The sequence below is a fragment of the Prevotella sp. P5-64 genome (assembly GCF_002251285.1).
GTDB lineage: Bacteria > Bacteroidota > Bacteroidia > Bacteroidales > Bacteroidaceae > Prevotella.
This window is the reverse complement of record NZ_NPJK01000035.1, coordinates 1-115,343: the sequence shown is the minus strand read 5'-3', so window position 1 is coordinate 115,343 and position 115,343 is coordinate 1. Positions and strand designations below refer to the sequence as shown.

Below are 115,343 nucleotides of genomic sequence, written 5' to 3'. Positions count from 1 at the left end.
CCGAATACGCCAAGGCCGTGTGCCTCGTCTACCATGAGCGAACAGTTGTATTTATGCTTGAGTTCTACGATTTCGGGCAGCTTGGCCAAATCACCTTCCATAGAGAAAACGCCATCGACTACGATGAGCTTGATGGCCTCTTTGGGCAGTTTCTGAAGCACGCGCTCCAGATCTTCCATGTCGTTGTGCTTGTAGTGGAGCTGAGTGGCAAATGACAGACGGCGGCCGTCAACGATACTTGCGTGGTCGCGGTCGTCACAGATAATATAATCTCCACGGCCTACCACCATTGCGATAACGCCAGCGTTGACTGAGAAACCTGTGGCAAAGCATAGAGCGTCGTCTTTATGTTCAAACTCGGCGAGTTCTTTTTCTAATTGTACGTGAATGTCAAGAGTACCATTCAGAAAACGGCTACCGGCGCATCCGGATCCGTATTTATCAAGCGCTTTGTGGGCGGCCTCGATAACTCTCTCGTCACCGGTAAGACCTGTATAGGCGTTTGAGCCAAACATCAATACCTTGTGGCCGTCCATTTCTACTTCTGGACCCTGTTTGCTGGTTATTGCACGGAAATATGGATACACTCCTGCAGCCATATACTTCTGTGGCTCTCGGTAATTCTTATACCTTTCTTGTAATTGTCCCATTTTAAACTCTCGTTATTAGTCAAATTTTGTGCAAAGGTACAAAAAAAACTTATAAAAGAGCGAAATGTGATAAGAAATAACTCTTTTTGATAAAAATAATACCGTTTGTGAAGAAATATGGAAAGCTTTTTTGTACTTTTGCAGTTAAAGATTCATTTATGAAGTTGAAAGTATTATTCATAATGAACCCTATTTCGGGTACTACGAGTAAGGATGGCATTGCGCCGTTAATCGACAAATATATAGACAGCAGCAAGTTTGATTGTCAGATTCGCGTTACCGAGTATGCGGGTCATGCCGAGCAACTGGCAAGGCAGGCTGTTGCTGATGGGGTTGATGTCTGCGTGGCTGTTGGTGGCGATGGGACTGTCAATGAGGTAGGTCGCGCCATTGTTCATTCCCATACGGCTTTGGGCATTATCCCCTGTGGCTCGGGCAATGGTCTTGCGCGCCACCTGATGATACCTATCAATATCCGGAAGGCGCTCGAGATAATCAATCTGTGCCAGATACGACCTCTCGACTATGGTGTCATCAATGGCTATCCCTTCTTCTGTACTTGTGGAATGGGTTTCGACGCTTGTGTCAGTCACAAGTTTGCCGAAGCTGGCAAGCGTGGTCCCATCACTTATGTCCAGAAGGTTCTGGAGGAAGGACTGAAGTACCAGCCGGAGACTTACGAGATTTGTGATGAGAACGGGACCGCTACTTATAAGGCTTTCCTGGTCTCTTGTGCCAATGCGTCGCAGTATGGCAACAATTGCTACATTGCGCCACAGGCATCCATGAGTGACGGACTGATGGATGTAATCATCATGGAGCCATTCGACCTGCTCGAAGCGCCGCAGATAAGCATTGACATGTTCAATAAGACGCTCGACCAGAGCTCCAAAATCAAGACATTCAGAACCAAACATCTGCATATACACCGCTCCAAGCCCGGGATGATACATTTCGACGGCGACCCTGTCATGACCGACGCCGACGTTGAGGTTACGCTGCAGGAGAAGGGCATCAATATCGTCGTGAACCCTTATGCCGACCGAAGCAAGCGCAAGCCTAATGCCTTCCAGAGCGCCGCAGCGCAGATATTCAATGAGATAAATATCGTGCGTGACGACTTGTCGAAGCAGGGACGCCATGTGCTGGCGCTCAGCAAAGTGCTGCAACGCAAATTGAATATCTGACAGATGTTTTTATAGGTAAAACTCTTCTGTCAGTGCTTTATACCAAGCAGAACGGTCACCTCCCTCCATGAGGACGTGACACTTCTCCAGATAGGAGTCGGTCTGATATTTGCCAAACGTAACCAACATGCGTTTGGCAGTTTTTTTCTCTGTCGTCTTGATTAGTGTTTTCTTGTGGATGAAGAACCCTGCGATGCTGCTTTCCTGCAGGAAGACGGCCGACTGGTCGGTGGGGATGATTATCGATAGCAATCCGTTGGGGGCAAGTAGTCTATAGGCATGCCGGAAGAGGTCTTGGGGAAGCAGCGAGTCGGTGTGGCGTGCCATGGAGCGCTGCTCGTCGGGGCATTTCAGTGACTCTGAAAAGAAGGGAGGGTTGCACACGATGCTGTCATATTGTTGTGGTGGTTCAAATGATGACACATCGCTGTGATATACATTGATTCTCGAGGCAAAACGACTGTCAGCGACATTGCCCCGAGCCTGCTGGCAAGCCTTGGGGTCGATGTCGATACAGTCGATATGCGCGCCGTCAAAGCGCTGGGCCATGATCAGGGCGATGAGGCCTGTGCCTGTGCCGATATCCAATATCCTGTCGCCGCCATCGGCCCAACTGCCCAAGAGCACGCCATCGGTGCCAACTTTCATGGCGCACATGTCGTGCTTGACCACAAACTGCTTGAATGTAAAACAATCCTTCATAAGTGTTGCAGTAATCTCCTTAGTTACAAAGGTAATCATTTTCTCTGTAACCGACAACGTTTCGACCGATATCATTGCAGCAAAATCATTGTAAATCGTACTTGCCGCCACGATGTTCCTTGATAATAATCTACTTGTGGCAAGTTATATGAAGAGCGAAGCGGCGAAATTGTCCGCGATGGCTTTTAATATGATTTTGAAGCGCGATTTGGTGATTTCATGACTTGAAACCATCATTGCAAACTGCGATTTGCAGAATTCGCGCTTTGCAATCTGCGCAAAGCCGTATCGTGGGCAGATGAGGGTTAAAGTTGGCATCGCCAACGCGCCTGTCATTCACAAGATCGTGACTTGTGGAGAGGCGCGCGTCTCTTATACCTATTTATATTTGTATACAGAGAGTGGGGTGGGGGCTTGCAGATAAACGATGCAAACCTATTTTCTCTTGAACACAATCTGCTTGGGCAGCTTCACCCACTTGCGGTTGCGTGCCACCTTCAGCGCGCTTCCCTTGAGCTGCTTCAGGATGCAGATGCCGTCCTTGCCGATGACCAGCTCTGCCTTCAGGTCTTCGCTTCCATAGTCATTGACCATGTCGAGCTGGGCTGCGGTGTCGCTGTGGTTGGTTCTGGCGTCTGTAATGAGCCATTTGCGGCCGTCTTTGTAGTCGCCCAGAAAGCCCGGCATGACACCGTATATTTCCTGGTTGGGCACGACCACGTTGTTTTGGTAAAAATCTATTACCAGGTATATCCCCAACTCTTCGTTGACAAACTTTCCGCTGAAGTTCTTGGTTGACTGCGCAATAGAGTTTAGCGCTGCCAAAAGCAATATAATGATGGTGTATGTTTTTTTCATTTCGTTACTTCCAAAGATGGTTTTTGCTCTTTTCAGGGGCAAAGTTAGCAATTCCAAATCAAGAAACGTGCCTATATTTGAAGATTTTAACACATAAATTTCTTATTCTGCGATTTTTAGATTACCTTTGCGTCGTATTATAAATAGTTATGAAGAGAACATTATTGTTTCCGGAATATATATTTGAGTCGAGTTGGGAGGTTTGCAATAAGGTTGGCGGTATCTACACAGTGCTCTCGTCGCGTGCCCTCACACTACAGAAAGAACTCGGTGACAATCTCATTTTTATAGGTCCTGATTTTGGAGAGGAAACACCCTATTTTACAGAAGACAAGCGGCTTTACATCGATTGGGTTAATCAGGAGAAAGAATTAGCTTTACGCGTGGGTAGATGGAATGTACCCGGCAATCCTATAGCAATCTTAGTTGACTTCAAACCATTCTTCGCTCAGAAGAATGATATATACACTTGGTTGTGGGAACACTATCAGGTGGATAGTCTGCATGCCTATGGCGATTACGACGAAGCCTCGATGTTCTCCTATGCTGCCGGCCGAGTGGTAGAGAGCTTCTATCGTTACTACATCAATGGCAACCGTCGCGTGGTATATCATGGCAATGAGTGGATGAATGGTCTCGGTCTGCTGTACGTCAAGAGCAAGGTGCCCGAGATAGCCACTATATTCACCACCCATGCCACAAGTATAGGTCGAAGCATCGCCGGCAACAACAAGCCGCTCTATCAGTATCTCGACGCTTACAATGGCAATCAGATGGCTGATGAACTCAATATGCAGTCCAAACATTCCATCGAATTGCGTACTGCCCACAACGTTGACTGCTTCACTACTGTGAGCGACATTACCGCTCTGGAGTGCAAGGAGTTGTTGGACAAGCCCGTAGATGTGGTTCTGCCCAATGGATTTGAAAACGACTTTGTGCCCAAGGGCGCTGCGTTTACCCGCAAGAGGAAGTTGGCAAGAGCCAAGCTCCTGAACATAGCCAACGCGCTGATGGGTACCAGACTGGACGACGACACCGTAATCGTGTCGACAAGCGGTCGTTATGAGTTCCGCAACAAGGGCATCGATGTCTTCATCGACTCTCTCAACCGTCTGCGCCACAATGACAGACTCAACCGCAATGTGCTCGCCTTCATCGAAGTGCCGGGCTGGGTAGGCATGGGCCGTCAGGACTTGCAGGAACGCCTCGCGCTGATGGAACAAGGCAAGACTTTTGATACGCCCCTCGACAATCCGAGAGTCACCCATTGGCTGCACAATGCCAATGACGACAAGGTGCTCGGCATGATGAACTATCTCGACATGCACAACTGTCTCGATGACAAGGTCAAAGTGATATTCATCCCTTGTTATCTTACTGGCGACGACGGAATCGTCGATATGCCATACTATGACGTAGTGCTCGGCAATGACCTCTGTGTCTATCCCTCATACTACGAGCCTTGGGGCTATACCCCGCTTGAGGCCATCGCTTTCCATGTGCCTTGTATCACTACCGATTTGGCAGGCTTTGGACTGTGGGCCAACCAGGTAAAGGGGGCAGACAGCGAACTCAGAGATGGCGTCAAGGTGGTGCATCGTACCGACTATAATTATAATAATGTGGCCGACGAGCTTTGTGAGACCATTAGAGAGTTTGCAGCCATGTCGCCCGACGAGGTAAAGACATGCCGCGATGCGGCAGTGCGCCTCTCCAAGAAGGCATTGTGGAGCAAATTCATCGCCTACTACAAGGAAGCCTACGACATCGCACTCTCCAAGTCTGCAAAGAGATAATATATATTAATAAGGTAATACTAATAAATTACATATATGAAGATAAAGTCAGATTATGTCAACGAGCCGAAATGGAAGGAGTTGACAATCAAATCAAGATTGCCAGAAAAATTAAAATGTCTGGATGAGCTCGCTCACAACATGTGGTGGGGCTGGAACTACGAAGCACGTAACATGTTTAAGTGTCTCGATGAAAAGCTCTATGAGGAAGTTGGACACAACCCAGTGCTTCTTCTGGAGAGATTAAGCTATGATCGCAAGGTCGAAATCGTGAACGATACAAAGCTGATGAAGAAAATCAAGGATGTATATGCGAAGTTTACGACCTATATGAACGTCAAGCCCGATGCCAGTCGTCCTTCTGTAGCTTATTTCTGTATGGAATATGGTCTCAACCAGGTGCTCAAGATTTACTCCGGTGGTCTCGGTATGCTGGCTGGTGACTACCTCAAGGAGGCTTCTGACAGTAATGTAGACCTCTGTGCCGTAGGTTTCCTCTATCGCTTCGGCTACTTCACTCAGAGTCTGAGTATGGACGGCCAGCAGATTGCCAAATACGACGCCCAGAACTTCAATTCTCTTCCTATTGAGCGTGTTCTGGACAAGGATGGCAACCCTGTTGTGGTAGACGTACCCTATATGAACTATCAGGTACATGCTTATGTTTGGCAGGTAAACGTTGGCCGTATCAAGCTCTATCTGCTCGATACCGACAATGATATGAACTCTGAGTTTGACCGTCCTATCACCCATTCACTGTATGGCGGCGACTGGGAGAACCGTCTGAAGCAGGAAATCCTGCTGGGTATTGGTGGTATCCTTACTCTGAAGAAGCTCGGAATTACCAAGGACATCTATCACTGCAATGAGGGCCACGCTGCCCTGTGCAACCTGCAGCGTCTCTGCGACTATGTTGACAATGGCCTTACCTTCAACCAGGCTATGGAGCTGGTTAAGGCTTCTTCACTCTATACCGTTCACACTCCTGTGCCTGCCGGTCACGACTACTTCGATGAGTCTCTGTTTGGCAAGTACATGGGCGGCTATCCTTCACGTCTCGGCATCAGTTGGGATGAGTTTATCGGCATGGGTCGTCAGAATCCAGATGACCACAGTGAGCGTTTCTGTATGTCAACATTCGCTTGCAACACCTGCCAGGGTATCAATGGCGTGAGCAAACTCCATGGTTGGGTTAGCCAGCAGATGTTCCAGCCCTTGTGGAAGGGATATTTTGCAGAGGAAAACTCAGTGGGCTATGTTACCAATGGCGTTCACTTCCCATCATGGACAGCGACAGAGTGGCGTAAGGTATATGACAAGTATTTCGACGAGTCGTTCATGAGCGACCAGAGCAATGAGTCTATCTGGCATGGTATCTACAACGTTCCAGACGATGAAATCTGGGAGACCCGTATGGCTCTCAAGAAGAAGCTCATTAGCTATATCCGTGAGAAGTTTACCCAGACATGGCTCCGCAACCAGGGCGACCCTGCTCGCGTGGTATCACTGCTGGAGCGCATCAACCCCAACGCGTTGATGATAGGCTTCTGCCGTCGTTTTGCTACTTACAAGCGCGCCCACCTGCTCTTCACCGACCTGGATCGCCTCAGCAAGATTGTTAACGACCCCGAGCATCCAGTGCTCTTCTTCTTCTCTGGTAAGGCTCACCCCGCTGACGGCGCCGGACAGGGACTTATCAAGAAGATCTTTGAAATCAGCCAGCGTCCAGAGTTCCTCGGTAAGATTATCTTCCTCGAGGACTACGATATGCAGCTTGCCCGTCGCTTGGTATCTGGTGTCGATATCTGGATGAATACTCCTACCCGTCCTCTCGAGGCGTCCGGCACATCTGGTGAGAAGGCCGAGATGAACGGTGTGGTTAACCTCTCTGTTCTTGATGGTTGGTGGGTTGAAGGCTATCGTGAGGGTGCCGGTTGGGCTCTCCCCGAGAAGCGTACCTATCAGAACCAGGGTTATCAGGACCAGCTCGACGCAGCTACAATCTATGGTCTGCTCGAGAATGAGATTATTCCTCTCTACTATAAGAAGTCTAAGAAGGGCTATAGTGAGGGTTGGATTAAGGTAATCAAGAACTCTATCGCCACTATCGCTCCCCACTACACCATGAAGCGTCAGTTGGATGACTACTACACTAAGTTCTACAACGCCCAGGCTGCACGCTACCACAAGCTGGCTGCCGACAACAATCGTCTGGCTAAGGACCTGGCTCAGTGGAAGGAAACCGTTGCCGAGCGTTGGGATAGTATCAACGTTGTGTCTAAGGAGACAACTCTCCTTGATAATGGCGGCGAGACCGGAGTAAGCTACAAGCTGAGATATGTCATCGACGAGCAGGGTCTTGTGGATGCTGTTGGTCTGGAGCTTGTTTCGCTCAACAACGAACTTACTCCTGATGGTCGCCAGGTTTACAGCGTTCATCCGTTTGAGGTAGTTGGCCACGAGGGCAATAACTATATCTTCGAGGTAAATGTTGAACCCGATGTTGCTGGTGCCTTCCGTACTTGTGTTCGTATGTATCCCAAGAATGCTGAGCTGCCCCATCGTCAGGACTTCTGCTATGTGAAGTGGCTTGACTAACATTATTAAATTTATATATGGAGAGGGTGGTTGTTTGAGCAACCATCCTCTTTTTTTGTCCACATCTGGCATTTTTATTTGTAATAGATTGTGTGATTAACATAAATGATGTATTTTTGCAGATGAGATAGGTCTTTGGAATGCGGCCTGTCAGAATAATATATAGTATAGATATGACCACCGATTACCAGATAAGAGTTACGCCGCAAGTCGCGGCAAGCGAGCAGAGTATATTACAGTTTTTGGCAGACGAAAAGGGCGTCGATGTGACGAAGGTTACGACCACGCGCATTGTCAAACGGTCGATAGATGCCCGTCAACGTAATATATTCATCAACCTCACGGTCAGAGTCTACATCAATGAGTTTCCTTCCGGTGACTTCCAACGCACCGTCTATCCCCAGGTAGATGAAAAGCCTCAGGTGCTCGTGATAGGAGAGGGCCCCGGCGGCTTGTTTGCTGCTTTGCGACTGATAGAACTTGGGTATAAGCCGATTGTGCTTGAGCGTGGAAAGAATGTCCATGACCGTAAGCGTGATATGGCACTCATTGCCAAAATCCAAAAGGTGGATGAAGAGTCCAACTATTGTTTTGGCGAAGGCGGAGCTGGCGCTTACTCGGATGGCAAGTTGTTTACACGCAGCAAGAAGCGTGGCAATGTCGACAAGATACTTAATGTATTCTGTCAGCACGGTGCCTCCACATCCATTCTGGTTGACGCCCACCCTCATATAGGTACAGACAAGTTGCCCCGAGTTATAGAAAACATGCGCAACACTATCCTTGGATGTGGCGGTCAGGTGCATTTCCAGACCAAAATGACCAGCCTCATCACCAAGGGTGATACCGTGGTCGGTGTAGAAGCGGTAGATCTGAATACAGGTGAGCAACGTTGCTGGAATGGTCCTGTCATTCTTGCCACGGGTCATAGTGCTCGCGACGTTTATCGTTATCTTTATCGTGACAATATTGAGATTGAGGCCAAAGGCATTGCCGTCGGTGTAAGACTCGAGCATCCCGCCATGCTTATAGACCAGATACAATATCACAGTAAGCAAGGTCGCGGCAAATACCTTCCTGCTGCAGAGTATAGTATGGTCACTCAGGTTGACGGAAGGGGCGTTTATAGCTTTTGCATGTGTCCCGGCGGTTTTGTAATACCCGCTGCAACAGGACCCGAGCAAATCGTTGTCAATGGTATGAGCCCCGCCAACCGTGGAACCAAGTGGAGCAATTCGGGTATGGTTGTCGAGTTGCGTCCCGAGGATATCGATGCAGACAATCCATTGGCCGTTATGCACTACCAGGAGGAAGTTGAGAAGATGTGTTGGCAACAAGGAAACCGTCAGCAGACAGCTCCAGCCCAGCGAATGGCTGACTTCGTGAACAACAGATTGAGCTATGACCTACCCGCAAGCAGCTATGCGCCCGGATTGATTTCGAGCCCATTGCATTTCTGGATGCCCAAGCCGATTGCATCACGCCTTCAGGAAGGTTTCAAGACCTTTGGTCGCCAGGCTCATGGTTTTCTTACCAATGAAGCGGTGCTCATAGCTATGGAAACACGTACCAGCTCGCCGGTGAGAATACTTCGCAACCGGGAAACGCTTATGCATGTGAGACTCCAGGGCCTTTTCCCTTGTGGAGAAGGAGCTGGGTATGCAGGCGGAATTGTGTCTGCCGGCGTAGATGGTGAGCGTTGTGCCGAGCAGTGTGCTGCTTATCTGCAACAAATCTAATTCAGTCAGGCTTGAGATATAGCGTAGATTTCTATCGTAACAATCCGCTGTTCGTGATAGCGGTTATGTTCATTTTAGGCATAGCTTTGGGCGATATTCTTATGTTGCCGTTTGCAGTTTATGCCGTCCTCCTGATTTCCGCTATAGCTATCGGCAGCTGGTTCATGCGCTTCCCGATTGTTTCAAGTCTGAGTGTCCATGTCGGCGCCATCATCGCTGGAGCCTGGCTTGTCACCATCGCGAAAGAGTACAACAAGGCCATTCCCGTCGGGCGACATTATTATGAGGCTGTTGTCGTCAGCCAACCCGTCATTACCGACAAGTCTTTCAAGTGCGACTTGTGGATTGTCAATACTCCAGAGCCTATCAAGGTGAAGGCCACGCTGTTGCGCGATGCCCAACTCTATGGCGATACGCTTAGGCCTGGCGACGGACTTGTCGTCAGCACCGCCTTGAAAGCCGTAGCCGATGTAGACTTCAGTGACGGACATTTCGATTATCAGCGCTGGCTGCGTGTCAATCACTATGATGCGACCGCTTATGTATGGCAAGACTGGCAACGTGAGCAAATCAAAATAAGCAATTTGCCAACCATGGAGAAAATACGCATGCGTGCAACGATGTGGCGTGGCAACTTGCAGGAGAATTACAGGCGTCTGGGTCTTGAAGACAGGACATTGGCACTCATTAGCGCGATGACTATTGGCGACAAGAGTCTCCTTGATGACCAAATGCGTGACGAATACTCCATTTCCGGTGCAAGTCACATCCTGGCTTTGAGCGGTTTGCATCTGATGGTGTTGTTTGTGATAGTCAATTACATTATGAATGGCATCGCCAAGTGTCTGATTGGTTACACCGGAGGCAAAGGAAGACTCACTATCAAATTCATTAAGGCTCTTTTATTGTTTGGGTTGATATGGGGATTTACTATCCTTGTCGGACTTTCGCCCAGCATTACGAGAGCCGCGACCATGATTAGCCTGTATGCAGTTGTCGATTTAGACAACAGACCACATCAGCCATTCAATACATTGGCGTTTACAGCCCTGGTAATCCTTCTCTTCAATCCCTTATCCTTGTGGGATGTTGGATTTCAGTTGTCTTTCATGGCCGTTTTGGGTATCTTCTTCTTTCAACCCAAGCGCCGACTCAACTGGTTTCTGTCACTGTTGTGGCTCTCCTTGTCAGCCCAGCTGGCGGTGGCACCATTGCTGTTATACCATTTCGGCCGGTTGTCCTGTTATTTCCTTCTCGCCAACATTGTGGTGGTGCCTTGCGCGTACATTATAGTTTATTCCGCATTTGCCGTATTGCTCCTTACCCCTGTCGCCATAATCCAACGGTGGATGGTGGCCATTCTCACATCTGCCGCCCATACCATGGACAGCAGCGTGAGGGGAATTGCCATGCTGCCCGGCGCTTCTATCGAAAATATTCATTTTGATGGCGTTCAGGTCGTTGCTCTTTATGTGTTAATCATTTGTGTGTATCGCATATTTTGTCTAACTTTGCATTCCAAATGATGAGTCGATATTTTATTTATCTTAGTTTTGACGGAACCGCCTATCATGGTTGGCAGATACAGCCCAATGGAATATCTGTCCAGCAGGTTCTTCAAGAACGATTGTCCACACTGTTGAGAGGCACCATCGAGGTGGTGGGTGCCGGTCGCACCGACGCTGGTGTCCATGCCCATTTGATGGTTGCACATTTTGATTATGACGGCGAGCTCGATGGAGCCCAATTGGCTTATAAGTTGAACCGGATGATGCCACGCGACATAGCCATACACGACGTGAGGAAAGTCGCAGACGATTTGCATGCACGTTTCTCTGCCGTCAAGCGCACCTATCATTATTATATACATACCCATCGCAATCCTTTCCATCGTTTTTATTCCTTGGAGATGCCTTATCAGCTTGATTTCGAAGCTATGAATGAGGCAGCCCGGCTGCTGCTCGATGTCAAGGACTTCGGCTCCTTCTGCAAGGCAGGCGCTGATGTCAAGACCACGTTGTGCGACCTGACCAAGGCCGAATGGATTAAGATGGAGGAGCCTGGCTGCTGGTATTTCGAGATTAGCGCCAACCGTTTCTTGCGTAATATGGTGCGTGCCGTGGTTGGCACATTGGTCGAGGTAGGACGTGGCCGTATGACTCTGGATGAGTTCCGTGCGGTTGTAGCTTCCGGTAGCCGTAAAAATGCGGGCGAGAGCATGCCTGCTCATGCCCTTTTCCTCTGGGATATAGTTTATTAAATATATAAGTGATGGTCTGGTTAAGTCTTGCTTTCCTTTCAGCGCTGCTGTTAGGTTTTTATGACACATGTAAGAAGAAATCTCTCGATGGCAATGCTGTCATCCCCGTTCTTTTCCTTAACACCCTGTTTTCTTCTGTTATCTTCTTGCCCTTTATTCTTCTGTCCGCAAACTCCCATCTGTTAGAGGGGAGTATGTTTTACGTACAGTCCCAGGGTTGGGAGGTACACAAGTATATCCTGCTCAAGAGTTGTATCGTCCTGTCGTCATGGACGCTTGGCTATTTTGCCATGAAGCATCTGCCGCTTACCATCGTTGGCCCCATCAATGCCACACGCCCCGTGATGACGTTGATAGGTGCGCTGCTACTCTTTGGCGAGCGACTCAATGTGTGGCAATGGGTGGGTGTGGTCTTTGCCATCATCTCTTTCTTTATGCTGAGCCGCAGCAGCAAGAAGGAAGGCATCGACTTCAAGCACAACATCTGGATAATCTTTCTTGTCGGAGCAGCACTGTTGGGTGCCGCCAGCGGACTGTACGACAAGTATCTTATGGCACCTGCCGATAATGGCGGCCTCGCGCTTAACAGCATGACTGTCCAGAGCTGGTACAATCTCTACCAGATGGCCATGATGGGTATCGTCCTTCTCATCTGGTGGTGGAAGCGGGGGAAGACCGAGCGCTTCAGATGGAGTTGGTACATCGTGTTCATCTCCGTATTTCTCTGCGCCGCCGACTTTGTCTATTTCTATGCCTTGAGCCTTCCTGCCGCCATGATTTCCATCGTCTCCATGGTACGCCGCAGTTCGGTTATCGTCAGTTTCATGTGTGGAGCCTTGCTTTTCCATGAGAAGAACCTGAAGTCTAAAGCCATAGATTTGCTGTTGGTGCTTGTGGGCATGGTCTTTTTGTGGATAGGAGGTCATTAAAAAATCAAAAAAACGTGCATCCACTTTGCCTTTTGCCATATTTCTTGTAACTTTGTACATAAATAACCACATTATTATGTCACGAAACATATTCAAAGGCTTGGGTATTGCCCTGATAACTCCCTTTACACAAGACGGTGAAGTAGATTATGCTGCGTTACAGCGCCTGATACGATATCAATTGGATAACGGTGCCGATTTTTTCTGTATTCTTGCAACCACTGGAGAGGCACCTTGTCTCTCTCGTGATGAAAAAGACAAGATAACGGAGGTCGTTAAAGAGATTACAAATGGCAGAGTGCCTATCCTTAAATATTGTGGTGGCAACAATACTCGTGAAGTTGTTGCCGAAATACAGGAAACCGACTGGTCTGGAATTGATGGTATTCTCAGTATCTGCCCGTATTACAACAAGCCCTCACAAGAGGGGCTTTACCAGCATTTCAAGGCAATAAGCCAGGCAAGCCCTCTACCCATCGTTTTGTATAACGTGCCAGGACGTACCGGCGTCAACATGAAGCCTGAGACTATCGTGCGCTTGGCGCGAGAGTGCCACAACATCGTGGGAGTCAAGGAGGCGAGCGGCTCGCTTGAGCAGGTGGATGAAATCATCAAGAACAAACCAGATGGCTTTGAGGTCATCAGCGGCGACGATGCACTTACGTTCTCTATGGTTGCAAGTGGCGCCATCGGAGTCATCTCTGTGATAGGCAATGCACTGCCCAAGGAGTTCTCGCGTATGATTAGACTTGAGTTCAAGGGCGAATACGACCCCGCCAGAACCATCCACCACCGTTTTACCGAACTTTACAAACTGCTCTTTGTTGATGGCAACCCTGCTGGAGTCAAGGCTCTGCTCAACGACATGGGATATATCGAAAATGTATTGCGTCTGCCTTTGGTCCCCACTACCATTGCGACCAAGGAGAAGATGGCCAACATTCTCAAGGAGCTTCGCATATAGGACGAGACTTCATTATAAGGAAAGAGGGATATGCTGTCGGCATATCCCTCTTTCGTATCTCTATTTGGCTTATACTTCAGTAAGTTCACCAGCTATAGAGTGAGCCATCAGCTCTCTGATTTTCTCGGAGTCATCGTATCTCCCTTGCAGATACATCAACTTGGTGGCGGCAGCCTCTACGGTGCTGTCTCTGCCAGAGATGATGCCCGCCTGGAGCAGTTGCCGTCCCGTATCATACCTTCCCATTTCCACCTTGCCCGATATACATTGGCTAATGTTGACCACCACCACGCCGCGATTGCTCGCCTCGCGCAGTTCATTGACAATCCATGGGTAGTGAGGTGCATTTCCGCTGCCATAACTGCGCATGATGATACCCCGGAGTTCGGGAGCCTCAAGCACGTGCTTCACTATATTCTCGTCTATACCCGGGAAGAGGGAGAAGATGATGACATTGCGGTCCATCTCCTTGTGCACGATAAGCGGTTTGCTGTAGTCGGGGGTAAGGATGTGATGGGTGTGGAAGGTGAAATCGACTCCCGCATCGCAGAGGTGCGGGTAGTTGAACGAGTCAAAAGCGTTGAACCCGTCGGCATTCTGCTTGGTGGCACGGTTGCCTCGCAGCAGATGGCCGTTGAAGTAGATACACACCTCGGGCACCATCGGGGTGCCGTCTTGACGATAGGTCGACGCCAGTTCTATACTCGTCAGGATATTCTCCTTGCCGTCGGTGCGCAACTGGCCTAATGGCAGCTGGCTTCCGGTTAGGATTACCGGTTTGGTGAGGTTCTCTAAGAGGAAAGATAGGGCCGAAGCGGTGTAGGCCATGGTGTCTGTACCATGCAGGATGACAAAGCCGTCATACATATCATACTGTTCACCGATGATAGAGACCAGCTTTATCCATGAGTCAGTGCTCATGTCGCTCGAATCTATTGGCGGATTGAACTGATAGATGTCTATATCAGTCTTGATATATTGGAATTCCGGCAAATGCTCTTTAAGATGCTTAAAATCCAATGGCTCCAGGGCGCCGGTAGCGGGGTTTACACCCATTCCAATGGTGCCACCGGTGTAAATGAGCAGTACTTTTCCTTTTTTTCTCATCATTAAGAATGTAAAGATGATTTGTCAAAATCATATATTCCATGCAAATTTACATTTTTTTTGGTTCTTGCACAAAAAAAATCAGTACATTTGCAACCAAAATAACATATTAATTGATTTATTGTATGAAACAATTTATGGATGCCGATTTCCTTCTCGACACGGAGACGGCCAAACATCTTTACCATGACCACGCTGCCAAGATGCCAATTATCGATTATCATTGTCATCTTGACCCTAAAATGGTGGCCGACAATCATCAGTTTTCAAGCATTACCGAATTGTGGCTTGGAGAGGACCATTACAAGTGGCGCGCTATGCGTACCAATGGCATTGATGAAAAATATATTACCGGTGATGCTTCCGATTGGGAGAAGTTTGAGAAATGGGCTGATACCATTTCCTACTGCTACCGCAATCCGTTGTATCACTGGACTCACCTTGAACTTCGTTCGGGTTTTGGCATAGACAAGGTGCTCAGCCCAGCCACTGCGCGCGAAATCTATGACGAATGTAATGAGAAACTCAAACTCCCCGAGTTTTCGGCACGCGGACTGATGTCCCGCTTTAATGTTGAGTGCGTCTGCACAACCGACGACCCCATAGATGACCTGACTTATCACAAGCAAGTCAAGGAAAGCGGCTTCCAGATTCACATGCTGCCCGCCTGGCGCCCCGACAAGGCCATGAATATTGACAAGGCGGGCTTTGCCGATTATGTGCAGACTCTGGGTGAAAAGGCCGGCGTGAACATCGTCCACTTCAAGGATATGGTTGATGCCCTCCAGAAGCGTCATGACTATTTCAACGCCTGCGGATGCCGTCTTTCCGACCACGGCATTGATGAGTTCTACGACGAGCCATACACCGCGTCACAGATTGAGACCATCTTCTCCAAGGCCATGCGTGGCATGAGCCTGTCGGCATTGGAGATTCGCCAGTTCAAGCATTGTTTCCTTACCCTTAGTGCTGAAATGGACGCTGCCGACGACTGGACACAGCAGTTCCATTATGGCCCTATCCGCAACAACAATACGCGTATGTTCAACGCCATAGGCCCAGATACGGGATTCGACTCCATCGGTGAGTTCAATACCGCTACGGCTATGTCTCATTTCTTTGACCATCTCAATAGCGAGGGCAAACTTACCCGCACCATCATCTACACCCTCAACCCCTGCGCCAATGAGATGATAGCCGCGATGATAGGCAACTTCCAGGATGGCAGCGAGCCGGGCAAGATGCAGTTTGGTGCTGGCTGGTGGTTCAACGACCAGCTCGACGGAATGACCCGCCAGATGAACGCCTTGTCCAACCTGGGTCTCCTGTCAAGGTTTGTGGGCATGCTGACCGACTCTCGCTCGTTCCTGAGCTATCCCCGTCATGAGTACTTCCGTCGTCTGCTGTGCAATCTATTAGGTACAGACGTGGAGCGAGGACTTATACCCAATGACGAGGAACCCTTGGCACGCATGGTGGAGGACATCTCCTACAACAATGCGCGCAGATATTTCAGATTCTATTGATACCGTCCAGACCGAAGATAAACAGAGAGGGCTTGCAGCATCATGTTGCAAGCCCTTTTTATCTTTTGGCATGGCGGCATTGTCATTTGCCCTGTTCTTGATAGTAGATGACGGCAGCGAGAGTCGGGATGTGCGTTTGCTGCATATCATGGTCTTGTTGTGAGAGCAACGCAATATATATCAGTAAAAACCAAAAACATCCGAGGTCTCATTAAAGATAATTCCGTGGTTTGATTTATGGCTTTCACACTTTGATACCGTCTTTTCACGCCATGATTTTGTGGTTTCGCGCTTTGCAATCAACTTGTATCTTATCTCCAACTGAAATGGCGCCTCTGCGCGGTCAGGGGCGTTGGTTGGGGTAGAGGTGGTGGTCGCCATAGAACGGGCGGTTGTTGTCATACCACGCCTGTTGTACATCGACCTGGATGGAAAACGACGGACTGAAGTTGTATTTGGCACCTATACCGATGACATTGGCACCGGGAGTGGCAAAGCCATAACCCGTACGCATGGAGAAGGGTAGGGCGCTGTAGCCCCAATAGCCATATCCGGGCATACCATAACGATTGAAGAAGGAGTTATAGTTGTTGGCTATCGAGAGCTGGCCATAGGCATAGAGTTCCCACTTCTCATTGATTTTATAACCCAGAATGCCATAGAGACCGACATCACGGTAGGCGTCGCCGCCCCAAGTGGTGTTGTTGAAGTAAATGCCGGCTGCACCCCATAACTTGCCGTCGCGCGTAAGGGGCGCGAGATAGGCGGCATTGATGTTCTGGCCGAAGCCGCCACGATGAGGGGCGTGTTTGCCCAGTGTGGCAAAGGCGCTGAAGTCGAGCGCGAGGTTGAGCCCCTCGTGCATGCCGCCGACGTAGGTATCGACATTGGGCTCGGGATTGGCAAACTTGGTATCCAGAAGCCGTGGCTCGCCATTGTAGATGCGTGGCGCCTGTCCTATATAATATAAGGTGTCGCCGGGAAGCAACCATTCGTTGCGCATATTGTCTGCACTGTGGAGCGGACCACGTGCTATACGCTGTGCAAATATGGCGTGGCTTATGCTGAAGAGCCATATTAAAAGCATAATTCGTTTCATAACGGCAAAATTAATAGTTTCGGATAACTTATCGGCAACTTCGAGGCAAAAAAAGTTGTTTTTGTTTGCCTTGTTAACCTAATTTATGTTACCTTTGTAAATTATAGAGCTTTTATTAATCACTAATATAACGATAGAAATGGGTTTTTTGAAGTCATTATTAGGCTTGGGTGGTGAAGATGCTACCGCCAAGAACGACGATAACAAGAGTAAGGAATTTGACGTGCTCAAATACGACGGCGTGCGCGCCCTCCGTATGGGTCAGAACGATTATGCGGTAAAGTGCTTTGAACATGCGCTCCAGATACATGATGACCTTGAGACCTGTGACTATCTCTCCCAGGCCTATCTGCGACTCGGCGACCTCGAGAATTCCTACCAGTATCTCGGTCGTCTCGCCGAAGCCCAGCCCGACAATGAGCAGATATGGCTGCGTATGGCCAATGTGGCCTATATGCGTGAAGACTACGACGCCCAGCAACAGATGAGCAACAAGGCTTTGGAAGTTAATCCTGAAAGTGCCGAAGCCCATTACTTGTTGGCCCAATCGTATGTAGGACAGGGCAACCCCATACTGGCAATAGCCATGCTTACCAAGGCAATAGCCATCAACGAGGCTTTCCTCAGTGCCAATCTGCTGCGTGGAGAGACCCTCCTGAAGATGGGCGACCTCGCCGGCGCCGAGGCTGATGTGAAATTGCTCATGGAAAAGGTGCCGGAAAACGAGGATGCGCTGCTTCTGGCTGCCAGAGTGGCCAAGGCCAAGGATGACCTCGATGGCGCTTTGGCTTACTATGATCGCGTGATTGACGCCAATCCTTTCAGCGCCGCTGCCATGAAGGAGCGCGGAGCGGTGAAGTATGCCAAGGGCGACAAGGAAGGTGCCGAGGCTGACGCCCGTGCTGCGCTGGAGCTGGAACCCGAACAGGTGGCCGATGTCAATGGCGACTATACCGCTCGCGGTACCGAGGACATACAGCGCAAGGTCGAAGAAGCCTATCGCAACAGCAATCCATTCGGTGTATAAGCCAGTAGACTCAGTGAACGTGCCCACCAGGTAAACCGGGATGATGGCCCTGCCGACGAACGGACGCAGTGCACTCGCCGGGTGCCCGGAACGGAGGACGGCTGCGACAGCGATGACCGCGAAGGTGATGGCCAGCGTGGCGACAATTGCAGATAATTGAAAAAAAACTATCGAAATGTTTGCATGGTTCACTGGAAAGTTATACTTTTGTATCGTAAACGCAATAATAACGATAATATGATAGCAATGAACGCATACTTTTATGGCTTTTACTTTTACTTTGCAAGCAATTGTGAAGCGGGAAGTTGCGTATAAAATCAACTTAGGATATTAACATAACAGTAATCCCGCTTCAAGCCTATTGGAGCGGGATTTTTGCATAAATAAAAGATACGAATGAAGAGAGTAGCAATACAGGGAGTAATCGGGTCGTTTCATGATATAGCGGCACATCAGTATTTCGAAGGAGAACAGTTGCAAATCATCTGCTGCTCAACCTTCGAACAGATATTCGAAAATATCAGACGTGACCCCACCGTGATTGGCTTTCTCGCCATTGAGAACACGATAGCCGGCTCGTTGCTGCATAATTATGAACTGCTGCGCTCGTCGGGTACTACCATCGTGGGCGAACACCGTCTGCACATCCAGCATGCCATCTGCTGTCTGCCCGACAACGACTGGACCAGCGTGACCGAGGTCCACTCGCACCCCGTGGCGCTGATGCAGTGCCGCAACTTTCTCTCCAATCATCCCGGTATCAAGGCTGTGGAAGGCGAGGACACCGCTGGGAGTGCCGAATACATCAGCCGTAACCGCTGCAAGGGTTGGGCGGCCATCTGCCATGCCGATGCCGCCAGGCTCTATGGCATGAAGGTGCTGGAAGACCATATCGAGGACAACAAGCACAACTTTACCCGCTTCCTGGTGGTATGCCATCCCAACAAGGCCGATTTCATGAGGCAGATAGAGCATACCAACAAGTCGAGCCTCGTATTCTCGTTGCCCCACGAGGAAGGCAGTCTGTCCAAGGTGCTTACCATTCTCTCCTTCTACGACATCAACTTGACCAAGATACAGTCTCTGCCCATCATCGGGCATGAGTGGGAATATCTCTTCTATGTCGATGTGACCTTCGACAATCTCACGCGTTACCGCCAGTCGATAGACGCCATTATACCACTGACTAAAGAACTACAAATAATCGGAGAATATGAACAACATTAAACCAGCCAGCCGCCTGGACGCGGTACAGGAATATTACTTCAGTCGGAAACTCAAGGAAGTGGCACGACTCAATGCTGAAGGACAGGATATCATAAGTCTTGCTATAGGCAGTCCGGACCAGCCGCCTTCGCCCCAGACCATCGACAAACTCTGCGAGGTGGCTCACGACCCGTCGGCCCACGGCTACCAGCCCACGATGGGTACGATGGAACTGAGGAAGGCTATGGCAGACTTCTACCACAGATGGTACGGCGTGGAGGTAGACGCCGCCAGTGAGGTGCAGCCCCTGATAGGCAGTAAGGAAGGTATACTGCATATCACTCTCGCCTTTGTCAATCCTGGCGATGAGGTGCTGGTGCCTAATCCAGGCTATCCTACCTATACCTCGCTCAGCAAGATACTCGGTGCCAAGGTGGTCAACTACAATCTGGACGAAGACAATGGCTGGCAGCCCGATTTCGAAGAACTGGAGCACAGAGACCTGTCGCGCGTGAAACTGATGTGGACCAATTATCCCAACATGCCCACCGGCGGCGATGCCCGCATGGAAACGTACCGCAAGCTGGTCGACTTTGCCCGCCGCCATGACATCGTAGTGGTCAACGACAATCCCTACTCGTTCATCCTCAACGAGCATCCCCTGTCTCTGCTCCAAGTGGAAGGCGCCAAGGACTGTTGTATAGAGCTCAACTCGATGTCGAAGGGCTACAACATGCCAGGATGGCGTGTGGGAATGTGTGTGTCAAACCCACTGTTCATCAGTTGGATACTGAAAATCAAGAGCAATATAGACAGCGGTACCTTCCGCGGACTGCAACTTGCTGCGGCGGAGGCCCTGACAACCAATACCGAAGAGTGGCACAGAGAATATAATATCAACGTGTATCGCCGTCGCCGCGAAATAGCCGAGCGCATCATGCAGGCTTTGGGCTGCACTTATGATGACAGTCAGGTGGGTATGTTTCTTTGGGGAAAAATCGCTGACAAGTATGCCAATGCCGAGCAACTCACCGAAAGGGTGCTGCACGAGGCCCGGGTCTTCATTACCCCAGGCTTCATATTTGGCAGCAATGGCGAACGCTATGTGAGAATTTCGCTCTGCGCCCAGGACGATAAGATGCAGGAAGCGCTGAGACGCATCGGCGGTCTGGCATGGTGATGATAAATAACGATAAAACAACACATTAAAATACGAATATTATGGAATTGGATCTTCTCCCTCTTAATCTGCCGAGCGATAACGAACGCCCGTTGGTCATAGCCGGTCCTTGTTCGGCTGAAAGTGAAGAACAGGTAATGGAAACAGCCCGACAGCTGGCTGCTAAAGGATGTCATAACTTCCGCGCCGGTGTGTGGAAACCCCGAACCAAGCCAGGTGGTTTTGAAGGTAAAGGTGAAGAGGCGTTGCCCTGGTTGCAACGTGTCAAGAAAGAGACCGGCATGCTCGTATCTACCGAAGTGGCAAAGCCCGAGCATGTGGAACTCTGTCTGAAATATGGCATAGACATCCTGTGGGTAGGCGCACGCACAGCAGCCAATCCCTTTGCCATGCAGGACTTGGCAGACGCACTCAAAGGAGTGGATGTGCCCGTGTTTGTCAAGAACCCCGTCAACCCTGACCTGGAACTCTGGATTGGCGCCATGGAGCGTATCAATCAGGCAGGCATCAAGCGTATGGCTGCCATTCATCGCGGCTTCTCCAGCTTTGATAAAAAGATTTACCGAAACCTGCCTATGTGGCAGATACCTATGGAGTTGCATCGTCGCATCCCCACGCTTCCCATCATCTGTGACCCCAGCCACATCGGCGGTCGTCGCGAACTGATTGCCCCCTTGTGCCAACAGGCTATGGACCTGGGCTTTGATGGTCTGCTGGTCGAAAGTCACTGCTCTCCTGATGAAGCATGGAGCGATGCCAAGCAACAAGTGACGCCAGAAGTATTGGATTATATATTAAGTTTATTGATAGTGAGAGACGAACATGTAACCACCGAAGGCATAACGCTCTTGCGCAAGCAGGTGGATGAACTGGACAACGAGTTAATGAACCTTCTGTCGAAGCGAATGCGTGTATGCCGCGAGATAGGTCAGTACAAAAAGGAGCACAACATGACTGTATTCCAGGCCAACCGCTATTCGGAAATTTTGGACAAGCGTGGCGCGCAAGGTGCGCTGCTGGGTATGTCGCCAGAGTTTATCGCGCAGGTTTTTGAACACGTACACGAAGAGAGTGTGCGCCAACAGGTAGAAATCATCAACCACTAAAACGGCAAGAAAGAGAATTACAGCATCTATGAAGATATTGATTATGGGAGCAGGGAAGATGGGGAGTTTCTTCATCGACCTGCTCAGCTTTGAGCACGAGGTTGCGGTATATGAGAAGGACGCCAAACGCATGCGGTTTACCTATAACTGCCAGCGGTTTACGTCTCTTGATGAAATAAAAGGTTTCGCCCCAGAACTGGTTATCAATGCGGTGACGGTGAAGTATACCATACCTGCATTCAGAGAGGTCATTCCATATCTGCCGGAAGACTGCATCCTGAGCGATATCAGCTCGGTCAAGACTGGGTTGAAGGAATTCTATGAGAGTACGCATCACCGCTATGTGTCTACCCACCCGATGTTTGGTCCGACCTTTGCCAATCTGAACCAACTGTCGGAAGAGAATGCCATCATCATCAGCGAAGGCGACTATATGGGACGTATCTTCTATAAAGACATCTATGCTCGGTTGGGACTGAACATCTATGAATACACCTTTGAAGAACATGACAAGACAGTGGCATATTCTCTGAGTATACCTTTCGTCAGTACGTTTGTGTTTGCGGCGGTCATGAAGCATCAAGACGCTCCCGGCACCACGTTCAAGCGGCATATGCGCATCGCCAAAGGCGTGTTAAGCGAGGACGACTACCTGCTCCAGGAAATTCTGTTCAATCCCTACACCCATGACCAGGTGTCGCAAATACGCAGCGAGTTGAAGGAACTGCTCGAAATCATTGACAATCGTGATGCGGATGGGATGAAGGACTATCTCACCAAAATCAGGAAGAATGTAAAGGACTAAAAGACACGGGAGGGGTATGTGTAGTCTGCTGGCTCTGCTGATGGGCATTTTCACGATGGTCGAACTGAATTGCGAAAATCTCTTTGATTGTCGTCATGACAGTTTGAAGGAAGATACTGAGTATCTGCCTACGAGTTATCGTCACTGGACTCCTTACAGATATTGGACCAAGCTGAACCACATAGGTCAGGAAATTATCGCATGTGGAGAGTATCGCGGCAGGTTTGAAATCCCCGACTTGGTGGCTTTGACCGAGGTCGAAAACGACAGTGTGCTTTTTGACCTCACCCGTCGCTCCATACTGCGACAGGCTCGTTACGAATATGTAATGACCTCTTCGCCCGACGTGCGTGGCATCGATGTGGCGCTGCTGTATTCTCCGTTTACGTTCAAGCTATTGGACAGTTATGCCATACGTATAGAACCGATGAAAGGGATGAAGCCCACGCGCGATATATTGTATGCCAAGGGTTTGACGATAGCGGATGACACGCTGCATGTCTTTGTGGTGCATGCGCCAAGCCGCTCGGGAGGTGAGAAGGAAACTCAGCCTCATCGAATGTGCGTGGCTGACAAGCTGTTGGAATCGACAGACTCGGTGCTGGCCATCTCGCCATCGGCCAGGATATTGATAGCCGGCGATTTCAATGATACCGAGAAAGACAGGTCGGTCAAGAAAATCGTGGAGCATGGCTTGGTGGAGCTCTCGACCCAACTGCACACAGCCAATGGTGCAAAGGGAACTTATAGGTTTCGCGGGAGATGGCAGAATCTTGACCATATTTTCGGTACGCGTCCTATGTGGGACGACTGGATAGGTGCTGAGCTGGGTGCCTTCAAGTTCCTGCTCACTGAAGACAAGAAATATGGTGGCGTGCAACCTCGTCGCAATTACATAGGAATGAAGTATCAGAATGGCTACAGTGACCATCTGCCTCTGATAGTACGTTTCAAAATTCGTGGCAATTAGTGTGTTTTCATCAGCTTTTATTTGGAACATATATGAGTTTTCCCTATATTTGCAGATGATTAACAATATAATATAAGGTATTATGAAAAAGTGGATTTATTCATCGGCGATTTTGGCGTTTTCCATTATCGTGCTGGGGCTTTGCCTGAAGTGTGGTATAGATGACTTCGCCAACAAAGACCGTAAGGTTACGGTTAAGGGACTGGCAGAGAAGGAAGTGGAAGCAGACAAGGTGACATGGCCAATCCTGTTTAAGGAAACCGGTAATGACCTGCCGGCTTTGTATGATGATATTGCCAACAAACAGGCACGGATAATCAAGTTTCTGCATGAGTCGGGACTGAATGACAAGGACATTACAATAAATGCATCCAAGGTGGTGGACCTCAATGCAGACCAATATTCGTCTAACAACAAGCCTTACCGCTACGTCATCACAGCCATTATGACCGTGACTTCACGCAATGTCAAACTGGTAAGGGGCATTATAGCCAAGCAAAGTGTGCTCCTGAAGCAGGGGATAGCCATCGTCGGGGGCGATTATGAAAATCCGACGGTATACGAGTACGTCTCCTTCACGTCGATGAAGCCGAAAATGATGGAAGAGGCTATACACAATGCGGAGAAAACGGCACAGCAATTTGCTGAAAACAGCCATTCCAATCTGAACAAGATAATCAGTGCCGACCAGGGGCAGTTCAGCATCGAGGACAGGGACCAGAACACTCCTTGGATTAAAAAAGTGAGAGTTGTCACTACGATAACTTTCTCTCTCAAGGACTGAAAATCGCACGATTGTACCAATATTATTGCACATATATATATATATGTGTGCGCGAGGATAGCGCGGATGTTTTAAAATTCTATAAAACATCCACGCCATTCATCTTTTTGTACCAATAATTCGTTATTTTTGCAATAAAAATATACAAAACAATGTTTGAGAATTTAAGTGACAGACTGGAACGCTCCTTCAAGATACTTAAAGGTGAAGGAAAAATCACGGAAATTAACGTTGCAGAAACTCTGAAGGATGTTCGCCGCGCATTGGTAGATGCAGACGTGAACTATAAAGTAGCTAAGCAATTTACAGATACAGTCAAGCAGAAAGCGCTTGGCATGAATGTGCTTACAGCGGTAAAGCCAGGTCAGCTGATGGTGAAACTTGTACACGACGAGTTGGCAGAACTGATGGGTGGAGAGGCCGTTGAACTGAAGCTCAATGGCAAGCCTTCCGTTATCTTAATGTCGGGATTGCAGGGTTCAGGTAAAACTACTTTTACTGGTAAACTTGCAAACAGGCTGAAGACCAACAATGGTAAGAAGCCTTTGCTCGTGGCTTGCGACGTCTATCGTCCTGCTGCTATTGAGCAGCTTAAGGTTGTTGCGGCTCAGATTGGTGTGCCTGTCTATACCGAAGAAGGTAACAAGGATGTAGTAGAGATTGCGCTCCACGCCATCCACGAGGCCAAGGCTAAAGGCTATGACCTGGTTATCGTTGATACTGCCGGTCGTCTGGCTGTTGACGAAGAGATGATGGATGAAATCTCTCGTCTCAAGGATGCTGTTAATCCTGATGAGACTCTCTTTGTGGTTGACTCTATGACCGGCCAAGATGCAGTTAATACCGCGAAGGAGTTTAACCAAAGACTTGACTTTGACGGTGTGGTACTGACTAAGCTCGATGGTGATACTCGTGGCGGTGCTGCCCTCAGTATCCGTACGGTTGTCAACAAACCCATCAAGTTCATCGGTACCGGTGAGAAGATGGAGGCTATTGATGTCTTCTATCCCGAGCGTATGGCCGACCGTATCCTCGGTATGGGTGACGTGGTCAGCTTGGTTGAGCGAGCTCAGCAGCAGTATGACGAAGAAGAAGCCAAGCGTCTCCAGAAGAAAATCCAAAAGAATCAGTTTGACTTTAATGACTTCCTCAACCAGATTAACCAAATCAAGAAGATGGGTAATCTGAAGGATTTGGCCAGTATGATTCCTGGAGTTGGCAAAGCCATCAAGGATATTGATATCGATGACAATGCGTTTAAGGGTATTGAGGCCATCATTTATAGTATGACTCCTGAAGAGCGTAGTAATCCTGGTATTTTGAATACAAGCCGTCGCCAGCGCATCGCCAAAGGTTCCGGAACGAATATTCAAGAGGTGAACAGACTGATTAAGCAGTTTGACCAGACACGTAAAATGATGAAGATGGTTACTGGTGGTAGTATGAAGGGTATGATGAGCCGTATGAAGGGAATGCCTGGAATGCCTAAAATGTAATAATGTATGGCCGAATATAAAATAATTGATGGAAAGGCAACTTCCATTGCCATTAAAAAGGAAATTGCTGAAGAAGTAGAGCGTATCGTTGCCGCTGGAGGTAAACGCCCTCATCTGGCAGCTGTGCTCGTTGGTCACGATGGTGGTAGCGAAACCTACGTCAAGAACAAGGTTATTGCCTGCGAGCAGTGCGGATTCGTTTCGTCGTTGATTCGTTATGAAGAAGACGTGACTGAAGAAGAGCTGTTGGCATGTGTAAATCGTCTGAATTCGGATGAAAATATTGATGGATTTATCGTGCAGCTTCCCCTGCCTAAGCACATTGACGAGCAGAAAATCATTATGGCTATCGACTATCGTAAGGATGTTGACGGATTTCATCCCATCAACGTTGGTCGCATGTCGATAGGCTTGCCATGCTTCGTCTCTGCGACTCCATTGGGTATACTTACGTTGCTGCGCCATTACAATATAGAGACATCTGGAAAGAAGTGTGTCGTGCTCGGGCGAAGTAACATCGTCGGAAAGCCCATGGCCCAGCTCATGATGCAGAAGCAATATGGCGATTGTACTGTTACCGTCTGTCACTCCCATTCCCAGAATCTCAAAGAGGAGTGTAAGCAGGCAGACATCATCATTGCTGCCATCGGTAGACCGCATTTCGTTACAGCTGATATGGTGAAACCTGGAGCGGTTATAGTCGACGTGGGCACAACGCGCGTTCCAGATTCAAGCAAGAAGAGTGGTTTCAAACTTACCGGAGATGTCGATTTCGAGAATGTGGCTCCACTTGCATCGTATATAACTCCAGTTCCAGGTGGGGTGGGCCCAATGACGATTTGTTCCTTAATGAAGAACACTCTGTCAGCCGGCAAAAAGGAATTTTACAAATGACAGCGAACGATTATTACCAGCAAGGCAACGAATATCGTAGACAAGGCGATTGGCAAAAGGCCATGAACTGTTATCTTGAGGCAATTGCCTTGGATGGAGATTCTCCTGCCGTTGAAGCTAAGGCGATGCTGGATGATATATTGAACTTCTATAACAAGGACGCATATAATCCTTAAATACTATATTATTATGAGCAAAATCAAGGGTGCTATCGTAGTCAATACTGACAGATGCAAGGGATGTCAATTGTGCATTGTCGCTTGCCCGAAGAATGTTATTGCATTGGCTCAGAAGAAAGTGAACGTACATGGCTATCCCTATGTCGAAGCAGTTAATCCTGACGACTGTATAGGGTGTGCAAGTTGTGGTGTTGTCTGTCCTGACGGTTGCATAACTGTCTATAAGAAAAAAATGGAGGAATGATTATGGCAGAACAGGAAGTAAAATTAATGAAAGGAAATGAAGCTATTGCTCATGCAGCAATACGTTGCGGTGCTGATGGCTTCTTCGGTTATCCAATTACTCCACAGACAGAAATCATAGAGACGCTCTCTGTGTTGAAGCCATGGGAGACAACGGGAATGGTTGTTCTTCAGGCCGAGAGCGAGGTGGCTTCTATCAACATGGTTTATGGCGGCGCGGGAGCCGGAAAGAAGGTATTTACGACTTCTTCATCACCTGGTGTGTCGCTAATGCAGGAGGGAATCAGCTATATGGCTGGTGCAGAGATACCCGGTGTCTTTGTAAACGTTCAGCGTGGAGGCCCTGGACTCGGAACCATCCAGCCCAGTCAGAGTGATTATTTCCAGTCAACCCGAGGTGGTGGCAATGGTGATTACTATGTGATTGTGCTTGCGCCTAACTCTGTTCAGGAAATGGCAGACTTCATGGACCTCGCTTTTGATTTGGCTTTCAAGTATCGCAACCCAGCTATGATTTTGTCGGATGGCGTTATAGGCCAGATGATGGAAAAGGTAGTCCTTCCGCCTATGAAGCCACGCCGCACGGAGGAAGAAATACGACGAGAATGTCCATGGGCAACCATCGGCAGGACTCCCGACCGAGACATTAATATTATGACTTCGCTCGAGTTGCAGTCCGAGGTGATGGAGCAGCGCAATATACATCTTCAGAAGAAGTATGACATAATCAAGGAGAATGAAGTCAGATTTGAGAAGACCAACCTTGACGATGCCGATTATGTCATTGTCGCTTTCGGCAGTGTAGCCCGAATCTCGGAAAAGGCTGTCGAGTTGGCGCGCGAAGAAGGTATAAAGGTGGGACTGTTCCGCCCAATTACCTTGTGGCCCTTCCCCGAAAAGGAGATAGCCGAGTTGGCCAAGACCAAGAAAGGCTTCTTGGTAGCCGAGTTGAACGCTGGCCAGATGATAGAGGATGTCCGTCTCGCCGTCAACGGCGAAACCAAGGTCGCGCATTTTGGCAGACTTGGTGGAATGGTGCCTGACCCCGAAGAGATTGTTAACGCATTAAAGGAGGAATTGCTATGAACAACGAAATAGTATCTCAAGAAAATCTTGTGTATCAGAAGCCAAATTTAATGAACGATACCACCATGCACTATTGCCCCGGCTGCTCGCATGGAGTTGTTCACAAACTGGTTGCTGAAGTAATCGAAGAAATGGGATTGGCAGAAAAGACCGTCGGAGTATGTCCTGTGGGATGCGCGGTCTTCGCATATCGTTATTTGGATATCGACTGGCAGGAAGCAGCCCACGGCCGAGCTCCAGCAGTTGCCACTGGCATCAAGCGCTTATGGCCCGACAGACTCGTGTTTACCTACCAGGGTGATGGAGATATGGCATGTATCGGTACTTGTGAGACGATACATGCGCTCAATCGCGGCGAGAATATTGCAATGATTTTCATCAACAATGCCATTTATGGTATGACCGGCGGACAGATGGCCCCGACCACCCTCGTAGGCCAGAAGACAAGTACCTGTCCCTATGGACGTGACCCGGAAATCCACGGCTGGCCGCTGAATATTGCCGAACTTGCCGCCCATCTCAAGGGAACCTGCTATGTCACTTGCCAGAGCGTCGAGAGTGTTGCGTCGATTCGCAAAGCCAAGATGGCCATCCGCAAGGCTTTCGAGGCATCCATGAAGGGTCTTGGTTCGTCGCTGGTAGAAATCGTTGCGACCTGTAACAGCGGTTGGAAACTCTCTCCAGTCAAGGCCAACGAGTGGATGAAGGAGAATATGTTTGCCAATTATCCCAAAGGCGACTTAAAGGATACGACGAATCTGTAAGTTGAATTATTAAAGGAAATCTATTATGAAAACAGAGATAATAATAAGTGGATTCGGAGGTCAGGGCGTTCTTTCTATGGGTAAGATACTTGCTTATTCCGGACTTATGGAGGGCAAGGAAATCACCTGGATGCCCGCATACGGCCCAGAGCAGCGTGGTGGAACTGCCAATGTTACAGTTATTGTGAGCGACGAGCGCATCTCTTCTCCCATCTTGAGCAAGTATGATGTCGCCATTGTTCTGAACCAGCCTTCGCTTGACAAGTTCATGCCCAGAGTGAAGAAGGGCGGCATCTTGATTTACGATGGATTTGGTATTGCCAATGCGCCAGTAAGAGACGATATTCAGATTTATCGCATCGATGCCATGGACAAGGCAGCAGAGATGAAGAATACCAAGGTGTTCAACATGATAGTCCTCGGAGGTCTGCTCAAAGTATGCCCAGTTGTCAGCACCGATGGATTGAATAAGGCCCTGTACAAAAGCCTTCCCGAGCGCCATCACAAGTTGATTCCTCTCAACATGGAAGCCGTAGAAGAGGGTATGAAGATTATCCAGAAAATCTAAATCCTGCAGCGCAGAACTTTAGAGTCTATAATAAAAAGGTTAAAAGCTATAGCTTTTGACCTTTTTTCTTTTTTTTAACCGCATTATTCTTCGTTTGGTTAAAATTAGTGTTATCTTTGCAACATCAACAATATAATGAAAAACTATTAAAGATAATGGAAAGAACTTGGAGATGGTTTGGCAAGAACGACAAGATTACTCTTGCCATGTTAAGGCAGATAGGTGTGCAAGGTATTGTCACCGCGCTTCACGATGTGCCTAACGGTGAGGTGTGGACGCGTGAGAAGATACACGACCTCAAGGCATATATCGAAAGTTATGGTATGCGATGGAGCGTTGTAGAGAGCCTTCCCGTGTCTGAATCAATAAAATACGCCGGCAAAGACCGCGATGAGCTGATTGAGAAGTATAAAGTCAGCCTTCGCAACTTGTCTGCAGAGGGCATTCATACCATTTGTTATAATTTCATGCCCGTTCTCGATTGGGCGAGGACCGATTTGAGCCACCCCAATCCCAATGGCACCACCAATCTGTACTTTTCTCATGCCCAGTTTGCCTATTTCGACATCTGTATACTGCAGAGGGCAAATGCCAAGAATGACTATTCACAAGAGGTCTTGGACGAGGTGGAAAAGCTGAAGCAGACCATGACTCCGGAAGACAACCATAATCTGGTGGAGAATATCATTGTAAAAACCCAAGGCTTCGTCTCAGGCAATATCTCTGAGGGCGACGAGCACCCCGTTGAACTCTTCCGCGAGCTGCTTGACCTCTATAAAGGTATAACCAAGGAACAGCTGCGCGAGAATATGCGCTACTTCCTGGAAGCCATCATGCCCGTCTGCAACGAATGTGACATGTATATGTGCGTGCACCCCGACGACCCACCTTTCCCCATCCTGGGTTTGCCGCGTATCGTCACCAACAAGGAAGACATCCAATGGTTCCTTAATGCCGTAGATGACCCTCACAATGGTCTGACTTTCTGTGCCGGAAGCCTTTCTGCCGGAATTCACAACAACGTGGTAGAGATGGCGCGCCAGTTCAGCAGCCGCACTTGGTTTGTCCATCTGCGCTCTTGCCACATTTTCGACAACGGCGATTTCACCGAAGCCAGCCACTTGGGCGGTCGGGCAGACCTTATCGAGCTCGCCCGTATCTTTGAGAAGGAAAATCCCAACCTCCCCATGCGTGTAGACCACGGCATGACCATGTTGGGCGACGACGAGCGCGGCTATAACGCCGGTTACAGCTTCCTCGGGCGCATGTTTGCCATGGGGCAGGTCCAGGGCATATTGGCCACCGTCGACAGAGAGTTAGGAATAGAATACAGTCAACCTGGTTTTTTTGAATAGTATGAACAATTTATTTGATATCCGCGATTATGTAGTAGTGATAACCGGCGGAACAGGCGTGCTGGGTCGCTGCATCGGCAAATACCTGGCACTCAATGGCGCAAAGGTAGTCCTCCTGGGACGCAAAGCCGAAGTTGGAGCAGAGATAGTAGCCGATATCCAGGCCGAGGGCGGCAATGCCAAGTTTATGAAGTGTGATGTGATGAACCAGGAGATGGTTCAGGCCACTTGCGACGCCATTGTGGCTGAGTATGGTCGTGTCGACACGCTTCTCAATGCAGCCGGAGGCAACCAGAAGGGAGCCACAATCGGCCCCGAACAGAACTTCTTCGATTTGGATCCATCCCAGTTCCAGAGCGTACTCAATCTAAACCTCGTAGGTACCGTCATCCCTACCCAGGTGTTTCTCAAACCGATGGTGGCACAAGGCAAGGGCTCGATTATCAACTTCTCCTCTATGGCAGCCTTCCGCCCCCTGACCCGCGTGTGTGGCTATGCGGCAGCCAAGGCCGGCATCTCCAACTTCACCGAATACATGGCTCACGAGTGTGCCAAGAAGTTTGGCGAGGGAATAAGAGTCAACGGCATTGCGCCTGGTTTCTTCATCACCGACCAGAACCGTGCGCTGCTTACCAATCCCGATGGAACCTATACCCAGCGTGGTCAGGACGTGATACGACAGACTCCGTTCGGACGCATGGGCCAGCCAGAGGAGCTCTGTGGAACTATCCATTACCTGATGAGCGATGCCAGCAAGTTTGTCACCGGCACCGTGGCTGTGGTAGATGGTGGTTTCAACATCTTTGCTATGTAACAGATTTTTTAATCATATATCCCTCTTTCAGAAGTAGGTCTTGAAAGAGGGATTTATATATATGTAGATTATGAATATTGAACCTATAGCTTATTTTCATTCCCCTTTCCACTCCAAGTTTGGCATTCCCAAGCAGAGCGGACTGGTCGAAGAACTTGAAGGCTCAATAGTCTTTTGTCCAGAGTATCGTAATGCTGACGCGCTGCGTGGTCTTGACGAGTTTGATTATCTTTGGCTGATTTGGGGCTTTTCTGCCAACAAGCATGCCGCCACCTCGCTCGTTGTGCGACCGCCGCTGTTGGGCGGCAATGAGAAGATGGGAGTCTTTGCCACGCGTTCGCCGTTCCGACCCAATGCCCTGGGCTTGTCGTCGGTACGCATCAGCCGAATAGAGACCGACACTACCCGTGGGCCGGTGATTACGGTGGTGGGCGCCGACCTGATGGATGGCACGCCTATATACGACATCAAACCCTACATACCTTATGCCGACAGCCACCCTGAGGCTAAAGGTGGATTTACCGACACCCATGCCATCTGCCGTTTGACCGTGGTAATTCCCGACTGCTTTCATCACCTTTTCAGTCAAAGCCAGCTCCAGGCTCTCTATAAGGTGCTCGAACTCGACCCCCGTCCGCATTACCACAAGAGCGGACAGAAGGAGTATGGCATGCCCTATATGGACTATGATGTCCATTTCTCGGTCAATGATGGCGTATTGACCGTCACGGATGTCGTCAAGTAGATTTTCCACCAGTGCAAGCTGTATCTGAGCCATCGGCAAATCGTTGTCGATGCGCCTCATCCCGATGTAGTTCAATTCTGGGTTGGATGCGTGGCATGAATTCCAGAAATCGTGCTTGGAAACAATAAGCTCAAAGTCTGAAATATCCGTTTCATACTTTAAACTTAATTTTAATTGATACTCCAGACATTAGTGCATTTCTGACGATTGCTTCATCCTATGCTGCGGAGTGGGGGAGAAAGTTTGCGAGGCCGCTTATGCATGTAATATCATAGAAAACCCCGAACACAGGTTTGCGTACCTGTGTTCGGGGTTGAGCGTTCAGGAAGATATCCTAATTGACTATAATCTCGTCGGTAAAGAGCCAGGCTCCGTCGCGGTAGTTCTTGTGGGCTACCATGCGGACGTAACGCGCCTTGCCGTTGTAAACGGTTCCGTAGATCTTGAAGAGCAGGGCGTCGTAGCCTTCGGGTATGTCGCAATGGATGGTGGCCACGTGGTCATATTTGCTGCCATCTTCCGATACATAATAATCTACCTTCTCCGGGGCGTATACCCATGGTCCGGTCGAGTGCATGAAGTTGGCGCCGATATAGTGGATGTCCTTGACGGCTCCCAGGTCTACTACCACGTCCATATTGTCGGTGGTGCCTTGCCAGCGGCGGTCTGTATAAGTCCATCCGCCAACGATACCGTCGGTAAGTGTGACATCTCCTGCTGCCTTCCACTTGTCGCCGTATGGTATGTTGTATTTTACCTTGCATCCCTTGGCCAGATGGTCTATCTGGGTCTTGCTCTCAGGACGGTTACCATATTCATGGGCGAGGTCAAAGGTCTTGTAACCATCGGCCTTCATCATCTCGCAGAGACCGAGGGCGCGCTTCTTAAAACTGTCATATTGCTTGAGATTGGCGTTGGTCCATCCTGTCTCGGCAATGGCAAACGCGCGTGGATAGTACATATACTCGGCGTGGCTGTCGTCGGGGATATACTCGCTCCACAGGTTGCCCTGGATGCCCAGGAGATGGCGCTTCTGCGTGTCTGTCAGTGTGGCGCCGGGATTGTAGTCATACACCTGCTTGAGCGGGGTGTAGCCACCTATAGAGAGCGGCTCCTTGAACGGAGCGTCCTGCGTATAGTCGAGATAGCAGTATTCGCCGGGAGTCATGATGGCATCGTGGCCGTCGTTGATGGCCTTGATACCGCCGTCGGTGCCTCTCCACGACATCACGGTGGCATTGGGCGTGAGTCCGCCTTCGAGTATTTCGTCCCAACCTATAATCTGGCGACCGCGCTGGTTGACATATTTCTCTATGCGGTTGATGAAATAGCTTTGCAGTTCGTCTACGTTCTTCAGCTGCAGGCTCTCCATGCGCTTCTTGCAGTCGGCACACTTGTGCCAGCCACCCTTGGATGCCTCGTCGCCACCGATATGGATGTAGGGGGAAGGGAAAAGGTCGATGACTTCATCGAGCACATTCTGGAGGAAAGTAAAGGTGGCTTCTTTGCCGGCACAGAAATCGTAGTCGGTATATGCCTTTCCGCTGCACGAGATTTCGGGGTAGGCCGATGTCACCTCTTCGCTGTGGCCGGGCATCTCTATCTCGGGTATTACCGTGATATGTCGCTTGGTGGCGTAGGCCAGAATTTCACGGATGTCGTCTTTGGTGTAATAACCGCCATAAGCCTCGTTGCTGAAGTCGCAGTATTTCTTGCCTTGGGCAACCCAGTCCATCCATTTGCGCTCTCTGCGCCAGGCGGCAAACTCAGTGAGTCTGGGGTATTTGTCTATCTGGATGCGCCATCCCGCTCCGTCGGTAAGGTGAAGGTGCATCACGTTGAGTTTCAGCATGGCCATAGCGTCGAGTTGCTTCAGCAGAAACGCCTTTGGACGGAAATGGCGTGACACGTCAAACATGAGTCCACGCCAACGGTAGGCGGGCGAGTCGTTGATGATGCAGCACTGCAGTCTACGCTGCTGCGCCGCCATCTGCATCAGTGTCTGGATGGCGTAGAATGCGCCAGCCTCGGTCTGGGCCTCAATGCGTATCTGGCGGGGAGCGATGCTGAGCGTGTAGGACTCGTCGGTATAGCTGCCAGTGGGAACAGACTTCTTGCTTTTGATAACAATTCCGATGTCGGCCTTGGCATAATTGGCGGCTTGGTGCAGTCTGAGTTTGCAGTCTTGCAGATAAGATGCCAGAGTCTGGCTGCTGCCTTTGATATAAAAAGTCGCCCCGCTCCCGGGCAGGGTATATTCACCCGATTTGATGGTGATGCCGTTGGGCAGAGGGGTTACGCCCGAGGGGACAGCCGTTTCGGCGGCACTGGCCACACCGGGACATACACACATGATGCAGAGCATGATGTAGGAAAACAATGAAAATCTCATAGTCAATAGCTTGATTGTTAGTAATTATTATTGTTGTTTGTTCTTTCGTTTGTCTTTAGCTTTCTTGGCCTTCTTCTTAGCCTTCTTGTCCTTCTTCTGAGAATGCAGTCCCAACAGGTCACGCCAGCCATTGAAGTCTCTCTTCAATATAATGCCAAGGCCCTGGGTATTAAGACTGTTCTTGGTGAAGTAGCGGTCATTGGTCTGGTTGTAAACCCTCACGGCGAGGTTGCCGTTGGGATAGATAAGATACTGAAGGTCAAAGTCGCCGATGAAACTGGTAGTCGCATTGGCGTTGTCGCGATAGCCGAACTGGCCGTTGAACAACAGGCGGTTGTTGAGCATGCGTCCGCTGAGCAGGCCCTCGTATTCGGCGTTGTTCCATCCCTCATCACCCGTCGAAATGTTGGCCCCGAAATTCCAGTTGTCGTTCTTGGTGACCGTGTTGAGGATGGTATTCAGCTGCTGGCTGATGGTACCACTGAGAATACTTTGCATAGCCAGCGATGTGCGGCTCTGCTGCTGGGTTGTCAACGATGAGTTGCTGTTGTTGTTCTGTGAATAGAAACGCCCAACGGCAAGAAGATAGAGCACCTGTTGGTTCATACCTTCCTCGCTGTTGATGAGCTGCGTAATCATCTGCTTGGCGTCATTGCTCACGGTGGGCAGGTCGAGTCCGAAGTCAACCTTGGGCATAATCGGCGTTCCGGTGATGTTCATCAGGCAGTTTACGCGGATATTGTTGCTGGTAAACGATTTGCCGACGTTCAAGTCTGACAGGCTCACGCCGTTGACTGCATATTGGGCCTTGAGCTTGAGGATGGCATCCATAGGGTCGCCGCCGAAACCGATGGTTCCACCGGGGAGGAACTGGAAGTCGCGGCGTATGATGTTCTGGATGGTCAACTTGTAGACGCCACTCTCTACCTCGTAGGTGCCAAACATGTCGAAGTCGCCCTTATTAAAATAGGTGGCGCGTATCGAACCATTGCCGTGGAGGGCTATGTAGTCGCCCGACTGCTTGTCCATGAGCACCCGGAGCGTGGCATCGGGGGTACAGTCAATCTGCAGATTGAGGTGGATGTCGCTGGCGATGTCTATCTCGCTCTCGGTGTCTTGCTCGACCTCGTTGTGGCGGGTATTGGCAGCCAGTTTCAGGCTGTCGCGGTCTTGCCAGTGTATGAAAGACTGGTTGCTGATGCTCTCGGGGCTCGACGCGTTGTATTCTATGAATGAGCCTTTCTGCGGAGTGGCATGAGCGTCGATGACAACCTCACCACTCTTTCCCTTGATGCGGCAGTCGCCAGTGGCAAATACGGTTCCGAAGAATGTCTGGTCGCCATAGGTCTTGAAGTCGTAGGCCAGGAGATTGTTGGCAGTAACACCTATGTCGTAGGTCATACGGGTAAGGTGCTTGTGGTATATCGCCCCGTTGACAACACCACGGTTGCCGTTGCGGTCCATAATGTTGCAGTTGGCCAATCTTATTTCGTCGGGCACCAGTTTTACGGGGCAGGCTTCAAGGGTGTAGGTGGTGTTGAGAGGCTTGATGTCCATGGAGCCATCGGCAATGGCGTTGCCCTCAAGGTTAACTTCACTCAAATCGCCGAATACCCTGATATTTCCATTAATACGCAGATTGGTATTGTGCATGAAACTGCCGCAGAAACTCTCAATGAATTCTCCACGCGTGTTGTTTGCCTTGATGTTCAAGTCGATATAATTGCGCTGCGGTGATACATATCCGTGAATGTATGTGCGTGAATCGTTCTCGTCGAAAGCCGTCGCATCGATGTCGAGCTGCTCTTTCTGATGGTTGAGCGCCACATTGGCGGTGAGGATACCCATGCGTCCGTCTTCAAACTTGAAGTCGCGCACCCAGAGGTCGCCTCGCATGTCGGGCTTGCCAAACAGTGAAGAGATATGTGCCAGTCCGGTGGCTTTGCCGGCAAACTCTACCGAGTGGAAGTTGATGAGATTGAGTATATAGCTCACATCGACATCGTGCAGGTCGACGGTCAGCGTGTCGTTGGCATTTGGGGTAGCTTCACCGTTGATGATGATGTGCTGCTTGTTGTGCTCGACCGACAAGTGGTTGACCGTGAGGTGGTTCTCGTAATAATTGATGCTTGCCGGTTTGACATGCCATACGCTGTCGCCAATGGCGATGGTAGAGGGTTGGATGTTGATGTTGGCCGTGGCCATGCCGTGATGGTTGTTGTAGAAGTTGGCCTCGGTATTGATGATTCCGGAGAAGTTGCTCTTGCCGTTGTTCTCAAAGGATAGCAGGGTATGCAGCTTGTTGTCCTCGGCCAGCGCGTGGATGTTCCAATAGGTGCCGCCATCGTTCTTGCCTACCTGCTGCAGATGGGCAAAGGCTTCGAGCACGTCATCTGGCGAGGTAAGGCGGATGTAGCCTCGCTCATAGCTGCTTTTGCCATAATCAAACGAGGGAAGGTTGAGGGTCATTTCTATCTTACGATTGCTGTCTCTCACGCTGCCTTCCAGGGTCAGGGGGCGCTTGAGATTTAATGGGATGCCTAACAGCGAGTTCAGCCAGTCGGACTTGACGATTTGGGCATTGATTTGGAAATCGTTATCTATATTGTGGTTCATTTTGGGCAAGCCTGGGAGGGTAGGGAGCTTGCTTCCGACTATGTTGGTGAGACTCTGCAGCAGTGTGGCGTAGTTGTAGCGTCCTGTAACCTTGATGTTTCCGAAATCGCTGTTCATCGCCAGCTCATGCACGTTGTCATTACGCTGTGCATTGATGGTCAACTGGGATAGGTGGTAGTCTCTGTTTCCGCCCTTGACATTGAAGTTGGATACAGACACCGAGCCCAAGGCGCTGTTGAAATTGGAACCGTGGATGTCGGCTTCGATGTCGGCATCAATTGTGGCATCCTTGAATTGGTCTGTAAGATTGAGTCGGGCAAGGTTCAATCCTCTGATTCTGGCTTCGATAGAAAAGTCGGGTGTCTTAGCCTTCTTCTTTTTACCGAAGGCTACCACATTGGCGTTGGGGTCATCAATGCTGATTTCTCCATGGTCATATTGGCCGTCTGCGTTGTATTTCAGGGCGATATTCTGGTATCTATATCCGTTGTAGTCAAACTTGGTTACATTTCCGTTGACACTTTTGAGCTCATATTTGCCATTGGCGTGCAGCGCTTTGAAATCCAGCTGTCCGTCAAGTTCTCCTAAATTGTCCTGGTTGGCAATGATGCCGATGTTCAAGTCTTTGGCATCTATTCTTCCGCTTGTCAAGTGATTGATAGCCTTGGCTTTTAGGCTGACTGTGCCAATGGCCGTCGACAGATTGGCATCGGCGGCGATGTCGGCGCCTTGCCCGCTGAATTTTCCATGCAGCGTGGTCTGGCCGATATGACCGACAAATTCTGGCAACTGGATTTTGGGCGCGAGGGCATCCGTGAAGTATTTTACCGCCTCAGCATCCATCGTAAATCTGGATATGACGGCCGACCAACGAGGCGTTTTTTTCCAATCTTGTAACTCTCCGCGGGCCTCAAGCGAGACATCGTTACCCTGATGGATGGCAATACTCTTTAGCTTCAGTGATGACGATGTTCCGCTAAGGGCACCGCGCAATGACAATGGGCGTGAAAAATCTTTGAGGAAGGCTGTCAATGGAGCAAAATCGGATGGGGTAATGGTGCCCGACAATCCTCCTTGATATTCTAACGAAGAAGGAATCATCCCCTGTTCATTGCATTGATAAGCAAGATCCAACTCGGGTATCATAATTTTGCTTTGGGGCGTCTCCAACATAAACTCCCTGAGCGCGGCATGGCTCTGGTTAGCCACAAGGCTGAAAGTAAAGTCGTTGATCTCCAGTCCGCTCTGTTCGACGCAAGAGAACTTTTTGGTGTATATATTCAAGGAATCGTTGCTCAGTTTGTTGAGCATAATATGGGTACTTATCTTGTCGATGTTGATATGGCTGGGGGAAAAAAGCTGGGTTCGGGCAATGTATTTCTCATCATAAATGACATGGCCGTTGCGTATAACGAGAGACTTGATGGCGAGGTCGAGCGTGCTCTTGGTCTCCGTATCTTTGGAGGCCAATGAGTCCAGCACAAACTGGAAATTGGGCTGCTTGTCGGGGGCGGACTTGTAGAGGCGCGCCTGCAGGGCAAAGAGTTGGGCGGATGTAATTGTGATGCGGCCTCGCGAAAGGTCTATGATGTCAAACTTGGCGGAAATGCGTCCTGCCTTCAGCATGTCAACCTGCTCCTTATCATATATAACTACATTGTCGATGATAAGGCGGTTTAAGAAACCTATATCAACACGCCCGATTTTAACTTTGGTACCTAACTTGTCGCCTACAGCTTCGGCTACCTTCTTGCCAATGAAACTCTGCACCGACGGAGTGTGCGTCAGTATCGCAAGAGATATGACGAATCCACAAACAAGCCATATCGAGACGTTGAAAAACCTTTTAATTCTTGTCACATTAACAATTATGAAGTACAAAATTACAAGTTTTTCTTAACCTATACTGAAATATATTTGTTTTTTTTTCCATGTCTGCGGTTTTTTGAGTATTTTTGCATAGGTTTTTTGGAATCAATAGGTATTAAAACTGACGTTTATTAGAATACATTAATATATTTACTTGTATGGCAAATGTAATTAGATTGCGTAAGGGCCTTAACATAAATCTCAAGGGACGGGCTTCGGAGCAAGTGTCAAAGGCGGTCGTGTCTGGTGAATATGCTCTTGTTCCTGACGGGTTTGTCGGCGTTACGCCCAAAGTCGTAGTGCATGAAGGCGATTATGTAAAGGCTGGTGATGCGCTTTTCGTGAACAAGCATTATCCTGATGTTAAATTTTCCTCTCCTGTCAGCGGACAAGTTGTCGCGGTCGAACGTGGTGAGCGACGTAAAGTGTTATGCGTTAAGGTCAAGGCCGAAGACGAACAGCACTATCAGAGTTTTGATACTCTTGATGTCAAGGCAGCCGAAGGTTCGCAAGTGATAGACCTTCTGCTCAAAGCAGGTCTCTTCGGATACATCAACCAGTTGCCTTACGCCGTCTCTACAAATCCGACGGTTATGCCTAAGGCAATCTTCGTATCTGCCTTGAGGGATATGCCTCTTGCAGCCGACTTTGAGGTTGAACTCAAGGGTAACGAAGAGGCTTTCCAAACGGGTCTTACTGCTTTGTCGCGTATCGCAAAGACATATCTCGGAATCGGAGCAAAACAGCAGGCTGCGGCTTTGGTCAATGCAAAGAATGTAGAGGTAAATGTCTTTGACGGCCCGTGTCCAGCAGGTAATGTAGGTGTACAGGTAAACCACATAAATCCTGTCAACAAGGGCGAGGTGGTTTGGACTGTTAACCCATCTGCAGTGATTTTCTTCGGAAGATTGTTTATGACCGGTAAGGTGGACTTGACACGTACAATCGCAGTTGCTGGAAGTATGGTGAAAGAACCTTCTTATGTGTCAACCCTGGTGGGCACTCCGTTGTCGGTTATTCTTGATTCCAAATTGACCACTAATGAGCATGTGCGTATCATCAATGGTAATCCATTGACAGGTGTGAAGTCTTCTTTGAACGATTTCTTGAGTCCATGTGCATCCGAGGTTACCGTAATCCCAGAAGGAGACAATGTGAACGAAATCTTGGGTTGGATAATGCCAAGATTTGGTCAGTTCTCTACATCTAAGAGCTATTTCAGCTGGTTGTGTAAAGGTAAGGAATATGACCTCGATGCACGTATCAAGGGTGGAGAGCGCCATATGATTATGAGCGGTGAATATAACAAGGTTCTGCCTATGGACATATATGCCGAGTATCTCATCAAAGCTATCATAACAGGCGATATAGACCGTCAGGAGCAGCTTGGAATCTATGAAATTAGTCCTGAAGACTTTGCCGTTGCCGAATTTGTTGATTCATCTAAACTTGAACTGCAAAGAATTGTACGTGACGGATTGAATGTTTTACGTAAAGAGAATGCTTAAGATATGAATTTAAAGAACATTTTTGACAAAGCAAGACCGCAATTTGAGAAAGGTGGGAAATATCATGCTTTCTGGAGCCTGTTTGATGGCTTTGAAAGTTTCTTGTTGGTCTCCAACTCTACCTCTAAAAGTGGTGTAAACATACATGATGCGATTGATTCCAAGCGCATTATGAGTATGGTAGTTATTGCCTTGCTGCCCGCGTTGCTGTTTGGCATGTACAATGTGGGTTACCAGAATTATGCGGCGGCAGGTACCTTGGCGTCCGCCAGCTTTATAGAAGTATTAGCCTATGGTTTCTTGGCTGTAATCCCAAAGGTATTGGTCAGCTATATAGTTGGCCTTGGAATCGAGTTTGCCTGGGCGCAGTGGAAGCACGAAGAAATACAGGAGGGCTATTTGGTATCTGGCATCATTATTCCCCTGATTATCCCTGTTACAACTCCGTTGTGGATGATGGCGGTTGCCATTGCTTTTGCTGTGATAATTGCCAAAGAAATCTTCGGTGGAACCGGCATGAACTTCCTTAATGTTGCACTCGTAGCACGAGCATTCCTCTTCTTCTCTTATCCTTCTAAGATGAGCGGTGAGAGTGTATGGGTTGCCAATGATACCATTTTTGGTCTTGGAAACCAGCTTGCTGACGGCTTTACAATGGCTACGCCTCTGGGCTTGATGGGCCAACATCTGCCGACCAATACCTCTCTGATGGATATGATTGTAGGTCTGATGCCCGGTAGTATCGGCGAAACATCCGTAATTGCTATAGGAGTCGGAGCCATAATTCTCCTGTGGAGTGGAGTGGCCAGTTGGAAGACCATGTTGAGCGTTTTCCTTGGCGGAGGCTTGACAGCTGCCTTGTTCCAGTCACTTGGCTTGTCACCCCTCGCATGGTACGAGCATCTCTTCTTGGGTGGTTTCGCTTTTGGTGCTGTATTTATGGCAACGGATCCAGTTACATCGGCACGCACAGAAACCGGAAAATGGATATATGGCTTTTTGATAGGTTTTATGGCGATAATCATACGTCTTTTCAACCCGGGATATCCAGAGGGAATGATGCTTGCCATCCTATTCATGAATGTCTTTGCTCCATTGATTGACTACTGTGTTGTCGAGCGCAACGTATCAGCAAGAATCAAACGTATTAATAAATAGGAGAAACGATTATGAAACTAAATACAAATTCAAATACATACATTCTTGCATACGCGTCTCTCTTGGTCATTGCCGTGGCATTTGTTCTGGCTTACTTCTCTCAGACGCTGAAACCCATTCAGGATAAGAATGTGGCATTGGACAAAAAGAAGCAGATTATAGCTGCCCTGAACATCCGTGATGTCAATGACAATCAGGTAGAAGAGTATTATAACAAGCTCGTTGAAGCCGACGAAATCATCAATGAGAAGAATGAAGTTCTTTCAGCTGGCAAGCCCGGCGGAGAGAATGATGGTTTCAAGCTCAATGGCGGTGATTTCAAAGCCGGTAAGCTCGCTCTGTTTGTATGCAATGTAGACGGACAAAAGAAATATGTAATGCCAGTCTATGGCATGGGCCTTTGGGGCGGCATTAGTGGATATATTGCCATCAACGCGGATAAGGAAACCATTTATGGCGTTTACTTTAACCACGAAGGTGAGACCGCTGGTCTGGGAGCCGAAATCAAGGATAACCAGAAGTGGCAGCAGCAGTTCTGTGGCAAGCATCTCTTTGCTGATGGTAATCAGGATGCTGTCGCTCTCTCTGTCTGCAAGAAGGTTGACAATCCTGCTACTCAAGTAGATGGAGTAAGTGGAGCCACTCTGACTTGCGATGGTGTTACCCGCATGATTCACGAAGGACTTGGCAAGTACCTTGTTTTCTTAAAGGATAAATAATGTATACATATAAAATCAAAGATTATGTCATTATTCAACAAACAAAATAAAGAGGCATTGATTAATCCCCTCAATCTGGACCATCCGATTCTTGTCCAGGTGTTGGGAATCTGCTCTGCTTTGGCTGTTACTTCCCAGCTTAAGCCTGCGATAGTAATGGGATTGGCAGTGACGGTTATTACCGCTTTTGCCAATACTATCATTTCTATTATCCGCAATACGATACCTATGCGTATTCGTATTGTCGTACAGCTTGTTGTCGTTGCTGCATTGGTAACGATTGTCAGCCAGATACTCAAGGCCTTTGCCTACGATGTAAGTGTGCAGCTGTCTGTATATGTAGGTCTGATTATCACCAACTGTATCCTCATGGGACGCCTCGAAGCATTTGCCATGACCAACAAGCCATGGCCATCATTCCTCGATGGTATCGGAAACGGTCTTGGTTACGCCATGGTGCTGGTCATTGTCGGTGGAATCCGCGAGTTGCTTGGCCGCGGCACCCTGCTTGGCATGGACGTCATCCCTGGTTTCGTTTACGATTTCGGGTATGTCAACAACGGCATGATGACTATGCCTGCAATGGCGTTGATACTTTTGGGATGCGTTATTTGGGTACACCGTGCATTTTTTTACACTGAAAAATAAATCATTATGGAACATGCTTTAAGCTTATTACTCCGTTCTATTTTTGTAGATAATATGATCTTCGCATTCTTCCTCGGAATGTGCTCATTCCTTGCGGTTTCGAAGAATGTGAAGACCTCATTCGGACTCGGTGCTGCAGTTACATTCGTGCTGTTGGTCACCGTGCCTGTCGATTACTTGCTTCAGACTAAAGTATTAGGTCCCGACTGTCTGGTCGATGGCGTTGACCTCTCATATCTCAGCTTCATCATCTTCATTGCGGTGATTGCCGGTATCGTGCAGTTAGTTGAGATGGTTGTCGAGAAGTACAGTCCGTCTCTTTATGCTGCACTGGGTATCTTCTTGCCTTTGATAGCTGTAAACTGTGCCATCATGGGCGCATCGCTTTTCATGCAACAGCGTATCAACATGGACCCATCCAATTCTCAGTATATCGGTAGCGTAGTTGATGCATTGGTTTATGCTTTGGGCTCAGGTATCGGATGGACTCTGGCCATCGTGGCCATGGGTGCCATACGAGAGAAGCTGCAGTATAGCGATGTGCCTCGTCCGCTTCAGGGCCTCGGCATCACATTTATTATAGTAGGACTCATGGCTATGGCTATGATGTGTTTTAGCGGTCTGAAAATTTAATAGAGCAGGAATATAATTATGGAACAGTTTATATTGTTAAGTATCGGAGTCTTTCTCTTGATTATACTCCTTTTGGTCATTGTGTTGCTTGTCGCAAAGAAGTATCTGAGTCCAAGCGGCAATGTGACTATCACGATAAATGGCGACAAGCAGCTTTCTGTAGAACAGGGAAATAGCCTGATGTCAACCCTGAATGAGAACGGCATCTTCCTGCCTTCTGCATGTGGTGGTAAAGCAAGTTGCGGTCAGTGTAAGGTTCAGGTTCTGTCTGGCGGAGGTGAGATTCTCGATTCAGAGCGTCCACATTTTACCCGCAAGCAGATTAAAGAGCATTGGCGTCTGGGATGTCAGTGCAAAGTGAAGGGCAATCTCGACATCCGCGTGCCTGATAGCGTGATGGGCGTGAAAGAGTGGGAGTGCACCGTCATTTCCAACAAGAACGTCTCAAGTTTCATCAAGGAATTCAAGGTTGCTCTGCCTCCTGGCGAGCACATGGACTTTGTTCCCGGTTCCTACGCCCAAATCACGATACCTGCTTACGATTGCATAGACTATAATGTGGATTTCGATAAGAATGATATCGGCGAAGACTATATCAAGGCCTGGGAAAAGTTCAACATCTTCTCGCTCAAGGCACATAACCCCGTGCCCACAGTGAGAGCATACTCGATGGCCAACTATCCTGCCGAGGGAGATATCATCACCCTTACCGTGCGTATTGCCACAACTCCGTTCCTGCCCCGTCCGCAGGTCGGCTTCCAGGATGTTCCCACAGGCATCGGCTCTTCCTATATCTTTAGCCTGAAGCCCGGTGACAAAGTTATGATGAGCGGCCCTTACGGAGATTTCCATCCCAACTTCACTTCTGGTAAGGAAATGATATGGATTGGTGGCGGTGCAGGAATGGCGCCATTGCGTGCACAGATTATGCACATGACCAAGACGCTCCAGACAAGAGACAGAGAGATGCATTTCTTCTATGGTGCGCGCGCGCTGGGCGAGGCCTTCTTCCTGGAAGACTTCTGGGAACTTGAGAAGGAATTCCCCAACTTCCATTTCCACTTGTCGCTCGACCGCCAAGACCCCAAAGCCGATGCTGCAGGTGTAAAGTATTATACCGGATTTGCGGTTAACTGCATCCGCGATACCTACTTGAAGGATCATGAGGCACCAGAAGATTGTGAATACTATCTCTGCGGTCCTCCCATGCTGATTAAGACAGTAACAGATTATCTCGACAGTCTCGGCGTTGATAAGGATGCAATTATGTACGATAACTTCGGTTAAATTCATAGAAGGATTGGTGTCGTTACGTCTGAAAAGGCGCGGCACCAATCTTTTCATATAAAATAAATAGTGACAGAAGGGCAATAAATCTTGCATCGGGACGTTTTATAGTTAATGAAAAAGCTGTTTATTGTTTGGCTTCATGCGCTATTGGGCATTTTTATAGTATCATGCGATGATGATACTTTTACAATGTCATCCTCGGCAGTCCTTTCTTTTTCTGCCGACACCGTCAATGTTGATACGATTTTCAGTAATACCCCTTCCTCCATGCGCTCATTTTGGGTCTACAATCGCAACGATGCAGGATTGCGTTGTACCTCGGTGCGTCTGGAGCGCGGCAACCAAAGTGGATTCCGTGTCAATGTGCGTGGCGAATATCTTGGTGCCGAGGTCGGTTATCAGACCAACAATATAGAACTCTACAAAGGCGACAGCCTGCGTGTCTTTGTCGAAGTTACGCCCAAGACCCAAAGAGAGCCAGGCCCGCAGTTGATAGAAGACAAACTTACATTTCTTCTTGAAAACGGTGTGAGCCAGACGGTATGTCTCAAGGCATATTCCTGGAACGCCAAGACTTTTGACAAGCTCGATATCACTCGCGATACAACTATTTATGATGCCAATCCGATTCTTATACGGGGAGGAATCCACGTATCCCAAGGAGCTACGTTGCAAATACATGCAGGTACAACCCTCTATTTCAATTCTCAAGCCGGCATAGAGGTTGATGGCACGCTGCGTTCGTTGGGAACCAAGGACGCCCCGGTTGTCCTTCGTGGCTCAAGGCTTGACCGCATGTTCCCCTATCTGCCCTACGATAGAGTTTCGGGTCAGTGGCAGGGCATCAAGTTCAATGCGGAGTCGTATGAAAACGACATCGAGTACACCGATATACATGGCGCCTTCAACGGCATCGTTGCCGATTCGGCCGACATTGACAAGACCAAACTTTCCATCAGACAGTCTACGATACACAATTGCCGTGGCGTAGGATTGTCTTTGAATTACGTCAAGGCAATCGTAGAGAATTGCCAAATCACCAACACCCTTCTGCCTTGTGTCTATGTGAAGGGCGGCGACGTGACCATCAATCATTCTACCATCGCCCAATTCTATCCTTTTGATGGCAATCGCAAACAAGCGTTTACCTTTGAAAGTCCTATTGCACGTCTATTATGTCGCAATAGTATCATCACAGGTTATTCTGATGACGAAATTAATGGTTTAACGGCAGAAGATTGTCATTTCAAATTTGAAACTTGTATAATTCGTACTCCGAAAATAGTAACTAAAGACAGCATTTATTTTATAAACGTGGTCTACGAAGATATTGCCGACACCATACGCTTTGGGAAGAAACACTTCAAGACGATAGACACGCGCAATCTCGTCTATGATTTCTCTCTCGACAGCATCAGTGGGGCTATAGACAAGGCCGACCCTGCCACCTCTCTTCCTATTGACAGACACGGCACCCCGAGAGACCCCAAACCCGACATTGGAGCATTTGAATATAAACAACAATAACTATGAAAGAGTTCAAGATAGAAGTCAACGTAAAGGTTTATCAGTATGATGAACTTTCTGTAGAAGACAAAGAACTTGTGGAACGTGCCAAGGATGCCACTCGTCATTCCTATGCACGTTATAGCCGTTTCTATGTGGGAGCGGCACTGCGACTGGAGGATGGCACCATTCAAATAGGCGCCAATCAGGAGAATGCTGCTTTCCCCTCAGGCTTATGCGCCGAGCGGTCAGCCATATTTGCAGCACAGTCGATGCAGCCCCATCTCGCTATTACTACACTTGCCATCGCAGCCCGCAATGATTCGGGCTTCATCCTTACGCCCATTACTCCTTGCGGGGCTTGCCGCCAGGTGATATTGGAAATGGAAGACCGCTACAACCGACCTATACGCATCCTGCTGTATGGTGAGAATGGCGTATACGAACTGAGCAGTGTCAAGGACTTGCTGCCCTTGTCATTTGTAGATGCCAATATGAAGTTCTGAAACGAAGCTAAAACACATCCTCGTTAAGATTGTGCTTCAAGAAGAAACGTCGTGCTGCTGTGAAGAATAGCAGCACGCCTATGCCATTTACCACTGCAACCATCCAGAAGGCTGCCGTATAATCAAAGAGTTCGGCTATCATACCACCTGCCAAGATGCCTATACCGAAACCGAAATCCCACGAAGTCAATATCGATGAATTGGCTGTCCCTCTCTCATTGTGATGGGCCACATTGATAAACATATTCAGGAAGCCGGGATACATATGGCCGTTGCCCAGACCTATAAGTATGGCTGAGATGTAATAGCCGTACGGGAATGGCATGGCGACAAACAGGGTGTAACCCAACAGGGATAGCAACATGCCATGGGCGGTATTGCGGGTTATATAGCCTTTTCGCAGAGCTTTGGCCCCTTGCAATCGCGACAGGAACAATCCCACCGAGAGGAGCATGAAATAAGTGCCGGTGCCATCCATCACACCGTATTTCTCTTTGCTGTATATGGCAAGATAGTTGCTCAGCACTCCAAAGCAAAAACCGAACAGTGCAATGTTGATGGCCAGCAGCCATGCCCTTGTGAGGAAGAATCGGTCGAGAGACAGTTTTTTGTTGGTTTGGACTGGGCGCCTCGTGCTGTTGGTTTCCAGTGTGGTCAATACTGCCAGTCCGATGAATGCAGTGATTAGGGCTACGCCGAAAAGCCATTTGAAGTCTTGCAGAATGTGATAAATGTACAGTCCGAATGACGGCGCAATAGCCATGGCGAGGTTATTGCTCAATCCGTAATAACCTATACCCTCATTGCGCCTTGACGAAGGCAGTACATCGATGGCACAGGTGGAATTGGCGACAGTGACTGCACCAAACGGCGCACCGTGCAGGGTGCGGACGATGGCGAAAGCCAACAGCGTGCCTGCCCAGAAATATCCTATAAAGCAGGCCGCAAACAGTGAGAAGAATATCAACAGTATGTGTTTGCGGTCGAAACTGTCAACCAGATAACCGCTGAAGGGTCGTATGATGAGCGCCGCGACCGTATAACCAGACAATACCATTCCGATAGTGTCTTTTGAGGCCGCAAAGTACTCATTAAGATATATAGGTAGGAGAGGGGTGAGCACATAAAAGGCAAAGTACAACATGAAGTTGGCAATCATCACCTTTATATAATTGCGGTTCCATAGTCTCTCCATACTGCTTCGATTTACAACATACCCTTAGTGGAAGGCAGTTCGTAATGATAGATGTCTCTACGCACTGCCATCTTGATAGACCTGGCAAAGGCTTTGAAGATGCCTTCTATCTTGTGGTGTTCATTGGTTCCTTCGGCCTTGATGTTGAGGTTCATTTTTGCAGAATCGGACAGGCTTTTGAAGAAGTGCAAGAACATCTCCGTAGGCATATCCCCGATTCTCTCCCTTCTAAATTCGGCATCCCATACCAGCCAGGGTCTGCCTCCAAAGTCGAGGGCCACCTGGCACAGGCAGTCGTCCATAGGCAGACAGTAACCAAAGCGCTCTATGCCTCGCTTGTCGCCGAGCGCTTTCAGGATACATTCGCCTATGACGATAGCTGTGTCCTCTATGGTGTGGTGCTCGTCTACGTTCAGGTCGCCTTTGGCCTTTACCGTCAAATCCACAGTGCCATGCTTGGCAATCTGCTCGAGCATATGGTCAAAGAATCCTATCCCAGTATCGATGTCGCTCTTGCCGCTTCCATCTATGTTCAGACTCACGTAGATAGAGGTCTCGCGGGTATCTCTCTTGATTTCGGCTATACGTTCTCCGCCCAGCAATATCTCAGATATCTTGTCCCACGAAGGGCAGTCGTCGCCCAGGATAAGGGCCTTGCATCCTAAGTTGTGGGCCAATTGTCTGTCGGTATCACGGTCGCCGATGACATAACTGTTAGGGAGGTCGTATTGGGCGTTGTCCATGTATTCCTTGAGCATGCCAGTTCCGGGCTTGCGCATGGGGGAATTGTCTTCAGGGAAATGGTTGTCGATGTGTTGGGCGTCAAATGTGATGCCCTCACCAGCCAAAGTGTTGAGGATGAAATTGTGGACAGGCCAGAAGGTATCTTCGGGAAATGAGTCGGTACCCAAGCCGTCTTGATTACTTACCATTACTAACTTGTAATCAAGATGTTCTTTGATGTATCTTAGGTTCTGGAAGACTCCAGGGACAAACTCCAGCTTTTCGAAGGAGTCAATCTGCTCGTCATCCGGCTCCTTGATAAGCGTGCCGTCTCTGTCAATAAATAAGATTCTCTGTGGTTTCATGTTGGTTTATCTCTTTAGCTTGTCTGTTCTTCTCTGCTTCGTGGACCGTTATCGAACCGCATACATAGCAAGTTGATAATAATTGCCACAGGGAGATGAAGGTTGTTATAAAACAACATACTATGCTGGTCGTTATGAGCATGAAATAGAAACCGGAAGGGGTTCCGTCCACGTCTCCATTGATTATACCAAGGGTGTTTTGTATGTTGGCCAACAATATGATGGTCAAAGGGGTCATAATGATTGCCGCCAGGACTCCAACGATTAATGTGGTAATCATCGTAGACAAGAACAGGAAGCCCCAATGGCGGATTCCTGTCTTATAGCCTGATTTGAAGACGCTGGCTAAACTTTCTTTTTGTTCCAATATATAATGGGTAAACGCATAAAGCAGCGGCAAAAGCAGGGCTGCAACGATGGCTATGACTGAAATCAACAGAATCAGCGCCAACCCGCTTGTTGCCTGTTCAGACATGTTGAATGTCGTCAACCATTTGTTCACGGTTTCGTAGATGACGCCTGTAAGACAACTATTTACAGCTAAACTGAACGCGACGAGAACTATGATTGGCGCGATGCAACGCTTAAGGTTGTTCTTGGTCTTTTCTCCATTGACAATGGCAAATGCCTTTGCCGCAGTCCACAGCCAGCTAACAAATAATAGGATGTACATTGTCACAAGGAAAAGCAAAGAAAGCCAGATGTTGGCGTTGCCAAGGTCATATATCTGCTTGTTTGGCGTGAATGACAAAAGAATTCCCGTAAAGGAAATTGACACGAGAAGCAAGGGTAACCAGGTGGTAAACAATATGGTTTTCAAATGGCTGAATGCCATTGCGGTTGCTTCCTTTAAGCACGCAGAAACGCTTCTGTTAACGTATATACTATCTTTCATAACTTATCCTTCTTTTAAATTCACTGCAAGTAATGGCTGTAGCAATGGCGACATTGAGACTCTCGGCAGTATCTCTTCCATCGGTAAAGTTGGGTATGAACAGACGCTCTGTGATAAGCGACTTGATAGGGTCAGAAATTCCTTTACCCTCATTGCCCATTATGATGATGCCATTGCTGCTAAGTTCTTTGGTATAAATATCTTCCCCGTTAAGTACTGTTCCATATATAGGCACATCCTCGGGTAGACTCTTGAGGAAAGAAAACAAATCAACGTAACTTATAGATATGTGGGCAATACTTCCCATCGTGGCTTGTACAACCTTGGGGTTGAAGACGTCAACCGTATCCTTGCTGCATACGATTTGAGTTATACCAAACCAATCTGCGATGCGTATGATTGTACCAAGATTTCCAGGGTCTTGTACTCCGTCGAGTGCAAGTATGATTTCCTTTGTAAATGTCGTTGGCAGTTCTGTTTGTGTTTGCGGAAATACTGCCAATACTTCTTGTGGATGCTGTAAGAAACTCAACTTCCTCAGTTCGTCTCCGGTAACTATGTATTCGTCGCAGTCACCATATTGTTTGGCAATACATGGAGGGTTCCACGCTTCAGTATGAACAAGTATCTTAGGGTCATGTTTGGCAAGCAAATCACCAACAACTTTAGGCCCTTCGGCAACAAACACCTGCTCATTATTACGGTATTTTTTCTGGTCTAATGATTTGATATATTTTATCTTTGCTTTACTGATCATTATTGCGAAAATATTTGTTGCAAAGTTAATAATTATTCTGTTGTTTTTTGTAATTTTGTGGAACTAATTGGAATGTTTTGAAATATATTAATCTATATATAGCTTTTTTTATAGCATTACTGTCGTCATGTAGTGCCTCAAAGTTCATATCCGAAAACGAGTACTTGTTGGATAAGGTAGAGTTGAAGTCAACCGAAAAAGGCTTTGACGCCGCCGTGCTTGGCCCCTACATCAAGCAGAAGGCCAACTCCAAGTGGTTCTCCATATTTAAGATACCATTGGCCACATATTCTTTAGCGGGAAAGGACACCGCCAAATGGATTAACCGTACCCTTCGCAATATTGGTGAAGAACCGGTCATTTATGATGTAAATCAGGCTCACCAGAGCCAGAGTGACCTCTTGGCAGCCATGCATAACATGGGGTATATGCATGCTTCGGTGCAATTGAATACGCGCACGAAGGGAAAGAAAATCACGGCTACATATACCATAACTCCGGGGCAAGCCTATTTCATTGACAATGTACATTATATAATTGACGATGACAGCATTGCCAATTTGCTAAAGATAGAGCAGCCCAATTCCAAATTCCATATAGCCAAAGGTACAAAGTTTAGTGTTGACAAGCTCGACAATATACGTAAGCGTATATCAGACTATCTGCTTAACAGCGGTTTTTACCGTTTCAACAAGGATTTTATTCAGTTCACTGTAGATAGCGCAGCCAACTCTCAGCTCCTTGATGTTACCATGCATCTCTATCCTTATCGTGCATACAACGATGCCCCTGCTGTTTTTCATCCGCGTTATAAGGTTGGACGGATTGACTATCATACAGATAACGCAAACGGATATTTGCGCAGAAAGATTATGCTCAACAATACGGCTTTAGTTCAGAACGATTTCTTCAGCGAACAGAAACTTCAGCGTACTTACAATAATTTTGCCAAACTTGGAGCTGTGCGTTATACGAATATCCAGTTTGAAGAGGTTCCTGACAGCCAAGTCTTGAACACGTTAATCGAGTTGACCATGAACAAGCCATCGTCTGTGTCATTCCAACCGGAAGGTACCAACACGGCCGGAGATTTGGGCGCGGCGGTTTCTCTTACATATACGAACAAGAACCTTTTTCATGGAAGCGAGTTGTTGAGCATTGAGTTGCGTGGAGCTTATGAAGCGATTAAAGGTCTTGAAGGATACAACGACCAGAACTACAAGGAATATGGAATAGAGACGCGTCTGGCATTCCCTCGCTTTGTTGCGCCATTCCTTTCTCATTCTTTTACTCGTAACAGTCAGGCTACTTCTGAGCTTTCTTTAAGTTGGAACTTGCAAAATCGTCCAGAATTTCACCGCCGAGTCTTCTCTGCCGCTTGGCGTTATAGATGGGAGGAGGCGCATCATAATCTGTCTTACCGCTTTGATTTGCTCGACCTCAATTATGTGTCAATGCCGTGGATAAGCGAGACTTTCAAGCGTGATTACTTGGACGACGAGGGCAATCGAAATGCCATTCTCCGTTACAATTACGAAGATCTGTTCGTTATGAAGCTCGGTTTCGGATTGAGTTATAATGATGGCAGTGATGCTGTTCGTGCCAATGTCGAGTCTTCGGGCAATCTGCTCAATTCATTGTCGCATATAGCCAAGTTTAAGACCAACTCCAATGGCCAGAACACGCTGTTTGGAATTGCATATGCCCAATACGCCAAGATGGATGTTGACTATACGCACCTTTTTAAGTTTGATGAGCACAACACTTTGGCTGCTCACATTGGATTGGGCATAGCTTATCCTTATGGAAACAGTAAGATTCTGCCCTTTGAGAAGCGGTATTTTTCGGGCGGAGCCAACTCTGTAAGAGGTTGGACTGTCCGTGGCTTGGGCCCAGGTAAGTTTAAGGGAAAAGATGGACGCATTGATTTCATCAACCAAACGGGTGATATGAAACTTGATTTCAATCTGGAGTATCGCACGCACATGTTCTGGAAGCTGGATGGCGCTGTATTTGTTGATGCAGGTAACATCTGGACATTGAAAGAATACACCGACCAGCCCGGAGGCAAGTTTGCCTTCAACGAGTTCTACAAACAGATAGCGGTGGCCTATGGTGTGGGCTTGCGCCTAAATTTCGACTATTTTATCTTGCGTATGGATATGGGCATGAAGGCCATTAACCCTGCCTATGAGTCCAAGGCAGAGCATTATGCATTGGTTCATCCCAATTTTAGTCGTGATTTTGCTTTTCATTTCGCGGTAGGGCTTCCATTCTGATTAGCCATGCACGCTTATCTTTTACCAATGTCCATTCGTAGATGCCTTCTTCACATTCTGCCGGAGGCTCTCCGAATCCGCGAGCTTCCATATAGTTGCTTACCCGCTGCTTCACGTAAGCCTGCCGCTCGTCTGGGCTATAATCTATTGAGATTATTTCCGTAGTAAGTTGGCTTTCCTTTGCCTTGAGTTGTTCTACATCACCTTCTCTGACTTGACTTGCTGCGAATTCCAGCCACTTTATCGATGGGGGAGTACAATACGCCGCCGCTTTGTCATATTGCCAGTTAAAGTAATATGTCGCAAACGAATCAACTCTTTCACTGATGCATTCATCTTCACTGACCGTTGTATGACAAGAGGCAATGAGTGACGTTACACCTATTATTATAAAGGGGACTATGATTTTCTTCATCTTTGTTTAAGCGGACTTAATAACAAATATTCATGATAATGTACTTTTAGCAGCCATGATGCTGTCTGTATGCAAAGTTAATCAAAGCGTGCCCGATAACAAAATAAATCTTATAATTTCTTCTGCGCGATGCGTTTATATATACGAGAAGAAGCCAATTCCGTATGGAACTGGCTTCTGTATTGTTTGTTTGGAATAAGTTGTTGTTTATTTAAGCTTCAGCTTTCTTAGTCTTCTCAGCGTAAACTTCGGGAGAGAGAACTGATACTGTGCTCTTGTTGCGTGAGCCCTTGTGGAAGTAAACCACACCGTCGGTCAATGCGTAAAGAGTATCATCCTTGCCCTGTGCTACATTCTCGCCTGGGAAGTGCTTGTTACCACGCTGACGAACGATGATGTTACCAGCGATGATTTTCTGACCACCCCAGATTTTAACGCCTAATCTTTGTGAAGCTGATTCACGGCCGTTCTTAGAACTACCAACACCTTTTTTATGTGCCATTCTGAAATCCTCCTTTTAAGCGACTACTTGTTTAACTTCTACCTGTGTGAACTGGGCGCGGTGACCATTCTTCTTACGATAGTCCTTGCGACGCTTCATCTTGAAAACGATGACCTTGTCACCCTTAACAAGAGGATTCACAACCTCTACTACTACTTTGGCACCTTCAACAGTTGGTGCACCGACTGTGACAGCTCCGTCTTTGTCGACGAGGAGCACTTTGTCAAATTCAACGGTCTTACCAGCCTCGGCATCCTTGATACGGTGAACGAAGAGCTTCTGGCCTTCCTCTACCTTGAACTGCTGACCGTTAATTTCTACAATTGCGTACATTTGTTATAAAATATAAGTTTTTCCGACAGGCGCCTGATGGTGTTTCAGAACTTGTTCGAGCCCGTACGGACTAAATCGGCTGCAAAATTACTAATTTTTATGGACATAGGCGTTTGTGCCAACTGTTTATTTCTCCGATATTAAGCATATTTAACGTATTGCAGTTAGAATTCAAAGAGCACGCGGGCGTTGAGCATACGGCCGGTGAGATAGTTGGGGACAGCGTATTGCTGATTGGTGACGTCGGTAATCCAATAATAGCTGTTTACATTGTTGATGCCGAGCAAGTTGAGACAGTCTACGCCAAGCCAGACATTCCTGAACGGCATATTCTTCCTCTTTGCTTCATTCTCAAACAATCGATAGCTCATTCCAATATCTGCGCGTTTGTATGCAGGGGCTCTGAAAGAGTTGCGCTCGGTTTCTCTGTGAGGCGCCGAGAATGGCAGACCGTCGGCAAAGGCAAGGCGAAGAGCCATCTTCCATCTGTCGGTTCCGGGGAAGTAATCTGTAAAGAACAGGTTCATGGCCCACCGCTGGTCTGTGGGCAACGGCATGGAGTGGCCGTTCAGCTTCATTTGGGTTTTCATCAAGGATAGTGATATCCAAGAGTCTGTTCCTGGTACAAATTCACCATACAGCTTCATGTCCAGTCCAGCTGCATAACCGCTGCAGATGTTGTCACCATAATATACCACCTTTACATTATTAATAGAGTAGGGTATCAGGTTCTGCAGTATCTTGTAATATGCTTCGGCTGTAAATCGGAAAGGGCGGTTCATGCTTCTGAAGCGATAGTCATAACCCGCAACGAAGTGTATCGATCGTTGGCTTTTTATCTTTTCGTTCAGCCGTGCCACGGTTACATGGTTGACGGTAGTAGTATCACGAAGCTCTTTGAAGAAGGGCGCTTGGTAGTAGATGCCGGTTGCGATGCGCAGTGTGGTGTTTGGCGACCAAGCCGGAATGATGCCCAATGAGATGCGGGGCGACAAGATTGTTTCCTTGTTGAAGTTCCAGTGGCTCATACGCAGTCCGTAGTTGAGCGTATAGAGGGTAGTGGCGCTGTCCGTACCCGATGTAAATCGCCACGTATCCTGTATATATGACTCTATGCGAGAAGCATCCAGCTGGTTTCGGGTGCGCATGGAGTATATCATATACAGGTCCTCGCCGGTATTGGGTACGTTGTAACCAGCCGAATCACGCATCTCATATTCTATGGAGTTCTCTTTGATATGCTCCCTTTTGAGCGTCAATGCGGCTTCGATGTCGTGCTTCTTGATTTTGCTTGTCAGCATCAGCTTCAGACTTTGCACGCGGGCTTGGAGATAGTTGCGGGCGCTCTCGAAATACGTTCCGACAGCCATATTCTCATTGGTCTCGGTCTGGGTGAGCCAGTATTGGCCCTGTATGTCGTAGGTCTCACGCTCTTTGGTTGAGAATGCCGATGCAATGAGTGACAACCGCGTCTTGCTGTTAAGGTTTCGGTTGATTGCCAATGAACCAAAATAGGTGCGGAAGAGGTCTTTCTCCTGGCCGTCAAAATAGACCTTGAAATTCATTACGTTCTGCATCGTGCCGAAGGCCGTGTTGCGGTCTTTGGGATAGAAGTTGTAGTGACTTTCCGAGATGTTACCGATGAAATCAATCTGCCAACGCTTGTCGGGAGTATAGCTCAGATAGGTCTGATAGTCCAGGAAGTTAGGCTTGTACTCTCCGTTTTCCTGCAGCGACCCCAAAAGATATTTATTGGTTTTGTATCTCACGCCATTGGCCCACGCTATCTTCTTGTTGGCCAAGCCCACATAGGCGCTTGCGCCCAACAGGCTTGCCGAAGCATTGGCTTCAAACCGCTGTGGCCGTTTATAGGTGATGTCGAGAGCCGATGACATCTTGTCGCCATACTTTGCCTCAAATCCTCCAGTCGAGAACCCAATCTTCGCCACCATGTCTGGATTGATTACCGATAAGCCCTCCTGTTGTCCAGACCTCACAAGGAATGGGCGGAAGACCTCTACATTATTAATATATACGCTGTTCTCGTCAAAAGAGCCTCCTCTTACGTTGTATTGAGAGCTCAGTTCGCTATGGGTTGATACTCCCGCCTGACTTTGTATGAGCTCTTCCACTGCATTGCCACCCACTGAGGGCGACATCTTCATGTCCTTGGTCTTCAGTTCCTGAGTCTGGCCGGTCTGTATCTTTTCTCCTTTCACTTCGACTTCGCCGAGCGTGTTGACGTCGGCATACATGACCACGTGGAGGTTCTGTCTGCCACGAGGGTTGCGCAGTACGCGGGTCTTGGCACGATAACCCAGCATCGAGAAGCGTATGACCACCGAGTCGGCAGAGTGGAGGGTGAGGGTGAATGAACCCTTGGCAGACGTGAGAGCCACCTTGCCTTGGCGGGCACAGGTTACAGACGCAAACTCGATGGGATTGTCCTTGTCGTCGGTAACCCGTCCTTGCAAGACAAAGCTCTGACTATATGTAGAGAGGCATACTGAAGCCAGCAAAGCCAATAATACGAATTGTTTCATAACCATATAACGCAAGATAGGGCCGATTATTGTGTCAGCCCACTATCCACTTGCAAATAATCGTATTGACAAGCGGAACATTCAGGTGGTACCATCTGTACTTGTTGGTTGAAACCGCACCGAGATTTAGCATCATCTTCGTCAGTGTGTTGTGCATGGAGGGCTGACCGGCGTCGACGATGAAGAATTTGCCGCAGTCCCGACGATAGGCCTCTTCGATGGCATGCCATACAGAGATGTGGAATGCATGATTCTTGGGAACCAATTTTTTGTTCGTCACGGCATAACAGCCATACGCATTGCCATTGGCGAAGAGGCATACACATCCGGCAACCACTTTGTTGCCGTTGGTCGTGACATAGATTTTGATTTGTGGATTGTGATGATACTCACGGATAAGTTCCTTGTTGGGCAGAAAACTTTGAAGCACGTAGCGATAGGACTTCTTGAGGAGCTTGCAGAACTCCTTGACCTCTGCGTCGCTGGTCGCTTCGCGCGTCTGCAGACCCATTTCCGTGAGTTCTTTGAGGTATCTGCTGCTTTTCAGACTCAATCTGTCTGTCGGGTTTGCCTCCTTCAGGTCCAGGTGAGTCTCCATCCAGCCGGTGGGGAAGTAACCGCAGGCTCTCAGATGTTGATAACCATACATCTTGAAAGGTATGTTGGAGAACTCGATGTATAGACACAGCTTCATTTTCAATATCCTTGTCAGTCGTCCGAGCAACATTCCGAATATCTCCTGGGGATTGGCATTGTCGGTATAGTCGCCTGTGCCGAAGACGCGGGCTTGCTTGTACAGATAGAGCGGCAACAGGCTCTTGCGCCAACGGGTCACAGCCAGCAGCTGACCCACTACTTGTCCGTTTTCATCTTCAGCTATGGCCATATAAGGGGTATGGCCTGGTGCCTGTTCATACATTCTGAACAGTACAAGGCTGTGCTGAAACTGCCAGCTTGCCGATTGTGGCATATCTGTGCCTCTTGATATGATGCGCGTTCGTATTTGGTGCATTTGGCAAATATACGAATTACATTTGTAACTGCCAAAACAAATGCAGAATTTATACCTGCCGGAGCATATTGCCCCTTGCGAGTATAAAATCTGCCATCTGTCATGTCTGTGATTATCTACAGCTGTTCGCGGCTTAGCACATAGACAAGCGCACTTGCTCTGCCGTCTCTCCTGATAGGCGATAGTGGCGTCCGGGAGATTTCCTGCAACTCGCGCGAAGCTGCGCAGTGCGACTGCCGGGTAAGGCGAGCATAATCACCGACGCGCATGAAGGGATGGGCTCCATCGCTCAGATAGCCGACGGCAAGGCCGATACGCTCTTCCTTGCTGTAGGGCGACTTGCGCAGCCGGTGCTCTTTGTCGCGTACCAAGGTGCATTGCGAGGAAATCGTGCGGACCAGCTGCGAGGCTGCCCTGTAGATTATGCCCGTCACCTTCAGACTTCTTGCGTTGGTTTCTTTTCCCGTGTCCGAACCAGTCAGGTCTTTGGGCATCGTCATGCCGACAGACGCCCTGAAAGTCCCGATGCCGTCGATTGTCACCGAATTGCCAGAAGCCATTTCCAGCGACATCTGCTTGCCGATGGCTGCGATTACCTGTACCACCTGTCCCTTGTCAAGGCCCGAACCGGGATAGGTAAGGCGTCTTACCAGTTCGTCGAAGTCAATGTTCTCGTTGACTTTCATGCGGTAATAGAATTTCTTTTCGCCCGTGTTTCTGAGGTCGGGCATCTCCTGTTTGAAATACTTTGCCATAGTTAGATGCAATAAGTCAGTAAATAGTTTGATGTGTAATTCATGGTGCAAATGTAAGCATAATTTTCTCTTACCACCAAATCCAAAGTTAGTCTAAGGCGCGATTTAACAGATGTCAACCATCGTTTAATAATTTCACACTTCGCCCTCGCCGTTTCATGGTTTACAATCAGTTTTTGCTTGGTCTGCAATCAGTTTTTGCTTAGACTACGGCATGTATGGCTGCGTCGTCTATATACTCATTGCGACCACCGGAAACCGGTCAATTATCGTGAAAGTGAGGAAAAATGTCGGAAATTATTTTGAATTCTTCTTCGCTATCACTAACTTTGTATCAGATAATAACGACGGCGGATAGCACCGTTGTCACATTAATCAGTAAAGACGTATGGATTTCAAAGATTTAGTAGCACATCGACGCAGTCATCGCCGTTTCAGTGATGAAGAGATTGCCCCCGAGGCTCTGCAGCTCATACTGCGGTCGGCGCTTATGTCGCCGACATCCAAAAGTAGCCGCAAATGGCATTTTGTAGTGGTAGACGACAAGGTGGCGCTCGAGAAGATGGCCGACGCCAAAGAGGCTGGAGCCGCCTTTCTCAAGGGTGCACCCTTGGCCATCGTGGTTTGCGCTCCCCCCGACGAGGATGAATGTTGGATAGAAGACGCGTCCATCGCTGCGGTTACCATACAGTATCAGGCTGCCGACCTGGGCTTGGGTTCCTGCTGGGCGCAGATGCACGGCCGCGGTCTCTCCGACGGTACCACCGCCGACGAGGTCATTCACGGCATCCTGGGACTCGATGATGCCTACAAGGTATTGTGTGTCATCGCTATAGGTCATTGTACCGATGAGCGCAAGCCTCAGAATGAAGATGCGCTGAAATGGGAAAATGTTACAATATACAACGGGAATGATTAATTACGATTTAACCAAGGTCAAGGCCATCATCTTCGATGTAGATGGCGTGCTTTCGGCCGAAACGATAGGCATGGATGACGAGGGCCAGCCTCTGCGCACGGTCAACATCAAGGATGGCTATGCCATACAGCTTGCCTGCAAGATGGGGCTGCATATAGCCATCATGACTGGTGGCCGTTCGGAAGCTATTGTCAAACGATACACCTACCTCGGGGTAGGCGATGTCTACATCAACTGCTCTATGAAGATGGAGACCTATCAGGAGTTCAAGGCAAAGAACAATCTGGATGACAGCGAGGTTATCTATGTGGGCGACGACATCCCCGACTATCAGGTGATGCGTCGCTGCGGTTGTCCGTGTTGCCCCGCCGACGCCTGTTCCGATATCCAGGAAATCAGCACCTATGTCAGCCGCTGCAAGGGTGGTTACGGCGTAGGCCGCGACATCATCGAGCAGGTGCTCATGGCTCAGGGAAAATGGTTGAGCGACAGCAAGGCTTTCGGTTGGTAATCGTATTAATATCAAGACGATGATAGATACTCCTTATCATATAATCCTTGCCTCCAACTCTCCCCGCAGGAAAGAACTTCTGGGCGGATTGGACTTGGAATACGAAGTGCGCGTGGTTCCCGGTATCGAGGAAAACTATCCCGACGGACTTACCCCCGAGCAGATACCCCAATATCTGGCTTGCCAGAAGGCTCAAGCCTATACGCTGAGTGCCGGAGAGATGCTGATAACCGCCGATACCGTTGTGGTGTTGGACGGAGAGGTTCTGGGCAAACCTGCCGATGAAGCCCAGGCCAAAGCAATGCTGGCTAAACTGAGCGGCAAGACACATACCGTGGTCACCGGCGTGGCTCTTACTACCCTGGCCAAACAGCACGCCTTCCACGTGGTGACAGAGGTAACCTTCAAGCAGTTTACCCAGCAGGAAATCGATTACTATGTGACTACCTATCGCCCCCTGGACAAGGCCGGTGCCTATGGCATCCAAGAGTGGATAGGTTTCATAGGTGTCACTGCGCTCAAAGGTAGTTTCTTCAATGTGATGGGGCTGCCAGTACAACGCATATACGAAGAGATATTCAAGTTCTGAGTATCCCCCAATGAAGTAAGGACAAATCCCGTTTTGGCATGTCGCGATGCAGCCTGCCAAAACGGGATTTCCCTTGTGCAGTGGCTATCTGCGGCGCTTGCAACATGCAATTTTTCTTAAAATAAAGTGATATTTCTCCTTTTTTAATATAATTTAGAACCTATCTTTCGGCTCTATGTTTGTTTTGTAGTACTTTTGCACCAAAATCAACATAAAAGCAAAAAAGATTATGGCAGAAGCTATCGATATCCGCGAACTCAATGTGCGGATAGAACAACAAAGTACCTTTGTCACCAATCTGACAACAGGTATGGATCGCGTAATAGTAGGACAAAAACATCTGGTTGACTCGCTTCTTATTTCCCTCTTGAGCGATGGTCATATATTGTTGGAAGGCGTACCCGGCCTGGCAAAGACTCTGGCGATAAAGACCCTGTCACAGTTGATAGACGCCAAATATAGCAGAATACAGTTTACTCCCGACTTGTTGCCTGCCGACGTTGTAGGAACAATGATTTATAGTCAGAAAGAGGAAGCCTTCCAGGTCAAGAAGGGCCCTGTATTTGCCAATTTTGTACTTGCCGATGAGATAAACCGAGCTCCCGCCAAGGTGCAAAGCGCTCTGCTCGAGGCCATGCAGGAACACCAGGTGACTATTGGTGACAATACGTTCAAGCTGCCTACTCCCTTCCTGGTTATGGCTACCCAGAACCCCATTGAACAGGAAGGCACCTACCAGCTTCCCGAAGCCCAGGTAGACCGTTTCATGCTCAAGGTCATCATAGACTATCCCACACTGGAAGAGGAGAAGAAGATTATGCGTGAAAACCTTGTGGGCGGTCTTCCACAGGTAATGCCTGTGACAACCGCCGAAGAGATAATGCGTGCGCGTGAGGTGGTAAGCCAGGTTTATATCGATGAAAAGATAGAGCAGTACATCGCCGACATCGTATTTGCCACACGTTATCCCGACCGTTATAATCTCAAGGAGCTCAGCGACCTGATTACCTTCGGTGGCAGCCCCCGTGCCAGCATCAATCTGGCCAAGGCCGCCCGTGCCTATGCCTTCATCAAGCATCGCGGTTATGTGGTGCCCGAGGATGTGCGTGCCGTCGCTCACGACGTTTTGCGCCATCGCGTAGGATTGAGCTATGAGGCAGAGGCCAACAATGTCACTGCCGAAGAAATCGTATCCAAGATTATCAATAAAGTTGAAGTTCCTTGATGGAAACATCTGAAATCTTAAAGAAGGTCAGGAAGATAGAGATAAAGACTCGTGGATTGAGTCAGAACATCTTCGCCGGACAGTATCACTCAGCCTTCAAAGGAAGAGGTATGGCCTTTTCCGAGGTTCGTGAATACCAGTATGGCGACGACGTGAGAGATATCGATTGGAATGTAACCGCCCGTTTCCACCGTCCTTATGTCAAGGTGTTTGAAGAAGAGCGCGAACTTACGGTGATGCTCCTTGTCGACGTCTCGGGTTCGCTCGACTTCGGTACGTCGCATCAGTTGAAGCGCGAGATGGTTGCCGAGATTGCTGCCACGCTGGCTTTCAGCGCCATACAGAACAATGACAAGATTGGCGTGATACTCTTTTCTGACCGGATTGAGAAATATATCCCGCCAAAGAAGGGCCGCAAGCACATCCTCTATGTTATCCGTGAGATGCTCAACTTCAAGCCCGAGAGCAAGCGTACGGACATCGGCATGGCTATCGAGTTTCTCACCCGTGTGGCCAAGCGTCGCTGTACGGCTTTTGTCTTAAGCGACTTCTATACACGCAACGACTTTGAAAAGCAGTTGCAGATAGCCAGCCAGAAACACGACATCGCCTCGATACAGGTCTATGACCCGCGTGCCAAAGAGCTACCCGATGTAGGATTGCTCAAGGTGTGTGATGCCGAAACCGGCCACGAGACTTATATCGACACTTCGAGCAAGAAGCTGCGCCAGGCTCATGCCAATTATTGGCGCCAGCGGGAGAGTGTGCTCAGGCAGACTTTCGTCAAATGTAATGTCGACTGGGTGTCGGTGGCTACAAATGAAGACTATGTGCGCAGTCTGATGTTGCTCTTCGCCCAGCGTGGACATAGTTAAGTATGAATAGAGAATAAGTAGTTTATGTATTTTAGATATTTGCTTTTATCAATGTGTTGTCTGCTGCTGGGCGTAAAGTCGTCAGCACAGGTAAGCGTTGAAGCCAAAATCGACTCCATAAGCATTCTTGTGGGTGAGCAGACCAACCTGGAGGTTGCCGTCACAGCCCGCAAAGGAGCAAAAATCGTATGGCCCAACATCAAACCGTCGCACTATCTCGTTCCCGGTGTCGAAATCATTGATGTGGCCGATGGCGACACTTCGGAAGTGGACAACAACGTAAGGATAAGTAAAAGAATTACATTGACATCTTTCGATGAGAAACTCTATCCTATACCCGGCATGAAGGTAAAGGTGGATGGAAAGCCCTATGAGGCCAACCAGTTGGCACTGAAGGTAATGACTATCGATGTCGACACGCTTCATCCCAATCAGTTCTATCCTCCCAAGACCGTGCAGAACAATCCGTTCTTGTGGAGTGAATGGAGCGGTCTGTTCTGGATGAGCGTATTGGTACTGGCGCTGATGGGTGGTATCTTCTACCTGTATATCCGTCTGCGTGAAAACAAGCCAATCATTGCCAAGATACGTATTGTCAAGAAGGTGCTGCCTCACCAGCGTGCCCTCTCTGCCATGGAGAAAATCAAGGCAGAACATCTGGAACGTTCGGACGACCAGAAGACTTACTACACGCAACTCACTGATGCTCTGAGACAATATATCAATGAGCGTTTTGGTTTCAACGCCATGGAGATGACTTCCTCGGAGATTATCGAGCGTTTGCGGCAGAATGGCGACAAGAAGATGATAGGTGAACTCAAAGAGCTGTTTGAGACAGCCGACCTCGTGAAGTTTGCCAAGTACTCTACGCTCATCAACGAGAACGACCTGAACCTGGTAAACGCCATCAACTTCATCGACCAGACCAAGTTGGAGAATGTGCCTACCGAAGAGAGGGTAGTGCCTCAACTGAGTCAGGAAGACAAACGAACAAAGAATACACGACGCGCCATAAAATGGCTGTTAGCCCTATCCTCTACATTGGTGATAGTGCTATTGGCTTACATCATTTATAGTGCCATTCAACTAATCAGTTAAATATGGAATTTGCCAATAAAGAGTATTTCTTTCTGCTTCTCTTGCTGATACCTTATGTGCTTTGGTATTTTCTGTATCGCAAGAAGAATGAGCCCACAATACGAATGAGTGATACATTCGCATACCAATATGCTCCCAAAAGCTGGCGTATAAGGATTATCAACCTGCCGATGCTGCTGAGATGTATCACCTTTGTTCTGATAGTAATCATTCTGGCTCGGCCACAGACCCACAATGCATGGGATAAAAAGGAGGTCGAAGGCATCGATATCATGCTCGTCATGGACGTGTCGACCTCAATGTTGGCTGAAGACCTGCGCCCCAATCGTATAGAGGCCGCCAAGAATGTTGCCGCCGAATTTATCAATGGGCGTCCTAATGACAATATCGGCTTGACGATATTTGCAGGCGAGGCATTTACCCAGTGTCCGATGACAACCGACCATACATCGCTGCTCAACATGCTTCAAACCGTGCGCACGGACATCGCGGCAAGAGGCTTGATACAGGATGGAACAGCTGTAGGAATGGGTTTGGCAAGCGCGGTGGCACGACTGAAGGACTCAAAGGCCAAAAGCAAAGTGGTAATCCTGCTCACGGACGGTTCGAACAACATGGGAGACCTCTCGCCAATGACCTCGGCACAGATAGCCAAAAGCATGGGCATCCGCGTATATACCATCGGAGTGGGTACAAACAAGGTGGCACGTTATCCGGCGATAGTTGCTGGCGGCGTGCAGTATGTCAACATACCTGTAGAGATAGACACCAAGACGCTGAGTGATATAGCTGCCACAACGGATGGCAATTTCTATCGGGCAACCAACAATGCCGAGTTGAAGAATATCTACAAGGATATCGACAAGTTGGAGAAGACAAAGATGAACGTAAAGAAATTCTCTAAGAGATATGAGGCTTATCAGCCATTTGCCATTGCGGCCATCCTTTGTCTGCTTTTGGAAATATTATTAAGAACAACGGTATTAAGAAGAATTCCCTAAATTATGAGATTCGAAGATTCTATATATTTATGGTTACTGTGGGTGGTGCCGATACTTGCCTTCATCAGACTGGTAGTATGGCGCCAGCGGCATAACAAGTTCAAGAAATTTGGCGACCCCCAACTCTTGAAGTTGCTTATGCCTGATGCTTCTCCGTATAGACCTACGGTAAAATTCTGGCTTTGTCTTGCCGCATTGTCATTGCTGATTATTGTCCTCGCACGCCCGCAGATGGGTTCTAAGGTGTCGCAAGAAAAGCGAAACGGCATAGAGTTGATTATTGCAATGGATATCTCAAATTCGATGAAGGCACAGGATGTGGTTCCCTCGCGTCTGGACAAAGCCAAGTTTATGGTAGAAAGCCTGGTCGACAATTTCAATAATGACAAAGTGGGACTTGTGGTCTTCGCCGGCGATGCTTTTGTGCAGCTGCCGATAACCAGTGACTATGTATCAGCCAAGATGTTCCTGCAAAATATCAGTCCGTCGCTTATCAATACCCAAGGCACCGACATCGCTAAAGCCATTGACATATCCATGCACAGCTTTACACAACAGGAGAAGGTGGGTAAGGCTATAATCCTCATCACCGATGGTGAAGACCATGAAGGTGGCGCGTTGGAAGCAGCCAAAGCCGCAAAGAAGAAGGGTATCAATGTGTTTATCTTGGGCGTGGGTAGCGAAAAAGGTGCTCCAATTCCCAATGACGATGGTGGATACTTGACTGACAATACGGGGCAGACGGTTATGTCTGTTCTGAATGAAAAGATGTGTCGTGATATCGCTCAGGCAGGAAGTGGCATGTACATCCATGTAGACAATACAAGTGATGCGCAGGACAAACTGAACAACGAACTTGAAAAGTTGCAGAAGGGAGACTCTGACAGCGTGATTTACAGCGAATACAACGAGCAGTTTCAAGCATTTGCAATCTTGGCAATGATTCTTCTTATCATAGAAGCGTGTCTCCTGGAGGTGCGCAATCCCTTATTCAAGAACATCAAATTGTTTAAAAAGAAATGAGATTACGGTATATTTTCTTGATATCTATATTGCTTACTATCAGCGCTCATCTGTCAGCCCAGAATGACAGACAATTGGTGCGCATAGGTAACAGGTTCTTCTATGAACAGAATTACGCAAAAGCAGAAATTGAATATCGTAAGGCTATAGCCAGTAATGGCGGAAATACTCAGGCCATATACAACTTGGGGTGTGCGTTGCAAGCACAAAAGAAAGACTCTGCAGCGATAAAACAATATGAACTTGCAGGCAAAATCGAAACCAACAAGATAAGAAAGTCAAAGTCTTATCACAATATAGGCGTCATTTGCCAGTCTCACCAAATGTACAAGGAAGCCATCGAAGCCTATAAGGAAAGTCTGAGAAACAATCCTGCTGATAATGAGACTCGTTACAATTATGTATTGTGTAAGCGGTTGCAGAAAAATCAGAAGAATCAAAACGACAAGCAACAAAACAAAGACGACAATAAGGACAAAAAGAACAAGGACAAGAAACAAGAGAACAAGGATAATCAGCAGCAGAAGCAGCAGCAGAGTAATGAGCAAATGAGCAAAGACAATGCCGAGCAACTGCTTAATGCAGCTATCCAGGAAGAGAAGGCTACGCAGCAGAGACTGAAGAAATCGATGCAGAAGCCACAAAAGCGAAACTTGGACAAGAATTGGTGATTTTGTCAGATACGTGTTCTTTTTTATAATCGCAATCATAATGACAGACATATTGAATGAATTGAAGATGAAACGATATATATTGATACTCGTTGGTATTTATATTACAATGGCCATCAAGGGACAGCATATTAACGTTGCTGCCCCTTCTCGGGTTAATGTCGGTGAAAATTTCAGAGTGGCATATACAGTAAGCACTCAGGATGTCGATGATTTCAGATCAAACATGCGTTCTACTGACGAAGTCGAAGTCATCGCTGGACCTTATGCCTCCAAAGTCTCAAGTTTCAGTATGGTCAATGGTCATACAACTTCCAGTTCATCCATAACATACACATATACTCTATATGCCAACAAGGCCGGAATATTCACAGTTCCCGCCGCTCACGCTAAAATCCATGGCAAAACTATTGCCTCTCATAGTACAAAGATAACGATATCCGGTCAGGCGCGTAGCAACAATAACAATGCTCACAACAATCCAAACACTTCTGCCATCCATGAACAAGGTAGCAGAATATCTGGTAACGAACTCTTTATCAAGGTAAGTGCTAACAAACGCAAGGTTCATGAACAGGAGCCTATCTTACTGACTTACAAAGTGTATACAACGCTGGAGCTGACTCAGTTGGAAGGAAAGATGCCGGACTTGACAGGCTTCCATACACAAGAAGTCAAGTTGCCGCAACAGAAGAGTTTCCATATAGAGAGGGTTAATGGTCGTCCATATAGATGCGTAACATGGAGCCAGTACGTCATGTACCCTCAAATGACAGGTAGCTTGAAGATACCAAGCATCACTTTCCATGGTATCGTGGTTCAGGAGAATCGCTCGGTTGATCCTTTTGAGGCTTTCTTCAATGGCGGCTCTGGTTATGTGGAGGTAAAACGCGACATCGTTGCCCCGGGCTTGTCCGTTGAGGTAGAGCCGTTACCCACAAAACCGGCGAATTTCTCTGGCGGAGTCGGTAAATTCAATATCTCTGCCCAGGTAGACAACAAGGATATCAAGGCGGGTGAGCCTCTTAACTTCAGAGTCGTTATCGGTGGTTACGGCAACTTGAAACTTATCAAGCAGCCTGTTGTAAAGTTCCCCAAAGATTTCGACCAGTACGATGCAAAGATTACAGACAAGACCAAACTTACGTCCAATGGCTTGGAGGGAAACATGATTTATGACTTCCTTGCCGTTCCACGCAATCAAGGCAACTATACAATACCTCCCGTTGAGCTCGTCTACTATGATGTTGACCGCAATCAGTATCGCACAGTGAAAACCCAGGCCATTAATTTGCAGATAGCTAAAGGCGATGGCAAGAGTGGTAGTGTCTCTGACTATGCCAAAGATCAAAATACTGATATCCGTGGCATCAAAGAAGGCGGTGTCACAATCAAAGATTTCTCTTCAATGTTCTTTGGTAGCGTAGCCTATTGGACTTCATTGATTATTGTAGTCGTAATCTTTATCGTATTGCTGGTTGTTTTCAGAAAGAGGGCAGTCCTTAACGCCGACGTGGTCAGAATCAAGGGCAAGAAGGCCAACAGAATTGCAACCAAACGACTGAGGAAGGCAAGCAAACTGATGATACAAGGCAAATCCGATGAATTCTATGACGAGGTGCTTAGAGCTTTGTGGGGATATGTCGGCGACAAGTTGAATATGGCTATCGAAGAATTGTCAAGAGATAACATTTCGCAGACATTGGCCAATCACAGCGTTGATGATGCTACCATCCAGAAGTTTACTGATGCCTTGACAGAGTGCGAGTTTGAAAGATTTGCGCCCGGAGACCCAGCGGGCAACATGAACAAGACTTTTGAATCTGCAATGACTGCCATTATTGAAATTGAGAAAGTGATGAAAAAGAAGAACCGTATCAATACGAAAGCGTTGTTGGTAGTGATGGCGCTGGCAGTTTCATGCCAGGTTGGTGCTGTTACCAAAGAGAATGCTGACAAGGAATATAAGAGAGGTAACTACCAACAGGCCATACAGGATTATCAAGAGCTCCTGAAGAGCGGTAAATCTCCTGAGATTTATTATAATCTCGGCAATGCGTATTTCCGTTCTGACAACATTTCGCAATCAATTCTCGCCTACGAGCGTGCGTTGTTGTTGTCGCCCGGAGACGCTGATGTACGGTTTAACCTGAAATTTGCGCGCAACAAGACCATTGACAAGATAGTACCAGAAGACCAGATGTTTTTTAAGACATGGTATCAGTCACTGGTATTTTACACTGGCATTGATTCTTGGGCTATTGTCAGCCTAGTGTCCATCATCGGAGCATTGTCTTTGGTCCTTTTCTACTTATTTGGCAATCGAGTATTGGTCAGGAAGGTAGGTTTCTATGGCGCCTTAGTTCTTATCGTTGTCACCGCATTCAGCATGCTTTTCGCGCAACAACAAAAGGAGATGCTGTTACACAGAACAGGCGCAATTATCATTTCTTCCACGGTTAATGTGAAGAAGACGCCAGCTCCTACATCTACTGATGTTTATGTCTTGCATGAAGGTACGAAGGTAGACATAACAGACCAGTCCATAGAGGGTTGGTACGGCATCAAACTTGCTGATGGAAGAGAGGGATGGATTAAGTCTTCATCTTTGGAGAAGATATAATTAGCTGTAATAAAGCATGAATTATTCTACACTATATGACGCAGACAAAACCTTGCTGATGGTCTTCAATGGGAGCCATTGCGCCTTCGTTGACAGATTGGCAGTGACGCTGACTTGCGGCTATATGTGGATACTGCTTTATATTGCCCTCTTGCTGTTGGTCATAAATAACCATAAAACTGTGGTCCAAATCTCATTGGTCATAGGCATGGCTTTGCTTGCTATAGTCTTGAGCGAGGGAATGGCAGACTTGATAGTCAAGCCACTCGTTGCTCGACTTCGTCCCATCCATGATACACTTATGCAAGATTGTGTTCAGGTCGTCAACAATTATCGTGCAGAGGGATATAGTTTCTTCTCTGCCCATGCATCCAACACTATGGCTGTGGCCGTTTTCTTCAGTTTGTTAGTTAAGGACCGCCTCTTCGCATGTATCTTGATTGTCTGGGCGCTCGTCAATTGTTGGACGCGGCTTTATCTTGGCGTTCATTATCCGAGCGACATTATCGTTGGGGTGGTGTGGGGCAGTGTCAGCGGCCTTTTTGCCTATACTATATATAATAAGGTAAAAGACACAAGACGCGTTAGGGCCTCCGACGACGCCGCGACCACCTATATGGCGTATCTTCGTTCAGATATCAACAGAGTAATCTGCGTCATGGCGCTATTAGTTATATTCGCAATCATTTTTAGTTTGACATAATGGATACAAAACATATTAAAATCAGTGATTACAATTATCCGCTGCCCGATGAGAGGATAGCCAAATTTCCTCTTGCCCAGCGTGATCATAGCAAACTACTCCTGTATAAACACGGCGTAGTGTCGGAAGATATTTTCAATCATCTGCCCGACCATTTGCCGGCTGGTGCGTTGATGGTATTCAATAATACCAAAGTGATACAGGCGCGTATGCACTTCAGGAAGGAGACCGGCGCATTGATAGAGATATTCTTGATGGAGCCCGCTTTCCCCGTTGATTATGAGCAGATATTCCAGACGCGTCGCCACTGCGCGTGGAGGTGCATGATTGGTAACCTCAAGAAATGGAAGGAAGGTTCTCTGCATCGCGAGTTTGACATCAACGGCCATAAGTTTGTCCTCTCCGTCAGCCGCGACAACTCTCAGAACACAGAGGTCGCCACTGGCACCAACTTCTGGATTAACTTCGATTGGGATTCCGACGAGGTAAGTTTTGCGGAAATCTTGGATTCCATCGGCGAGCTTCCTATACCGCCATATCTTAACCGCGAGACACAGGAAAGTGACAAGACAACATATCAGACTGTCTATTCCAAGATAAGGGGTTCTGTAGCAGCCCCTACAGCAGGACTTCATTTCACCAAGGATGTCCTTGAGGCTTTAGATGACAAGGGTATTCACCGCGAGGAGTTGACGCTCCACGTAGGCGCAGGAACCTTCAAGCCGGTCAAGACCGAGCAGATATGTGCCCACGAGATGCATAGCGAGTATATTGTCGTCAAGCGTACCACCCTGCAAACCCTCTTGCAGCACGACTGTAAGGCCATCGCCGTGGGAACGACAAGCGTCCGCACACTTGAGAGTTTATATTATATGGGTGTCAAATTGCAGTATAATCCCAATGCTACTGAAGACGAGCTCCATGTCAATCAATGGGAGCCTTATGACGACAACCGTAATGGCAAGATAGTTGATGGCATCAGCCCATGTCAAGCGATTCTGAATATACTGACATATCTTGAGACAAACCATCTTGAGGCACTGCATACAAGCACACAGATTATTATAGCTCCGGGTTTTGAGTACAAGATAGTCAAGATGCTCGTCACCAATTTCCATCAGCCACAAAGCACATTGCTTTTGCTGGTAAGTGCATTTGTCAATGGAGACTGGCACAAGATATATGACTACGCGCTGAGCCACGATTTCCGTTTCCTCAGCTATGGAGACAGTTCATTATTAATTCCCTAATTATTGGAAACGTAAAGATATGAAAATAGGAGATAAAGTTAGCTTCCTCAGTGAAACCGGCGGCGGAGTCATTGCAGGATTTCAAGGTAAGAATATTGTCCTCGTTGAGGATGAAGACGGCTTCCAGATTCCAACCCCCATCAATGAGGTAGTGGTCATTGGCAATGACGATTATAGCATTGCCAAGGTAGTTGCCAAGACCGAAAGCAAGCCTAAAGACAACAAGAGTGTCAAGGCCCTGCTTGCAGATGGTACGGATTCCGATGTCGATACCGATGTCGAATATGTCGACATCGCCGACAAGGAAGTTACCTTTAAGATGCCAGCCGAAGAGCGCAAAGGCGGAAACGCTCTCTCATGCTATCTTGCCTTTGTCCCAATCAATATCAAGGAGATGACGACCACCCGGTTTGAAGCCTACCTTGTCAATGACTGCAACTATTGTCTGCAATACTCGTTCATGACTGCCGAAGGTAACGCCTGGACCCTACACTCACAGGGAGAAATCGAGCCCAATACATCTTTATATATAGAAGAGGTAGGAAGAGAAGAGCTCAACAGCCTTCTCAAGATGGGATTCCAACTCTTTGCCTACAAGAGAGACAAGTCTTTCATCCTTAAACCTGTCGTTGAGGTTCAACTTAGGCTTGACCCCATCAAGTTCTATAAACTCCACTCGTTCCAGAAGACCATTTATTTCGACACACCGGCATTGTTGTACACCATTGTAGAGGACGACAAGATTGCGCATCCTCTCCATATCGATGCAGCTGAATTGAAGAACAAGATGGCTGGCAATGTTGAACCTTCCCGTTTGGTGTCTGGCAAAGATACTGTCACCAAGCCACAGTCTGCACCGCGTCCGCGAAACAGCGACGAACTGGTTGTCGACCTGCACATTGACGCTCTTCTCGACAGCACTGCTGGCATGTCGCATGCCGATATCCTCAACTATCAGATTGGCAAGTTCCAGGAAGTGCTGGATAAATACAGCACCCAGAAGGGCAAGAAGATTATCTTTATCCATGGCAAGGGCGAGGGCGTGTTGCGCCATTCCCTCATCAATATGCTCAATTACAAATATAAGAGATACCAGTATCAGGATGCATCATTCCAGGAGTATGGTTATGGAGCAACTCAGGTAACTATCAGATAACTTAACCATTCACAAACAGAACATTATGAACTACGGATTTATAAAAGTCGCTTCGGCAGTTCCCTCTGTAAAGGTGGCAGATTGCAAATACAATGTCGAGCAGATAGAACAACAGATTATATTGGCCGAAGGGCAGGGGGTAGAGATTATTGTTTTCCCCGAACTGTCCCTTACTGGCTATACATGTCAGGACCTGTTTAGGCAGAACCTCTTGCTCGAAACCACAGAGAGTGCCATGCTCATGTTGCTCGACTTCACACGTCAGCTTAACATCATCTCCATCGTGGGTCTGCCCATCGCTGTTGGTGATTTGCTGCTCAACTGTGCCGCCATCATCCAGAAGGGCCAGATTTTGGGCATTGTTGCCAAGGAGTATCTGCCCAACTACAACGAGTTCTACGAGAAGCGTTGGTTTGCTTCTGTTCAAGACCTGCGCACTACCGAACTGCGCTTTGCCGGCAATCAGATTAACCTCTCCTTCACGCCGCAGATTTTTGTCACTTGCGATGGCGTAAGGTTTGGTGTCGAAATTTGCGAAGATGTCTGGGCCCCCACGCCTCCCAGCAATCACCTTGCGTTGGCAGGTGCCGATATCATCTTCAATCTTTCTGCCAGCGACGAACTGATTGGCAAGCACGATTATCTCTGCAAGTTGCTGGCTCAACAGAGCGCACGCACCATCACTGGATATGTCTATTCGAGTGCCGGCTTTGGCGAAAGCACCCAGGATGTAGTCTATGGCGGCAATGCATTGATATTTGAGAACGGCCATTTGCTGCAGAGCGGGCCGCGCTTTGCGATGACACCACAGATGCAGGTAGCTCAGATAGATGTTGAACGCCTGCGGACAGAGCGTCGAGGCAACACCACCTATGTCAATGCCCAGCGCCGAATGATAGGCGAAGACGTCATCTTCAAGAATGCCCACTCTATACTGCCCAAGGATTTCGTCCTGGAACGCCCAGTCGACGCCCATCCCTTTATACCTTCTCCCGACATGATGGAAAAGAGTTGTGAGGAAATATTGAACATCCAGGTTATGGGACTTGCCAAGCGCCTCGTTCACACCAGTTGCCAGAAGGTTGTCATCGGTATAAGCGGTGGACTCGATTCCACTTTGGCATTGTTGGTATGTGCCATGACATTCGACAAGTTAGGACTCGACCGCAGCGGAATTATCGGTGTGACCATGCCCGGTTTCGGCACCACTGACCGCACTTACACCAATGCCATCAAACTCATGCAGAGTCTCCACATTACCATCCGAGAGATAAGCATTGCCAAGAGCGTTACCCAGCACTTTGAGGATATTGGTCACGACATCTCTGTTCATGACACTACTTATGAGAACTCTCAGGCCCGAGAGCGTACCCAGATATTGATGGATGTAAGCAATCAGGAGGGTGGGCTCGTTATCGGTACGGGCGACCTGTCCGAGCTGGCTCTTGGTTGGTGTACGTACAATGGCGACCACATGAGCATGTATGCTGTCAATGCCAGCATCCCCAAAACACTTATTGCTTGTCTGGTCAAGTTTGTTGCTGGAACTATGGATGCCGACACCTCTGCCACTCTCCATGATGTGGTCGACACTCCCATCAGCCCCGAACTTGTTCCTGCCGACGAGGATGGCAATATCCAGCAGAAGACAGAGGACCTGGTTGGCCCCTACGAGCTCCACGACTTCTTCCTCTATTATTTCATGCGTCATGGATTCCGCCCGATGAAGATTTTCCTGCTTGCGCAGAAAGCCTTCGAAGGCCAGTACGACGATGACGTCATCAAGCATTGGCTCAAGACATTCTTCCGCCGCTTCTTCTCCCAGCAGTTCAAGCGCTCGTGCCTGCCCGACGGCCCCAAGGTTGGCAGCATCAGCCTGAGCCCTCGAGGAGACTGGCGTATGCCCAGCGATGCTTCGAGTGAGCTGTGGCTCAGAGAGTGTGAAATGCTCTAAGCCCGTCACCCACTTATAGAAATGATAAAGGCCATCTATTCAGCATAATAGATGGCCTTTATATTGATGATTGGTCGTATTATTCACGTATCTTGATTTGGCAGTCGTCGAGAGAGTCAATGATGGCGAGGCTCTCACAGCGTACGCCAGCCTCTTCGATGACTTCGCGACCATGCTGGAAGGCTTTCTCTATGATGAAACCCATGCCGACGAGCTCGCAGCCAGCCTGATTGCACAGGTCGATGATACCCTTGGCGGCATTGCCATTGGCGAGGAAGTCGTCAATAAACAGCACCTTGTCTTCGGCGGTGAGATACTCCTTCGAGATGATTACGTTGTACTCTCTCTGTTTGGTAAAGGAGAACACGGTGGTAGAAAGCAGGCCCTCCATTGTCGAGGGTTTTTTCTTCTTGGCAAATACCACCGGCAGGTCCAGCAGGAAGCCCATCATTACAGCTGGAGCGATGCCCGATGCTTCAATGGTAATAATCTTGTTGATTTCGGTGGATGCGTAGCGGCGTATAAATTCCACAGCTACCTGCTTCATCAGATTAGGGTCCATCTGATGGTTGATGAACTTGTCTACTTTCAAAATTCCTCCAGGATAACACTTACCCTCTTTCTTGATGCGGTCTATCAGAGTTTTCATCGCTTTGTATTGTTAAATTTCTTGACTATGTGTGTTGATATGTTTGCTATTTGTCTTTGTCTATGTTCTGCAGCCAGTTGTCTATCAGTTTTCGTGCCAATGACAGTTTTTCTGGTATCTGTGGGAGTTTGTCATAGCGGAACCACGCACCTTTACTCAACTCCGAGTATTGCAGATGCAGGTCGCCCGACTCGTACTCAGCATAGAAGCCCACCATCAGGCCGCAAGGGTAGGGCCAGGGCTGTGATGCCCAGTAGGTAAGGTTCTTGATGGTAAGCCCGGTTTCTTCCATGACCTCGCGGCGTACGGCTTCTTCGAGCGTTTCGCCTGTCTCAACAAATCCTGCCACCAGCCCGTAGAAATCTGTCTTGAAGTTTCGCGCGTGTACCAGCAGCACCTCGGGACCGCGGTGTATCAGCACGATGATCGCAGTGGCCAACTGCGGCCATATCTCCTTGCCGCAGTGCGTACACTTCTTGGATATGTCGGTGTGCATTGCCATAGGCGAACCGCAGCAGCCACAGTAGCGTGTGGTTGAGTCCCAATAGAGCAGCTCATGACATTTCCCCGCTTTCAGATAGAACTCGTTGGGAATTTTATAGAACGAAGGTCTCAACCCGCACATTTCATAGCGTCCGCTGTCATCCTGTATGGGTTCGCTGATGGCAAAAGCCTTGACCTGATGACCATCTTCAAAGGGCGAAACATTGAGTATATTGGTCCAGGGTTGGGTCTTCACCGGACTCTTGGGCCCACAGGGAATCATGTAGCTCCCATCTTCTTTGCGTTCCAGCAGCAGGCTGTCTTTGCAGAACACAAACCAATACGTATCGTTCATCGACTTACTTTTTACGATTGAACAGCAACTCGTAGTCACGCTTTGCAGCAGGCTTTACCAGCTGCTCTGGCACAAATCTCCAGTTGTTGTTGGGTTGTGGGTCAAGTGTTCCTTCGCTTTCGATGGCCTTCATCAGATAGTAGCGTTGGTCCTTGTCGCTGCGCCAGATTATCCTGCTTTCCAGACTGTCGTGGCTGATGCCGGCACCACGAGTGAGCAGTTCGCCGCCACCATTGCCACGATAGCTGTTTACAGCTACCTTATACCAGGCCTTGGGGTCAAACGGCTGTCCATTGCTCATGCGATGGATTGTGACCTTCTGGCCGTTAGGTTTGGTTACATCTACCTCGTAGTCTATGCCGGCTGCACTGTCAAAGTTGAACGAGAAGTTCTGGAAACCCATTCTCTGCTGGTCGTTTTTGGTATATTCATTCAACAGTAGCAGATGGTCGTCGGGCGACTGCATGGTGTTGACCCAGAGCGAATAACTCATCTCGAGATGTTTGCGTATCTCTTCGCCCGTGAGACGCATCACGTACAGCTGGTTTTCGTACTTGTACAGCTTGAACATATCGCTGACATAGATATCGCCTTTGTTGATTTGTGCGTCAAACAACAATGGTGCGTTGAAGGCTATGTCTGCGCCGGTAATCTTCAACTCCAGATTGAGTATCAGGTCATTGAACGCACTTGAACCAAAGTAGCAATCACGTGTTGATATTGAATTGGCAAAGGTTCCTATCTTTTTGTTGACAAAGGCATTGATTTTGGAAATCCACTCTTCAAAGTGAGCCATATACTCTTTGTCGACCTCTATGTCTCTTACATCTACCAGCTGGCCCTCGACAGACTTCTTGCAGTGCTTTTTGCCTTTCTCTATCGTGATGGTCGCTTCAGCCACTTTTCGTGCTGCATTGGCAGGGTCGAGACACAGCACCTTGTTTCCGCTTTCGCTGGTGACATAGTCTGCATAAGGTGTGTGGTCGTGGCCGAACAGGATGAGGTCAAAGCCATCCACCTCGCGCGCCACCTTCAATGCAGCATCTTCTTCGTAGTCGGCGGTGACTATACCGCCTTCCTTTCCGCTGTGGAAGAGACCGATGATGACATCAGGCTTTTCATTGGCCTTGAGATAGTTCACCCATTCACGGGCAGCCGTAACCATATTTACAAAGGAGAGACCGCTCCACAGACGCTCTGTCAGCCAGTTGGGGATGGCTGGAGTTATCATTCCCAGCACGGCAATCTTCACTCCGCCGCGGTTAAGTATAGTATAAGGCTTGAGATAGGGCTTGCCGGTATTGGTGTCGATGATATTGGCTGCAATAACAGGGCATTTCACTTCCTTTATCCATTTGTCATACACCTCATGACCAGGCTCGACATCGTGGTTGCCTATGGTCTGTGCGTCGTACTTGAGGTAGTTCACCACCGAGGCGGCTATATTCTCAGTTGTAGTGTCGATGTAGTTGGAATAGTAAGAGATAGGCTGCCCTTGCAGTATGTCGCCATTGTCGAGCAGTATCACATTGTCGCCATGTTGCTCGCGCAGCTGCTTGACATAACTGCTGACACGTGCCATCGACCCAGCCATCGGCCTGCGGTTGATGTAATCGTAGGGGAAGAAGCTGCCGTGAACATCACTGGTTTGAACAATTTTGATGGTGACCGTCTTGGATTTGGCCATGTATGTCAATCCGAAAGGAAGCAATAACGCCATAACTGCTATAAGTTTTTTCATATATTACCTTATTATATATTAGCATTGCAAAAGTACAAAATAATCGCGAGTTAGGCATGGTTTTTGCAATAAAAGTTGGCAGATAGGAGGATTTTAATATGGCATTTGTAGATTATTATAAGATTTTAGGTGTAGACAAGAACATCCCACAAAAAGATGTACAAGCAGCATACCGCAAGAGGGTAAAGCAGTTCCATCCGGACTTGCATCCCGATGACCCCAAAGCCAAAGCCAAGTTCCAGGCGCTCAACGAGGCGTATCAGGTAATCAACGATCCCGAGAAGCGTAAGAAGTACGACCAGTATGGAGAGCATTGGCGCGAGGCTGGCAACTTTGGCGGCCAGCAGGAAGCTGGTGGCTGGAGCAGTGGCAGTCCATTTGAGGGCTTTGATTTTAGCAGTATGGGCGGTGGAAGTGGTAATGGCTTCTCCAGTTTCTTCGAAAACCTGTTTGGAGGTGGTGGTTTCCATAGCCGTCATCAGTCTTCTATGCAGGGAGGTATGCAACAGGATATGGAAGCCTCTGTTTCCATCGATTTATACACAGCCTTGCTTGGCGGCGAGGTGATGGTCCAACTGGGTGATGGCTCGCGCATCAAACTGAGGGTTAAACCTGAGACTCAGAATGGTACCAAGGTTAGACTGCGCGCAAAGGGATATGACATGGGCAATGGCCAACGCTCCGATTTGATTATCACCTACAACGTCACTCTCCCCACTGGGCTCAATGCACGCCAGAAAGAGCTGCTCAGACAGATGCAGCAGCTGTCATAGCGCCAAGCACAGCATCAGGTTGATGCGCGACAAGACTTTCATGATTTTATAGATAGACTCCGTTTGTCATTCCGCAAGGATGATGAACGGAGTTTTTTCGTTTACCATCCATTCCATCCCCATTGCTGTCTACCGCCATAAGCCGCCGATTGCAGTCTGTCATCGCCGGGAACATCAGTTCATTCCAAGTGCATCAAGAGTAATCTCTCCTCATAGTTGTCATCCTGCCCGAGATGAAATAATTCTTGAGTTCAAACTGTGAATTATTCATTTCGCGCTTCCAAACAGTCGTTTCAAACCGTGATTTTCCTAATTCGCACCCCGCAACCACTCTATCTATGGTCTGGGCAGACGATGACGCGCAAGGGGCAAAAAAATAGGCATGCACTATGGGAATGACCATGGTGCATACCAATGCCTGGATGTCGACGACACGTCTATTTGATAGTGTCAAATCCCTGCCCGAAGACGCCGTGACAGAAAGTCTGTGAGATAAGAGCCTCAGGGTCTATGCTCTTGATGTGGTTGAGCACATCCTGCGACTCATATTTGCGCGCCAGCACCATCAGCACATGCACATCGTGCTTGGAGTACCATCCGGTGCCTTGGAGCAGGGTGACGCCGCGATTGACGTCCTTGTTGATGGTATCAGCAATCTGCTCGTATTTCTTGGAAATGATGAGGAATTGCACCGTCTGCCTGGTACCGTTGATGATGTAGTCGCACGTGACGCTGGCTATGAGCGTAAAAGCGATACCATAGATGATGATTTCGGTACTGTGGTATAGCAGGTACGACGAACTGATGATGGTAAAGTCAATGAACTGCATGGCACGCCCGAAGCTCAAACTGAATTTCTTGTTCAGCCATGCCACGATGATGTCGGTGCCGCCCGTAGAACCGTTGTGGCTGAACACAATGCCCAATCCGGCTCCACCCAGAATTCCACCTATTAGCACATGCATGAAGCGGTCTTCACCAACGGTGATGACAAGGTGGTGGGCAAAGAACGGCTGCATGACTCCGATAACAAGAGACAGGATGGTGACGCCGATAATCGTACGTATGGTAAACTGCTTGTTGAGCGCCCTAAAACCGATGAGAAGCAGCGTGATGTTCAACACCCAGATAGAGATGGCGGTGGGGATGTCGAATGCGTAATACAGCAATGCCGAGATACCCGACACGCCACCCATGACAAACTTCTCGGGGAGGATGAATGCAGTATAACCAAACGCATAGGAGGAAATACCCAACGTGATGAACAATAGGTCCATCAGCTCGTGCTTTACATAACTCTTAGTACCGAATGCAGCGATACTCTCGTGGTCTTTGTTCATCTTGTTTATGTGATTGAGGTCAATAATTCATATTTTAATAGATGTGTAGGTGTCAAGTGTGCCGCTCAGCGTCCAAGTAGCAGTTGCTATGACGATGCAAATTTAATAATTTATTATGACTCTCTTTTCAAGTTCATCCATTTTTTCTATGCACAATGTTCATTTTATTCCAAAAGATGGTTTTGGGAGTCCCCTCGTGGCTCTGCCCGCATGAATAATCTACGCTACTAAGATCGGAAGATAGTCGCATCAATCTCGTCCTCAAATCGCGCGGTCATGACGGCGTGATTTCTTAAAACTGAACGATATCAATAGTTTTTAGTTACTTATTATAAAATAAGAAACTGAGATAACCTTAAATTGAATAAAAATGACTAACTTTGCAGTTCAAATTGAAAGCGAACCATAATGGACGAAAGAAATAAAGCATCAATACAGATGATAGCAGAGTATGATGGAGATATCACCAACCTCTATGGTACGACACCGGAAGGGGTTGTTCCAATTCTGGCAACACGCAATATGGTGATGTTCCCTGCCGTCATTTCGCCTATTCTCGTAGGCCGCGAGCAGAGTGTAAACCTCCTCAACTATCTGGATAAGCACCCCGGCACACTCATAGCCATCTTCTCACAGAAGAACCCTGATATAGAGCATCCTCGCGAGGAAGACCTCTATCACTATGGCTGTTATGCCAAACTGGTAAGACGCATCGAGCTTCCTGGCAGTGAAAACTGTACCGCCATCTTCCAAATGATGGGCCGTTGCCACCTGGACAGCATCGAGAAGACGCGTCCCTATCTCTGTGGCGCCGTGTCAGAACGCTCGGAAATCATGCCCGATGTCAACGACAAGGCATTCAATACTGCCATGATAGACCTGGTGGCTGCCTCAAAGGAGTTTATCCATAAGAATGACGAGCTGGCAGACGAGATGGTGTTCTCTATTGACAACATCCATAATCCCATAATCAGTCTGAACTTCCTCTGCACGGCTCTGCCGTTCTCGGTAAAAGACAAGATGGAGCTTCTCGAGGAGAGTAACCTGATGGACCGTGCGCTCAACACCTTGCGCCTGCTCAACCGCGAGCTGCAGTTCCTGCAGTTGCGCAATCAGATTCGTATGAAGACGCGTGAAGAGCTCGACGAACAGCAGCGCGAGTACTTCCTGCAGCAGCAGATCAAGAACATCAAGGAAGAGCTGGGCCGTGGCGAAGGCTCGCCCGAGAAGAGAGAGCTCGAAGAGAAAGCCCGCAATAAGAAATGGTCGAGCGAAGTGGCTAAAGTTTTTGAGAAAGAGCTGGAAAAACTCGACATACTTAACCCCCAAAGTCCTGACTACAGTGTGCAACTCAACTACCTGCAGACCTATGTGTCTCTGCCTTGGGGCGAGTACACCCAGGACGACCTGGACCTCAAGCGTGCGCAGCGCATTCTCGACCATGACCACTATGGCATGGAGAAAGTGAAAGAGCGCATCCTCGAGTATATTGCCGTGCTTAAATTAAGAGGTGACCTCAAGTCGCCCATCATCTGCCTTTACGGTCCTCCCGGTGTGGGCAAGACCAGTCTTGGCAAGAGCATCGCTTCGGCCTTGCGCCGCAAGTATGTGCGCGTGTCACTGGGCGGACTCCATGACGAGTCTGAAATCAGAGGTCACCGCCGTACGTATATCGGTGCCATGCCCGGCCGTATCATCAAGAGCATCCAGAAGGCAGGTTCTTCCAACCCCGTCTTCATCCTCGACGAGATTGACAAGATTACACAGAACACGCACAATGGCGACCCCTCGTCGGCTCTGCTTGAGGTGCTTGACCCTGAACAGAACACGGCTTTCCACGACAATTATCTCGATGTCGATTACGACCTGTCCAAAGCCATGTTTATAGCCACAGCCAATGAGCTGAACACCATTCCCCGTCCTCTGCTCGACCGTATGGAAATCATAGAGGTGAGCGGATATATCACCGAGGAAAAAATAGAGATAGCCAAGCGCCATCTGGTTCCCCGCGAACTGGAAAACAATGGCTTTGTCAAGGTCGGCGAGAAACCTACCTTCACCAAGGCTGCCCTCGAAACCATCATCGAGCGATATACACGCGAAAGCGGTGTGCGCCAGTTGGAAAAGCAGATCAACAAGTCTCTGCGCAAGATGGCATATCAGATGGCTAAAGAAGGCTCTCTGCCATTGAAGAAGGTGACACCCAAAGAACTGGAAGGCCTGTTGGGCAAGCCACCTTTCTATCGCGACATCTATCAGGGCAATGCCTATGCTGGAGTGGTGACAGGCCTGGCCTGGACAAGCGTGGGAGGCGAAATACTCTTCATCGAAACATCGCTCAGCAAGGGTAGGGCAGGCAAGCTCACCCTGACAGGTAATCTGGGTGATGTCATGAAGGAAAGTGCCGTTATTGCACTTGAATATGTCAAGGCCCATGCTGAACGCCTGAATGTAGACTACCGCATATTCGACCAGTACAATATGCATATCCATGTGCCAGAGGGCGCTACGCCCAAAGACGGCCCATCGGCTGGTATCACCATCGCCACCTCGATAGCTTCGGCCATCACCCAGCGCAAGGTAAGAAAGAACACAGCCATGACAGGCGAGATTACCCTGAGAGGCAAGGTGCTGCCCGTGGGTGGCATCAAGGAGAAAATCCTGGCAGCCAAGCGTGCGGGAATTACAGATATACTGATGTGTGCGGACAACCGCAAGGATATCGAAGAGATACCCGCCATGTATCTTGAAGGAGTAAACTTCCACTATGTGGAGAATATTCAGGATGTGTGGGACTATGCCTTGCTGGATGAGAAGGTAGCCAATGCGGTACACTTTGATATAGAAGAAGACAAGAAAGAGAAATAACGAAGACGATAAAGAAATGACGTTTGAACTACAACATACAGATACATACAGTGATGCCCGCACGGGTATCATAACCACCGACCACGGCCAGATAAAAACCCCGATATTCATGCCGGTAGGTACGTGTGGCACTGTCAAGGGTGTGCATTTTGAAGAGCTTCGCCAACAGGTGAAGGCCCAGATTATCCTTGGCAACACCTATCATCTGTATCTCAGACCCGGACTTGAGGTGCTCCGTAAGGCTGGTGGTCTGCACGGTTTCAACGGTTGGGAGAAACCTATCCTCACCGACAGTGGCGGTTTTCAGGTCTTCTCTCTGACCGGTATAAGAAAATTGCGTGAAGAGGGTTGTGAGTTCCGTTCTCATATCGATGGCTCCAAGCATATCTTCACTCCTGAAAATGTGATGGACACTGAACGCGTGATTGGTGCCGACATCATGATGGCGCTCGATGAATGTCCTCCTGGAAAGAGCGACTATGCCTACGCCAAGAAAAGCCTCGGCCTTACCCACAGATGGCTGGACCGCTGTATCAAACGCTTCGAGGAAACCGAGCCCTTGTATGGCTTCAAGCAGAGCCTGTTCCCCATTGTTCAGGGATGTACCTACAAGGATCTGCGTCGTGAAGCTGCCAAGTTTGTGGCTGACAAAGGTGCCGACGGCAATGCCATCGGCGGTCTGGCAGTAGGAGAGCCTAAGGAGGTAATGTATGAGATGATAGAGGTGGTCAATGACATCCTGCCTAAGGACAAGCCCCGATACCTCATGGGTGTGGGTACGCCCGAAAACATACTGGAAGCTATCGCCCGAGGCGTGGATATGTTTGACTGCGTAATGCCTACGCGCAACGGTCGCAATGCCATGCTCTTCACCTACCAGGGTACGATGAACATGCGCAACAAGAAATGGGAAATGGACTTCAGCCCCATTGACCCTGACGGTTGCGAAACCGACCTGGTGTATACCAAGGCCTACCTTCACCATCTGTTTAAGGCTCAGGAGCTGTTGGCTATGCAGATAGCAAGTATCCACAACTTGGCATTCTATCTTCGTCTGGTCACCGATGCCCGCAAGCATATCGAACAAGGTGATTTCATGCAGTGGAAGAACAGCATAGTAGAACAGTTAGGAAGGAGAATCTGATATGGCTAACATTAGAGATTTAAGACGTCACTTTACGCGCTATAAGATAGCCAGATGGATAAGCACCCATCCAGTGTGGATGCATAGACTTATCAAATGGCTGTATGACCACACCGCTGGCGTGCGCAATGTGCTGCATAAAGTGTACAGGCAATTGAAGTGGCTGCGTTTTCTCAGTCCATCCAATTATCTGAAGCGACTCGACTGGTATATTGTCCGTAAGTTTATTGGTACTTATGTATTTGCCATCGCGCTGATAATCTCGTTGGCAATCGTCTTTGACGTCAACGAGAACCTGGAGAAATTCAGCCGTTTCCATGCTCCGCTCGAAGCCATTGTCTTTGACTATTATGTCAACTTCGTTCCTTATTTCTCTAATCTGTTCAGCCCGTTGTTTGTCTTCATCGCCGTAATATTCTTTACATCTAAACTGACAAGCAATTCGGAGATTGTAGCGATGTTGGCGGCTGGTGTATCCTTCAAGCGTCTGCTGCGTCCCTATATGTTCTCCTGTGTGCTTATTGCCATGCTGTCTTATTATCTCAGTGCCTATGTCATCCCCCATGGTACGGTAATCAGACAGAACTTTGAGGCAAAATACAAAAACCGCACCAAGAACACCTCGGCCGAGAACGTGCAGCTGCAGGTGGGTAAGGGCATTATCGCCTACATACAGCACTATGACAACAACCAGAAGAAAGGTTACGGTTTCTCTTTGGACAAGTTCGAAAACAAGAAGCTGGTAAGTCACCTGACAGCTATGGAGATACAATATGACACCATCTCTGATTCAAAGTTCCACTGGACAGCCAGCAACTGGAAAATAAGACAGCTCAAAGGCCTCAAAGAGCGTATTACGAGTGGCACGAAACTTGATACGCTGATACAGATGGAGCCTACCGACCTGGTCTACTCAAAGGGCCAGCAGGAGACGTTTACCAGTCCGGAACTGAAAGACTACATTTCCAAGCAGATAGACCGTGGTAGTGGCAATGTGGTGCAATACCAGGTGGAATATCATAAACGAATAGCGTCGTCGTTTGCGTCATTTATCCTGACAATCATTGGATTCTCATTGTCATCACGCAAGCGAAAGGGCGGTATGGGCTTGTATTTGGGTATAGGTCTGGCTCTGAGTTTTACCTACATCATGCTGCAGACCGTATCTTCAACATTTGCAATCAACGCAGGATTCCCACCGTTCCTGGCGGCATGGATTCCTAATGTTATATTTGCCTGTGTAGCTTATTATTGCTATCGACAGGCTCCCAATTAGTATTACATTGGCTGTAAGCCATTAAGTTAGTAGAATATGTATTTTGACGAATTAGATTTAAATGACAACGTATTGGATGCACTCTATGATATGCATTTCGAAGAGTGTACTCCTGTTCAGGAAAACTGTATTCCTGAAATACTCAAAGGCCGTGATGTGCTGGGAGTAGCACAGACTGGAACCGGAAAGACGGCAGCCTATCTGCTGCCCATACTCTCCAAGTTGGATAGCGGAGGCTATCCCAAGGACTCCATCAATTGTGTCATCATGTCGCCGACCCGCGAGCTGGCGCAACAGATAGACCAAGCGTTCCAAGGTTTCGGCTACTATCTCAACGGAGTAAGTAGCGTGCCTGTATATGGTGGCAACGACGGTAACCGTTTTGACCAGGAAACCAAGGGTATGCGTATGGGCGCTGACGTCGTAATCGCAACTCCCGGACGATTTATCAGCCATATTAATATAGGTAATGTAGATTTGAGCAAGACGTCATTCTTCATCCTTGATGAAGCCGACAGAATGTTGGATATGGGCTTTTCGGAAGATATCCTGACCATAGCCAAGCTGTTGCCAAAGGACTGCCAGGTAATTATGTTCTCGGCTACCATGCCGAAGAAGATAGAGGACCTGGCAAAGACTCTGCTGAAAGACCCTGTGGTCATAAAACTCGCCGTAAGCAAACCGGCTGAGAAAATCAAGCAGAGCGCTTACCTGTGTTACGAGCCCCAGAAGATATCGATTATCAAATGGCTGTTCAAGCAGGATGAACTGAAGCGCGTGATAATCTTCTGCGGAAAGAAGACCAAGGTAAAGGAAGTAAGTCGCGCCTTGACCAAGGCCAAGATTTCTGTGGGAGAGATGCACTCAGACCTTTCGCAGGCTGAGCGTGACGATATCATGTTCAAATTTAAGAGCGGACAGATAGATGTGCTCGTGGCTACCGATATTGTGGCACGCGGAATAGATATCGACGACATCGCTATGGTCATCAATTATGATGTGCCCCACGATGCAGAAGACTATGTACACCGTATTGGTCGTACCGCGCGTGCAGACCGTGATGGTGCCGCCATTACTTTTGTCAGCGATCTGGATATCGCCGCCTTCAAAGACATAGAGAAGTTCCTCGAAAAAGAAGTTGAGAAAAATCCTCTTCCTGAAGGTATGGAAGGTCCTGAATACAAGGTGGTCAAGGCTAAGGCCAAATCAATTCGCCGCAAGAGCAGAGACCAGAATGCCCATAAGCACAAGCCTCGCAAGGACTCTGAAAGTGGCAAGGAGCAGAACAGACAGTCTAACGAAGTCAAGGAAAAGCAGAAGTCTGCCGACAAGGGAGATAATGGCAAAAACAGAAGAAGACGCAACCCTGACAACAAGCCCAGCAAGCCAGCTATGGACAAGCCCGTCAACCAGCAGGATAAAGGCGACAAGGCAAAGGACAAGGGTGACAAGGCAAGAGACAAGAGCGACAAACCCAAGGATAAAAAGTATAACAAGCCAAAGCATCGTCGTCCAAACTCTGTGAAGAAAGACGGAACTGTGAATGCAAAACCGCAGATGACAACTCCAGCTCGCCAGGAGCGTGCAAAAACTGAGAAGAAAGATGCTTCGGGTATTTCCGGCTTGCTCAAAAAGCCTATGAAGTGGCTGAAGTCGCTGACCAAGAAATAGGCAAGAACGAGAAATCAAAGGATAGGACCCTTATAGATTTCTATAAACTTGACAAATGATAAAAGTCGCTTATCTACAAGCAAGATAAGCGACTTTTCCATTTAATATACACCTTGCGGATTACTCTGCAGAATGCTTGCGACTGTAAATGGCCATGTTTTCAGAAGCCTTAAAGGCAATTTTGTCATGGGCTTCGATTTCAATACGCTCTTTGGTGTTGGGATTGAAACCTGTACGTGCCTGGCAGCTCTTGATATAGAAACGGCCGAAATCGGGAATGGCTACCTCGCCGTCTCCCTCGCAGATGTTGTCGGCTATACAGCCTAATACTGTGTTCAGAAGTTTGCCGGCCTGGGCTTTGGATACTCCAGCTTTTTGGGCAATCTGTGCTGTAAGTTGAGCTCTATTCATAACTTATTACTTTTTCTTTTTCAACAAAAATATCTCGCTATTGGCATTATCTGTCAGCACCAACTCTCCATCGTTGTTGACGTCAAATCGCTTCACCTTGTCCAGAGCCTTCAATACCTTCTGCTCATTGATCATATCGGCGCACATCATGAGCGTGCATCCCATACCACTGAGGTCTATTTTGTTGTTCTTTGTCTTGAGCAGACCTGTAAGGCTGTTGCACCCCGTGTTACCATAAACTCGCTTGTCCTTGGTGTTAAACCCTAAGAAGGGTATCTCATCTCCGGCTTTTTTGTCTATTGCACTACCGTTGATACGTTCTATCGTCCATTCGCCAGACAAATCAGCCACTGACGCCATCTTCTGGGTGGAACTACAGCTTGTCATCAAGGCAATTGCTGCCATGGAAATAAATAAGTTCTTATTCATTCTTATGATTGTTATTATTATGATACATGCAAAGGTAGTCAAAAATTGAGGTATGGAGAAATAATACCATGTTTTTTTGTTCGTTCTCCACGTTTTCCGTCCATCTCTGCATGGTGCTCTGGTAAGCAATGATACATACATCTATGAAAAAACCTCAGGACAACTGGTGTCCTGAGGCTGTAAGTCTTAATCTATGAATAATGAGTCAAGCCATATTCATGATGGCATGGTGATTACTTTTCACATTTCTGCTCTTCCTTCTTGTGGTGGTCGCAGCTTTTGCAATTTTCCTTCAGTTTGGCAATCTGCTCAGCATTCAGGATGGTCTGTAGTTCTTTCATATATTCTTCGTGCAGCTGCTTCATCTTCTTGGGACACATCTTCTTGTGATGATGCTGGCCCTGCTGCTTCTTGCAGTGGCCTTCGCCGGCGGCATGATTTTCCTTGGAGCACTTCTTCTCGGTCTCTACCTTCTTATTGCAGCAACCGTCTTTCTTCTGCTCGTCTTTCTTGTCGCAGCAGCCATCTTGCTTCTTCTCATCTTTCTTGCAACTGCCTTCATTCTTATGCTCGCCCTTGCCGCAGCAATCTTTCTTCTCGGCGTGCTTGCCTTCGCAGACTGCAGACTGCAGTTTCAATTCAAAATTCTTGTTGAGTTCCAGAACCTTGGCTTTCTGAGCCTCATCCAAACCGAGCTTCTGGGCCATCATCTCAGTCTTGTGCTGAGCCTTATCCTGCTTCTTGCAAGAGCCACACTTCGCTTCCTGAGCGTTAACACTTGTTCCTATCAGCACTGAGGCTAATAATGTCAATACGAACTTTTTCATAATTTTCTTTTTAATTGTTTATTTGTTAATGAACTATATCTATTAAGACGTAGAATGTAGTCGTGAGTTTAATGAATATGCAATCAAATGTGATATTTATACTTCTTTTTGGCTCGTTGTGGCTCAAGATTGTCGTAACTACCCTGGAAAGAACACGAAGAGGCAGAGCCACGATATTGGCCATATCTTGCATGAATCCGTTCGACATAATCTACGGTTTCGTGACCACGCATATAGCCATATTTCACAATCGGGTCGTTATAGAAACGAGATTCGCGCAGCCCCAATACAAAGCCAGCTACATCTCTCCAGTGGTGTGGCGCCTTGCCATGCTTCTTGGCCAAAGCCATTGCATCGCGAATATGATGATAACCGCCATTGTAACTGGCCAAGACGAAATTGGTTCTTTCCGCTTTGTCGGGAATATCTCTGAATTTTTCATTGAGCTGTGCGATGTATTTTACCGCAGCGGCAATATTAGCTTCGGGTTCATACAATAGATGTCTTGGCAAGCCTATGTGGTCGGCTGTTTCGGGCATAATCTGCATGAGACCACATGCACCAGCCCAACTGCGCGCCTTGGGGTCAAATGTAGATTCCTGATAACATTGGGCAGCAAGCAATCTCCAGTCTATGCGCGCCACGGGGGCATACTTCTGGAATAGATGGTCGTATTTGGAAATGATACCAGCGCCCTTGTCGAGCATGGGGGAATAGACATGACGCTTGATACTATGGGTGGAGAGGGCAAACTCTTGTTCCTTGATTATCTGGGTAATCATTACCGGTTTGAACCAGCGGTTAAGGGTATCGGCAAGAGCCGTATTAGCATCGCCTACTGCCCAACTGGTTTTGTCCTTGGGGTAAGAAACACCACAAAACTTTATGCCATGGATGGAATGGGGGAGTGGGATGGCGGCAATGTCGCCCTCGCCTTGCTTCAACCGATGGACAAGTTCTGCCGTATCTTTACATACTTCAACGCGGAGCGATACTCCAAGTGTCTGTGCAAACTTTTCGCAAAGCAGATACTGGGTTCCCATACCTCTGCCGTGATATTCGTAATAGGTCTGAGGGCCGGAAAGGGTGAGCATGATAATCTCGCCATTGTTGAGGATATCGTTAAAGGTATAGTCGGTGGATATAGAGTCTGTATTGGTCTCGAGACTCGTGCCCCAAGGCGTTTGCTCAACCTTCTTGTCATGCTGACAAGCCATGAACAAAAGCGCAAAAATTATGAATAAATATTTGTCTAATCGCATAATTAGTACAAAGTTACTACATTATTTGGATTAATGAAACATTTTATCTACTTTTGCATTACAATTTTCATGATAATCAACACTAATTATTATAGTATGTTATGTTAAGGATAGCAGTACAATCCAAAGGCCGCTTGTATGAAGACACAATGTCACTGCTTGCAGAGGCAGATATAAAAATAAGCGCATCCAAACGTACATTATTGGTACAGTCAACCAATTTCCCTGTCGAAGTGTTATATTTGCGTGATGACGACATTCCCCAAAGCGTAGCTACGGGGGTTGCCGACCTTGGAGTAGTAGGAGAGAATGAATATATAGAAAGAGGTGGCGGTTCGGATATCGTGTCGCGTCTGGGCTTTAGCAAATGCCGGCTGTCGCTCGCTATTCCCAAAGATATCGACTATCAAGGGCTGAAATGGTTTAACAACAAGAAAATCGCTACTTCTTATCCTGTCATTCTGAAAGATTTCCTGAATAAGAACAACATCAATGCGGAGATTCATGTAATTACTGGAAGTGTGGAAATATCACCTGGAATAGGACTGGCAGATGCCATCTTCGATATCGTCAGCAGCGGTTCGACACTTGTGAGCAACAACTTGCGTGAGGTGGAAGTAGTCATGGAGAGCGAGGCCCTTCTTATCGGCAACAAGTCGATGGACGAACACAAGAAGAGCGTCCTGAAAGAAATGCTGTTCCGTTTCTCGGCAGTAAAGAATGCAGAAGACAAGAAGTATGTCAGAATGAATGTTCCCAAAAATCGGCTGGAAGAAATCATCAATGTTCTTCCCGGCTTGAAAAGCCCTACCATAATTCCTCTGGCAGACGATGCGTGGTGCTCGGTTCATACTGTGTTAAGCCAAAAGCGATTCTGGGAAATCATAGGTAAACTCAAAGAACTTGGGGCACAAGGAATCTTGGTTACCCCGATAGAGAAAATGATTTTATAGAACATCTAAACGAAAGAACGGATGAATAGAGAGAAAACCATCTATGGCGAGTATTTTCACTATCCTGCCGCAACGGACTGGGAAAAGATATCGGCCCGACCTCATCTGGATACCCAACAACTTGCGGAGGTGGTAAAAGATGTGTTGGCAGATATCAAGGCTAATGGCGATGAAGCCGTAAGAAAATACGAGTCCAAGTTTGACCATGTTGAATTGGATAGCCTGAAAGTGAGGGCAGACGAAATCAATGAAGCTGAAGGCTTGATAGATGACGAGCTGAAGAATTCACTCTTGACAGCCTATCATAACATCTATACCTTTCATGAAAGCCAACGTTTTCAGAGCCATCACGTTGAGACATGTCCCGGCGTCGACTGCTGGCAGAAAAGTATGCCTATCGAAAAGGTAGGACTTTATATCCCGGGTGGTACTGCTCCCTTGTTCTCTACGGTTCTAATGTTGGCAACTCCTGCCAAAATTGCTGGTTGCAAGGATATTGTCATCTGTACCCCGCCAAACAAAGAAGGAAAAGTAAATCCCGCCATCCTTATGGCAGCCAAAATAGCAGGCGTGACAGAAATATTCAAGATAGGCGGAGTACAGGCAATCGGAGCCATGGCTTATGGTACAGAAACGGTGCCAAAGGTATATAAGATATTTGGTCCCGGCAACCAATATGTTATGGCTGCCAAGCAACATGTGTCACTTACCGATGTCGCCATTGATATGCCTGCTGGTCCATCGGAGGTTTGCGTCATCGCAGACGACACAAGCAATCCTATATTTGTAGCTGCAGATTTATTATCACAGGCAGAACATGGCGTTGACTCACAGGTATTGCTCATCACCACATCGGAAACGATGTTGGATGAAATCATTGCCGAGATTAAATCTCAACTTGAAGTTCTTCCACGCAAACAGATTGCTGTCAAAGCATTGGAGAATAGCAAATTTGTTTTGGTTCATGATACGGCAGAAGCCATGGCAATAAGTAACGCCTATGCTCCGGAACATCTGATTATAGCTACGGCAGACTACAAGGAACTGTCTGAAAAGGTTGTCAACGCAGGCAGTGTGTTCCTTGGACAATATGCTTGCGAGAGTGCTGGTGACTATGCCAGTGGTACTAATCATACTCTGCCCACTCATGGCTATGCCAAGGCATACAATGGAGTCAATCTTGACAGCTACTGTCGCAAGATAACTTTCCAACATCTGTCACGTCAGGGCGTAGATTCTATCGGTCAAGCCGTAGTCACTATGGCAGAGAATGAGCAACTTGAAGCACATGCCAATGCCATGCGTGTGCGTTTAACCAATCTGTAAAAATGAAGAGTTTAAACAGTTTAGTACGCAAAAACATTTTGAGTCTGGCGCCTTATACCTGTGCGCGCAATGAATATAATGGACACGAGGCCAAAGTTTTTCTCGATGCCAACGAGAACCCGTTCAACAATCCTCTGAACCGTTATCCGGACCCGTTGCAGCTCGAACTTAAAGCAAAGATTGCCAAAGTCAAACATGTCAGTCCTGAGTGTATGTTTCTGGGTAATGGTTCCGACGAAGCAATAGACCTTTGCTATCGTGTATTCTGCGAACCAAGAATTGACAACGTGGTTGCCATCGAGCCAACTTATGGTATGTATCGCGTATGTGCCGACATCAATGATGTGGAATATCGTGCCGTTGATTTGGAAGGCAATTTCCAGATAAAGGCAGACAAGTTGCTGGACGCCTGTGATAACCATACTAAGTTAATCTGGATATGTAGCCCCAACAATCCGACTGGAAACAATCTCGACAGGGATGAAATCGAGAAAGTCATCAATGGTTTTGACGGCATGGTTGTGGTTGATGAAGCATACAGTGATTTCTCCAAAGTCAAACCATTCAGGGCAGAACTGGAACGATACCCTAATCTGATTGTACTCAATACTATGAGTAAGGCATGGGGCTGTGCAGCCATCCGACTCGGTATGGCTTTTGCCGGACAGGAAGTGATTGACATATTTAATAAGGTGAAATATCCCTACAATGTCAACTATCTCACCCAGCTTAAGGCGATGGAAATGCTCTCTGATCCATTTGAGGTAGAACAATGGATAGACGTATTACTGACAGAACGCACTCGTACGATGAAGGCATTTGTCGAATTGTCTTGTTGTCATGGTGTTTATCCTACAGATGCCAACTTCTTTCTCGCCAAAATGACCAATGCTCAGAAAATCTATGATTATCTTGTGGAGAAGGGTATCATCGTGCGTAATCGCACGCGTGTAAAATTGTGTAACGATTGTCTGCGTATTACTGTGGGTACCAAGAGTGAGAATACAGCTTTAATTGCTGCCTTGCGACAATATACAGGAGATTAGTACTGTCGGTCTCCATCTATTCTAAAATGCTAAAGTATAATGGCTCTACAAATAGGAAACCATTATACTTTAGCATTTTTATATGATACGCAACTTCCGTCTAAAGACGTTCAACTTACTTCTGTTCAATTGTTCGAGGCTTGAGCATGGAGAAGGCTATGCTGCCTACAAGCACCACAAGGATAAAGCCAAGCGACCAGAGATTGTCGATGTGTACAAAATCGCTAATGATGAGTTTTATACCGATGAAGAGCAAGAGAATGCAAACACCAGTCTTGAGATAAATAAACTTGTCGGCTATGGCGGAGAGAAGGAAGAACATAGCTCTCAGTCCCAATATGGCAAATATATTGGAGAAGAAGACCACGTAGGGGTCAAGCGATACAGAGAAGACGGCAGGAATGCTGTCGAAAGCGAATATCAAGTCGCTCAATTCGATTACGAATACAGTGACAAGCAGAGGCGTAATGTGCCATTTTCCGCCCTGTTGCTTAGCCGCCATGACATACTCTTCGCCAACTTTCTTGGCTCTCACCAAGAAATGGTCGCCTGCGAACTGCGGATAGACTCTGAAATGCTTGGAAAGGAACCTAACCAATCCTTGTTTTGATGCATCGGCATCGTCTTTCTTGTTACGGTCACGGTACATCTTGTATGCACTATAAACAAGGAAGAAACCGAAAATCATAAGTATCCACTCAAAGCGTGCGAGGATGGCAGCGCCAGCAAATATGAATATGAAGCGCATGATGATGGCTCCAAAGATACCCCAATTCAGGACATGTTGAAACTCGGTGTTCTGAACCTTGAACGAGGTGAATATCATCATCATAACGAAGAGGTTGTCTACAGAGAGCATCTTTTCGATAAGATAACCCGTTATGTACGACATAGCCATATTGTGGCGGTACAGGACAATGCCATCTTCCAGACTAACTCCGTCCAGATTTAGGTGGGTGGCGTACCTACGCGACACTTCCTGCAGGTCATCCATCGTGTGTATGCCATGAATCATGTCACCATGAAACCAGAGGAATACACCGAAAAGCAGTGCCAACACAATCCACACCGTGGTCCATATACCCGCCTCGCGGATAGAAACAACGTGTGCCTTACGGTCGATGGCGAACATATCTACGAGAAGTATGGCTACTATGAATATTACGAAGCCTGCAAAGAATAATAATTCTGAATAATGCATTGTCTATAATCAATTTTGTTGCAAAGTTACTGCTTTTTTATGACAACGGTCGTAAGCCGCTGTTAAAAAGTTGTTACAGATTCCTTGCAGTTGCATATATCCAGCTCATTTCTGGCTCCGACGAGTGTAGGGGCCATTGCGATAACCACATAATCACCATTATTATTTATATTTCATCCAGTTTCTTTTGCCACTTTGAAAAAATAGTAGTATTTTTGCAAAAAGTTTATAAATACTCGATACCGATATGAAATGTAAAACGATTTCGTTTGTCATGCTGATGGCATTGCTGGTCTTGGCAGGCTGTAGCAGTAGTAAAAAGGTGGCATATTTCCAGAATATCCAGTCAGTGGATTTCGACAAGTCGAAGGGTTTATATGATGCCAAGATTCTGCCTAAAGATATGTTGACAATCACGGTAAACACACAGACACCAGAAGCGGCTTTGCCATTCAATCTTGCAGTAAGCAATGTTATCAACCCCACAGGACAATTGTCTTCCGGAGCCGGCTCGTTGCAAGGTTATCTTGTTGACAACGATGGAAACATCAATTTCCCAATTGTAGGCAAAATACATGTGCAAGGTCTTACCAAGACACAATGCCAGGACCTTATTGTCAAGAAAATTTCTCCATATCTCTCTAAGACCGAGACTCCTGTTGTGACCGTGAGGATGTCAAGTTATCACGTTACAGTGTTGGGCGAAGTAAACAAGCCAGGAGTGGTGGCCGTCACTACCGAGAAGATGAGCATTATGGAAGCGTTGGCTGAGTCGGGCGACCTGACTATTTATGGCAAACGTGACAATGTGATACTTATCCGTGAGTCAGAGACTGGGCAGAAGGAGTATCATATCATTAATCTCAACGATGCGAATGTATTCAATTCACCTTATTATTATTTACAGCAGAACGATATCGTCTATGTCGAACCCAATGGCGTCAAAGCCAAGAACTCAGGGATCGGCAGTTCGACCACATTATGGTTCTCGTTTGTTGGTATCGTTACCTCGGTGGCATCGTTGATTGTAAATATTGTAAGAAATTAAAAGACTAAAAAAATGAAGAGTGTGAAAGTAATAATAACATTCTTCATTTTTTTGAATATATAAGGGATAACACATGGAAACATTGAAACACGAGTGTGGCGTAGCTATGGTGAGACTACTGAAGCCGTTGTCATATTATCAGCACAAGTATGGCACTTGGATGTACGGTCTCAATAAGCTATACCTCATGATGGAGAAGCAGCACAATCGCGGACAGGAAGGCGCAGGACTGGCATGCGTGAAGTTTGATACTCAACCTGGCCATGAATATATGTTCCGTGAACGTGCCGAGGGTAAAGACGCCATTCGCAAAATATTTGCTACCGTTCATGAGAACTTCAAGGATGTTACTCCAGAACAGATGGCCGATTCTGACTATATAGAGCAGCGTCTTCCCTTTGCGGGCCAGCTTTATATGGGACATCTGAGGTATTCGACCACGGGCAAACGAGGACTGCAATATGTGCATCCATTCCTGCGACGCAATAACTGGAAAGCCAAGAATCTCTGTTTGTGTGGCAACTTCAATATGACCAACATAGAAGAGATTTTCGAACGACTTACAAGTCAGGGACAAAGTCCGCGAATATACAGCGACAGCTATATCATGCTTGAGCTGATGGGTCACAGATTGGACCGTGAAGTGGAGCGCAACTTTGTCAATGCCCAACATGAAGGACTTCAAGGCAAGGACATTACTCGTTATATCGATGACCATGTGGAGATGGCTAACGTTCTCAAGACTTCGATGGCCGACTTTGATGGAGGCTATGTAGTCTGCGGTATTACCGGTTCGGGAGAGATGTTCTCAATGCGAGACCCTTGGGGGATACGTCCAGCCTATTATTATAAAGATGATGAGATTGTGGCGTTGGCTTCTGAGCGTCCCGTGCTTCAGACGACATTCGATTTGTCCTGCGAGCAGGTTAAGGAACTTGAACCTGGAATGGCTCTGCTGGTCAAGCGCAACGGACAATGCCGCATAGAGCGCATCAGAGAGCAAGCCGGAGATTCTGCCTGCTCTTTTGAGCGCATATATTTCTCGCGCGGGTCTGACCGGGACATCTATCAGGAGCGCAAGAGATTAGGTGAACTTCTCACCGAGCCTGTACTCGAAGCCGTAGGGGGAGATACGGAGCATACTGTCTTTTCGTTCATCCCCAATACTGCCGAGGTGGCATTCTACGGACTCGTACAGGGGTTCAAAAAACATGTGCATGAAAAAAAGATTGCTGCCATCCAATCCTTGGGAAGGATTCCCACCCACGAAGAGCTCGACAGGATACTCTCCGAGTCTGTAAGGATGGAGAAGGTGGCATGGAAGGATATCAAGCTGCGCACGTTTATCACAGAGGGCAATTCGCGCAACGACCTGGCATCACATGTCTACGACATTACCTATGGTAGCGTAGATGAGGGCAGGGACAACCTCGTGGTAATAGACGACAGTATCGTAAGAGGAACCACGCTCAAGGAGAGTATCATACGCATTCTTGACCGCTTGCATCCCAAGAAGATGGTGCTGGTAAGCAGTGCGCCCCAGATAAGATATCCTGATTATTACGGCATAGACATGGCGCGCTTGGAAGAGTTCTGCGTTTTCCGTGCGACAATGGAACTGATAAGAGAACGTGGCATGCAGCAGCTCATCCTCGACACCTACAACAACTGCAAGTCAGAGATGAACAAGCCCAAAGCCCAGATGCGCAACTGTGTGAGAGATTTGTACAAGCCGTTTACTGTTGCAGAAATCAACAGCAAGATAGTGGAAATGCTGCGGCCTGAGGGAGTGACAACACCCATTGAGATTGTGTTCCAGTCGATCGACGGATTGAGACAAGCCATTCCACATCATAAAGGCGACTGGTATTTCACGGGCAATTATCCTACCCCTGGAGGCACGCGTCTTTGCAACCAGGCATTCATAAACTATATAGACAACATATACAAACAAGAATAACAAACTGATAGATAATGAGAAATGTAACTTTAGTATTGTCTGACGGCACCAAGTTTCATGGCAAATCATTCGGCTATGAGAAACCAGTAGCCGGAGAAGTGGTTTTCAATACTGCGATGATGGGCTACCCCGAGAGTCTTACCGACCCATCCTACGCAGGCCAGTTGATGGTGCTTACGTTCCCCTTAGTAGGCAACTATGGCGTACCCCCATTCAGTTTTGAACCCAATGGTCTGCCCACATTCATGGAGAGTGACAGAATCTATGCTTCGGCCATCATTGTTGCCGACTATAGCGAGCAGTACTCTCACTGGAATGCTAAAGAGAGCTTGGCCGAGTGGCTGAAGCGTGAACATGTGCCAGGCATCACAGGCATCGACACTCGCGAACTGACCAAAGTGTTGCGCGAAGCCGGTGTGATGATGGGTAAAATCCTCTTTGACGACGAGCCAGATAATATCCCCGAGGCCAACTATGAGGGCGTTAATTTTGTTGACCTTGTAAGTTGCAAGGATATTATCAAGTATAACGAGGGTGCTGGCAAGCGGGTTGTGCTTGTTGATTGTGGTGTGAAAGCCAATATCATCCGTTGCCTCATCAACCGTGGCGTTGAGGTCGTACGTGTACCATGGAACTATGATTATACCGACATGGACTTCGACGGACTCTTCCTTGCCAACGGCCCTGGCGACCCTGACACTTGCGAAGATGCAGTCAAGATTATCAAGAAGCAGATGAATATGTCGCGCAAGCCTATCTGTGGTATCTGCATGGGCAACCAGTTGCTCGCAAAGGCAGCCGGAGCCAATATATACAAGCTCAAGTACGGCCACAGGTCACACAACCAGCCGGTATGTATGGTTGGCACAACACATTGTTATATCACCAGCCAGAACCACGGATACGCAGTCAACGCCAAGACCCTCGGTGCCGATTGGGAGGAACTCTTTGTCAATATGAATGACGGTTCCAACGAGGGTATTCGCCATAAGACCAATCCCTGGTTTAGCAGCCAGTTCCATCCAGAGGCTTGTTCTGGTCCGGTAGATACAGAGTTCATGTTTGATAAATTTGTTGAAACATTAAATAAGTAAGATATACATCATGAAAGATGAAAGTATAAAGAAAGTATTGCTGCTGGGTTCAGGCGCATTGAAAATCGGCGAAGCGGGAGAGTTTGACTATTCAGGTTCTCAGGCCCTCAAGGCTTTGCGCGAGGAGGGTGTAAAGACCGTGCTTATCAACCCCAACATTGCCACCGTACAGACTTCCGAAGGAGTGGCCGACCAGATTTACTTCCTTCCCGTCCAGCCTTATTTCGTTGAGCGTGTCATTGAGAAGGAGCGTCCTGATGGTATCTTGCTCAGCTTCGGAGGACAGACCGCGCTCAACTGTGGCGTGGAGCTTTATCAGAGCGGAGTGCTCAAGAAGTACAATGTCCGTGTGCTCGGAACCCCAGTCCAAGCCATTATGGATACCGAGGACCGCGAGCTTTTCGTAGAGAAACTCAATGAGATTAATGTCAAGACCATCAGCAGCGAAGCCTGCGAGAATATCGAGCAGGTGCGCAAAGCCGCTGCCACACTGGGTTACCCCGTGATTATACGTGCAGCCTATGCGTTGGGCGGACTCGGCAGTGGATTTGCCAACAACGAGGGCGAGTTGAACAAGCTCTCCGAGAAAGCCTTCTCTTTTTCTCCCCAGGTGCTCGTCGAGAAGAGTCTCAAGGGATGGAAGGAGATAGAATATGAGGTGGTGCGCGACCGTTATGACAACTGTATCACCGTATGTAACATGGAGAACTTTGACCCGCTGGGCATCCACACTGGCGAGTCTATCGTTATAGCCCCTTCGCAGACGCTAACCAACAGCGAGTATCACAAACTGCGTGCGCTCTCTATCAAGATAATCCGTCACATCGGCATCGTGGGCGAATGTAATGTTCAGTACGCCTTCGACCCAGTGAGCGAGGACTACCGCGTGATTGAGGTCAATGCGCGTCTGAGCCGTTCTTCTGCATTGGCATCCAAAGCCACCGGCTATCCATTGGCTTTCGTTGCCGCCAAGTTGGGTATGGGCTACGGCCTCTTCGAGCTCAAGAACTCTGTGACCAAGACCACCAGCGCCTTCTTCGAACCAGCCCTCGACTATGTCGTGTGCAAGATTCCCCGCTGGGACCTCTCCAAGTTCCGCGGAGTGGACAAGGAGTTGGGCTCGAGCATGAAGTCGGTTGGAGAAGTTATGGCTATCGGCCGCAACTTCGAGGAAGCCATCCAGAAGGGTCTGCGCATGATAGGGCAGGGTATGCACGGCTTTGTAGAAAACAAGGAGCTGGAAATACCCGATATCGATGCCGCCCTGAGAGAACCCACCGACAAGCGAGTGTTTGTCATCTCCAAGGCCATGCACAAGGGTTATACCGTGGACCAGATACACGAACTTACCAAGATAGACAAGTGGTTCCTCGAGAAACTCAAGCACATCATTGACATCGACGAGCAGCTCAAGACCGTCAACGCCAATACGCTGGACAAGGAGTTGCTGCGCACAGCCAAGGTTTATGGATTTACAGACTTCCAGGTGGCCCGTGCCATCGGTCTGGAAGGCGAAATGGGCAATATGCACAAAGCCACAATGGTGGTTCGCCGTCTGCGCAAGAATTATGGCATCCTGCCTGTCGTGAAGCAGATAGATACGCTGGCAGCCGAATATCCCGCCCAGACCAATTACCTGTATGTCACCTATGCCGGTGTGGCTTCAGATATACAGTTTACCAACGACAAGCGTTCGGTAATCGTCCTCGGTTCGGGAGCTTACCGCATTGGCAGCTCGGTAGAGTTTGACTGGTGTGGAGTGCAGGCGCTCAACACCATACGCAGAGAGGGCTACCGCTCAATTATGATTAACTACAACCCAGAGACCGTATCTACCGACTATGACATGTGTGACCGTCTCTACTTTGACGAGCTCACCTTCGAGCGTGTGCTTGACATCATCGAGATGGAGAATCCTCATGGCGTGGTGGTGTCTACCGGTGGACAGATTCCTAACAACCTTGCCATGTGGCTAGATGCCGAGAATGTGCCAATCCTGGGTACATCGGCTAAGGATATCGACAATGCCGAAGATCGTGCCAAGTTCTCTGCCATGCTCACTGAGCGTGGTATCAACCAGCCCGAATGGAGCGCACTTACCAGTATGGAGGATATCGGCAAGTTTGTCGACCGTGTAGGTTTCCCCGTACTCGTTCGTCCATCCTATGTACTGTCGGGAGCAGCCATGAATGTATGCTCCAATGAGGACGAGCTGAAGAAGTTCCTGCAGTTGGCGGCCAATGTGAGCGTTGACCATCCCGTGGTGGTGAGCAAGTTTATCGAGCATGCCAAGGAGATAGAGATGGACGCTGTCGCCAAGAACGGAGAGATACTGGCCTATGCCATCAGCGAGCATATCGAGTTTGCCGGTGTTCACTCTGGCGACGCCACCATCCAGTTCCCGCCCCAGAAGTTGTATGTTGAGACCGTGCGCCGTATCAAGCGCGTAAGCAAGGAGATAGCTGCGGCCCTCCATATCAACGGCCCGTTCAATATTCAGTTTATGGCGCGCGACAACGATATCCTCGTCATCGAGTGCAACCTGCGTGCTTCGCGTTCGTTCCCCTTCGTGAGCAAGGTGCTTAAGCTCAACCTTATCGAGCTTGCCACCAAGGTGATGCTGGGTCTGAACGTAGAGAAACCCAATAAGAATCTCTTCGACCTTGACTATGTGGGCATCAAGGCGAGCCAGTTCTCGTTCAACCGCTTGCAAAAGGCAGACCCTGTTTTGGGTGTCGATATGAGTTCTACCGGCGAGGTGGGCTGTCTGGGTGATGATACCAATCAGGCTCTGCTCAATGCCATGTTGAGCGTAGGCCACCGCATACCCAAGCACACTGTGCTGCTGTCTACCGGTGGTGCCAAGCAGAAGGCCGAGCTTCTCGATACGGCGCGCACGCTTATCAAGCATGGCTACGAGCTCTATGCGACTGGTGGTACGTCTCGCTATTTGGCCGAAAACGGCGTTGCCAACACTATGGTCTATTGGCCCTCTGACGAGGGCAAGCAGCCTCAGGCTCTCACGCTTATGCATGAGCGCAAGATAGACATGGTGGTCAACATCCCCAAGGACCTCACCCAGCACGAGCTTACCAACGGTTACAAGATTCGTCGCACTGCGATAGACCTCAATATCCCGCTGATTACCAACAGCCGTCTGGCAAGTGCCTTCATTCATGCTTTCTGCACTCTTAACCTCGATGATCTTGAAATCAAATCGTGGAGCGAGTATTGATAAGTAGGAAATAACTAAAAAAAAGTCTGAAACACATAATTCGTGTTTCAGACTTTTTTATTTTGCATCCTCCGTATTTTATTGACGGGCCATCAGGGTTTGCAGGATTCTCTCAGCACTTCTTCCGTCCCATCGCTCGGGTATGGAGTGCTGCTTCCATTTGCTGGCAGTCATGTCGGCAGTGTATTGTGCCAACAATTCGGCGTCTTCTCCCACCAGCACATTGGTACCGGTCTTCACGGTCTCTATATGTTCGGTATAGCTGTTGAGGGTGATACACGGCACCATGTTGAATGTCGCTTCTTCTGCCACATTGCCACTGTCGGTAATGATACCCTTGGCATGGCTGGCCAGATAGCTGAAGTCGAGATAACCCATGGGGGCAGTTATCAGGAAGCGGGTGGCATTCTTGGGCAACAACTGCGTCACGGTGTCGGCAGCCTTGGTGTGCAGGGGGGCAATTATAGGCGTGTTGCCAGCCGCAGTGATGATGGCTTCGAGCATACGATGCAGATTTTCGCGTGCGGCCATCAGGGCTTTGCGGTTGAGGGTGAACACAATGTACTCTCCATCCATAATGCCTTGCTCTGCAAGTATCGGCGGACGAGTAAAACGGGCGTGGTTGTTGCGGATATTGTCTATCAGTATGTTGCCTACCATATACACTTTGGACAGCTCTGCGCCCTCGCGGTTGGCCACTGCGTTGTTGCTGATTCCAGCCGTAAACAGGATGTCGGATAGGCCGTCTATGACCAGACGGTTTATCTCTTTGGGCATGGTGATGTCAAAACTTCTCGTGCCCGCTGCCAGGTGGGCCAGTATGAGTCCCTGCTTCTTGGTGACTATGGCTGCTGCCATGGTCGAGGCAAGGTCGTCTACCACGATAACAGCATCGGTCTTGTGATGTTGCAGATAATCTTCAAACTTGGACATCACCTGTCCGGTGATTTCGTTGAGGTTTTCACTTACTACTCCCAGATAGCTGTCGGGAGGGGCAATCTGCAAATCAGTAAAGAGGGTAGGCTCGAGGGTCACGTCGTCTGCACTGCCCGCGTAGACCAACTTGATGTCGATATCGGCACCGTTTTGGCGGGCATTGCGGCAAGCGTGCAGTATGGGCGCCACCTTGATGAAGTTAGGCCGGGCGCCTGCTACTATGCAAATGTTCATTTTCTAATTATTCTCCTTTAAATAGTTCTTTAATTCCTCCTATAGAGCCCATCAGATTAGTGGCTTCATAGGGCAAGAATACGGTCTTGGTTTTGTCGCCCTGAGCCACCTCGTTGAGCATCTGTATATATTTCTGGGCAAGCAGATAGTTGGCAGGATTGGTACTCTTGCCCACTGCTTCAGTGATTTTTGCTATAGCGATAGCCTCGGCTTCAGCCTTGCGTATGCGTGCGGTAGCTTCACCCTCGGCCCTGAGTATAGCCTGCTGCTTGTCTGCCTCGGCACGATTAATGGTCGCGGCCTTGTCTCCTTCCGACTGCAGAATCTGCGACTGCTTGTCTCCCTCGCTGGTCAGGATGGCTGCTCGCTTGTTGCGCTCGGCCTGCATCTGCTTCTCCATGGCCTGGAGTACGCTCGAGGGAGGCGTGATGTCCTGAAGTTCTACGCGGTTTACCTTGATACCCCACTTGTTGGTGGCATCGTCGAGCACACCTCTCAACTTGGTGTTGATGGTGTCGCGCGAGGTGAGAGTCTGGTCAAGTTCCATCTCTCCGATAATATTACGCAGAGTGGTCTGGGTGAGCTTTTCGATAGCGTTTGGCAGATTGTTTATCTCATACACAGTCTTGAATGGGTCAACAATCTGGAAATAGAGCAGCGCATTGATTTGCATCTGTATATTGTCCTTGGTAATCACGTTCTGCTTGTCGAAATCGTACACCTGTTCACGCAAGTCTATCGCGCTCGAATAGTAATAGTGACCACGTTGCTGGGTTACAACTACCTTGGCGCGGTCGATGAATGGGATGATGATGTTGACACCGGGCTTCAGCGTGGCGTAGTACTTGCCGAGGCGCTCGATGATGCGGGTTTCCGACTGAGGGATGATTACTACAGCCATCTTGACAAATACGATGGCGAGGGCCAGCAGGGCCGCCAGTGTGATGAATGTTATTCCTTCCATAATGTTACGTGGGTTGGTTGTTGTTGTATGTAGATGTCTGAACTCTCTCAACGCTGATGATGATGCTTTCTCGGCCAATAACCTTTACTGTGGTGCCGACCTCGATAGTGGTGTCGTCTGGGCTTTGCGCTTTCCATTCGTCACCGTCTATCTTCACATAGCCATAGTCACCGGGACAGATGGCTTCTATCACTCTGCCTTCGCGCCCTATAAGCGCGTCGGAGTTGCTCAATCGCTCTTGCCGGTTATGAAGTTTTCGTAGAAGAGATGGTCGTACGAAGATGATACTCAGTACTGAACAGATTGCAAAAACAAGTATCTGCGTCCATAATGGGACTTCGGTAAATGACACTATCATGGAGCAGAATGCGCCAAGGGCAAAACAGGTAAGGAAAAAGTCTCCTGAACCCAGTTCGATAATCAGGCATATTATGGCAATGGCTGTCCATATAGCCCAAAGATTGGATGCTAAATACGCTGTCATGGTTTATATCTTTATAGTATAGCCCAAAGTTAGTGAATTTTCACACTACAGCCAAGGTTTTACCGATTTTTTTAACAGTAAAAATCTCAAGAACCACACAGACAGTCTCGCTACTATGCGAAAGAAACGCCTCCAATATATAATAAGGTTTGGCGCCCCCAGACGTCAATCACCTAACCCCGTTATCAGTTTCTCTCATCCTATCAATTATGGAAAATGCCGCGACTTTAACGAAAATCGTGATTTTTAGAAAAAAGAGGGCAAAAAACTTTATAATATGCGAAAAAAGCAGTACCTTTGCATCGCTTTACGTATGTCCTGATACGAAAAAGTTGACTTTCAAGTGTTTAGGAAGTTTAATAAGACAAGATGAGACAATTAAAAATTCAAAAAAGTATTACCAATCGTTCGAGCGAAGCCTTAGACAAGTATTTGGTAGAGATCGGTCGTGCCCCATTGATATCCATTGACGAGGAAATCGAGCTTGCCCAAAAGATTAAAAAGGGTGGCCCCGAAGGTGAACGTGCTAAGGACAAATTGGTAACAGCTAATCTGCGATTCGTAGTGTCGGTTGCAAAACAATACCAACACCAAGGCCTTACACTCACCGACTTGATCGATGAGGGTAACATTGGTCTTATTAAGGCAGCCCAGAAGTTTGACGAGACCCGCGGCTTCAAGTTCATATCTTATGCTGTGTGGTGGATTCGCCAAAGCATTCTCCAGGCTATTGCCGAGCAGAGCCGCATTGTGCGCCTTCCCCTCAACCAGGTTGGTTCACTCAATAAAATCAACCATGAAATCAACAAGTTTGAGCAAGAGTTCCAACGTCAGCCTTCGGTAGCCGAGCTTGCTGATGCAACTAATATCGAACCCGAAAAGATTGCTCAAAGCATGATGGCAGATGGTCACCACCTGAGTATCGACGCCCCATTCCAGGACGGCGAGGACAACTGTATGCTTGATGTCATGGCCTCTGGTGATGACAGCCGTACTGACAAGGTTGTAGACCATGAAAGTATGGCTCAGGAGCTGAATCAGGTGCTGAGCAAGGTACTCAAGGAACGCGAAATCAAGATTATCAGATATTGCTTCGGTATCGGATGTCACGAGAAGGGACTCGAGGAAATTGGCGATGAACTCAAGCTCACCCGTGAGCGTGTGCGTCAGATTCGAGAGAAGAGTATTACCAAGCTAAGAGACAGCGGTAATGCCAAAATCTTGATGAAATATCTCGGTTGATACACCTTTATTATATATACATATATATACGACCTCTATCCCCATCTTCCAAAGATGGGGATTTTTTCTGCACGACTGTTAAAGTTTGATACAAGGTGCGTTTTTTTGTTCAGGCATCCCTGTCATTCCAAGTTTTTTGTGTAGATTTGCATTATGATGCAGAGAGCCAGGTGGACAATTACCATGATCTTCGTATTGCTGTCTATGAATACGATTGCACAAGATGAGGGCAGATTTGATGTCAGCCTGCTCAACCGTATATATGACTTTCCTAATAGTGTTGACACGACGGTCTTTCATGGGCTGGATATTTATACTTATCGCAAGCTCAAAATCAATGTGGTGCGCCGCAATCTCATCCTTTTCCCTATTCCCACCATGTATCGCATCGCCCATAGCAAGGCTCGCGACTACATTGAGGAGAACTTTTCTGTGTGTCATCTATACAATACCAAGGACTATACGATAGAAAGGTTGGCGCATACATCGACTATACCGCAACAGAAGGAGACCATGACGCGCCTACAGAAATTTTTGACTCCCAAGTTCTATGAAGAAACTATCTTTGGCAACAGCATGCTCTCGCCCTTTCACCGCAACAACAGGGCTTACTATAGGTTCCAGTTCAAGATACTCCATGATAATCAAGTCGAAATCACGTTCTATCCAAAGGTAAATAATACTCAACTGGTTACGGGAGGCGTCATTGTCGAATCAAAGACAGGTCGCATCAGATGGGGAAAAATCGCGGGAGAGTTTGACATGATTAACTTCACCCTCAATTTCGTCATGTCTGATGACAAACTGTCACCTGTCATTCCCCAACGCTGTGAGCTCAATGCCAAGTTTAAGTTTATGGGCAATATCGTTAAAGCGCAGAATACTGCAATCTATGGTATGCCTGCCCTCAATAAGGATTCTGTTGGCTCACTTACCATGCGCCAGTTGATGGATAGCATCAGACATGACACGCTTACAACCGAAGAGAATGCCATCTATACAAAGTATTATGCTGCCTTGGCTCAGGACTCTACTGAGGCAAAAAACGTCAAGCGTAGTTGGGCCAAGCGTTTCTTCTGGGATGTACTGGGGGATAATCTCTTGAACAAAATAAGTTCCAACTATGGAAACGGCAACCAGGGACAGGTAAACATCAACCCGCTGTTCAACCCACTGTACATGGGATATAGTGGCCGCAAGGGTTATTATTATAAATTTGACGTCCGCAACCTATACAATTTCTCCACGAACCACTATCTCTACACCAGACTTAAGGCTGGCTATTCTTTCAAGCAGCGCCAGCTGTATTTTACATTACCTATAGAATACCATTTTGACAAGCGGCATAACGGCTATGTAAAGTTGCAGTTGGGCAATGGCAACTGGATAAGCAACGGCATGCTGAAAGATGAGATGCTGGCTTCATTGCCAAGCAATACACCTTATAATGGTGAGCGTATTGATTACTTTCGAGACTTCCACCTTACCATAGAGAGCAGCTATGACTGGTCGCGTCACATTACATTGCAGGTGGGAATGGTGGGGCATAAACGTACGGCGGTAGAGCGTCACACCTATCAGCAGGCGCATGTCCCTACGTCTTACACGTCTGTTGCGCCCAAGGCCGAGATTATCTGGAGGCCAACAGGGTGGAGAGGCCCAGCTGTCAATGTGGCATACGAACGCAGCATCCGCGGCTTGATGGACGCAGACCTTGCCTATGAGCGTGTGGAGTTTGACATACAGCAAATAGTGGCCTTCAATAGATTGAAGTTCCTGTCTTTCCGCGCAGGTTGTGGTTTCTATACACTCATCGACGGTACCAGGAACTTCTTGGACTACTCCAATTTCAGAGACAACAATATCCCTGACGGATGGTATGATGAGTGGACCGGTGAATTTACGCTCCTTCCCAGCCATTGGTATAACCTTTCGCGCTATTATGTTCGTACCAACGCCACTTACGAGACACCGCTGCTCGCCTTGAGCCACATTCCCTTGATTGGAAGATATATTGAGAAGGAACGCATATATACCAACATGCTCTTTGTGACCCATCTGCATCCTTATACGGAAGTGGGCTACGGATTTACCACCCGTTGGGTATCCACCGGAGTCTTCATGGCACATCGCAATGGGCGTTTTGATGGTGTTGGCATTAAAATCGGATTAGAATTATTCAGACAATGGTAAACTCAATCAACCCACTTACGGTCTATAAAGCAAGCGCCGGTTCGGGAAAAACATTTACTCTCACCGTAGAATACATAAAGCTACTCATCCAGGATCCATCTTCTTTTCGCAATATCCTTGCCGTTACATTTACCAACAAGGCCACCGAAGAGATGAAGATGCGCATTCTTAGCATGCTTTATGGCCTCTCCAGACAGTTGCCTGAAGCCCAGAGTTATATGGACAACATTGTCCAGTCTACAGGTTTCGCCCCAGTCATGGTGGCTACCCAGGCAGGAGAGGCGCTTAGACTCCTGCTCCATAATTACAACTATTTCAGAGTCGAGACGATAGACAAGTTCTTCCAAAGCGTCTTACGCAATATGGCAAGTGAACTCGACCTCACAGCCAATCTGCACATAGGACTCAATGACGTGCAGGTGGAAGAACAGGCAGTTGACGAACTGATAGACGGGCTTAATGTCCACGACAAGGTCTTTGGCTGGATTATGCAATACGTCAAAGAGAACATATCCGAGGACAAGGGCTGGAATGTCATCAATCTCATCAAACGTTTTGGAAGGAACATTTTCCGCGATATCTATAGAGACAACAGCAAGAAGCTCAATGAAGCGCTCGCCACAGATAACTTCTTTGATAATTATACACGCATGCTGAAGGAAATGCGTGACCATGCAGAAGACCACTTCAAGCACTATGCAGCTACATTCATGGACGTGCTTGAAGAGAACGGCCTCCAAACCACCGACTTCAGCAATGGCAACAAGGGAGTGTGTAGCTATTTCATCAAGATGAGCAATGGCAAGTATGGCGATGCCGATGTCCTTACCAACACCGTCAAGGCCGCAATGGAAGATGCAGATAAATGGGTAAAGAAAGCCGAGCGGACTCCAGACAATCCCAAGTACAAGCTGGTGTGCGAGACGCTGCTGCCTTATCTCCAGGAGACCGAGCGTATGCGTCAGGTTCAGTCGCGCCTGTATGTTTCTGCCAATCTTACATTGCGCCACATTAACCAATTAAGGCTGTTGGAGAATATCGAAAAGACCATTCGCGAGATGAACAGTGACGCCAACAGATTTCTGCTGAGCGACACGCAGCATCTGCTCAATGGCATGATTCAGGACAGCGATTCGCCATTTATCTTTGAAAAGATTGGCACCAGACTGAAGCATATCATGATAGACGAGTTCCAAGATACGAGCACCATACAATGGAAGAACTTCAAAATACTGCTCATGGACTGCATGAGCAATGAAGGTACACAAAATCTCATTGTCGGCGACGTCAAGCAAAGCATCTATCGCTGGCGCTCGGGTGACTGGAAGCTCCTCAACAATATCGAAAGCGAATTTCCAGACCAGAGCCAGTCCGTCACAGTCAAATCTCTGGTCACCAACTACCGTTCTGACTACAATATCATTACTTTCAACAATGTCTTTTTCTCATTGGCCACACAGTACGAAGCCAAGTCATTGGATGGGAGCAATGAGGTAGACCAACTGATACAAGCCTATGCAGATGTCGAGCAGAAGCCTCACAACACCCAGGAAAGAGGTAGGGTAGAGATGACCCTGATGCCAAGCACCGAGTATGGAGAACAAATCATGGAGAAAATCCATAGCATGATTACGACCATCTTGGAACGAGGCCATACACCCAGTAGCATCGCTATCTTGTGTCGAAGCAAGTCAACCATACAAGAGATAGCCCGCTTTTTCGGGGAGAACTATCCCTCGGTACCGCTTATATCCGATGAAGCGTTCCGCCTTGACGCCTCCGTTGCCGTCAATACCTTAATCAGTGCTTTGCGTTATGTTTCCAATCCAGAGAGTAGCATCGACCGAGCTTATCTTAAGCAGGTGGGAATACTCGCTCCAGTAGAACGCACACGCGAACAGTTGCTTACCATGCCGCTTTACGACATGGTGCAGACCATCTATGCCATGCTCGATGAAGACATCTGTTGCAACCAGAGTGCATATATCTTCGCCTTCTTCGACCAGCTGGCCAAGTATCTCAAAGACAACATGTCCGACATTGACGACTTCCTCAACGAATGGGACAACACGCTCCACGAGAAAGCCATCCAGAGCAGTATGGACAATGGTATCAGACTGTTGACCATCCATAAGAGCAAGGGATTGGAGTACGACCATATTATCATTCCTGCCTGTGATTGGAAACTTGAACAGAGCAACTCTACCTTATGGTGTACGCCCAAGGTAGACCCCTTCAGCCGGATGCCGCTTGTACCTATAGATTTCTCCAAGAAAGGAATGGTAAATTCTATTTACGAAGACGACTATTATTATGAGCATCTACAGAATGTAGTGGACAATCTCAACCTGCTCTATGTTGCCTTCACCCGTGCCAAGAGCAGCCTCTACATATTGGGCAAACGCGGCACGCAGGCTATGCGTTCGGGCCTACTTGAAGGTATTTGGGATGACCTTGCCCAAGCCCTCAACACGACTTATACGGGCAACCTTGACGACAAGACCGATACCCTCCATCTGGAGTTCGGCTCATTGCCAGCAGCCCAAAGCAAGCCCGCTCGTACACAGCAATCTACCGAGGAGCGCAATGTATTCCGCAAGACTTCCGCCCCTATGGATATGCCAGTCATCAAGGCCTACAAGTCTGTGGCGACTTTCCGCCAGAGCAACCAGAGCATCGAATTCACTCACGACAATGAGGGCGACAATCATAATCAGTACATCAAGTTGGGCAATGTGCTGCACAAGGTCTTCTCGTCGATACGTACGTCGGCCGATATAGACAAGGCCCTGCAGCGGCTGGAAAATGATGGCATCCTCTACGACAACGAGGTCAAGCGGGAACAGCTCGTCAGCATGTTGCGCAAGCGACTTGATGACGACCGGGTGAGCGAATGGTTCTCTCCCCGTTGGACCGTGCTCAACGAGTGTTCGCTGCTGTTCTACGACAGAGAGCTGCAGAAATCGCGCCTGTTGCGTCCCGACCGAGTGATAACCGACGGCGAAGAATATATCGTTATCGACTTCAAATTCGGAACCCCCAAAGAAGAATACCACACCCAAGTCAGAGAGTATATGCGTCTGCTCAGCGAGATGGGGCATAGCCGTGTGAAAGGCTACTTGTGGTTTGTGTACAGTAATAAGATAGAAGAGGTAAAATGAATAGCACTTTTTTAGAAGCAGTAGCCAAAGACCTGTTACAGAAATATGGCAGTAACCTGTCACGAATAGCCGTTGTGTTTCCTAACAAGCGTGCTTCGCTCTTTATGACCGAATATCTGGCACGGCTGTCAGACGGTCCGTTGTGGAGTCCATGCTATACCACCATCAGCGATTTGTTCAGAGAGAAGTCAGAGTTGATGGTTGCCGACCCCATCAAGCTGGTCTGCGACCTCTATCGTTCCTATACGGAAATCACTGGTAAGGATGAGACGCTCGACCGTTTCTACGGATGGGGCCAATTGCTGCTTGCCGACTTTGATGATATCGACAAGAACATGGCCGATGCCCATAAGGTTTTTGCCAACCTTAGAGACATCCACGAATTGGACGACATAGACTACCTCTCACCAGAGCAGAAGAATATACTCAAGTCTTTCTTCCACAATTTCGCCGACGACCATCTCTCCAAGCTCAAAGAGAGATTCCTTTCTCTTTGGTGCAATCTCGAAGAAATTTACCGTGACTTCAACCAGCGTCTCGCCGCGCAGGGGCTGGCTTACGAGGGCGCGCTGTATCGCAGTGTGGTGGAATCCCAGGCCGACTACGAGTTCGACAAATATGTGTTTGTGGGATTTAATATGCTGCAACAGGTCGAGCAGCGGCTCTTCCTCACGCTTAAAGCGCAGGGTAAGGCATGCTTCTATTGGGATTTCGACCACTATTATCTCGCCAACAACGAGGCGGGGCATTACATCAACGGCTATCTGACTCAGTTCCCCAACGAGCTGAGTGTAGATGACGATACATATTACAACAACTTCAGCAAGCCCAAGGACATCACCTACATCTCATCCATGACCGAGAGTGCGCAGGCTCACTATATCAGTCAGTGGATAAGCGAAAACCATCGCATCGAAGCCGGCGCCAAGACCGCCATCGTGTTGTGCGACGAGTCGCTGCTCCAGACCGTGCTGCACTGTCTGCCCGAAGAGGTCAAGAGCATCAATATCACCACCGGATATCCTCTGTCCCAGTCGCCAGTGGCTTCGTTTGTCCTGATACTGCTGCGCCTGCAAACCTATGGCCACGTCAAGAACACAGACAAGTATCGTCTGCGCGATGTAGCCAAGATACTCAAGCACCCTTATGGCCGATACATTTCCGCCGGTTGTCTTGACCTGTACATGGAGTTGCAGGCATGCAACCGCTATTACCCCACGCGCTCCCAGCTGGCTCTCGACCAAGGATTGCAGCTTTTGTTTACCGACATCGACACGCTGGGCGACTGCCATAACCAGAACATTGCCCAATGGCTGACGGCCATGCTTCAGTATGTGGGCCGCAAGGCAAGCCAGGTCAACGACCCGCTTACCCAGGAGTCCATCTTCCGCATGTACACCATCATCAATCGTCTCGAAGGACTCATTACTTCGGGCGACCTGCAGGTCGACAAGATTACCTTTGAACGCCTGATAGCCCAACTGATACAGAGCACGACGGTTCCCTTCAGAGGCGAGCCGATAGAGGGCATTCAGATTATGGGCGTGCTGGAAACCAGAAACCTGGACTTCGACCACCTGCTCGTACTGTCAGCCTCCGACAACAATATGCCTAAGGGTGTCAACGACTCTTCATTCATTCCCTATTCTATACGCAAGGCCTACGGGCTTACTACTATCGACCACAAGGTTGCCATCTATGCCTACTACTTTTGCCGGCTTCTGCAGCGGTCACAGGATATCACTTTGACCTACAACAAGGCTACGGAGGACGGCCAGACGGGAGAGATGAGCAGATTTATGTTGCAGATGATGGTCGAAAGTGGCCACGACATACACCACGGGATACTCACCCCAGATCAGTCGGTCAAGCAGGCGCTGTCCGGCAGTGTCATCAAGACGCCCGATTTGATGAACAAGCTCCACCAGTTGACCCAGCTCTCGCCGACAGCCATCAACCGTTACTTTTATTGCCCGCTTACCTTTTATTACAATGTAGTCGAGGGGTTGAAAGAACCCGATGAGACGGATGAAGAGATGAAGGACAGCCGCGTCTTCGGTCTTATCTTCCACCGCAGTGCCGAACTCATCTATCAGCGACTCATGCAGAAGAGCGAGGTGATAAAGCAGGCTGACATCGACGACTTGCTCAATCACCGGGAGGTCATCGAGATGATTGTAGACCAGGCGTTCAAGGAAGAACTCTTCAAGGTCAAAGACAATTCTTATACTCCCGAGTACAACGGATTGCAACTCATCAACCGAGGTGTGGTCATCAGCTATCTGCGCAAGATGCTCGACATCGACAGCCGTCTTACGCCGTTCCGCATCTTGGGATTGGAGAACAAGGTCGAGACAACTGTCAAATTCGACTCTACCGATGGCGAACGCGAAATCAAGGTACTCGGCTTCATCGACCGTCTGGACGAGATTACAGATGATGACCAGCAGCAGCGCATTCGCGTTATCGATTACAAGACGGGAATGCCAGCCCGGAAGAAGGTAGAGGAGATAGCCGAGTTGTTCAGCGATGCCGACATCCACGCCAAACACACCAATTATTATCTGCAGGCTCTGCTCTACGCGTTGATTGTGAGCCACAGCCAGGAGCTCAACCAAAGCGAGCTTGCAGTCAGCCCGGCACTTATGTTCATCCAGAACATGAGCGACGAGCAGTACGACCCCACGCTCAAGCTGGGTGACTCACTTATGGTCAGGGCTACAGATTACGAGGATGAGTTTATGGACGGACTCAGGCTGACTCTGCGTGAAATCTATGATGCCGACATCCCCTTTGAACCCACAAAAGACCAGAAAAGATGTGCCAATTGCATATATAGCAATCTTTGCAAAAGATGAAAAAAATACCAGCAATTCCTTGGTTATATTCGAAATTAATATTACTTTTGCAGCGGTTAAGGAAGATTGGCAGAGTGACCGAATGCGCTGGACTCGAAATCCGGTATACCCTTTTCCGGGTATCGGGGGTTTGAATCCCTCATCTTCCGCAAAGCGATGGAAATGATAAAGGCTCCAAGTAACAACTTGGGGCTTTTTTCATAGCCATAACCTTAATCGTCGGCAGCAGCCCGACACGAGTCACACGTTTTCCCATACCGTTTTCCGCTGATTAAATCATCACTATAATCTTGAGACATGGCACATGTTTCGCACCATTGCCGTCCATATACACCGAGTCCAACTATAAAATGGATGCAAAGCGCGAAATGGGTAATTCAAACTTTGAAATCATAATTGCAAAGTACGAAACCACTGTTTCAAGCCCCGAAATCAGAAAAAAGATGATGGCGGACGGTTTGGATATGGGCTGGTTATCAATTGGACTGATGGGGCAACGGATATCGGGGCAGGTTGGGGGAGTGGTGTTGATAGGCGTGGCGATAGAGCCGAGAGGTATAGACACGAAAAAAGCATCATACTGAACCCATCGGTATTCGTATGATGCTTGCTGTGGTCGGGGCGACAGGATTCGAACCTGCGACCACCTGGTCCCAAACCAGGAGCGCTACCGGGCTGCGCTACACCCCGCACAAGGAAATGAGTGAAGATAATAGTCGGGGCGACAGGATTCGAACCTGCGACCACCTGGTCCCAAACCAGGAGCGCTACCGGGCTGCGCTACACCCCGCTTTATCTGATTCTCATTTTTGCGACTGCAAAGGTACGCATTAATTTTCTAATATCCATATAATTTCCCATATTTTTCATGACAAAATGTGCCATTTTAGGTTTTGAATGACCGATTTGGCAGCATTATGCGTCATTTTGTCAGTCGCAGCGCTGTGGGAATGTTTTTTGCAAAAATGATAGTGACAGACGGTAATCGTCTGGATGACTATAAATGAATATAAACTAATAATGGAGGAAAACCTTAATTCCGCAACACTATAATTTAACTTTATTTATAAGTTCCTGAGCAACAAAAAGTTGCCCAGGATTTTGCCATGTCAGAATTTTCACTTATCTTAGTGTTGCAAAAAGAAAACAAGCAAAACTCTAATATGACATGGCAAAAATACAAATTAAATCTGAGAAACTCACACCTTTTGGAGGAATTTTTTCAATCATGGAGAAATTTGACTCCATGCTTTCACCCGTTATCGACTCAACACTGGGTCAGAGATGCAGCAGTATCTTCGGATATCAGTTCAGCGAGATAG

General features: G+C 48.0%; 96 protein-coding genes, 3 tRNA genes and 1 pseudogene (1 of these 100 running past the window's edge). 69 read left to right on the top strand and 31 right to left on the bottom strand.

Annotated features, from left to right (window positions below; genetic code table 11):
- Positions 1-650: the 5' portion of an aminotransferase class I/II-fold pyridoxal phosphate-dependent enzyme gene (locus CIK87_RS06665; RefSeq protein WP_022311062.1), read on the bottom strand. Its footprint begins 538 nt before the window's first position; the window shows 650 of its 1,188 coding nt (coding positions 1-650); the start codon lies at positions 648-650; its stop codon lies off the left edge, out of view.
- 158 nt (positions 651-808) lie between these two features.
- Between CIK87_RS06665 and CIK87_RS06660 the strand changes: the two genes are divergently transcribed.
- Positions 809-1,837, top strand: coding sequence for a diacylglycerol kinase family protein (locus CIK87_RS06660; protein WP_094386493.1), 1,029 nt, complete (start codon positions 809-811; stop codon positions 1,835-1,837).
- A gap of 9 nt (positions 1,838-1,846) precedes the next feature.
- Here CIK87_RS06660 and CIK87_RS06655 read toward each other — a convergent pair whose 3' ends face one another.
- Positions 1,847-2,539, bottom strand: a complete 693-nt coding sequence (locus CIK87_RS06655; protein WP_094386491.1) for a tRNA1(Val) (adenine(37)-N6)-methyltransferase — start codon at positions 2,537-2,539, stop codon at positions 1,847-1,849.
- 435 nt (positions 2,540-2,974) lie between these two features.
- Positions 2,975-3,397, bottom strand: coding sequence for a hypothetical protein (locus CIK87_RS06650; RefSeq protein WP_094386489.1), 423 nt, complete (start codon positions 3,395-3,397; stop codon positions 2,975-2,977).
- A gap of 149 nt (positions 3,398-3,546) precedes the next feature.
- Here CIK87_RS06650 and CIK87_RS06645 point away from each other — a divergent pair, with 149 nt between their 5' ends.
- The 7 genes from CIK87_RS06645 to dapA all read left to right on the top strand — a co-directional run bounded on the left by CIK87_RS06645 (position 3,547) and on the right by dapA (position 13,686).
- On the top strand, positions 3,547-5,196 hold the full coding sequence (locus CIK87_RS06645) for a glycosyltransferase (protein ID WP_094386487.1): 1,650 nt from the start codon (positions 3,547-3,549) through the stop codon (positions 5,194-5,196).
- Positions 5,197-5,232: 36 nt separating this feature from the next.
- Positions 5,233-7,794, top strand: coding sequence for an alpha-glucan family phosphorylase (gene glgP, locus CIK87_RS06640; RefSeq protein WP_094386485.1), 2,562 nt, complete (start codon positions 5,233-5,235; stop codon positions 7,792-7,794).
- Positions 7,795-7,967: 173 nt separating this feature from the next.
- Positions 7,968-9,533, top strand: a complete 1,566-nt coding sequence (locus CIK87_RS06635; protein ID WP_094386640.1) for an NAD(P)/FAD-dependent oxidoreductase — start codon at positions 7,968-7,970, stop codon at positions 9,531-9,533.
- A 65-nt stretch (positions 9,534-9,598) separates the two neighbouring features.
- Positions 9,599-11,059 carry a ComEC/Rec2 family competence protein gene (locus CIK87_RS06630; RefSeq protein ID WP_144008137.1) on the top strand — a complete coding sequence of 487 codons (1,461 nt, stop codon included), beginning with the start codon at positions 9,599-9,601 and terminating at the stop codon, positions 11,057-11,059.
- Positions 11,059-11,793, top strand: a complete 735-nt coding sequence (truA, locus tag CIK87_RS06625; protein ID WP_094386639.1) for a tRNA pseudouridine(38-40) synthase TruA — start codon at positions 11,059-11,061, stop codon at positions 11,791-11,793. The genes CIK87_RS06630 and truA overlap by 1 nt, the downstream gene beginning before the upstream one ends.
- An 11-nt stretch (positions 11,794-11,804) precedes the next feature.
- On the top strand, positions 11,805-12,722 hold the full coding sequence (locus CIK87_RS06620) for a DMT family transporter (protein ID WP_094386481.1): 918 nt from the start codon (positions 11,805-11,807) through the stop codon (positions 12,720-12,722).
- A gap of 76 nt (positions 12,723-12,798) precedes the next feature.
- Positions 12,799-13,686, top strand: a complete 888-nt coding sequence (dapA, locus tag CIK87_RS06615) for a 4-hydroxy-tetrahydrodipicolinate synthase (RefSeq protein WP_022311052.1) — start codon at positions 12,799-12,801, stop codon at positions 13,684-13,686.
- Positions 13,687-13,755: 69 nt separating this feature from the next.
- On the opposite strand, the gene CIK87_RS06610 is transcribed toward dapA, so the two are convergent.
- Positions 13,756-14,793: a type I asparaginase gene (locus tag CIK87_RS06610; RefSeq protein WP_094386638.1), complete on the bottom strand. Its 1,038-nt coding sequence runs from the start codon at positions 14,791-14,793 to the stop codon at positions 13,756-13,758.
- 125 nt (positions 14,794-14,918) lie between these two features.
- Between CIK87_RS06610 and uxaC the strand changes: the two genes are divergently transcribed.
- Positions 14,919-16,319 carry a glucuronate isomerase gene (gene uxaC, locus CIK87_RS06605; RefSeq protein WP_094386479.1) on the top strand — a complete coding sequence of 467 codons (1,401 nt, stop codon included), beginning with the start codon at positions 14,919-14,921 and terminating at the stop codon, positions 16,317-16,319.
- Positions 16,291-16,482, top strand: coding sequence for a hypothetical protein (locus CIK87_RS13980; RefSeq protein WP_144007785.1), 192 nt, complete (start codon positions 16,291-16,293; stop codon positions 16,480-16,482). The genes uxaC and CIK87_RS13980 overlap by 29 nt, the downstream gene beginning before the upstream one ends.
- 180 nt (positions 16,483-16,662) lie before the next feature.
- On the opposite strand, the gene CIK87_RS06600 is transcribed toward CIK87_RS13980, so the two are convergent.
- Entirely contained in the window at positions 16,663-17,418 is a 756-nt protein-coding gene (locus CIK87_RS06600) for a hypothetical protein (RefSeq protein WP_094386477.1), read from the bottom strand.
- A gap of 139 nt (positions 17,419-17,557) precedes the next feature.
- Between CIK87_RS06600 and CIK87_RS06595 the strand changes: the two genes are divergently transcribed.
- From CIK87_RS06595 to tsaA, 17 genes are all read left to right on the top strand, one after another.
- Entirely contained in the window at positions 17,558-18,445 is an 888-nt protein-coding gene (locus CIK87_RS06595; RefSeq protein WP_094386475.1) for a lipopolysaccharide assembly protein LapB, read from the top strand.
- A gap of 396 nt (positions 18,446-18,841) precedes the next feature.
- Positions 18,842-19,672 carry a prephenate dehydratase gene (locus tag CIK87_RS06590; protein WP_094386473.1) on the top strand — a complete coding sequence of 277 codons (831 nt, stop codon included), beginning with the start codon at positions 18,842-18,844 and terminating at the stop codon, positions 19,670-19,672.
- A complete protein-coding gene (locus CIK87_RS06585; protein ID WP_094386471.1) occupies positions 19,659-20,831 on the top strand; it encodes a pyridoxal phosphate-dependent aminotransferase in 1,173 nt (390 codons plus the stop codon). Before CIK87_RS06590 ends, CIK87_RS06585 begins: the two co-directional genes overlap by 14 nt.
- A 41-nt stretch (positions 20,832-20,872) precedes the next feature.
- Positions 20,873-21,937 carry a bifunctional 3-deoxy-7-phosphoheptulonate synthase/chorismate mutase type II gene (locus CIK87_RS06580; RefSeq protein ID WP_094386469.1) on the top strand — a complete coding sequence of 355 codons (1,065 nt, stop codon included), beginning with the start codon at positions 20,873-20,875 and terminating at the stop codon, positions 21,935-21,937.
- A 28-nt stretch (positions 21,938-21,965) separates the two neighbouring features.
- The gene (locus CIK87_RS06575) at positions 21,966-22,742 is read left to right on the top strand and encodes a prephenate dehydrogenase/arogenate dehydrogenase family protein (RefSeq protein ID WP_022311042.1); all 777 of its coding nucleotides are present in this window, start codon (positions 21,966-21,968) and stop codon (positions 22,740-22,742) included.
- A gap of 16 nt (positions 22,743-22,758) precedes the next feature.
- A complete protein-coding gene (locus CIK87_RS06570) occupies positions 22,759-23,712 on the top strand; it encodes an endonuclease (RefSeq protein WP_094386467.1) in 954 nt (317 codons plus the stop codon).
- A gap of 82 nt (positions 23,713-23,794) precedes the next feature.
- A complete protein-coding gene (locus CIK87_RS06565; protein WP_022311040.1) occupies positions 23,795-24,496 on the top strand; it encodes an SIMPL domain-containing protein in 702 nt (233 codons plus the stop codon).
- Between the two features lie 152 nt (positions 24,497-24,648).
- Entirely contained in the window at positions 24,649-25,992 is a 1,344-nt protein-coding gene (gene ffh, locus CIK87_RS06560) for a signal recognition particle protein (protein WP_094386464.1), read from the top strand.
- Between the two features lie 6 nt (positions 25,993-25,998).
- Entirely contained in the window at positions 25,999-26,886 is an 888-nt protein-coding gene (gene folD, locus CIK87_RS06555) for a bifunctional methylenetetrahydrofolate dehydrogenase/methenyltetrahydrofolate cyclohydrolase FolD (RefSeq protein ID WP_022311038.1), read from the top strand.
- Entirely contained in the window at positions 26,883-27,062 is a 180-nt protein-coding gene (locus tag CIK87_RS06550) for a tetratricopeptide repeat protein (RefSeq protein WP_022311037.1), read from the top strand. Before folD ends, CIK87_RS06550 begins: the two co-directional genes overlap by 4 nt.
- A gap of 13 nt (positions 27,063-27,075) precedes the next feature.
- The gene (locus CIK87_RS06545; RefSeq protein WP_022311036.1) at positions 27,076-27,309 is read left to right on the top strand and encodes a 4Fe-4S binding protein; all 234 of its coding nucleotides are present in this window, start codon (positions 27,076-27,078) and stop codon (positions 27,307-27,309) included.
- A 2-nt stretch (positions 27,310-27,311) separates the two neighbouring features.
- A complete protein-coding gene (locus CIK87_RS06540) occupies positions 27,312-28,394 on the top strand; it encodes a 3-methyl-2-oxobutanoate dehydrogenase subunit VorB (RefSeq protein WP_094386637.1) in 1,083 nt (360 codons plus the stop codon).
- Positions 28,391-29,158, top strand: coding sequence for a thiamine pyrophosphate-dependent enzyme (locus tag CIK87_RS06535; protein WP_094386462.1), 768 nt, complete (start codon positions 28,391-28,393; stop codon positions 29,156-29,158). The genes CIK87_RS06540 and CIK87_RS06535 overlap by 4 nt, the downstream gene beginning before the upstream one ends.
- 25 nt (positions 29,159-29,183) lie before the next feature.
- Positions 29,184-29,726, top strand: coding sequence for a 2-oxoacid:acceptor oxidoreductase family protein (locus CIK87_RS06530; protein ID WP_022311033.1), 543 nt, complete (start codon positions 29,184-29,186; stop codon positions 29,724-29,726).
- 155 nt (positions 29,727-29,881) lie between these two features.
- Complete coding sequence (gene uxuA / locus CIK87_RS06525) at positions 29,882-31,081, top strand: mannonate dehydratase (protein ID WP_022311032.1); 1,200 nt, start codon at positions 29,882-29,884, stop codon at positions 31,079-31,081.
- 1 nt (position 31,082) lies between these two features.
- Positions 31,083-31,895, top strand: coding sequence for an SDR family oxidoreductase (locus CIK87_RS06520; protein ID WP_094386460.1), 813 nt, complete (start codon positions 31,083-31,085; stop codon positions 31,893-31,895).
- Between the two features lie 70 nt (positions 31,896-31,965).
- Positions 31,966-32,640 carry a tRNA (N6-threonylcarbamoyladenosine(37)-N6)-methyltransferase TrmO gene (gene tsaA, locus CIK87_RS06515; RefSeq protein ID WP_022311030.1) on the top strand — a complete coding sequence of 225 codons (675 nt, stop codon included), beginning with the start codon at positions 31,966-31,968 and terminating at the stop codon, positions 32,638-32,640.
- A 334-nt stretch (positions 32,641-32,974) separates the two neighbouring features.
- Here the strand turns inward: tsaA and CIK87_RS06510 are convergent, their stop codons facing one another.
- Positions 32,975-35,032: a family 20 glycosylhydrolase gene (locus tag CIK87_RS06510; RefSeq protein ID WP_094386457.1), complete on the bottom strand. Its 2,058-nt coding sequence runs from the start codon at positions 35,030-35,032 to the stop codon at positions 32,975-32,977.
- Positions 35,033-35,059: 27 nt separating this feature from the next.
- Positions 35,060-39,508, bottom strand: coding sequence for a translocation/assembly module TamB domain-containing protein (locus tag CIK87_RS06505; protein WP_144008136.1), 4,449 nt, complete (start codon positions 39,506-39,508; stop codon positions 35,060-35,062).
- A gap of 167 nt (positions 39,509-39,675) precedes the next feature.
- On the opposite strand from CIK87_RS06505, the gene CIK87_RS06500 reads away from it, so the two are divergent.
- The 8 genes from CIK87_RS06500 (at position 39,676) to cdd (ending at position 47,485) form a co-directional block, all read left to right on the top strand.
- Positions 39,676-41,025 carry a Na(+)-translocating NADH-quinone reductase subunit A gene (locus CIK87_RS06500; protein WP_094386453.1) on the top strand — a complete coding sequence of 450 codons (1,350 nt, stop codon included), beginning with the start codon at positions 39,676-39,678 and terminating at the stop codon, positions 41,023-41,025.
- Between the two features lie 3 nt (positions 41,026-41,028).
- Entirely contained in the window at positions 41,029-42,183 is a 1,155-nt protein-coding gene (locus CIK87_RS06495) for an NADH:ubiquinone reductase (Na(+)-transporting) subunit B (RefSeq protein WP_094386451.1), read from the top strand.
- An 11-nt stretch (positions 42,184-42,194) separates the two neighbouring features.
- Positions 42,195-42,902 (top strand): NADH:ubiquinone reductase (Na(+)-transporting) subunit C, encoded by a 708-nt coding sequence (nqrC, locus tag CIK87_RS06490; RefSeq protein WP_094386449.1) that lies wholly within the window; start codon positions 42,195-42,197, stop codon positions 42,900-42,902.
- 24 nt (positions 42,903-42,926) lie between these two features.
- Positions 42,927-43,550 (top strand): NADH:ubiquinone reductase (Na(+)-transporting) subunit D, encoded by a 624-nt coding sequence (locus CIK87_RS06485; RefSeq protein WP_022311024.1) that lies wholly within the window; start codon positions 42,927-42,929, stop codon positions 43,548-43,550.
- A 6-nt stretch (positions 43,551-43,556) separates the two neighbouring features.
- Positions 43,557-44,183 carry an NADH:ubiquinone reductase (Na(+)-transporting) subunit E gene (gene nqrE, locus CIK87_RS06480; protein WP_022311023.1) on the top strand — a complete coding sequence of 209 codons (627 nt, stop codon included), beginning with the start codon at positions 43,557-43,559 and terminating at the stop codon, positions 44,181-44,183.
- An 18-nt stretch (positions 44,184-44,201) separates the two neighbouring features.
- Complete coding sequence (gene nqrF / locus CIK87_RS06475; protein ID WP_094386446.1) at positions 44,202-45,470, top strand: NADH:ubiquinone reductase (Na(+)-transporting) subunit F; 1,269 nt, start codon at positions 44,202-44,204, stop codon at positions 45,468-45,470.
- Positions 45,471-45,740: 270 nt separating this feature from the next.
- Positions 45,741-47,000 (top strand): right-handed parallel beta-helix repeat-containing protein, encoded by a 1,260-nt coding sequence (locus CIK87_RS06470; RefSeq protein ID WP_254045999.1) that lies wholly within the window; start codon positions 45,741-45,743, stop codon positions 46,998-47,000.
- A 2-nt stretch (positions 47,001-47,002) separates the two neighbouring features.
- Positions 47,003-47,485 (top strand): cytidine deaminase, encoded by a 483-nt coding sequence (gene cdd, locus CIK87_RS06465; RefSeq protein WP_094386442.1) that lies wholly within the window; start codon positions 47,003-47,005, stop codon positions 47,483-47,485.
- Positions 47,486-47,492: 7 nt separating this feature from the next.
- Here the strand turns inward: cdd and CIK87_RS06460 are convergent, their stop codons facing one another.
- Genes CIK87_RS06460 through CIK87_RS06445 form a run of 4 tightly spaced genes read right to left on the bottom strand, consistent with a single transcriptional unit; the run spans position 47,493 to position 51,420 of the window.
- On the bottom strand, positions 47,493-48,680 hold the full coding sequence (locus CIK87_RS06460) for an MFS transporter (RefSeq protein WP_094386440.1): 1,188 nt from the start codon (positions 48,678-48,680) through the stop codon (positions 47,493-47,495).
- An 11-nt stretch (positions 48,681-48,691) separates the two neighbouring features.
- Entirely contained in the window at positions 48,692-49,768 is a 1,077-nt protein-coding gene (gene hisB / locus CIK87_RS06455) for a bifunctional histidinol-phosphatase/imidazoleglycerol-phosphate dehydratase HisB (protein WP_094386438.1), read from the bottom strand.
- On the bottom strand, positions 49,740-50,663 hold the full coding sequence (locus CIK87_RS06450; protein WP_094386436.1) for a hypothetical protein: 924 nt from the start codon (positions 50,661-50,663) through the stop codon (positions 49,740-49,742). Before CIK87_RS06450 ends, hisB begins: the two co-directional genes overlap by 29 nt.
- Complete coding sequence (locus tag CIK87_RS06445) at positions 50,653-51,420, bottom strand: RNA methyltransferase (RefSeq protein WP_094386434.1); 768 nt, start codon at positions 51,418-51,420, stop codon at positions 50,653-50,655. Before CIK87_RS06445 ends, CIK87_RS06450 begins: the two co-directional genes overlap by 11 nt.
- A 77-nt stretch (positions 51,421-51,497) precedes the next feature.
- Here CIK87_RS06445 and CIK87_RS06440 point away from each other — a divergent pair, with 77 nt between their 5' ends.
- Entirely contained in the window at positions 51,498-53,699 is a 2,202-nt protein-coding gene (locus CIK87_RS06440) for a BamA/TamA family outer membrane protein (protein ID WP_094386432.1), read from the top strand.
- Here the strand turns inward: CIK87_RS06440 and CIK87_RS06435 are convergent.
- The 6 genes from CIK87_RS06435 to CIK87_RS06410 all read right to left on the bottom strand — a co-directional run bounded on the left by CIK87_RS06435 (position 53,653) and on the right by CIK87_RS06410 (position 59,259).
- The gene (locus CIK87_RS06435; RefSeq protein ID WP_094386430.1) at positions 53,653-54,114 is read right to left on the bottom strand and encodes a hypothetical protein; all 462 of its coding nucleotides are present in this window, start codon (positions 54,112-54,114) and stop codon (positions 53,653-53,655) included. The genes CIK87_RS06440 and CIK87_RS06435 overlap by 47 nt on opposite strands.
- Positions 54,115-54,325: 211 nt before the next feature.
- On the bottom strand, positions 54,326-54,616 hold the full coding sequence (gene rpmA, locus CIK87_RS06430; RefSeq protein WP_022311013.1) for a 50S ribosomal protein L27: 291 nt from the start codon (positions 54,614-54,616) through the stop codon (positions 54,326-54,328).
- Positions 54,617-54,631: 15 nt separating this feature from the next.
- Positions 54,632-54,949: a 50S ribosomal protein L21 gene (rplU, locus tag CIK87_RS06425; RefSeq protein ID WP_022311012.1), complete on the bottom strand. Its 318-nt coding sequence runs from the start codon at positions 54,947-54,949 to the stop codon at positions 54,632-54,634.
- A 164-nt stretch (positions 54,950-55,113) separates the two neighbouring features.
- Positions 55,114-57,492 carry a TonB-dependent receptor gene (locus CIK87_RS06420; RefSeq protein WP_094386636.1) on the bottom strand — a complete coding sequence of 793 codons (2,379 nt, stop codon included), beginning with the start codon at positions 57,490-57,492 and terminating at the stop codon, positions 55,114-55,116.
- 34 nt (positions 57,493-57,526) lie between these two features.
- Entirely contained in the window at positions 57,527-58,462 is a 936-nt protein-coding gene (locus tag CIK87_RS06415) for a GNAT family N-acetyltransferase (RefSeq protein WP_158216215.1), read from the bottom strand.
- Between the two features lie 158 nt (positions 58,463-58,620).
- Positions 58,621-59,259, bottom strand: a complete 639-nt coding sequence (locus CIK87_RS06410) for a hypothetical protein (protein WP_094386426.1) — start codon at positions 59,257-59,259, stop codon at positions 58,621-58,623.
- A 388-nt stretch (positions 59,260-59,647) separates the two neighbouring features.
- Between CIK87_RS06410 and CIK87_RS06405 the strand changes: the two genes are divergently transcribed.
- From CIK87_RS06405 to CIK87_RS06340, 14 genes are all read left to right on the top strand, one after another.
- On the top strand, positions 59,648-60,178 hold the full coding sequence (locus tag CIK87_RS06405) for a nitroreductase family protein (RefSeq protein ID WP_022311008.1): 531 nt from the start codon (positions 59,648-59,650) through the stop codon (positions 60,176-60,178).
- Complete coding sequence (locus CIK87_RS06400) at positions 60,171-60,689, top strand: HAD family hydrolase (protein ID WP_094386424.1); 519 nt, start codon at positions 60,171-60,173, stop codon at positions 60,687-60,689. Before CIK87_RS06405 ends, CIK87_RS06400 begins: the two co-directional genes overlap by 8 nt.
- Before the next feature lie 19 nt (positions 60,690-60,708).
- Positions 60,709-61,278, top strand: a complete 570-nt coding sequence (locus CIK87_RS06395; RefSeq protein ID WP_094386422.1) for a Maf-like protein — start codon at positions 60,709-60,711, stop codon at positions 61,276-61,278.
- 229 nt (positions 61,279-61,507) lie between these two features.
- Positions 61,508-62,503 carry a MoxR family ATPase gene (locus tag CIK87_RS06390; RefSeq protein WP_022311005.1) on the top strand — a complete coding sequence of 332 codons (996 nt, stop codon included), beginning with the start codon at positions 61,508-61,510 and terminating at the stop codon, positions 62,501-62,503.
- Positions 62,503-63,378, top strand: coding sequence for a DUF58 domain-containing protein (locus CIK87_RS06385; protein ID WP_094386420.1), 876 nt, complete (start codon positions 62,503-62,505; stop codon positions 63,376-63,378). The genes CIK87_RS06390 and CIK87_RS06385 overlap by 1 nt, the downstream gene beginning before the upstream one ends.
- Before the next feature lie 24 nt (positions 63,379-63,402).
- The gene (locus CIK87_RS06380) at positions 63,403-64,476 is read left to right on the top strand and encodes a hypothetical protein (protein WP_094386418.1); all 1,074 of its coding nucleotides are present in this window, start codon (positions 63,403-63,405) and stop codon (positions 64,474-64,476) included.
- A gap of 2 nt (positions 64,477-64,478) precedes the next feature.
- Complete coding sequence (locus CIK87_RS06375; protein WP_022311002.1) at positions 64,479-65,477, top strand: VWA domain-containing protein; 999 nt, start codon at positions 64,479-64,481, stop codon at positions 65,475-65,477.
- Positions 65,478-66,500 carry a VWA domain-containing protein gene (locus tag CIK87_RS06370; protein ID WP_094386416.1) on the top strand — a complete coding sequence of 341 codons (1,023 nt, stop codon included), beginning with the start codon at positions 65,478-65,480 and terminating at the stop codon, positions 66,498-66,500. It begins immediately after the preceding gene.
- Positions 66,497-67,171, top strand: a complete 675-nt coding sequence (locus tag CIK87_RS06365) for a tetratricopeptide repeat protein (RefSeq protein WP_022311000.1) — start codon at positions 66,497-66,499, stop codon at positions 67,169-67,171. The genes CIK87_RS06370 and CIK87_RS06365 overlap by 4 nt, the downstream gene beginning before the upstream one ends.
- A 40-nt stretch (positions 67,172-67,211) precedes the next feature.
- Positions 67,212-69,794 (top strand): BatD family protein, encoded by a 2,583-nt coding sequence (locus CIK87_RS06360; protein WP_094386635.1) that lies wholly within the window; start codon positions 67,212-67,214, stop codon positions 69,792-69,794.
- A gap of 16 nt (positions 69,795-69,810) precedes the next feature.
- Complete coding sequence (locus CIK87_RS06355; protein WP_094386413.1) at positions 69,811-70,497, top strand: phosphatase PAP2 family protein; 687 nt, start codon at positions 69,811-69,813, stop codon at positions 70,495-70,497.
- Positions 70,497-71,747, top strand: coding sequence for an S-adenosylmethionine:tRNA ribosyltransferase-isomerase (locus tag CIK87_RS06350; protein WP_094386411.1), 1,251 nt, complete (start codon positions 70,497-70,499; stop codon positions 71,745-71,747). The genes CIK87_RS06355 and CIK87_RS06350 overlap by 1 nt, the downstream gene beginning before the upstream one ends.
- Positions 71,748-71,766: 19 nt before the next feature.
- Entirely contained in the window at positions 71,767-72,903 is a 1,137-nt protein-coding gene (locus CIK87_RS06345) for a DUF2027 domain-containing protein (RefSeq protein WP_094386409.1), read from the top strand.
- 25 nt (positions 72,904-72,928) lie between these two features.
- Positions 72,929-74,857 (top strand): NAD(+) synthase, encoded by a 1,929-nt coding sequence (locus tag CIK87_RS06340; protein ID WP_022310995.1) that lies wholly within the window; start codon positions 72,929-72,931, stop codon positions 74,855-74,857.
- Between the two features lie 79 nt (positions 74,858-74,936).
- On the opposite strand, the gene xpt is transcribed toward CIK87_RS06340, so the two are convergent.
- The 3 genes from xpt to CIK87_RS06325 are packed head-to-tail and all read right to left on the bottom strand — an operon-like array spanning position 74,937 to position 78,085.
- Complete coding sequence (gene xpt, locus CIK87_RS06335; RefSeq protein WP_094386407.1) at positions 74,937-75,506, bottom strand: xanthine phosphoribosyltransferase; 570 nt, start codon at positions 75,504-75,506, stop codon at positions 74,937-74,939.
- Between the two features lie 46 nt (positions 75,507-75,552).
- Positions 75,553-76,344: an NAD(+) diphosphatase gene (gene nudC / locus CIK87_RS06330; protein WP_094386404.1), complete on the bottom strand. Its 792-nt coding sequence runs from the start codon at positions 76,342-76,344 to the stop codon at positions 75,553-75,555.
- A 4-nt stretch (positions 76,345-76,348) separates the two neighbouring features.
- Entirely contained in the window at positions 76,349-78,085 is a 1,737-nt protein-coding gene (locus CIK87_RS06325; RefSeq protein WP_094386402.1) for a bifunctional UDP-sugar hydrolase/5'-nucleotidase, read from the bottom strand.
- A gap of 98 nt (positions 78,086-78,183) precedes the next feature.
- Here CIK87_RS06325 and CIK87_RS06320 point away from each other — a divergent pair, with 98 nt between their 5' ends.
- Positions 78,184-78,858, top strand: a complete 675-nt coding sequence (locus tag CIK87_RS06320; protein WP_094386400.1) for a DnaJ domain-containing protein — start codon at positions 78,184-78,186, stop codon at positions 78,856-78,858.
- Positions 78,859-79,295: 437 nt separating this feature from the next.
- Here the strand turns inward: CIK87_RS06320 and CIK87_RS06315 are convergent, their stop codons facing one another.
- The gene (locus CIK87_RS06315) at positions 79,296-80,198 is read right to left on the bottom strand and encodes a YitT family protein (protein WP_022310990.1); all 903 of its coding nucleotides are present in this window, start codon (positions 80,196-80,198) and stop codon (positions 79,296-79,298) included.
- Between the two features lie 408 nt (positions 80,199-80,606).
- Here CIK87_RS06315 and lon point away from each other — a divergent pair, with 408 nt between their 5' ends.
- From lon to CIK87_RS06295, 4 genes are read left to right on the top strand one after another with little or no spacing between them, the layout of a single operon-like run.
- Positions 80,607-83,066 (top strand): endopeptidase La, encoded by a 2,460-nt coding sequence (gene lon, locus CIK87_RS06310; RefSeq protein WP_094386398.1) that lies wholly within the window; start codon positions 80,607-80,609, stop codon positions 83,064-83,066.
- A gap of 16 nt (positions 83,067-83,082) precedes the next feature.
- A complete protein-coding gene (gene tgt, locus CIK87_RS06305; RefSeq protein ID WP_094386396.1) occupies positions 83,083-84,210 on the top strand; it encodes a tRNA guanosine(34) transglycosylase Tgt in 1,128 nt (375 codons plus the stop codon).
- A gap of 1 nt (position 84,211) precedes the next feature.
- Entirely contained in the window at positions 84,212-85,486 is a 1,275-nt protein-coding gene (locus CIK87_RS06300) for an LptF/LptG family permease (RefSeq protein WP_022310987.1), read from the top strand.
- A 36-nt stretch (positions 85,487-85,522) separates the two neighbouring features.
- Positions 85,523-87,157, top strand: a complete 1,635-nt coding sequence (locus tag CIK87_RS06295) for a DEAD/DEAH box helicase (RefSeq protein ID WP_094386394.1) — start codon at positions 85,523-85,525, stop codon at positions 87,155-87,157.
- A gap of 120 nt (positions 87,158-87,277) precedes the next feature.
- Here CIK87_RS06295 and CIK87_RS06290 read toward each other — a convergent pair whose 3' ends face one another.
- From CIK87_RS06290 to CIK87_RS06275, 4 genes are all read right to left on the bottom strand, one after another.
- Entirely contained in the window at positions 87,278-87,568 is a 291-nt protein-coding gene (locus tag CIK87_RS06290; protein ID WP_094386392.1) for an HU family DNA-binding protein, read from the bottom strand.
- Positions 87,569-87,574: 6 nt separating this feature from the next.
- Complete coding sequence (locus CIK87_RS06285; RefSeq protein WP_158216214.1) at positions 87,575-87,997, bottom strand: META domain-containing protein; 423 nt, start codon at positions 87,995-87,997, stop codon at positions 87,575-87,577.
- 233 nt (positions 87,998-88,230) lie between these two features.
- On the bottom strand, positions 88,231-88,824 hold the full coding sequence (locus tag CIK87_RS06280; RefSeq protein ID WP_144008135.1) for a hypothetical protein: 594 nt from the start codon (positions 88,822-88,824) through the stop codon (positions 88,231-88,233).
- Between the two features lie 83 nt (positions 88,825-88,907).
- A complete protein-coding gene (locus CIK87_RS06275; RefSeq protein ID WP_173823486.1) occupies positions 88,908-90,041 on the bottom strand; it encodes a transglycosylase SLT domain-containing protein in 1,134 nt (377 codons plus the stop codon).
- Positions 90,042-90,187: 146 nt separating this feature from the next.
- Between CIK87_RS06275 and hisG the strand changes: the two genes are divergently transcribed.
- Genes hisG through hisC form a run of 3 tightly spaced genes read left to right on the top strand, consistent with a single transcriptional unit; the run spans position 90,188 to position 93,411 of the window.
- On the top strand, positions 90,188-91,039 hold the full coding sequence (gene hisG, locus CIK87_RS06270) for an ATP phosphoribosyltransferase (RefSeq protein WP_094386384.1): 852 nt from the start codon (positions 90,188-90,190) through the stop codon (positions 91,037-91,039).
- Positions 91,040-91,060: 21 nt separating this feature from the next.
- A complete protein-coding gene (gene hisD, locus CIK87_RS06265; RefSeq protein ID WP_094386382.1) occupies positions 91,061-92,365 on the top strand; it encodes a histidinol dehydrogenase in 1,305 nt (434 codons plus the stop codon).
- 2 nt (positions 92,366-92,367) lie between these two features.
- Entirely contained in the window at positions 92,368-93,411 is a 1,044-nt protein-coding gene (gene hisC / locus CIK87_RS06260) for a histidinol-phosphate transaminase (RefSeq protein WP_094386380.1), read from the top strand.
- Positions 93,412-93,526: 115 nt separating this feature from the next.
- Here the strand turns inward: hisC and CIK87_RS06255 are convergent, their stop codons facing one another.
- Entirely contained in the window at positions 93,527-94,612 is a 1,086-nt protein-coding gene (locus tag CIK87_RS06255; protein ID WP_094386378.1) for a TerC/Alx family metal homeostasis membrane protein, read from the bottom strand.
- Between the two features lie 247 nt (positions 94,613-94,859).
- Here CIK87_RS06255 and CIK87_RS06250 point away from each other — a divergent pair, with 247 nt between their 5' ends.
- From CIK87_RS06250 to carB, 4 genes are all read left to right on the top strand, one after another.
- On the top strand, positions 94,860-95,660 hold the full coding sequence (locus CIK87_RS06250; protein WP_094386376.1) for a polysaccharide biosynthesis/export family protein: 801 nt from the start codon (positions 94,860-94,862) through the stop codon (positions 95,658-95,660).
- A gap of 73 nt (positions 95,661-95,733) precedes the next feature.
- Positions 95,734-97,620, top strand: coding sequence for an amidophosphoribosyltransferase (locus tag CIK87_RS06245; protein WP_094386374.1), 1,887 nt, complete (start codon positions 95,734-95,736; stop codon positions 97,618-97,620).
- A 14-nt stretch (positions 97,621-97,634) separates the two neighbouring features.
- Positions 97,635-98,714, top strand: a complete 1,080-nt coding sequence (gene carA, locus CIK87_RS06240; protein WP_094386372.1) for a glutamine-hydrolyzing carbamoyl-phosphate synthase small subunit — start codon at positions 97,635-97,637, stop codon at positions 98,712-98,714.
- 10 nt (positions 98,715-98,724) lie between these two features.
- Complete coding sequence (carB, locus tag CIK87_RS06235) at positions 98,725-101,949, top strand: carbamoyl-phosphate synthase (glutamine-hydrolyzing) large subunit (protein WP_094386370.1); 3,225 nt, start codon at positions 98,725-98,727, stop codon at positions 101,947-101,949.
- A gap of 78 nt (positions 101,950-102,027) precedes the next feature.
- On the opposite strand, the gene CIK87_RS06230 is transcribed toward carB, so the two are convergent.
- From CIK87_RS06230 to CIK87_RS06220, 3 genes are read right to left on the bottom strand one after another with little or no spacing between them, the layout of a single operon-like run.
- A complete protein-coding gene (locus CIK87_RS06230; protein WP_094386368.1) occupies positions 102,028-103,119 on the bottom strand; it encodes a UDP-N-acetyl glucosamine 2-epimerase in 1,092 nt (363 codons plus the stop codon).
- A gap of 7 nt (positions 103,120-103,126) precedes the next feature.
- A complete protein-coding gene (locus CIK87_RS06225) occupies positions 103,127-104,083 on the bottom strand; it encodes an SPFH domain-containing protein (RefSeq protein WP_022310971.1) in 957 nt (318 codons plus the stop codon).
- Positions 104,084-104,087: 4 nt separating this feature from the next.
- Positions 104,088-104,441 carry an NfeD family protein gene (locus CIK87_RS06220; RefSeq protein WP_254046522.1) on the bottom strand — a complete coding sequence of 118 codons (354 nt, stop codon included), beginning with the start codon at positions 104,439-104,441 and terminating at the stop codon, positions 104,088-104,090.
- 495 nt (positions 104,442-104,936) lie between these two features.
- On the opposite strand from CIK87_RS06220, the gene CIK87_RS06215 reads away from it, so the two are divergent.
- From CIK87_RS06215 to CIK87_RS06190, 6 genes are all read left to right on the top strand, one after another.
- The gene (locus CIK87_RS06215) at positions 104,937-105,809 is read left to right on the top strand and encodes an RNA polymerase sigma factor RpoD/SigA (RefSeq protein WP_022310969.1); all 873 of its coding nucleotides are present in this window, start codon (positions 104,937-104,939) and stop codon (positions 105,807-105,809) included.
- Between the two features lie 204 nt (positions 105,810-106,013).
- Positions 106,014-108,002 carry a DUF5686 family protein gene (locus CIK87_RS06210; RefSeq protein WP_144008134.1) on the top strand — a complete coding sequence of 663 codons (1,989 nt, stop codon included), beginning with the start codon at positions 106,014-106,016 and terminating at the stop codon, positions 108,000-108,002.
- Positions 107,996-111,163 (top strand): exodeoxyribonuclease V subunit beta, encoded by a 3,168-nt coding sequence (locus CIK87_RS06205; protein WP_094386362.1) that lies wholly within the window; start codon positions 107,996-107,998, stop codon positions 111,161-111,163. Before CIK87_RS06210 ends, CIK87_RS06205 begins: the two co-directional genes overlap by 7 nt.
- The gene (locus CIK87_RS06200) at positions 111,160-114,021 is read left to right on the top strand and encodes a PD-(D/E)XK nuclease family protein (protein ID WP_094386359.1); all 2,862 of its coding nucleotides are present in this window, start codon (positions 111,160-111,162) and stop codon (positions 114,019-114,021) included. The genes CIK87_RS06205 and CIK87_RS06200 overlap by 4 nt, the downstream gene beginning before the upstream one ends.
- A gap of 60 nt (positions 114,022-114,081) precedes the next feature.
- Positions 114,082-114,170, top strand: a tRNA-Ser gene (locus tag CIK87_RS06195).
- 201 nt (positions 114,171-114,371) lie between these two features.
- Positions 114,372-114,605 (top strand): hypothetical protein, encoded by a 234-nt coding sequence (locus CIK87_RS06190; protein WP_094386357.1) that lies wholly within the window; start codon positions 114,372-114,374, stop codon positions 114,603-114,605.
- Positions 114,606-114,634: 29 nt separating this feature from the next.
- Here the strand turns inward: CIK87_RS06190 and CIK87_RS06185 are convergent.
- Positions 114,635-114,711: transfer RNA gene (locus CIK87_RS06185), tRNA-Pro, on the bottom strand.
- 26 nt (positions 114,712-114,737) lie between these two features.
- Positions 114,738-114,811 (bottom strand) — tRNA-Pro (locus CIK87_RS06180).
- A gap of 378 nt (positions 114,812-115,189) precedes the next feature.
- Here CIK87_RS06180 and CIK87_RS13975 point away from each other — a divergent pair.
- Positions 115,190-115,343: pseudogene (locus tag CIK87_RS13975) on the top strand (IS1380 family transposase); the annotation flags it as partial.

Excerpts from the sequence above, each read along its gene's own strand:
- CIK87_RS06545 (WP_022311036.1), top strand. The coding sequence starts at position 27,076 with ATGAGCAAAATCAAGGGTGCTATCGTAGTCAATACTGACAGATGCAAG.
- ffh (WP_094386464.1), top strand. The coding sequence starts at position 24,649 with ATGTTTGAGAATTTAAGTGACAGACTGGAACGCTCCTTCAAGATACTT.
- CIK87_RS06600 (WP_094386477.1), bottom strand. The coding sequence starts at position 17,418 with ATGAAACGAATTATGCTTTTAATATGGCTCTTCAGCATAAGCCACGCC.
- CIK87_RS06205 (WP_094386362.1), top strand. The coding sequence starts at position 107,996 with ATGGTAAACTCAATCAACCCACTTACGGTCTATAAAGCAAGCGCCGGT.
- uxaC (WP_094386479.1), top strand. The coding sequence starts at position 14,919 with ATGAAACAATTTATGGATGCCGATTTCCTTCTCGACACGGAGACGGCC.
- CIK87_RS13980 (WP_144007785.1), top strand. The coding sequence starts at position 16,291 with ATGCGCGCAGATATTTCAGATTCTATTGATACCGTCCAGACCGAAGAT.
- nudC (WP_094386404.1), bottom strand. The coding sequence starts at position 76,344 with ATGAACGATACGTATTGGTTTGTGTTCTGCAAAGACAGCCTGCTGCTG.
- CIK87_RS06320 (WP_094386400.1), top strand. The coding sequence starts at position 78,184 with ATGGCATTTGTAGATTATTATAAGATTTTAGGTGTAGACAAGAACATC.
- CIK87_RS06575 (WP_022311042.1), top strand. The coding sequence starts at position 21,966 with ATGAAGATATTGATTATGGGAGCAGGGAAGATGGGGAGTTTCTTCATC.
- CIK87_RS06510 (WP_094386457.1), bottom strand. The coding sequence starts at position 35,032 with ATGAGATTTTCATTGTTTTCCTACATCATGCTCTGCATCATGTGTGTA.
- carB (WP_094386370.1), top strand. The coding sequence starts at position 98,725 with ATGAAAGATGAAAGTATAAAGAAAGTATTGCTGCTGGGTTCAGGCGCA.
- CIK87_RS06340 (WP_022310995.1), top strand. The coding sequence starts at position 72,929 with ATGAACTACGGATTTATAAAAGTCGCTTCGGCAGTTCCCTCTGTAAAG.
- CIK87_RS06350 (WP_094386411.1), top strand. The coding sequence starts at position 70,497 with ATGGATACAAAACATATTAAAATCAGTGATTACAATTATCCGCTGCCC.
- CIK87_RS06375 (WP_022311002.1), top strand. The coding sequence starts at position 64,479 with ATGGAATTTGCCAATAAAGAGTATTTCTTTCTGCTTCTCTTGCTGATA.
- CIK87_RS06300 (WP_022310987.1), top strand. The coding sequence starts at position 84,212 with ATGGCTAACATTAGAGATTTAAGACGTCACTTTACGCGCTATAAGATA.
- CIK87_RS06460 (WP_094386440.1), bottom strand. The coding sequence starts at position 48,680 with ATGGAGAGACTATGGAACCGCAATTATATAAAGGTGATGATTGCCAAC.
- truA (WP_094386639.1), top strand. The coding sequence starts at position 11,059 with ATGAGTCGATATTTTATTTATCTTAGTTTTGACGGAACCGCCTATCAT.
- CIK87_RS06470 (WP_254045999.1), top strand. The coding sequence starts at position 45,741 with ATGCGCTCATTTTGGGTCTACAATCGCAACGATGCAGGATTGCGTTGT.
- CIK87_RS06400 (WP_094386424.1), top strand. The coding sequence starts at position 60,171 with ATGATTAATTACGATTTAACCAAGGTCAAGGCCATCATCTTCGATGTA.
- CIK87_RS06255 (WP_094386378.1), bottom strand. The coding sequence starts at position 94,612 with ATGCATTATTCAGAATTATTATTCTTTGCAGGCTTCGTAATATTCATA.
- CIK87_RS06290 (WP_094386392.1), bottom strand. The coding sequence starts at position 87,568 with ATGAATAGAGCTCAACTTACAGCACAGATTGCCCAAAAAGCTGGAGTA.
- CIK87_RS06295 (WP_094386394.1), top strand. The coding sequence starts at position 85,523 with ATGTATTTTGACGAATTAGATTTAAATGACAACGTATTGGATGCACTC.
- CIK87_RS06215 (WP_022310969.1), top strand. The coding sequence starts at position 104,937 with ATGAGACAATTAAAAATTCAAAAAAGTATTACCAATCGTTCGAGCGAA.
- folD (WP_022311038.1), top strand. The coding sequence starts at position 25,999 with ATGGCCGAATATAAAATAATTGATGGAAAGGCAACTTCCATTGCCATT.
- CIK87_RS06660 (WP_094386493.1), top strand. The coding sequence starts at position 809 with ATGAAGTTGAAAGTATTATTCATAATGAACCCTATTTCGGGTACTACG.
- CIK87_RS06535 (WP_094386462.1), top strand. The coding sequence starts at position 28,391 with ATGAACAACGAAATAGTATCTCAAGAAAATCTTGTGTATCAGAAGCCA.
- CIK87_RS06315 (WP_022310990.1), bottom strand. The coding sequence starts at position 80,198 with ATGAACAAAGACCACGAGAGTATCGCTGCATTCGGTACTAAGAGTTAT.
- CIK87_RS06190 (WP_094386357.1), top strand. The coding sequence starts at position 114,372 with ATGGATGCAAAGCGCGAAATGGGTAATTCAAACTTTGAAATCATAATT.
- CIK87_RS06620 (WP_094386481.1), top strand. The coding sequence starts at position 11,805 with ATGGTCTGGTTAAGTCTTGCTTTCCTTTCAGCGCTGCTGTTAGGTTTT.
- CIK87_RS06220 (WP_254046522.1), bottom strand. The coding sequence starts at position 104,441 with ATGATAGTGTCATTTACCGAAGTCCCATTATGGACGCAGATACTTGTT.
- CIK87_RS06275 (WP_173823486.1), bottom strand. The coding sequence starts at position 90,041 with ATGGCTTGTCAGCATGACAAGAAGGTTGAGCAAACGCCTTGGGGCACG.
- CIK87_RS06565 (WP_022311040.1), top strand. The coding sequence starts at position 23,795 with ATGAAAAAGTGGATTTATTCATCGGCGATTTTGGCGTTTTCCATTATC.
- CIK87_RS06225 (WP_022310971.1), bottom strand. The coding sequence starts at position 104,083 with ATGGAAGGAATAACATTCATCACACTGGCGGCCCTGCTGGCCCTCGCC.
- CIK87_RS06365 (WP_022311000.1), top strand. The coding sequence starts at position 66,497 with ATGAGATTACGGTATATTTTCTTGATATCTATATTGCTTACTATCAGC.
- nqrE (WP_022311023.1), top strand. The coding sequence starts at position 43,557 with ATGGAACATGCTTTAAGCTTATTACTCCGTTCTATTTTTGTAGATAAT.
- CIK87_RS06390 (WP_022311005.1), top strand. The coding sequence starts at position 61,508 with ATGGCAGAAGCTATCGATATCCGCGAACTCAATGTGCGGATAGAACAA.
- CIK87_RS06520 (WP_094386460.1), top strand. The coding sequence starts at position 31,083 with ATGAACAATTTATTTGATATCCGCGATTATGTAGTAGTGATAACCGGC.
- CIK87_RS06585 (WP_094386471.1), top strand. The coding sequence starts at position 19,659 with ATGAACAACATTAAACCAGCCAGCCGCCTGGACGCGGTACAGGAATAT.
- tgt (WP_094386396.1), top strand. The coding sequence starts at position 83,083 with ATGACGTTTGAACTACAACATACAGATACATACAGTGATGCCCGCACG.
- CIK87_RS06250 (WP_094386376.1), top strand. The coding sequence starts at position 94,860 with ATGAAATGTAAAACGATTTCGTTTGTCATGCTGATGGCATTGCTGGTC.
- CIK87_RS06285 (WP_158216214.1), bottom strand. The coding sequence starts at position 87,997 with ATGAATAAGAACTTATTTATTTCCATGGCAGCAATTGCCTTGATGACA.
- carA (WP_094386372.1), top strand. The coding sequence starts at position 97,635 with ATGAGAAATGTAACTTTAGTATTGTCTGACGGCACCAAGTTTCATGGC.
- CIK87_RS06360 (WP_094386635.1), top strand. The coding sequence starts at position 67,212 with ATGACAGACATATTGAATGAATTGAAGATGAAACGATATATATTGATA.
- CIK87_RS06650 (WP_094386489.1), bottom strand. The coding sequence starts at position 3,397 with ATGAAAAAAACATACACCATCATTATATTGCTTTTGGCAGCGCTAAAC.
- CIK87_RS06395 (WP_094386422.1), top strand. The coding sequence starts at position 60,709 with ATGATAGATACTCCTTATCATATAATCCTTGCCTCCAACTCTCCCCGC.
- hisB (WP_094386438.1), bottom strand. The coding sequence starts at position 49,768 with ATGAAACCACAGAGAATCTTATTTATTGACAGAGACGGCACGCTTATC.
- CIK87_RS06385 (WP_094386420.1), top strand. The coding sequence starts at position 62,503 with ATGGAAACATCTGAAATCTTAAAGAAGGTCAGGAAGATAGAGATAAAG.
- CIK87_RS06245 (WP_094386374.1), top strand. The coding sequence starts at position 95,734 with ATGGAAACATTGAAACACGAGTGTGGCGTAGCTATGGTGAGACTACTG.
- hisC (WP_094386380.1), top strand. The coding sequence starts at position 92,368 with ATGAAGAGTTTAAACAGTTTAGTACGCAAAAACATTTTGAGTCTGGCG.
- tsaA (WP_022311030.1), top strand. The coding sequence starts at position 31,966 with ATGAATATTGAACCTATAGCTTATTTTCATTCCCCTTTCCACTCCAAG.
- CIK87_RS06420 (WP_094386636.1), bottom strand. The coding sequence starts at position 57,492 with ATGAAACAATTCGTATTATTGGCTTTGCTGGCTTCAGTATGCCTCTCT.
- CIK87_RS06200 (WP_094386359.1), top strand. The coding sequence starts at position 111,160 with ATGAATAGCACTTTTTTAGAAGCAGTAGCCAAAGACCTGTTACAGAAA.
- CIK87_RS06550 (WP_022311037.1), top strand. The coding sequence starts at position 26,883 with ATGACAGCGAACGATTATTACCAGCAAGGCAACGAATATCGTAGACAA.
- CIK87_RS06580 (WP_094386469.1), top strand. The coding sequence starts at position 20,873 with ATGGAATTGGATCTTCTCCCTCTTAATCTGCCGAGCGATAACGAACGC.
- CIK87_RS06595 (WP_094386475.1), top strand. The coding sequence starts at position 17,558 with ATGGGTTTTTTGAAGTCATTATTAGGCTTGGGTGGTGAAGATGCTACC.
- uxuA (WP_022311032.1), top strand. The coding sequence starts at position 29,882 with ATGGAAAGAACTTGGAGATGGTTTGGCAAGAACGACAAGATTACTCTT.
- CIK87_RS06630 (WP_144008137.1), top strand. The coding sequence starts at position 9,599 with ATGTTCATTTTAGGCATAGCTTTGGGCGATATTCTTATGTTGCCGTTT.
- CIK87_RS06610 (WP_094386638.1), bottom strand. The coding sequence starts at position 14,793 with ATGAGAAAAAAAGGAAAAGTACTGCTCATTTACACCGGTGGCACCATT.
- CIK87_RS06355 (WP_094386413.1), top strand. The coding sequence starts at position 69,811 with ATGAATTATTCTACACTATATGACGCAGACAAAACCTTGCTGATGGTC.
- CIK87_RS06405 (WP_022311008.1), top strand. The coding sequence starts at position 59,648 with ATGGATTTCAAAGATTTAGTAGCACATCGACGCAGTCATCGCCGTTTC.
- CIK87_RS06410 (WP_094386426.1), bottom strand. The coding sequence starts at position 59,259 with ATGGCAAAGTATTTCAAACAGGAGATGCCCGACCTCAGAAACACGGGC.
- CIK87_RS06230 (WP_094386368.1), bottom strand. The coding sequence starts at position 103,119 with ATGAACATTTGCATAGTAGCAGGCGCCCGGCCTAACTTCATCAAGGTG.
- CIK87_RS06445 (WP_094386434.1), bottom strand. The coding sequence starts at position 51,420 with ATGATCAGTAAAGCAAAGATAAAATATATCAAATCATTAGACCAGAAA.
- CIK87_RS06435 (WP_094386430.1), bottom strand. The coding sequence starts at position 54,114 with ATGAAGAAAATCATAGTCCCCTTTATAATAATAGGTGTAACGTCACTC.
- CIK87_RS06590 (WP_094386473.1), top strand. The coding sequence starts at position 18,842 with ATGAAGAGAGTAGCAATACAGGGAGTAATCGGGTCGTTTCATGATATA.
- dapA (WP_022311052.1), top strand. The coding sequence starts at position 12,799 with ATGTCACGAAACATATTCAAAGGCTTGGGTATTGCCCTGATAACTCCC.
- CIK87_RS06280 (WP_144008135.1), bottom strand. The coding sequence starts at position 88,824 with ATGAAAAAGTTCGTATTGACATTATTAGCCTCAGTGCTGATAGGAACA.
- CIK87_RS06325 (WP_094386402.1), bottom strand. The coding sequence starts at position 78,085 with ATGAAAAAACTTATAGCAGTTATGGCGTTATTGCTTCCTTTCGGATTG.
- CIK87_RS06380 (WP_094386418.1), top strand. The coding sequence starts at position 63,403 with ATGTATTTTAGATATTTGCTTTTATCAATGTGTTGTCTGCTGCTGGGC.
- CIK87_RS06495 (WP_094386451.1), top strand. The coding sequence starts at position 41,029 with ATGAATTTAAAGAACATTTTTGACAAAGCAAGACCGCAATTTGAGAAA.
- CIK87_RS06210 (WP_144008134.1), top strand. The coding sequence starts at position 106,014 with ATGAATACGATTGCACAAGATGAGGGCAGATTTGATGTCAGCCTGCTC.
- CIK87_RS06500 (WP_094386453.1), top strand. The coding sequence starts at position 39,676 with ATGGCAAATGTAATTAGATTGCGTAAGGGCCTTAACATAAATCTCAAG.
- lon (WP_094386398.1), top strand. The coding sequence starts at position 80,607 with ATGGACGAAAGAAATAAAGCATCAATACAGATGATAGCAGAGTATGAT.
- glgP (WP_094386485.1), top strand. The coding sequence starts at position 5,233 with ATGAAGATAAAGTCAGATTATGTCAACGAGCCGAAATGGAAGGAGTTG.
- rpmA (WP_022311013.1), bottom strand. The coding sequence starts at position 54,616 with ATGGCACATAAAAAAGGTGTTGGTAGTTCTAAGAACGGCCGTGAATCA.
- xpt (WP_094386407.1), bottom strand. The coding sequence starts at position 75,506 with ATGAAAACTCTGATAGACCGCATCAAGAAAGAGGGTAAGTGTTATCCT.
- CIK87_RS06645 (WP_094386487.1), top strand. The coding sequence starts at position 3,547 with ATGAAGAGAACATTATTGTTTCCGGAATATATATTTGAGTCGAGTTGG.
- CIK87_RS06570 (WP_094386467.1), top strand. The coding sequence starts at position 22,759 with ATGTGTAGTCTGCTGGCTCTGCTGATGGGCATTTTCACGATGGTCGAA.
- hisG (WP_094386384.1), top strand. The coding sequence starts at position 90,188 with ATGTTAAGGATAGCAGTACAATCCAAAGGCCGCTTGTATGAAGACACA.
- CIK87_RS06635 (WP_094386640.1), top strand. The coding sequence starts at position 7,968 with ATGACCACCGATTACCAGATAAGAGTTACGCCGCAAGTCGCGGCAAGC.
- CIK87_RS06655 (WP_094386491.1), bottom strand. The coding sequence starts at position 2,539 with ATGAAGGATTGTTTTACATTCAAGCAGTTTGTGGTCAAGCACGACATG.
- CIK87_RS06540 (WP_094386637.1), top strand. The coding sequence starts at position 27,312 with ATGGCAGAACAGGAAGTAAAATTAATGAAAGGAAATGAAGCTATTGCT.
- nqrC (WP_094386449.1), top strand. The coding sequence starts at position 42,195 with ATGAAACTAAATACAAATTCAAATACATACATTCTTGCATACGCGTCT.
- CIK87_RS06415 (WP_158216215.1), bottom strand. The coding sequence starts at position 58,462 with ATGCCACAATCGGCAAGCTGGCAGTTTCAGCACAGCCTTGTACTGTTC.
- hisD (WP_094386382.1), top strand. The coding sequence starts at position 91,061 with ATGAATAGAGAGAAAACCATCTATGGCGAGTATTTTCACTATCCTGCC.
- CIK87_RS06530 (WP_022311033.1), top strand. The coding sequence starts at position 29,184 with ATGAAAACAGAGATAATAATAAGTGGATTCGGAGGTCAGGGCGTTCTT.
- CIK87_RS06450 (WP_094386436.1), bottom strand. The coding sequence starts at position 50,663 with ATGAAAGATAGTATATACGTTAACAGAAGCGTTTCTGCGTGCTTAAAG.
- rplU (WP_022311012.1), bottom strand. The coding sequence starts at position 54,949 with ATGTACGCAATTGTAGAAATTAACGGTCAGCAGTTCAAGGTAGAGGAA.
- nqrF (WP_094386446.1), top strand. The coding sequence starts at position 44,202 with ATGGAACAGTTTATATTGTTAAGTATCGGAGTCTTTCTCTTGATTATA.
- cdd (WP_094386442.1), top strand. The coding sequence starts at position 47,003 with ATGAAAGAGTTCAAGATAGAAGTCAACGTAAAGGTTTATCAGTATGAT.
- CIK87_RS06345 (WP_094386409.1), top strand. The coding sequence starts at position 71,767 with ATGAAAATAGGAGATAAAGTTAGCTTCCTCAGTGAAACCGGCGGCGGA.
- CIK87_RS06485 (WP_022311024.1), top strand. The coding sequence starts at position 42,927 with ATGTCATTATTCAACAAACAAAATAAAGAGGCATTGATTAATCCCCTC.